The 110,330-nt window shown below is 67.7% G+C and carries 114 protein-coding genes and 2 tRNA genes (1 of these 116 running past the window's edge); 62 read left to right on the top strand and 54 right to left on the bottom strand.

The annotated features are described in order from the left end of the window. The 6 genes from C441_RS06945 to C441_RS06920 form a co-directional block, all read right to left on the bottom strand. Positions 1-1,716, bottom strand: partial view of a DUF7846 domain-containing protein gene (locus C441_RS06945; protein ID WP_007274473.1) — the 5' portion only. Its footprint begins 630 nt before the window's first position; 1,716 of the gene's 2,346 nt are visible here — the first part of the coding sequence; the start codon lies at positions 1,714-1,716; its stop codon lies off the left edge, out of view. 2 nt (positions 1,717-1,718) lie between these two features. Then, entirely contained in the window at positions 1,719-2,891 is a 1,173-nt protein-coding gene (locus C441_RS06940; RefSeq protein WP_007274472.1) for an ABC transporter ATP-binding protein, read from the bottom strand. Then, positions 2,881-4,476 (bottom strand): ABC transporter permease, encoded by a 1,596-nt coding sequence (locus tag C441_RS06935; RefSeq protein WP_007274471.1) that lies wholly within the window; start codon positions 4,474-4,476, stop codon positions 2,881-2,883. Before C441_RS06935 ends, C441_RS06940 begins: the two co-directional genes overlap by 11 nt. Before the next feature lie 12 nt (positions 4,477-4,488). Beyond that, on the bottom strand, positions 4,489-5,652 hold the full coding sequence (locus C441_RS06930) for an iron ABC transporter substrate-binding protein (protein WP_007274470.1): 1,164 nt from the start codon (positions 5,650-5,652) through the stop codon (positions 4,489-4,491). A 122-nt stretch (positions 5,653-5,774) separates the two neighbouring features. Continuing rightward, on the bottom strand, positions 5,775-6,932 hold the full coding sequence (locus C441_RS06925) for a hypothetical protein (protein ID WP_007274469.1): 1,158 nt from the start codon (positions 6,930-6,932) through the stop codon (positions 5,775-5,777). Positions 6,933-7,059: 127 nt separating this feature from the next. Continuing rightward, positions 7,060-9,411, bottom strand: a complete 2,352-nt coding sequence (locus C441_RS06920; RefSeq protein ID WP_007274468.1) for a DEAD/DEAH box helicase — start codon at positions 9,409-9,411, stop codon at positions 7,060-7,062. A gap of 106 nt (positions 9,412-9,517) precedes the next feature. On the opposite strand from C441_RS06920, the gene C441_RS06915 reads away from it, so the two are divergent. From C441_RS06915 to C441_RS06900, 4 genes are all read left to right on the top strand, one after another. Beyond that, entirely contained in the window at positions 9,518-9,949 is a 432-nt protein-coding gene (locus C441_RS06915; RefSeq protein ID WP_007274467.1) for a DCC1-like thiol-disulfide oxidoreductase family protein, read from the top strand. 21 nt (positions 9,950-9,970) lie between these two features. Continuing rightward, positions 9,971-10,492 (top strand): GIY-YIG nuclease family protein, encoded by a 522-nt coding sequence (locus tag C441_RS06910; protein WP_007274466.1) that lies wholly within the window; start codon positions 9,971-9,973, stop codon positions 10,490-10,492. A 222-nt stretch (positions 10,493-10,714) separates the two neighbouring features. After that, positions 10,715-11,518, top strand: a complete 804-nt coding sequence (locus C441_RS06905) for a helix-turn-helix transcriptional regulator (RefSeq protein WP_007274465.1) — start codon at positions 10,715-10,717, stop codon at positions 11,516-11,518. An 81-nt stretch (positions 11,519-11,599) separates the two neighbouring features. Continuing rightward, positions 11,600-12,727, top strand: a complete 1,128-nt coding sequence (locus C441_RS06900) for a pyridoxal phosphate-dependent aminotransferase (RefSeq protein WP_007274464.1) — start codon at positions 11,600-11,602, stop codon at positions 12,725-12,727. A 48-nt stretch (positions 12,728-12,775) separates the two neighbouring features. Here the strand turns inward: C441_RS06900 and C441_RS06895 are convergent, their stop codons facing one another. From C441_RS06895 to C441_RS06885, 3 genes are all read right to left on the bottom strand, one after another. Continuing rightward, the gene (locus C441_RS06895) at positions 12,776-13,561 is read right to left on the bottom strand and encodes a CBS domain-containing protein (RefSeq protein ID WP_007274463.1); all 786 of its coding nucleotides are present in this window, start codon (positions 13,559-13,561) and stop codon (positions 12,776-12,778) included. A 139-nt stretch (positions 13,562-13,700) separates the two neighbouring features. Next, entirely contained in the window at positions 13,701-16,781 is a 3,081-nt protein-coding gene (locus tag C441_RS06890; protein ID WP_007274462.1) for an FAD-binding and (Fe-S)-binding domain-containing protein, read from the bottom strand. A 204-nt stretch (positions 16,782-16,985) separates the two neighbouring features. Next, positions 16,986-18,698, bottom strand: a complete 1,713-nt coding sequence (locus tag C441_RS06885) for an L-lactate permease (protein ID WP_007274461.1) — start codon at positions 18,696-18,698, stop codon at positions 16,986-16,988. Positions 18,699-19,070: 372 nt separating this feature from the next. Here C441_RS06885 and C441_RS06880 point away from each other — a divergent pair, with 372 nt between their 5' ends. From C441_RS06880 to C441_RS06860, 5 genes are all read left to right on the top strand, one after another. Continuing rightward, on the top strand, positions 19,071-19,718 hold the full coding sequence (locus C441_RS06880; protein WP_007274460.1) for an HTH domain-containing protein: 648 nt from the start codon (positions 19,071-19,073) through the stop codon (positions 19,716-19,718). Positions 19,719-19,840: 122 nt separating this feature from the next. Continuing rightward, a complete protein-coding gene (locus C441_RS06875) occupies positions 19,841-21,685 on the top strand; it encodes an Nramp family divalent metal transporter (protein WP_007274459.1) in 1,845 nt (614 codons plus the stop codon). Positions 21,686-21,763: 78 nt separating this feature from the next. Next, positions 21,764-22,267 carry a LutC/YkgG family protein gene (locus C441_RS06870; protein ID WP_007274458.1) on the top strand — a complete coding sequence of 168 codons (504 nt, stop codon included), beginning with the start codon at positions 21,764-21,766 and terminating at the stop codon, positions 22,265-22,267. Then, the gene (locus tag C441_RS06865) at positions 22,260-24,461 is read left to right on the top strand and encodes an LUD domain-containing protein (RefSeq protein WP_007274457.1); all 2,202 of its coding nucleotides are present in this window, start codon (positions 22,260-22,262) and stop codon (positions 24,459-24,461) included. Before C441_RS06870 ends, C441_RS06865 begins: the two co-directional genes overlap by 8 nt. 182 nt (positions 24,462-24,643) lie before the next feature. Next, entirely contained in the window at positions 24,644-24,937 is a 294-nt protein-coding gene (locus C441_RS06860) for a PRC-barrel domain-containing protein (RefSeq protein WP_007274456.1), read from the top strand. A gap of 4 nt (positions 24,938-24,941) precedes the next feature. On the opposite strand, the gene C441_RS06855 is transcribed toward C441_RS06860, so the two are convergent. Further along, positions 24,942-26,399: a DHH family phosphoesterase gene (locus C441_RS06855; protein ID WP_004970563.1), complete on the bottom strand. Its 1,458-nt coding sequence runs from the start codon at positions 26,397-26,399 to the stop codon at positions 24,942-24,944. Positions 26,400-26,531: 132 nt separating this feature from the next. Here C441_RS06855 and C441_RS06850 point away from each other — a divergent pair. Then, a tRNA-Lys gene (locus C441_RS06850) sits at positions 26,532-26,605 on the top strand. Positions 26,606-26,726: 121 nt separating this feature from the next. Beyond that, positions 26,727-26,957 (top strand): hypothetical protein, encoded by a 231-nt coding sequence (locus tag C441_RS06845; RefSeq protein WP_007274455.1) that lies wholly within the window; start codon positions 26,727-26,729, stop codon positions 26,955-26,957. On the opposite strand, the gene C441_RS06840 is transcribed toward C441_RS06845, so the two are convergent. After that, the gene (locus tag C441_RS06840) at positions 26,958-27,209 is read right to left on the bottom strand and encodes a hypothetical protein (protein WP_007274454.1); all 252 of its coding nucleotides are present in this window, start codon (positions 27,207-27,209) and stop codon (positions 26,958-26,960) included. It lies immediately after the preceding gene. Positions 27,210-27,328: 119 nt separating this feature from the next. On the opposite strand from C441_RS06840, the gene C441_RS06835 reads away from it, so the two are divergent. From C441_RS06835 to C441_RS06825, 3 genes are all read left to right on the top strand, one after another. Further along, positions 27,329-28,636, top strand: a complete 1,308-nt coding sequence (locus C441_RS06835) for an MFS transporter (protein ID WP_007274453.1) — start codon at positions 27,329-27,331, stop codon at positions 28,634-28,636. A gap of 38 nt (positions 28,637-28,674) precedes the next feature. Further along, a complete protein-coding gene (locus C441_RS06830) occupies positions 28,675-29,172 on the top strand; it encodes a pyridoxamine 5'-phosphate oxidase family protein (RefSeq protein WP_007274452.1) in 498 nt (165 codons plus the stop codon). A gap of 78 nt (positions 29,173-29,250) precedes the next feature. Continuing rightward, complete coding sequence (locus tag C441_RS06825; RefSeq protein WP_007274451.1) at positions 29,251-30,708, top strand: hypothetical protein; 1,458 nt, start codon at positions 29,251-29,253, stop codon at positions 30,706-30,708. 14 nt (positions 30,709-30,722) lie between these two features. Here C441_RS06825 and thrS read toward each other — a convergent pair whose 3' ends face one another. Continuing rightward, positions 30,723-32,654 carry a threonine--tRNA ligase gene (gene thrS, locus C441_RS06820; protein ID WP_007274450.1) on the bottom strand — a complete coding sequence of 644 codons (1,932 nt, stop codon included), beginning with the start codon at positions 32,652-32,654 and terminating at the stop codon, positions 30,723-30,725. A 207-nt stretch (positions 32,655-32,861) separates the two neighbouring features. On the opposite strand from thrS, the gene malQ reads away from it, so the two are divergent. From malQ to C441_RS06800, 4 genes are all read left to right on the top strand, one after another. Continuing rightward, positions 32,862-34,352 (top strand): 4-alpha-glucanotransferase, encoded by a 1,491-nt coding sequence (malQ, locus tag C441_RS06815; protein ID WP_049920487.1) that lies wholly within the window; start codon positions 32,862-32,864, stop codon positions 34,350-34,352. Positions 34,353-34,418: 66 nt separating this feature from the next. After that, positions 34,419-35,363, top strand: coding sequence for a mechanosensitive ion channel family protein (locus tag C441_RS06810; RefSeq protein WP_007274448.1), 945 nt, complete (start codon positions 34,419-34,421; stop codon positions 35,361-35,363). A 113-nt stretch (positions 35,364-35,476) separates the two neighbouring features. Beyond that, on the top strand, positions 35,477-36,391 hold the full coding sequence (locus C441_RS06805) for a DNA-3-methyladenine glycosylase family protein (RefSeq protein WP_007274447.1): 915 nt from the start codon (positions 35,477-35,479) through the stop codon (positions 36,389-36,391). A 61-nt stretch (positions 36,392-36,452) separates the two neighbouring features. Next, positions 36,453-36,893: a DUF555 domain-containing protein gene (locus C441_RS06800; RefSeq protein WP_007274446.1), complete on the top strand. Its 441-nt coding sequence runs from the start codon at positions 36,453-36,455 to the stop codon at positions 36,891-36,893. A 170-nt stretch (positions 36,894-37,063) separates the two neighbouring features. Here C441_RS06800 and C441_RS06795 read toward each other — a convergent pair whose 3' ends face one another. After that, complete coding sequence (locus C441_RS06795) at positions 37,064-37,300, bottom strand: UPF0058 family protein (RefSeq protein ID WP_004041569.1); 237 nt, start codon at positions 37,298-37,300, stop codon at positions 37,064-37,066. 267 nt (positions 37,301-37,567) lie between these two features. Here C441_RS06795 and C441_RS06790 point away from each other — a divergent pair, with 267 nt between their 5' ends. Continuing rightward, a complete protein-coding gene (locus tag C441_RS06790; RefSeq protein WP_004970574.1) occupies positions 37,568-37,975 on the top strand; it encodes a translation initiation factor IF-2 subunit beta in 408 nt (135 codons plus the stop codon). Positions 37,976-38,033: 58 nt separating this feature from the next. On the opposite strand, the gene C441_RS06785 is transcribed toward C441_RS06790, so the two are convergent. The 8 genes from C441_RS06785 to C441_RS20625 all read right to left on the bottom strand — a co-directional run bounded on the left by C441_RS06785 (position 38,034) and on the right by C441_RS20625 (position 42,407). Next, on the bottom strand, positions 38,034-38,213 hold the full coding sequence (locus C441_RS06785) for a DUF7836 family putative zinc-binding protein (protein WP_004970575.1): 180 nt from the start codon (positions 38,211-38,213) through the stop codon (positions 38,034-38,036). 88 nt (positions 38,214-38,301) lie between these two features. Then, entirely contained in the window at positions 38,302-39,297 is a 996-nt protein-coding gene (locus tag C441_RS06780; RefSeq protein ID WP_007274445.1) for a transcription initiation factor IIB, read from the bottom strand. 220 nt (positions 39,298-39,517) lie between these two features. Then, complete coding sequence (corA, locus tag C441_RS06775; RefSeq protein WP_007274444.1) at positions 39,518-40,501, bottom strand: magnesium/cobalt transporter CorA; 984 nt, start codon at positions 40,499-40,501, stop codon at positions 39,518-39,520. After that, entirely contained in the window at positions 40,498-40,653 is a 156-nt protein-coding gene (locus tag C441_RS19865; RefSeq protein ID WP_007274443.1) for a hypothetical protein, read from the bottom strand. Before C441_RS19865 ends, corA begins: the two co-directional genes overlap by 4 nt. 45 nt (positions 40,654-40,698) lie before the next feature. Next, positions 40,699-41,325: a DUF6517 family protein gene (locus C441_RS06770; protein WP_007274442.1), complete on the bottom strand. Its 627-nt coding sequence runs from the start codon at positions 41,323-41,325 to the stop codon at positions 40,699-40,701. 118 nt (positions 41,326-41,443) lie between these two features. Beyond that, complete coding sequence (locus tag C441_RS06765) at positions 41,444-41,815, bottom strand: hypothetical protein (protein WP_007274441.1); 372 nt, start codon at positions 41,813-41,815, stop codon at positions 41,444-41,446. A gap of 38 nt (positions 41,816-41,853) precedes the next feature. Beyond that, the gene (locus C441_RS06760; protein ID WP_007274440.1) at positions 41,854-42,276 is read right to left on the bottom strand and encodes a hypothetical protein; all 423 of its coding nucleotides are present in this window, start codon (positions 42,274-42,276) and stop codon (positions 41,854-41,856) included. Then, complete coding sequence (locus C441_RS20625) at positions 42,273-42,407, bottom strand: rubrerythrin-like domain-containing protein (RefSeq protein WP_152420716.1); 135 nt, start codon at positions 42,405-42,407, stop codon at positions 42,273-42,275. The genes C441_RS06760 and C441_RS20625 overlap by 4 nt, the downstream gene beginning before the upstream one ends. A gap of 112 nt (positions 42,408-42,519) precedes the next feature. Between C441_RS20625 and C441_RS06755 the strand changes: the two genes are divergently transcribed. From C441_RS06755 to C441_RS06730, 6 genes are all read left to right on the top strand, one after another. Further along, a complete protein-coding gene (locus C441_RS06755) occupies positions 42,520-43,362 on the top strand; it encodes an NOP5/NOP56 family protein (RefSeq protein ID WP_007274439.1) in 843 nt (280 codons plus the stop codon). Beyond that, on the top strand, positions 43,359-44,003 hold the full coding sequence (locus C441_RS06750; protein ID WP_007274438.1) for a fibrillarin-like rRNA/tRNA 2'-O-methyltransferase: 645 nt from the start codon (positions 43,359-43,361) through the stop codon (positions 44,001-44,003). The genes C441_RS06755 and C441_RS06750 overlap by 4 nt, the downstream gene beginning before the upstream one ends. A 168-nt stretch (positions 44,004-44,171) precedes the next feature. Continuing rightward, positions 44,172-45,248: a glutamate--cysteine ligase gene (locus C441_RS06745; RefSeq protein WP_007274437.1), complete on the top strand. Its 1,077-nt coding sequence runs from the start codon at positions 44,172-44,174 to the stop codon at positions 45,246-45,248. 67 nt (positions 45,249-45,315) lie between these two features. Then, positions 45,316-45,780 (top strand): winged helix-turn-helix domain-containing protein, encoded by a 465-nt coding sequence (locus C441_RS06740; RefSeq protein WP_004970585.1) that lies wholly within the window; start codon positions 45,316-45,318, stop codon positions 45,778-45,780. Positions 45,781-45,897: 117 nt separating this feature from the next. After that, on the top strand, positions 45,898-46,398 hold the full coding sequence (locus tag C441_RS06735) for a phosphopantetheine adenylyltransferase (RefSeq protein WP_007274436.1): 501 nt from the start codon (positions 45,898-45,900) through the stop codon (positions 46,396-46,398). A 29-nt stretch (positions 46,399-46,427) separates the two neighbouring features. Beyond that, entirely contained in the window at positions 46,428-46,634 is a 207-nt protein-coding gene (locus tag C441_RS06730) for a hypothetical protein (protein WP_007274435.1), read from the top strand. Positions 46,635-46,637: 3 nt separating this feature from the next. Here C441_RS06730 and C441_RS06725 read toward each other — a convergent pair whose 3' ends face one another. Further along, entirely contained in the window at positions 46,638-46,946 is a 309-nt protein-coding gene (locus C441_RS06725; protein WP_004063163.1) for a transcription factor tfiib repeat-containing protein, read from the bottom strand. A 106-nt stretch (positions 46,947-47,052) separates the two neighbouring features. On the opposite strand from C441_RS06725, the gene C441_RS06720 reads away from it, so the two are divergent. Continuing rightward, positions 47,053-47,135: transfer RNA gene (locus C441_RS06720), tRNA-Leu, on the top strand. A 449-nt stretch (positions 47,136-47,584) separates the two neighbouring features. On the opposite strand, the gene C441_RS06715 is transcribed toward C441_RS06720, so the two are convergent. Further along, positions 47,585-48,397, bottom strand: coding sequence for a type II CAAX endopeptidase family protein (locus tag C441_RS06715; protein ID WP_007274434.1), 813 nt, complete (start codon positions 48,395-48,397; stop codon positions 47,585-47,587). Between the two features lie 270 nt (positions 48,398-48,667). Here C441_RS06715 and C441_RS06710 point away from each other — a divergent pair, with 270 nt between their 5' ends. From C441_RS06710 to C441_RS06700, 3 genes are all read left to right on the top strand, one after another. Beyond that, complete coding sequence (locus tag C441_RS06710) at positions 48,668-49,030, top strand: group I truncated hemoglobin (protein ID WP_007274433.1); 363 nt, start codon at positions 48,668-48,670, stop codon at positions 49,028-49,030. A gap of 116 nt (positions 49,031-49,146) precedes the next feature. Beyond that, positions 49,147-49,956, top strand: a complete 810-nt coding sequence (dacZ, locus tag C441_RS06705) for a diadenylate cyclase (RefSeq protein ID WP_007274432.1) — start codon at positions 49,147-49,149, stop codon at positions 49,954-49,956. Position 49,957: 1 nt separating this feature from the next. After that, positions 49,958-50,845, top strand: coding sequence for a mechanosensitive ion channel family protein (locus C441_RS06700; protein ID WP_007274431.1), 888 nt, complete (start codon positions 49,958-49,960; stop codon positions 50,843-50,845). A 96-nt stretch (positions 50,846-50,941) separates the two neighbouring features. On the opposite strand, the gene C441_RS06695 is transcribed toward C441_RS06700, so the two are convergent. Next, complete coding sequence (locus C441_RS06695) at positions 50,942-51,484, bottom strand: acyltransferase (protein ID WP_007274430.1); 543 nt, start codon at positions 51,482-51,484, stop codon at positions 50,942-50,944. An 89-nt stretch (positions 51,485-51,573) separates the two neighbouring features. Continuing rightward, positions 51,574-52,860 (bottom strand): phosphoribosylamine--glycine ligase, encoded by a 1,287-nt coding sequence (gene purD / locus C441_RS06690; RefSeq protein ID WP_007274429.1) that lies wholly within the window; start codon positions 52,858-52,860, stop codon positions 51,574-51,576. A gap of 177 nt (positions 52,861-53,037) precedes the next feature. Here purD and C441_RS06685 point away from each other — a divergent pair, with 177 nt between their 5' ends. Next, positions 53,038-55,164 carry a thioredoxin domain-containing protein gene (locus C441_RS06685; RefSeq protein ID WP_007274428.1) on the top strand — a complete coding sequence of 709 codons (2,127 nt, stop codon included), beginning with the start codon at positions 53,038-53,040 and terminating at the stop codon, positions 55,162-55,164. A 14-nt stretch (positions 55,165-55,178) separates the two neighbouring features. Here C441_RS06685 and C441_RS06680 read toward each other — a convergent pair whose 3' ends face one another. After that, entirely contained in the window at positions 55,179-55,949 is a 771-nt protein-coding gene (locus C441_RS06680) for a hypothetical protein (protein WP_007274427.1), read from the bottom strand. A gap of 152 nt (positions 55,950-56,101) precedes the next feature. Continuing rightward, positions 56,102-56,482 carry a thioredoxin family protein gene (locus C441_RS06675; protein ID WP_007274426.1) on the bottom strand — a complete coding sequence of 127 codons (381 nt, stop codon included), beginning with the start codon at positions 56,480-56,482 and terminating at the stop codon, positions 56,102-56,104. Between the two features lie 145 nt (positions 56,483-56,627). On the opposite strand from C441_RS06675, the gene C441_RS06670 reads away from it, so the two are divergent. After that, entirely contained in the window at positions 56,628-57,548 is a 921-nt protein-coding gene (locus C441_RS06670) for a PLP-dependent cysteine synthase family protein (protein WP_007274425.1), read from the top strand. Positions 57,549-57,581: 33 nt separating this feature from the next. Here the strand turns inward: C441_RS06670 and C441_RS06665 are convergent, their stop codons facing one another. The 3 genes from C441_RS06665 to thiI form a co-directional block, all read right to left on the bottom strand. After that, positions 57,582-58,034 carry a DUF5804 family protein gene (locus C441_RS06665; RefSeq protein WP_007274424.1) on the bottom strand — a complete coding sequence of 151 codons (453 nt, stop codon included), beginning with the start codon at positions 58,032-58,034 and terminating at the stop codon, positions 57,582-57,584. A gap of 42 nt (positions 58,035-58,076) precedes the next feature. Beyond that, positions 58,077-58,331 carry a hypothetical protein gene (locus tag C441_RS06660; protein WP_007274423.1) on the bottom strand — a complete coding sequence of 85 codons (255 nt, stop codon included), beginning with the start codon at positions 58,329-58,331 and terminating at the stop codon, positions 58,077-58,079. A gap of 198 nt (positions 58,332-58,529) precedes the next feature. Then, positions 58,530-59,705: a tRNA uracil 4-sulfurtransferase ThiI gene (thiI, locus tag C441_RS06655; protein ID WP_007274422.1), complete on the bottom strand. Its 1,176-nt coding sequence runs from the start codon at positions 59,703-59,705 to the stop codon at positions 58,530-58,532. A gap of 277 nt (positions 59,706-59,982) precedes the next feature. Here thiI and ppk1 point away from each other — a divergent pair, with 277 nt between their 5' ends. Continuing rightward, complete coding sequence (gene ppk1, locus C441_RS06650) at positions 59,983-62,454, top strand: polyphosphate kinase 1 (RefSeq protein ID WP_007274421.1); 2,472 nt, start codon at positions 59,983-59,985, stop codon at positions 62,452-62,454. A 72-nt stretch (positions 62,455-62,526) separates the two neighbouring features. Here the strand turns inward: ppk1 and C441_RS06645 are convergent, their stop codons facing one another. Together C441_RS06645 and cyaB are read right to left on the bottom strand one after the other, a co-directional pair. After that, a complete protein-coding gene (locus C441_RS06645) occupies positions 62,527-63,735 on the bottom strand; it encodes a methionine adenosyltransferase (RefSeq protein WP_004970604.1) in 1,209 nt (402 codons plus the stop codon). A gap of 125 nt (positions 63,736-63,860) precedes the next feature. Continuing rightward, positions 63,861-64,418 (bottom strand): class IV adenylate cyclase, encoded by a 558-nt coding sequence (gene cyaB / locus C441_RS06640; RefSeq protein ID WP_007274420.1) that lies wholly within the window; start codon positions 64,416-64,418, stop codon positions 63,861-63,863. A 114-nt stretch (positions 64,419-64,532) separates the two neighbouring features. Between cyaB and C441_RS06635 the strand changes: the two genes are divergently transcribed. The 6 genes from C441_RS06635 to C441_RS06605 all read left to right on the top strand — a co-directional run bounded on the left by C441_RS06635 (position 64,533) and on the right by C441_RS06605 (position 69,746). Then, entirely contained in the window at positions 64,533-65,048 is a 516-nt protein-coding gene (locus C441_RS06635; RefSeq protein WP_004970606.1) for a DUF6789 family protein, read from the top strand. Between the two features lie 193 nt (positions 65,049-65,241). After that, the gene (gene coxB / locus C441_RS06630; protein WP_007274419.1) at positions 65,242-66,033 is read left to right on the top strand and encodes a cytochrome c oxidase subunit II; all 792 of its coding nucleotides are present in this window, start codon (positions 65,242-65,244) and stop codon (positions 66,031-66,033) included. Continuing rightward, positions 66,030-68,591: a cbb3-type cytochrome c oxidase subunit I gene (locus tag C441_RS06625; RefSeq protein WP_007274418.1), complete on the top strand. Its 2,562-nt coding sequence runs from the start codon at positions 66,030-66,032 to the stop codon at positions 68,589-68,591. The genes coxB and C441_RS06625 overlap by 4 nt, the downstream gene beginning before the upstream one ends. 10 nt (positions 68,592-68,601) lie before the next feature. Beyond that, on the top strand, positions 68,602-68,862 hold the full coding sequence (locus C441_RS06620; protein WP_007274417.1) for a cytochrome C oxidase subunit IV family protein: 261 nt from the start codon (positions 68,602-68,604) through the stop codon (positions 68,860-68,862). Then, complete coding sequence (locus tag C441_RS06615; protein ID WP_007274416.1) at positions 68,859-69,092, top strand: hypothetical protein; 234 nt, start codon at positions 68,859-68,861, stop codon at positions 69,090-69,092. The genes C441_RS06620 and C441_RS06615 overlap by 4 nt, the downstream gene beginning before the upstream one ends. 441 nt (positions 69,093-69,533) lie before the next feature. Then, a complete protein-coding gene (locus C441_RS06605) occupies positions 69,534-69,746 on the top strand; it encodes a hypothetical protein (protein WP_007274415.1) in 213 nt (70 codons plus the stop codon). Between the two features lie 24 nt (positions 69,747-69,770). Here the strand turns inward: C441_RS06605 and C441_RS06600 are convergent, their stop codons facing one another. The 4 genes from C441_RS06600 to C441_RS06585 form a co-directional block, all read right to left on the bottom strand. After that, a complete protein-coding gene (locus C441_RS06600; RefSeq protein ID WP_049920491.1) occupies positions 69,771-70,058 on the bottom strand; it encodes a DUF7410 domain-containing protein in 288 nt (95 codons plus the stop codon). A 20-nt stretch (positions 70,059-70,078) separates the two neighbouring features. Further along, positions 70,079-71,383: a hypothetical protein gene (locus tag C441_RS06595; RefSeq protein ID WP_049920485.1), complete on the bottom strand. Its 1,305-nt coding sequence runs from the start codon at positions 71,381-71,383 to the stop codon at positions 70,079-70,081. A 117-nt stretch (positions 71,384-71,500) separates the two neighbouring features. Further along, on the bottom strand, positions 71,501-72,208 hold the full coding sequence (locus tag C441_RS06590; RefSeq protein WP_007274412.1) for a DUF7546 family protein: 708 nt from the start codon (positions 72,206-72,208) through the stop codon (positions 71,501-71,503). Between the two features lies 1 nt (position 72,209). Continuing rightward, positions 72,210-72,689 (bottom strand): hypothetical protein, encoded by a 480-nt coding sequence (locus C441_RS06585; protein ID WP_007274411.1) that lies wholly within the window; start codon positions 72,687-72,689, stop codon positions 72,210-72,212. A 155-nt stretch (positions 72,690-72,844) separates the two neighbouring features. Between C441_RS06585 and C441_RS06580 the strand changes: the two genes are divergently transcribed. Then, positions 72,845-73,777 carry an FKBP-type peptidyl-prolyl cis-trans isomerase gene (locus tag C441_RS06580; RefSeq protein WP_007274410.1) on the top strand — a complete coding sequence of 311 codons (933 nt, stop codon included), beginning with the start codon at positions 72,845-72,847 and terminating at the stop codon, positions 73,775-73,777. Positions 73,778-73,850: 73 nt separating this feature from the next. Then, positions 73,851-74,117, top strand: a complete 267-nt coding sequence (locus tag C441_RS06575; protein WP_007274409.1) for a hypothetical protein — start codon at positions 73,851-73,853, stop codon at positions 74,115-74,117. A gap of 30 nt (positions 74,118-74,147) precedes the next feature. Here C441_RS06575 and C441_RS06570 read toward each other — a convergent pair whose 3' ends face one another. The 4 genes from C441_RS06570 to C441_RS06555 form a co-directional block, all read right to left on the bottom strand. Then, positions 74,148-74,771 carry an RAD55 family ATPase gene (locus C441_RS06570; RefSeq protein ID WP_049920484.1) on the bottom strand — a complete coding sequence of 208 codons (624 nt, stop codon included), beginning with the start codon at positions 74,769-74,771 and terminating at the stop codon, positions 74,148-74,150. Positions 74,772-74,797: 26 nt separating this feature from the next. Continuing rightward, entirely contained in the window at positions 74,798-75,415 is a 618-nt protein-coding gene (locus C441_RS06565; RefSeq protein ID WP_004970618.1) for a MinD/ParA family ATP-binding protein, read from the bottom strand. A gap of 63 nt (positions 75,416-75,478) precedes the next feature. Next, positions 75,479-75,853: a YlbF family regulator gene (locus C441_RS06560; protein ID WP_004970619.1), complete on the bottom strand. Its 375-nt coding sequence runs from the start codon at positions 75,851-75,853 to the stop codon at positions 75,479-75,481. A gap of 69 nt (positions 75,854-75,922) precedes the next feature. Further along, complete coding sequence (locus tag C441_RS06555) at positions 75,923-76,576, bottom strand: alpha/beta hydrolase (RefSeq protein WP_007274407.1); 654 nt, start codon at positions 76,574-76,576, stop codon at positions 75,923-75,925. Between the two features lie 163 nt (positions 76,577-76,739). Between C441_RS06555 and dph2 the strand changes: the two genes are divergently transcribed. The 3 genes from dph2 to C441_RS06540 all read left to right on the top strand — a co-directional run bounded on the left by dph2 (position 76,740) and on the right by C441_RS06540 (position 80,176). Then, the gene (gene dph2, locus C441_RS06550) at positions 76,740-77,774 is read left to right on the top strand and encodes a diphthamide biosynthesis enzyme Dph2 (protein ID WP_007274406.1); all 1,035 of its coding nucleotides are present in this window, start codon (positions 76,740-76,742) and stop codon (positions 77,772-77,774) included. A 156-nt stretch (positions 77,775-77,930) separates the two neighbouring features. After that, complete coding sequence (locus C441_RS06545; protein WP_007274405.1) at positions 77,931-78,491, top strand: hypothetical protein; 561 nt, start codon at positions 77,931-77,933, stop codon at positions 78,489-78,491. Between the two features lie 80 nt (positions 78,492-78,571). Then, positions 78,572-80,176 (top strand): hypothetical protein, encoded by a 1,605-nt coding sequence (locus C441_RS06540; RefSeq protein ID WP_007274404.1) that lies wholly within the window; start codon positions 78,572-78,574, stop codon positions 80,174-80,176. Between the two features lie 28 nt (positions 80,177-80,204). Here the strand turns inward: C441_RS06540 and C441_RS06535 are convergent, their stop codons facing one another. Beyond that, the gene (locus C441_RS06535) at positions 80,205-80,654 is read right to left on the bottom strand and encodes a TIGR00725 family protein (protein WP_007274403.1); all 450 of its coding nucleotides are present in this window, start codon (positions 80,652-80,654) and stop codon (positions 80,205-80,207) included. Positions 80,655-80,831: 177 nt separating this feature from the next. Then, positions 80,832-80,954, bottom strand: a complete 123-nt coding sequence (locus C441_RS20500) for a hypothetical protein (protein ID WP_268237526.1) — start codon at positions 80,952-80,954, stop codon at positions 80,832-80,834. Positions 80,955-81,219: 265 nt separating this feature from the next. Between C441_RS20500 and C441_RS06530 the strand changes: the two genes are divergently transcribed. The 3 genes from C441_RS06530 to C441_RS06520 all read left to right on the top strand — a co-directional run bounded on the left by C441_RS06530 (position 81,220) and on the right by C441_RS06520 (position 85,222). Further along, complete coding sequence (locus C441_RS06530) at positions 81,220-82,053, top strand: MBL fold metallo-hydrolase (protein WP_007274401.1); 834 nt, start codon at positions 81,220-81,222, stop codon at positions 82,051-82,053. Positions 82,054-82,206: 153 nt separating this feature from the next. Then, the gene (locus tag C441_RS06525; protein WP_007274400.1) at positions 82,207-84,249 is read left to right on the top strand and encodes a hypothetical protein; all 2,043 of its coding nucleotides are present in this window, start codon (positions 82,207-82,209) and stop codon (positions 84,247-84,249) included. A gap of 76 nt (positions 84,250-84,325) precedes the next feature. Further along, positions 84,326-85,222, top strand: a complete 897-nt coding sequence (locus C441_RS06520; RefSeq protein ID WP_007274399.1) for a hypothetical protein — start codon at positions 84,326-84,328, stop codon at positions 85,220-85,222. Between the two features lie 15 nt (positions 85,223-85,237). Here the strand turns inward: C441_RS06520 and C441_RS06515 are convergent, their stop codons facing one another. Further along, entirely contained in the window at positions 85,238-86,197 is a 960-nt protein-coding gene (locus tag C441_RS06515) for a hypothetical protein (protein ID WP_007274398.1), read from the bottom strand. A gap of 42 nt (positions 86,198-86,239) precedes the next feature. Next, on the bottom strand, positions 86,240-86,860 hold the full coding sequence (locus C441_RS06510) for an ArsR/SmtB family transcription factor (protein ID WP_049920483.1): 621 nt from the start codon (positions 86,858-86,860) through the stop codon (positions 86,240-86,242). A 188-nt stretch (positions 86,861-87,048) separates the two neighbouring features. Here C441_RS06510 and C441_RS06505 point away from each other — a divergent pair, with 188 nt between their 5' ends. Next, positions 87,049-87,432, top strand: a complete 384-nt coding sequence (locus C441_RS06505; RefSeq protein ID WP_004970631.1) for a RidA family protein — start codon at positions 87,049-87,051, stop codon at positions 87,430-87,432. Positions 87,433-87,503: 71 nt separating this feature from the next. Here the strand turns inward: C441_RS06505 and C441_RS06500 are convergent, their stop codons facing one another. The 3 genes from C441_RS06500 to C441_RS06490 form a co-directional block, all read right to left on the bottom strand. After that, entirely contained in the window at positions 87,504-88,553 is a 1,050-nt protein-coding gene (locus C441_RS06500) for a tyrosine-type recombinase/integrase (RefSeq protein WP_007274396.1), read from the bottom strand. Next, positions 88,543-88,989 (bottom strand): DUF5805 domain-containing protein, encoded by a 447-nt coding sequence (locus C441_RS06495; RefSeq protein ID WP_007274395.1) that lies wholly within the window; start codon positions 88,987-88,989, stop codon positions 88,543-88,545. The genes C441_RS06500 and C441_RS06495 overlap by 11 nt, the downstream gene beginning before the upstream one ends. A 1,372-nt stretch (positions 88,990-90,361) precedes the next feature. After that, positions 90,362-91,066, bottom strand: coding sequence for an SOS response-associated peptidase (locus tag C441_RS06490; protein WP_007274394.1), 705 nt, complete (start codon positions 91,064-91,066; stop codon positions 90,362-90,364). A gap of 107 nt (positions 91,067-91,173) precedes the next feature. Between C441_RS06490 and C441_RS06485 the strand changes: the two genes are divergently transcribed. The 3 genes from C441_RS06485 (at position 91,174) to C441_RS06475 (ending at position 93,169) form a co-directional block, all read left to right on the top strand. Then, positions 91,174-91,929 (top strand): ribonuclease H-like domain-containing protein, encoded by a 756-nt coding sequence (locus tag C441_RS06485; protein ID WP_007274393.1) that lies wholly within the window; start codon positions 91,174-91,176, stop codon positions 91,927-91,929. Positions 91,930-92,052: 123 nt separating this feature from the next. Further along, positions 92,053-92,412: a hypothetical protein gene (locus C441_RS06480; RefSeq protein ID WP_007274392.1), complete on the top strand. Its 360-nt coding sequence runs from the start codon at positions 92,053-92,055 to the stop codon at positions 92,410-92,412. Between the two features lie 70 nt (positions 92,413-92,482). After that, positions 92,483-93,169 (top strand): dolichyl-phosphate hexose transferase, encoded by a 687-nt coding sequence (locus C441_RS06475; RefSeq protein WP_007274391.1) that lies wholly within the window; start codon positions 92,483-92,485, stop codon positions 93,167-93,169. A gap of 78 nt (positions 93,170-93,247) precedes the next feature. Here the strand turns inward: C441_RS06475 and C441_RS06470 are convergent, their stop codons facing one another. Continuing rightward, positions 93,248-93,451, bottom strand: coding sequence for a DUF5800 family protein (locus tag C441_RS06470; protein ID WP_007274390.1), 204 nt, complete (start codon positions 93,449-93,451; stop codon positions 93,248-93,250). Between the two features lie 121 nt (positions 93,452-93,572). Here C441_RS06470 and C441_RS06465 point away from each other — a divergent pair, with 121 nt between their 5' ends. From C441_RS06465 to C441_RS06440, 6 genes are all read left to right on the top strand, one after another. Further along, positions 93,573-94,424, top strand: a complete 852-nt coding sequence (locus C441_RS06465) for a polymer-forming cytoskeletal protein (protein ID WP_049920482.1) — start codon at positions 93,573-93,575, stop codon at positions 94,422-94,424. Between the two features lie 111 nt (positions 94,425-94,535). Then, positions 94,536-95,399, top strand: coding sequence for a DUF4349 domain-containing protein (locus C441_RS06460; RefSeq protein ID WP_007274388.1), 864 nt, complete (start codon positions 94,536-94,538; stop codon positions 95,397-95,399). Positions 95,400-95,474: 75 nt separating this feature from the next. Then, a complete protein-coding gene (locus C441_RS06455; protein ID WP_007274387.1) occupies positions 95,475-96,650 on the top strand; it encodes a redox-regulated ATPase YchF in 1,176 nt (391 codons plus the stop codon). Positions 96,651-97,187: 537 nt separating this feature from the next. Further along, a complete protein-coding gene (locus C441_RS06450; protein WP_007274386.1) occupies positions 97,188-97,424 on the top strand; it encodes a hypothetical protein in 237 nt (78 codons plus the stop codon). Between the two features lie 299 nt (positions 97,425-97,723). Further along, positions 97,724-99,064 (top strand): hemolysin family protein, encoded by a 1,341-nt coding sequence (locus tag C441_RS06445; protein WP_007274385.1) that lies wholly within the window; start codon positions 97,724-97,726, stop codon positions 99,062-99,064. 237 nt (positions 99,065-99,301) lie between these two features. Beyond that, positions 99,302-99,730, top strand: a complete 429-nt coding sequence (locus C441_RS06440; protein ID WP_007274384.1) for a DUF7539 family protein — start codon at positions 99,302-99,304, stop codon at positions 99,728-99,730. A 99-nt stretch (positions 99,731-99,829) separates the two neighbouring features. Here the strand turns inward: C441_RS06440 and C441_RS06435 are convergent, their stop codons facing one another. Both C441_RS06435 and C441_RS06430 read right to left on the bottom strand, forming a co-directional pair. After that, the gene (locus C441_RS06435; RefSeq protein WP_007274383.1) at positions 99,830-101,035 is read right to left on the bottom strand and encodes a CBS domain-containing protein; all 1,206 of its coding nucleotides are present in this window, start codon (positions 101,033-101,035) and stop codon (positions 99,830-99,832) included. A 161-nt stretch (positions 101,036-101,196) separates the two neighbouring features. Beyond that, positions 101,197-101,442 (bottom strand): hypothetical protein, encoded by a 246-nt coding sequence (locus C441_RS06430; protein ID WP_007274382.1) that lies wholly within the window; start codon positions 101,440-101,442, stop codon positions 101,197-101,199. A gap of 81 nt (positions 101,443-101,523) precedes the next feature. Between C441_RS06430 and C441_RS06425 the strand changes: the two genes are divergently transcribed. After that, on the top strand, positions 101,524-101,943 hold the full coding sequence (locus C441_RS06425) for a DUF5367 family protein (protein ID WP_007274381.1): 420 nt from the start codon (positions 101,524-101,526) through the stop codon (positions 101,941-101,943). Between the two features lie 19 nt (positions 101,944-101,962). Here C441_RS06425 and C441_RS06420 read toward each other — a convergent pair whose 3' ends face one another. Together C441_RS06420 and C441_RS06415 are read right to left on the bottom strand one after the other, a co-directional pair. After that, on the bottom strand, positions 101,963-103,555 hold the full coding sequence (locus tag C441_RS06420; protein ID WP_007274380.1) for a Na+/H+ antiporter NhaC family protein: 1,593 nt from the start codon (positions 103,553-103,555) through the stop codon (positions 101,963-101,965). 130 nt (positions 103,556-103,685) lie between these two features. Further along, positions 103,686-104,807, bottom strand: coding sequence for a pyridoxal phosphate-dependent aminotransferase (locus C441_RS06415; protein WP_007274379.1), 1,122 nt, complete (start codon positions 104,805-104,807; stop codon positions 103,686-103,688). A 257-nt stretch (positions 104,808-105,064) separates the two neighbouring features. Between C441_RS06415 and C441_RS06410 the strand changes: the two genes are divergently transcribed. From C441_RS06410 to C441_RS06400, 3 genes are read left to right on the top strand one after another with little or no spacing between them, the layout of a single operon-like run. Further along, a complete protein-coding gene (locus tag C441_RS06410) occupies positions 105,065-106,111 on the top strand; it encodes an ABC transporter substrate-binding protein (protein WP_007274378.1) in 1,047 nt (348 codons plus the stop codon). Next, entirely contained in the window at positions 106,108-106,977 is an 870-nt protein-coding gene (locus C441_RS06405; RefSeq protein WP_007274377.1) for an ABC transporter permease, read from the top strand. Before C441_RS06410 ends, C441_RS06405 begins: the two co-directional genes overlap by 4 nt. Beyond that, complete coding sequence (locus C441_RS06400) at positions 106,965-107,771, top strand: ABC transporter ATP-binding protein (protein WP_007274376.1); 807 nt, start codon at positions 106,965-106,967, stop codon at positions 107,769-107,771. Before C441_RS06405 ends, C441_RS06400 begins: the two co-directional genes overlap by 13 nt. Positions 107,772-107,801: 30 nt before the next feature. Here the strand turns inward: C441_RS06400 and C441_RS19860 are convergent, their stop codons facing one another. After that, positions 107,802-107,951 (bottom strand): hypothetical protein, encoded by a 150-nt coding sequence (locus C441_RS19860; protein WP_004970650.1) that lies wholly within the window; start codon positions 107,949-107,951, stop codon positions 107,802-107,804. Between the two features lie 134 nt (positions 107,952-108,085). Here C441_RS19860 and C441_RS06395 point away from each other — a divergent pair, with 134 nt between their 5' ends. Continuing rightward, entirely contained in the window at positions 108,086-109,420 is a 1,335-nt protein-coding gene (locus tag C441_RS06395) for a DEAD/DEAH box helicase (RefSeq protein WP_007274375.1), read from the top strand. Positions 109,421-109,436: 16 nt separating this feature from the next. On the opposite strand, the gene C441_RS06390 is transcribed toward C441_RS06395, so the two are convergent. Then, positions 109,437-109,829, bottom strand: coding sequence for a hypothetical protein (locus tag C441_RS06390; protein ID WP_049920481.1), 393 nt, complete (start codon positions 109,827-109,829; stop codon positions 109,437-109,439). A 146-nt stretch (positions 109,830-109,975) separates the two neighbouring features. Here C441_RS06390 and C441_RS06385 point away from each other — a divergent pair. After that, the coding region (locus tag C441_RS06385) for a DUF790 family protein (RefSeq protein WP_152420715.1) at positions 109,976-110,330 on the top strand (355 nt) is incomplete at its 3' end.

The raw sequence follows: 110,330 nt of genomic DNA, 5'->3' as shown, positions 1-110,330 counted from the left end.
GGGATGGGCCGACCAGTCGCCGTAGGGGTCGGGGTGGAAGACGAGCGCCTTCGTCTCGTTACCGGCGGCGGACGGGTCGCCGGCGACGCCGATACCGTCGGCACCGCCCTCGATACCGCCGGCATCGACGCCCGGAAGCGACAGCGTCAGCGGCGGCTGTTCGAAGCCGGCGTCGAGGAGCGGTTCGTAGGTCGCCGCGAGGTTCTCGGTTCGGAGCCGGTTTTCGTCGTAGGGGTCTTCGACCGCGCCGACGGTCACGCCGCCGGCGAACAGCGCCGAGACGAGAAGCACCGAGAAGACGACGCCGCGGGCCTCCGAGGCCGAAAAGCGGCGGTGGGCCAGCCGGCGGAGGAGCCGAGCGCCGGCGACGACGCCGGCCGCGCCGAACACCGCCAGCGGGACGAGCGCGTCGAAGTGGTAGAACGGGCCGAGGAGGTCGATGAGGCCGTTTCGAAGACCGTTGTGCGTCCCCCAGAAGGCGGCGTTGCCGAGGAACACCGAGGCGAACACGCCCGCGACGACGCAGGCGAGGGCGTCGTCGGAGAGTTCGGTGAACGCGCGGTCGCGGCCGCCGAGTCCGTGGTGGCGGCGTCTCGCGCTCCCCCGGAGGTTTCGGCCGGTCTTGTGGCTCCACCAGCGGCGGGCGGTGACGCCGAGGCCGAACACCGCGGCGACGGTGCCGAGCCACCCCATCGGCCCCCAGCGTAACGCGAGTCGGTCGAGCGCCTCGACGGCGGTCTCGACGCCCATGGCGGGCGTGTAGACGACCTCGTAGTCGAGGATGGCCCGCTCGCCGAAGCCGATGCCGTCCCGCGGTGCGAAGGCGATGTACGGGAACGTGAGCGGGTCGCCCGTCACGACGGCGTTGTACGCGAGCGTCAGGCCGACGAACGCGAGGCCGGGGAGCGCGACGGCGGCGTACCGACGGAAGACGACCCAGCCGGTCCCCGCGCGGCGGGCGGTCGCCAGCGCCCACAGCGAGTGGGCGATGAAGGGCAGGGCGAACAGGACGGCGGTGTACGGGCGGGCGAAGAACGCCGCGCCGACGAGCGCGCCCGCGACGACGGCGTAGCCCGAGGAGTCTCGGCGGGCGGCCCGGACGTAGCAGACGGCGAACCCGAGGTTGAGCATCGTCGTCGGCGCGTACGCGAGGAACGTCGCCGAGGTGATGAGAAACAGCGGCGAGAGGCCGAGCAGGCCCGCCGCGACGACGCCGGTCGTCCGGTCGAACGCGTCGGCGGTGAGGGCGTAGACTAACGCGGCGGACGCCGCGGCGATGGCTCCCAACACGAGGTTCGGAAGCCCGACCGCGAGGCCGACCGCGAACAGCGCCGGCACCGCCGGCGAGTACTTCGAGTAGAGCTGGACGCCGCCGGGCGCGCTCGGCGTCTCTTGTACCACGAAGAACCACGGCCTGACGGCCTCGGTCAGTTGGCCGGGATAGAGGAACAGCTTGCCTTCGAGGAGCATCGCGGCCTGAGTGAGGTAGACGCCCTCGTCGTCGTTGACGGTGTGGTACGGAAAGAGGTCGACCGCGAGCCACGTCACGACGAGGCCGACGAGAAGCGAGACACAGAGCGCGGCGAGTCGCCGCCGCGTCCGGTTTCGGTCGATGTCGATGGAGAAGTCGGTGTCGAACGCGAGGCCGCGGACGGCGGCGCGAACGCGCCCGCCGAGCGGGACGCTCCGGCCCGTGTTCGAGTCTCGCCGACCCATCCTCAGTCCGAGTAGAGGCCGGTCTCGGGGCGCTGTTCGCGCGGGAACCACGCGAGTTCGTGGCCGGCGTCGAGCGTCACCTCGACGCAACCGTCGGTCGGGACGGTCTCGTCGTGGTTGTGCATGCACAGCAGGTTGTCGCCGCCGTGGAGTTCGACCTCGTAGAGGATGGTCGGGCCGAGGTAGCGCTTGCCGACGACCTCGCCGTGGCCGTCGCCGCCGCCGTTGCAGGGATGCGCCGACACGTCGTCGGGGCGAACGAGGATGTCGATGTCGGTGTCGTCGTACTCGGGCGCGAGGCCGTGAATCTGGTCGCGGCCGACCGTCCCGAGTTCGGTCTCGACCACGTCGCCCGCGATGCGTCCCGGCAGGAACCCGGCGTAGCCGAGGAAGCCCGCGACGAACCGGGACTCGGGGTGTTGGAACACCTGTTCGGGTTCGCCCACCTGTTCGAGGTCGCCGTCGTTCATCACGGCCACGCGGTCGGAGATGGACATCGCCTCCTCTTGGTCGTGGGTGACGGAGACGGCCGTCACGCCGGCCTCCTTGAGGATGCGGCGGACCTCCTCGCGCATCTGGACGCGGAGGTCCACGTCGAGGTTCGAGAAGGGCTCGTCGAGGAGCAGGATGGCCGGCTCCGGCGCGAGCGAGCGCGCGAGGGCGACCCGCTGTTGCTGGCCGCCGGAGAGCTCGTCGGGGTAGCTGTCGCCTTGGGTCTCCAGTCCCACGAGGTCGAGGAGGTCGGCGACGCGCTCGTCGCGCGCGGCCTCGTCGAGGTCCTTCAGCCCGAAGGCGATGTTCTCGGCCGCGGTGAGATGCGGGAACAGCGCGAACTCCTGGAAGACGACGCCGACGCCGCGCTCCTCGGGCGCGCGGAAGGTGTCGCCGCCGGAGACGACGTTCCCGTTCAGTCGGACCTCGCCCCCGTCGGGGCGGTCGAGTCCGGCGATGAGTCGGAGCGTCGTCGTCTTCCCACAGCCCGAGGGGCCGAGGAGCGTGAGGATTTCGCCCTCCTCGACGCTGAGCGAGAGGTCGTCGATGACCGACTCGGTGCCGTAGGACTTCGAGACGCCGTCGAGTTCGAGGACGCCGCCGATGTCCTCGTCGTCGGCCTCGGAGCCGGTGGATTCCGCGCGGTTCGAGCGGTCGGTGGTCGAGAGTGTGCTATTTGACATCGTATCCCTCTTGGGTGATGATAACGAGCATCGAGAGCCCGGAGACGAAAAGCAGGATGAACGCGGGCACGACGGCCTGACCGAAGTAGCCCTGCTCGTAGGCCGTCCAGATGTGTGTCACGAGCGTGCTGAACCCCGAGGGGCGGAGCAGGAGCGTCGCGGGCAGTTCCTTCATCGTGGTCAGGAAGACGAGCGCCGCGCCGCCGAACAGGCCGGGCGCGACGAGCGGGAGCGTGACGTGACGGAACGCCCCCGACGGGGTCTCGCCGAGCGTCCGCGCCGCCTCCGGGAGCGCGGGGTCGACCCGGAGGAACGACGCCCGGAGCGACCCGATTGCCTGCGGGAGAAAGCGGATGACGTAGGCGAACACGAGGAGGTAGAGCGTCTGATAGATGGGCGTCGCGTACGAGCTTCCGAAGAAGACGAGCGCCAGCCCGAGGACGACGCCCGGCACCGCGTAGCCGACGTAGGTCGCGCGCTCGAAGACGGAACTCAGCCGAGACGGGTGCCGCGCGGCGAGGTACGCGACGGGCAGGCCGGCGAGCGTCGCCGCGCCCGCGGTCGCCGCCGCGACGAGGACCGAGTTGAACGCGTACTCGGGTTGGAACGCGAGAGACCCGCTCGTCGCGGCGACGCCCTGCGCGAGCCACGTAAAGAGGATGCCGAGCGGGACGAGGAGCCCGACGGTGGCGACGAGCGCCGCGAAGCCGAGCGCCGGGTACTTCCACCGGCCGAGCGGCATCGGCGCCCCCGAGCGCCCGCCGGTCGTCGTGCGCTCGTCGCCCCGAATCTTCGATTCGAGGGTCAAGATGAGGAGCGTCACGGCGATGAGTTGGAGCGACAGGAGCGTCGCGGTGTCGCGGCCGAACGTCCCGAACTCCACGTAGATGACGCGGGTGAAGGCGTCGAACCGCATAATCGCCGGCGTGCCGAAGTCCGAGAGGACGTACAGCGCCGTCAGGAGCGAGCCGGCGGCGACCGCGGGGCGAATCTGCGGGACCGTCACCCGCTTGAACGCCTCCCAGCGGCTGTGGTTCAGGGTCCGCGCGGCGTCGATGAGCGTGGTGTCCATCGACTTCAGCGCGGCCCGGGTGGTGATGAACACGTATGGGTACGTGTAGAGCGTCAGCACCAAAACGGCACCGGGTAGTCCGTATATCTCGGGGAGCGACTCGACGCCGAGCGGGGCCAAGAGCCGCTGGAACGCGCCCCGCGGGCCGAACGCCGAGACGAACGCGAACGCGCCGATGTAGCTCGGGATGACGAGCGGGAGCGAGACGACCACGGTCCAAAAGCGCTTGAACGGCAGGTCGGTCCGGACGGTCAGGTACGCCAGCGGGACGCCGAGCCCGATGCACGCGGCGGTGACGAGCGTGACGAGGACGGCGCTGTTCAGGAACACTTCGACGGTCGTCGGCCGGGTGACGAGCGACACCGCCTCGGCGAACCCCACGTCGAGCGCGGTCTTGACGAGCCACAACAGCGGGACGACGACGGCGGCGGCGACGGCCCCGCTCGCGATGGTCAGACCGAGCGGTTGCTCGTCGTCTCCTCCACCGGTCCCCGTCTGCTGTTCGGTCGCCATGAGTGTGCTACCTCAGAGGACGCCCACCTCACGCAAGAGTTCCACGGTTCCTTCGAGGTCCGAAAGCTGGGTCAGGTCGAGCGACTCCGGCGGGCTGAGTTCGTCGATGCTCGGCAGTTCGCCGATGGGGTCGACGCCCGAAACGAGGGGGTACTCGAAGGTGGTCCGCGCGAAGTAGTCCTGCGCTTCGGCCGAAAGCAGGTGGCGAACGAAGTTGCTCGCCAGTTCGGCGTCGTCGGTGCTGTCGAGGACGAGCGCGCCCGCGACGTTGAAAATCGAGCCGGCGTCGCCCGCGGTGAAGGCGGTCGAAAGCGGCGCGTTCGGTCGCCCGGCGAGGATGCGCTGGATGTAGTAGTGGTTGGCGAAGCCCGCGCCGATTTCGCCGTCGGCGACGGCCTGCGAGACGAGGAACTCGTCGTTGTACTCCGTGACGCCGAGGTCCTGCATGCCCTGTAACCACTCTCTCGTGGCGTCTTCGCCTTCGAGGACGCGCATCGCCGTGACGAACGCCTGGAACGAGGAGTACGTCGGTGCCCAGCCGATGTTGTCTCTGAACGCCTCCGTGTCGGGGAAGGCCATGATGTCGTCGGGGACGTCCGACTCGTCGAACTGGTCGGTGTTGAACGGGACGGTCCGGGCGCGACCGGAGGTCCCGGTCCACTGGCCGTCCGGGTCGTGGAACTCGTCGCGGACGAGGTCGAGCACGTCGCTCGGAAGCTCCTGCGTGCGACCGGCGTCCTTCAGCGCGCCGAGCGAACCCGCGTTGACCGAGAAGAACACGTCCGCGGGGCTGTTCTGGCCCTCGGTCTGAATCTGGTTGACCAGTTCGGCCGCCGAGTTGTACCGCGGGCGAATGGTGAACTCGTCGTAGTACTCCTCGAAAAAGGAGATGAGCTCGCCGACGAGCGCCTGTCCGCGACCCGAGTAGAGCGTGAGTTCGCCCGAGAGGTCCGGCATCTCCGCGACGGAGACGCCGCCGGTGATGTCGCGGTCGCCGAACGGAGACCGCCCGGACCCGATCTGTCCGACCGACTCGTTGGCTCCGGCTTCGGTCGTCGTCTCCGTCTCCTCGTCGCCGCCGGTACACCCGGCGAGCGCGCCGACCCCGAGGGCCGCCGTCGTCGCGATGAACCGGCGACGACTGTGGCCGCGAGGCTCTCGGTCGCGTTCGTGCATACATTGATTTAGGTCTCCCTAAATCATTTATACCTACCGATTTGTCGGGCGACGCGGCCGAATCGCGGGACGCGGGTCACCTCCCCCGCGTCGTCGCGCGGGTGGCGTTCGCCGTCGCCCGTTCAATCGTCGGCCGGCGCGGCGGCCCGCGGCGCGGCGAGCGCGTCGAGGCAGTCCAGCCAGTCGCGCATGTGCTCGCCGACGTAGTTGAAGAAGTCGCCGTTGCGGTAGTCGGACCAGTCGCCGTCGGCGAGCGCGTCGGCCATCGCCTCGAAGACGCCGGCGTAGCTGTCGGCGTCCCCGCCGACCGCGTCGACGACCTCCCAGAGGTGCTCGTTGAGTTCGAGCCCCGGCACCTCGTTGTTGAGGTCGTCGAACGTCGGGCGGGCGGCCTTGTTGTGCTCGCACAGCGGGTAGCCGGTGAGCACGTCCTTTCCGAGCACGTCGGCGGCGCGCTTGAGGAAGACGCCCGACCAGATGTCGTCGAAGCGGCCGACCTCCCACTCGTTGTCGTCCATCGGGAGCTGGTAGAACGCCGGGATGACTTCGCGTTCGAACGCGAGGTTCATCGAGCAGACGGTGAGGTACTGGCCCGGTTCGGCGACGAAGTCACCATCGAAGTCCTCGAAGTCGGTCCGTGTCTGGGCCTGCCCTTCGAGGTCGCCGTCCATCAGGATGCGGACCGCGTCGAGGTCCGGGACGTTCGTCCACAGCCCCTGCGAGGCGACCACGTCGCGGAGTTCGCGCGTTCCGGTCTCGACCGTCTCGTCCATCGCCGAGTAGGGGTAGCCGCGGGGGTACAGCCCGTGTTCGTCGGCGTTCTGGTAGAGGACGTTCACCCAGCGCTCGTCGCTCGACACCGACTCCACCTCGTCGGTGCGGTCGAGGTTCGCCATGTGGCGACCGAAGAAGTCCCATTCGTCGTGGGGGAGCGTGTCGTCGTCGATGAACACGCCGTAGTCGAACTCGGAGTGCGCCCACATGTACAGCAGGCCGAAGCTCGTCTGGGCGTGGCTCGCCGCCGGCACGAGATGCGAGTACTCGGAGATGTCGTGTTCGTCGTACCACTCCTCGCGGGCCGACCCGTCGAAGACCGCGCCCGAAACCCCCTCGTCGTCCAGCATCGACGCCATCCCCTCGGCGTCGCAGAAGTCCTCCGTCACGAGGAGGACGAACAGCCGGTCGAGGTCGAACCCGTGCGCGCGGGCGTTGTCGAAGTACGACCGCATGCACTCGTACTCCCGGATTGTCGGGACGACCACGCAGATGTCCGCGTTCATTGCCCCTATAGATTTAGGGTTCCCAAAAATAGCTGTTGGTTCGGAATAGCGGCCCTGAAATGCCGGTATCGTGATATTTCACCCGTCGGGTCGGCGGGGGCGGGCGGTTCGCGCCCGGCCGCCGGATTCAGGCCCGCGTCCCCGTCAGCGACTCCAACAGCAGGACGGCCGTGTCCTTCGCCAGCGGGTCGTTCGCGTTGCCGCACTGCGGCGACTGCACGCAGGAGGGACAGCCGTCCTCGCAGTCGCAGTCCGAAATCAGGTCGGCGGTCTGGCGCATCAGTCCCTCCACGATGTCGTAGCCGGCGCGCGTGATGCCGACCCCGCCGGGGTGGCCGTCGTAGATGAAGATAGTCGATTGGTCAGTATGAGAGTGGTACGGCGTCGAGAGCCCGCCGATGTCGCCGCGGTCACAGAGGAGTCGGAGCGGGAACAGCGAAATCATCCCGTGTTCCGCGGCGTGGATGCCGCCGTTGAAGCCGTAGTCGCGGCCCTCCGGGCGGTCGTTCGATAGCTCGCGCATCTCCCCTTCCACGTCGCCGGGGACGGTGAAGTACAGCGCCTTCGTCCGCAGACTCGTCTCCGGGAGGTCGAGCAGTTGCTGGCCGATTGTCGTCCCGCGCTTCGGGTCGCGGCGCTCGAAGCCCGTTATCTGCTTTCGCATCGTCACCTCCGCGAACCGGACCTCCACGTCGTCTCGCGCCGACAGCGGCTTCGACAGGATGTCCCGCTCGACCGTGATGTGTTTGTCGTGGAGGACGCGGGTGTAGTAGTCCGCCCACGTCGGCTGGAGCCGGGCCACGTCGCGGTCCAAATCCAACTCGGCGACCTCGTACGTCTGGCCCTGATGGTGGTAGACCGCGCCGGGGTGGGCGTCCCGGAGCGCGTCGTCGAACGCCAGCGTGGCGATGGTCTCGTCGTTCCGCGAGTCCATCAGTTGCACCTCGCGGTCGGTGATGGTTCGGAGGCTCATCGCGTGTTGCGGGCTCTCGCCCCCGTCGTGGGTCCACCGGAGGCCGTCGTCGGTCTCCCGGCGCGCCAGCGTGCCGTCGGCTTCGAGGTCCGAGACGACGCCGGGGAACGACCCGCCGAAGTACGATTCGTCGTCGGTCGAGAGCCAGTTCTCCGCGGCCGCGCAGGCAACGTGCGACGGGAGGAGATGGTCGTTTTCGGGGTCGGAGACGGCCCGTTCGGGGTCGCCGTCGAAGAACTCCGCGGGGTGGTTCATCAGATACTGGTCGAGTTGGTCCTCGCCGCCGACGAGGACGACGAGCGCGGGCCTGTCGCCGCGACCCGCCCGCCCGGCCTGTTGCCACGCGGACATCCGCGTGCCGGGGTAGCCGTCGATGAGCACCACGTCGAGGCCGCCCACGTCGACGCCGAGTTCGAGCGCGTTGGTGCTCCAGACGCCCGCGATGTCGCCGTCGTGGAGGCCGGCCTCTATCTCTCGCCGCCGATCGTGGGTCAGGGAGGCCTGATACGCCGCCACCTCGCCCGCGAGTCCGTGTTCGCCGCGGCTTCTGAGGTCGCTCGCGCTCTCGGAAGCGTACCGTTCGGCGGCCTGTCGGGCGCGGGTGAACGCCAGCGTCTGGTGACCGCGCGCGACGAGGTCGACAAAGAGGTTCTTCGTCTCGACGTGACCCGAGCGCCGCCGCCCCGACCCGCCGGCGTCGGGGTTGTCGTACTCCGGGGGGTTCCAGAGGAGCCAGTTGGTCTCGCCGGTCCCGCTCGCGTCCTCGTCCACGAGCGCGAAGGAGTCCTCCCGCTCGCCCGTGATGCGCGCGGCGTGCTCGACGGGGTTGCCGATGGTGGCCGAACAGCAGACGAACTGCGGGTCGGCACCGAACCGCTCGCAGACGCGCTTGAGCCGGCGGATGAGCAGGGCGACGTGGCTCCCGAACACCCCGCGGTAGCCGTGGACCTCGTCGATGACGACCGTCTCCAGCGAGGAGAAGAACCACTCCCACAGCCGGTGGGCGTGCGGGAGGAGCGCGTAGTGAACCATGTCGGGGTTCGAAAGCAGGACCGTCGGCATCCGCTTTCTCACCCCGCGCTTCTCCGATTTCGACAGCCGCCCGGTGTACTGGTCGACCGAGACGCGACTGCCGAAGCCGAGGCCGCGCGCGAGGTCCGACAGCGTGTCGAGTTGGTCGGCGACGAGCGCGTTCTGCGGGCCGAGATAGAGCGTCCGCCCGCCGTGGTCCATCGCCCGCTCGAACGCCGGCACGGTGTACGCGAGGCTCTTGCCGCTGGCGGTCCGCGTCGCCAACACGACGTTGTTCCCGTCGCGGATGGCCTCGACCGCCTCGGCCTGATGCCGGTAGAGTCGGTCGATGCCGCGGTCGTCGAGCGCCGACGCCAACCGCGGTTCGAGGTCCACGTCGGCGAACGCCGGCTCGCGCGCCTCGAACCGGCGGTGGGACCGAATCTGTCCCTCGTAGTACGGTCTGGTCCGAAGCCACTCGATGAGGTCGTCCACACGCCTACTGCGGACGTGGTCGCCCTAACGCTGTCGCAGGCCGGAACTGATAGCACACGGTACGGCCGCCGGGCCGTTTTTGTTCTCCGCGCCCCGACGGAAGCGTATGAAGGAGTCCGCGGACGCCGTGCTCATCTACGACGGCGAGTGCGCCTACTGCTCTGTCGCCGCGTCGGCGCTGAAGCGCCTCGACGACGTGGAGGCCATCTCGTGGTACGACGACGCGGCGCAGGCGTTCCTCGACGCCCAGTTCGCCGACGTGCCGTTCGCCATGGTCTTCGTCGACCGCCGAGCGCGCCGCGTCTACGCCGGCCGCGCCGCCGCGAAGGAACTCACCGACCGCGCCGGGATGCCCGGCCTCCTCGGCAGTCTCGTCCGCGACAACTACGACAGAATCGCCAAGGCCGTCGGTGCCGCCAGCGGCCGCGGCCGCGACCCCGACGACGTCCACAGCGTCTACGACCTCGACGCCGCCGCGGCCGACCTGTTCCCGGCCCTCCTCGACAACGCCGAACAGCGACCCGCCGAGCTTTCGTAACCGGACGGACGTACTCCGACTATGACCACCCCGCGGACCCCGACCGACGACGCCCCGACAGTCCACTCGCTCGACTCCGCGGTCCTCGGCACCGACGACGACCCGCTGGCGCTCGACGCTCGGTCGCCCGTCGGGACGTACGCGCTGGTCTTCGACGCACCCGCGGTGACCGTCGAGGTCGGCGCGCTGGGCGACCACCGCCTCTCGGCGGGAGCCTACGTCTACGTCGGGAGCGCGTTCGGAACGGGCGGCCTCCGCCGCGTCCGCCGCCACCGACGCGTCGCGGCCGGCGACCACGACGCCCGCCACTGGCACGTCGACTACCTCGGCGGGTCCCCCGCGGTCGACCTCGCGCGCGTCGTCTGCGTCACCGACCGCGACGTGGAGTGCGCGGTCGCGACCGACCTCGCGTCGTCGCTCGGTGCGGCGGGCGTCGATGGCTTCGGCTCGTCGGACTGCTCGTGCGACGCGCACCTCGCGCGCGGCGACTCGGTGGAGACGGCGGTTCCCCTCGTCGAAGAAGCGTTTCAGAGCAAAATGTGAAGGGGAATGTCTTCCCCTTCTGACGCCCGAACCGGACCGGGCACCCCGGTTCGGGCGAAAAGCCGGTTGTCAGAGGCACCCCGGCACTCCCTCATACTCCTGCCACACGCTTTACTTCACCCATCGCATCACTCACGCACGCCGTGAGTTATAATATATAAACAGTTCGTTTATTTATATACTAAGCGTCGGTTCTCCTGTTATTTAAGTAGTAACACGTTCATGCAGTTCGACATGGTTCGGTCCGAGGTCGACGAGGTGTTCGACGTGCTCGCGTCGCGCGCCGACGTGCTCGACGCCGTCGTTCGCCAGCCTCGGACGACGGCGGAGCTCGCGGACGACCTCCCGGTGTCGCGGTCGACCGTCGACCGCGGGCTTCGCGAGCTGGAGAGCGCGGGCTTCGTCGAGACGAACGGCGGCGTCCACCGCCCGACGCTCGCCGGTCGAATGGCGCTCGATACGTACGCGCACTTCGTCGAGTGTCTGGACGACATCGACGCGGCCGCCGCGGTGCTCGACTCCCTCGACTCGGACGCGCCGCTCGCACCGGCGTTCCTCGACGGCTGTGACGCCATCTCCGTCACCGATGGCGGTTCCGGCCCCGCGCTGTCGAAGCTCACGTCCTTCGTCGAAGAGGCGACGTCGGTACGCGGTTGCGTCCGCGGGGCCCTTCCCTCGCAGGTCGACGCCTACTACCGGGCCGTCGTCGAGGGCGGCATCCCGGTCGACATCGTCGCCACCGACGACGTGGTCCAGCGGCTCGTCACCGCCTACCGGCCACAGCTCGCCGAGGCGTGGTCGGTCGACTCCTTTTCGCTCCGGTCGGTCGATTCGCTTCCCTACAGTCTCGTCGTTTCGGACCTCCCGGACGGCCCCGTCGCGTTCCTGGTCGCGTACTCGGAGCGAGGTCTCGCGGGCGTCATCTACAACGACTCGCGGCCGGCGGTGTCGTGGGCCAGGCGACGCATCGACGACTGGCAGACGGACGCCGCGCCGCTTCCTCGGCCGACGACCGACGACCGCTGAGCGCCCCGCCGTCCCCCATCGCCTGCGGCCGATGTCCCCGAGACCCCAACGACTTACGGCAGTGCCCGCGAAGGAGTCCCAATGACGACGACGTTTCCCGGAATTCCCTATCTGGAGTGGATTGTCGACCGGGTGGACGAGGCCACCCACGACCTCGCGACGAGCGACCTCGGCTCGTCCCGGCGCGGCGACGACCTCGTCCCGCCGGTTCTCGCGGGTCGCTCGGACCCCGAAGACGCGACGCTCGCCGGCCAACTCGCGGAACGCTACGGCGTCTCCGAGTCGTCGGTCCTCGTCACCGCGGGCGCGACGAACGCGAACTTCCTCGCCGCCTGCGCCCTCCTCGACCTCGCGTCCGGCGACGACGAAGACCGTGACGAATCCGACGCCTCGCGCCCGCAGGTGCTCGTGGAGAAGCCGGGCTACCAGCCGCTCGTTGTCACCTCGGAGGCGCTCGGCGCGCGCGTCGACCGCTTCGTCCGCCCGCCGGAGTACGACTACGAACTCGAACCGCCCCGCCTCGACGGGGCCTCGACCGACGCCTTCGCGTTCGCCATCGTCACCAACCGCCACAACCCGTCGGGCAAACTCACGCCGCGCGCGGAACTCGCCGAGGTCGCGGCGGCCGCGGCCGACGCGGGCGGCTACCTCCTCGTCGACGAGGTGTACGCGCCCTTCGTCGACCCCGCGGTCGACGGCCCCTTCGGCGGCACCACGGCGTCCGGCCTCGACAACACCGTCGTCACCGGGTCGCTGACGAAGTTCTACGGCCTCGGCGGCCTCCGCGTCGGCTGGATTATCGGCCCCGAGGAGGTCGTCGAGCGCGCCCGCTCGGCGTCGATGTACCTCCCCGCGGTCGCCGAACCGAGCACTAAACTCGCCCGGCGCGCGCTCCACCACAGCGACGAGATAGAGGCCGCCGCCCGCGAGCACCTCTCGGCCAATCACGACCTCCTCGCGTCGTTCGTCGCCGAGCGCGACGACCTCGACGGGCGCATCCACGCCGGCGGGACGTTCGCCTTCCTCGACCACGCCGACGGCGACGGCGACGCGGTCGCGGACGCCGCGTGGGACCGCGGCGTGCTCGTCGTCCCCGGCCGATTTTTCGACTCGCCGGAGTCGTTCCGCATCTCGCTGGGCGGCGACCCCGAGGCGATGGAACCCGGCCTCGAAGCCTTCGGCGACGCGCTCGACGACCTCGCCGAGTAGCCCGCCGCACCCTCGACCCACCGTTTTCGCCTCCTCGCTTCGGTCCGTCTACTGTTCTGTCTTCTCGATGAGCGGGTGCTGGAGGTAGTCGTTGACCTCCACGTCCGCGAGCGACCGGAGGCCGCCGAGGCGGGCCATCCGCCGCAGACCCAGTTCGTCGACCTCCTCCGAGACCGTGAGCACGTGCGCGAGCATCCGGTCGATATCGAGCCGCCTCGCGGCCATCGCCCGGTGGTGGCCGTCGACGAGGAGCGTCTCGGACCCGTGGGAGACGACGATGAGCGGCTCCGCGAGGCCGTTCTGGAGTTCGTACTTCCGGCCCTCGAGCTCGTCGCCGTAGACCTCCCGCTGGGTCGGAATCAGCGAGCCGACCTCGACTTCCCGCTCGCCGACGTCGATTGACGTGTCGTGGGTCCGTTCGAGCATCTCGCGGGTGCTCTGGACCTTCGAGGGCGTCGTCCGCTCGATTTGGCTCCGCACCGCGTCGCCGTTCGAAAACAGGCCGAGCAACACCCGGTCGTCGTCGACGACGGGGAGGAACTGGTGGCCGGTGCGGAAGATGACGCGCGCGGCGTTCTTCACCGTCATCTCCGGGCGGACGACCACGAGGTCGCGGCTCATCACCGACTCGACCCGTACGTCGCCGTTGACCTCCAAGAGGTCTATCGCGCCGACGAACCCGAGGAGGCGGTTCTCGTCGTCGACCACCGGGAGGCCGCCGTACTGCGGTCCCGCCTTGAGTTTGTCGACCACGTCTGTGACCCACGCGTCGGGGTCGACGGTCTCCACGCCGGTCGTCATGTACGCGTCGACGCGCACGTCGTCGAGTTCCATCGGTGTCATGGCTGGTTCCCTCGCATCTCGGTCGTCCCGCGGTTGGCCGCCGAGCGCCCTAAACGTATCTGCGACGAAAAACGAGGCGGGACGGCGACCGGCGGCGCGCTCGAATCGGTGGTTTCTGCCGTAGCGCCGCTTACGCGTCGATGGCGCGCGCGAGCATCTCGACGGGGTGCGGCGGGTCGTCGGTCGCGCCGTCCATGTCTTCGAGTTGCGTCCGGCAGGACGCGCCGGGGGCGACGACAACGTCGCCGGGGCTCTCGGCCACCTGTCCTTCGAGGATGTTCCCGATGGCCTTCGACATCGAGTAGTGTTCGGCCTCGTAGCCGAACGACCCGGACATCCCGCAACACGTCGAGTCCAGCGGGTCCACCTCGAAGCCGGCGCGGCGGAGGACGCCCACCGCGTGGTGGTCCTTCTTCGTGGACTTCTGGTGGCAGTGGCCGTGGTACGTCAGGTAGTCGTCCTGCGGGCGGAACGACAGCGACTCGTCCAGCCGGAACGCGTCGACGTACTCCATGACGCCGTAGGCGTTTTCGGCGACGGCCTCCACGTCGTCGCCTGAGAGCAAGTCGAGGTAGTCCGACTGGAACATCACCGCGTCCGAGGGCTCACAGAGGACGACGTCCCAGCCCTCCTCGACGGAAGGCGCGAGCGCCTCGACGTTCTGCTCGGCATCGGCGCGGGCCTTGTCGAGAAAGCCCTTCGAGTGCGGGGGCCGACCGGAGCCGGCGACGCCCTCCGGAATCCGGACGTGGACGTTCGCGGCCTCAAGCGCCTTCACGGCGGCCTTGCCGACCTCGGGGTGGTTGTAGTTCGTGTAGGTGTCGGGGAACAACAGCGCCTTGCGGTCGGCCTCCGCCTCCGGGACGCCGCCCCCGCCGCGGCTCTCGAACCAGTCGACGAAGCTCGTCGAGTGGAACGTCGGAAGCGAGCGCTCCTTGGCGATGCCGACGGTCTTCTCCATGAGCGTCCGCGCGCCCGGCACCTTCGTCGCCGCGTTGGCGAGCGGGGCGAACGCCGACCCGAGTTTGGACAGCGAGTCGATGTTGGCGAACAGCTTGTCGCGGAGGCTGGAGCCGTTGCGCTGGTGGTACTCGTGGACGACCTCGGCTTTCATCTTCGCCATGTCGACCTCGCTGGGGCAGTCCTTCGAACAGCCCTTACAGCCGACACAGAGGTCGAGCACCTCGTCGACGAACTCGTCGGTGAACATCTCGTCTTCGGGGAGGCCGCCGCTCATGGCCTGCCGGAGCATGTTGGCGCGGCCGCGGGTCGCCTGAATCTCCTCTTCGGCGGCGCGGAACGTCGGGCACATGACGCCGCCGACGGTGGACTGCTGGCCGCGACAGCCGGCACAGCCGTGGCAGAGTTCGACCATGCCCTCGAACCCGTTGTCGTTGTCCCAGTTCAGCGCCGGTTCGAAGCCGGCGTCGAACTCGTAGTCGGGGGAAAAGCGGAGGTTCTCGGTCATGTCGTGGTCGCCGCAGATGTTCCCCGGATTCAGGAGCCAATCGGGGTCGAACGCGGTCTTGAGGTCGCGGAAGACGTTCCAGAGGTGGTCGCCGTACAGCTTGCGGTTCCACTGGGTCCGCGCGCGGCCGTCGCCGTGCTCGCCGGAGACGGAGCCGCCGTACTTGACGACGAGGTCCGTCACCTCGTCGGCGATGGCCTCGAACGTCTCGACGCCCTCGGCCGTCTTCGTGTTGACGAGCGGGCGGATGTGCAGGACGCCCGGCCCCGCGTGGGCGTAGTACGACGCGAAGGTGTCGTGCTCGTCGAGGATGTCCTGGAAGTCGGAGACGTACGCCGGGAGGTTCTCGGCCGGGATGGCGGTGTCCTCGATGTACGCGATGTGCTTCTCGTCGGTCGTCCGCGACAGCAGAATCGGGAGGCCCGACTTGCGCATCTTCCAGAACTTCGCGCGGGTGTCGGCGTCGTGGGCCTCCATGAAGTCGGTCGCGCGGCGCTCCGTCTCGGTCACCGAGGCCGAGCCCTCGTCGGGGTCGAACTCGGTCCCGTCGGGGTCGATGACGCGGTCTTCGATGAGGTTCGCCACCTTCTGTTTGCCGGCCTCGTCGGAGTCGGCGTAGAACTCCACGAGGAGCGTCGAGTCCGTGCCCTCGGGGAGCATCCCGACCACGTCCGCGAACTCGGCGGTGTCCCGCGCGAGGCCGAGAAGCACGTCGTCCATCACCTCGACGGCCGCGGGCTCGTGTTCGAGGATGGGCGCGACGTCGTGCATCGCGTCGATGACGTCGTCGTAGGTGAGAAGCGCCACCGACGCGGTGTTCGGAATCTCCTCCAGCGAGACGGTCGCCTTCGTCACGATGCCGAGGGTGCCTTCGCTCCCGGCGACGAGGCGACCGAGGTTGACGCGGCCGGCCTCCCAGTCCTCGTCGATGCCCGAGTCGTCGGGCGTGCGGCGCTCGCCGCGCATCTCGTCGACGAGCATATCGAGGTTGTAGCCCGAGACGTTGCGCTTCAGGTCGGGGAAGCGCTCTGCAATCTCGTCGGCCTCCTCGTCGAGTATCCGCGCGATTTCGGCGTAGATGCGCGCTTCGAGGTCGCCGTCGGGGTCGCCGGATTCGCGGAGTTCGTCGACGCTCACCTCGCCGAACGTCGTCACCGTGCCGTCCGCGAGGACGACCTCTAGCTCCTCGATGTAGTAGTCGGTCTTGCCGTACTTCAGCGAGTGCGAGCCGGTGGAGTTGTTGCCGATTGCGCCGCCGAGCGCGGAGCGGTCGCCCCACGCCGGGTCGGGCGCGAACTTCAGGCCGTGGGGGGCGAGCTCCTCGTTGAGTTCGCCGAGGCGGACGCCCGCCTCGGCCGTCGCGGTCCGCGCCTCGGGGTCGATTTCCTCGACGCCGCCCATGTGGCGGACGAGGTCGAGGACGACGGCCTCGTTGACGGTCTGGCCGGCGAGGCTCGTGCCGCCGCCGCGGGGGAGGACGGGAATCTCGCGATCGGCGCAGTACTCCATCACCGCCGCCACGTCGGCCGTCGAGGTCGGCATGACGACGCCGATGGGGACTTGCTCGTACGCCGACGCGTCGGTCGCGTACAGCGTTCTCGTGTAGGTGTCGAAGCGCACGTCGCCCTCGACGAGGGACTGGAGGTCTTCGACCAGCCCCGGCCGCTCGACGTCGTCGCTGACGTAGTCGTAATCGCCAGCGAGCGCGGGGTCGGTGGCCGGTTCGTGCGTGTTGGATGCCATTGGTTAGCTCTGTCGTATGTCGGTTTGCGTGAACGGATAAAGACACCCGGTGACGGGCGTCGGTCCGGGTCGCGCGCGGGTGGTTTGCGAGTCGGTTCGCGGTTCGAATCGAGCCGGGTCGGGACGGTTCGCCCCGAACCGAATCTGGTCGATTCGGGCCGAGGTAGTTCGACCGGGCCGAGCAGGGTCGAAAGCGCCGGCCGGTCAGAACACGCCCGGGAACAGCACGTAGCTGAACAGGAGCGTGAGGACGCCGGTCGCGGTCCCGTAGTACAGAAGCGGGATGAGTTCGAGGCGGATGACGCGGCCCTCCTCGCCGACGAGGCCGACGACCGCGAGCGCGGCGACGACGTTGTGGACGGCGATGAGGTTGCCGATGGCCCCGCCGACCGCCTGCGCGCCCAGCATGACGGTCTTCGGCGTGCCGATCTGGTCGGCGACGCCGTACTGGAAGGTGCCGAACAGGATGTCGGAGACGGTGTTCGACCCCGCGAGGAACGCGCCGAACGCGCCGACGAAGGCGGCGAAGAACGGGTAGACGCCGCCCGCGATGCCTGCCATGCCTTCGGAGAGGACGATGAGCATGCTGTCGGTGCCCGTGGCGTTGCCCGACTGGAGCATGATTTGGACGGTGGCGACCGCGAACAACAGCGCGACGACCGCCGGCGTGACTTTCTCGGCGGTCTCCGCCCACGTGGCTTTGACCTGCTTCGCGTCCATGTCGTGGAGGCCGATGGTGACGAGGTGGACCACGAGGAACACCGCGCCGGGCAGGTAGAGCAACTGGAAGTCGCCGGCCAACTCCGTGCCCCAGATGTCGGCGTACTCGAAGACGAGGTTCGACGTGAGGAAACTCGTCAGCGGGTCGAACACGCGGGTGACGACGAGGAGCGCCGCGACGAGGACGTACGGCGTCCACGCCTTCCACAGCGGCATCTGCTGGACCGCACCGCCGTCGGCGGCGACCGCACCGCCGCGCTGGCTCGTCTCGCCGGGTTGGATGTCGCCGACCCAGTGGTCGGGCCACTCAGTCTGCGGCGCGAAGTCCCACTCCTCGTCGGGGTGGAAGAAGCCGGCTTTGAGCGCGGAGACGGTGAGCAGTAGCCCCACCATCGCGCCGACAAGTCCGGGGAACACCGGGCCGAGGAAGTAGGCCGTCAGGAAGTACGGCACCGAGAAGGACGCCCACGCGAACAGCGTGAGAGGAAGCACTGCGAGCGCCGGCTTGATGGAGCGCTCCTCGCCGAAGAAACGCGTCATCATGGCGACGCCGATGAAGGGGAGCAGGATGCCGACGACGACGTGGTTCATCGCCGCGAAGACGGCGATTTCCGAGACCCACTGTTCGACGCCCATGCCCTGCGCGTCGAGCGCGTTCGTGATGACCGGCACGTCGTCGAAGATGTCGATCATCCCGATGATGAGCGGCGTGCCGACCGCGCCGAAGGTGATGGCCATGAGGTTCCCCGTCAGCGCGACCACGACGGCCGCGAGCGGCGGGAAGCCGAGGCCCACGAGGAGCGGGCCGACGATTGCCGCGGGCGTGCCGAAGCCGGCGGCGGCCTCGATGAACGAGCCCATGAGGAACACGAGCAGGACGACCTGCACGCGGCGGTCCTCGCTGATGGAGGCGAAGCCGTTGTTGATGGCGTCGAACGCGCCCGTCTGCTTGAGCGTGTACAGGAGCAGAATCGCTCCGAAGACGATGTACAGGATGTTCGAGGCGGTGATGAAGCCGTTGATGGTCGAGGCGATGACCCACTGCGGCGTCATGCCCCAGCCGAGGACGCCGGCCCCGATTGCGACGACCCACGCGACGGGCATCGCCCGCGTCGCGGGCCAGTACCGCCCGACCATCAGATAGGCGATGGTGATAAGCGGGAGCAGTGCGACGACCGCGTCGGTCGCGTTAACCATGCCGCACACCTCCGCAGTTCGTTCCAGCCTGTGCCGTTCCAGATTCGTGCCTGATGCGGTGCATCGTGGCATCCGCTACACAACCTTTGTGATAAATATCTATCGTTCGTCGCTATTCATGACATATCTGTTGAGGTCGACTTACCCGAAGTACACAACCCAGTACACTCGTGGATATTCGGGCAAATACGCGATTAAACGCCGAATTCTGGTTTCACATGGTCTATCCTGTCGGTTCGCGTTCGGAGCCGATTTCGGAAAACCGATTCTCGAAACGGCTATAACACACGTGTCTCACGGCCACAACACACGAGTGAACTGGATATTCACTCGTGTGCAAAGGCTTATACAGTCGTGTGAACTGGAATTATCATGGAAGATGAGTCTCGCGCGCGCTCCCGAAACGAACACGGACAGTACGTGGGACGCATCTCGCTGGACGCCGTCTTGGACGTGTTCGAGGGGCGCGACGACGCCGCTCGCCCCCTCACCGCCACCGACGTGATGGAGGCGCTCGACTGCTCGCGGCGCACCGCGCACAACAAACTGAACGAACTCGAAGAACGCGGCGACCTCGCCACCCGGAAGGTCGGCGCTCGGAGCCGGGTGTTCTGGATTCCGATACCCGCCCGCGGGGAGTCGACTGCGGGGCGGGCCGCCGACTCGACCGACTCGGCTTCGCCCACCGAAACCGCGGCCACGGGCGAGGCCGAGGCCGACGGTCCTAACGACCTCGACCACCCGCCCGCCGTCTCGTCCGCCATCGAGCGCGCGGACCTGCCGGGGAGCGGCCCGATGCTCGACGCCCGCCGGGAGGCGCTGTCGGCGGCGTACCAGTACCTCACCGACCACCCGGAGGCGAAGAAGGCGGATTTCCTGCGGGACGTGTACCACGACTACCCCGCCGGCTTCGAGTCCGCCGAGGGCTGGTGGAACGCGATTCAGCCGGCGCTCAAGCAACTGCCGGGCGTCGACCCGCCGGAAGAGCGCGGCCACATCTGGCACTTCCTCGGCGGGTAGTCCGGTTTTTGAACGCGACAGCCACCCTACGAATTTATACACCATCGGGCCACAATTCCGGCAAACGCATCGATGTCAAGCGATTCGCCGTCCGATAGTTCCGTTCCGGGGTGTCTCGTCTCGTGAGCGACGGTCGACCCGGTTCCGACGCCGACGCGTCCGCGCGGTCGGACGCGCTCGACGACTCGGACGACTCCGGCGCGGACCTCTCGGACCCCTCGGAGTCCGCGCCCTCGACGGAACCGAGCGTCGCCGGCGGCGACGACGTCTACGCCTCCGAGGTCGAGGGAAAGCAGTACCGCGGGACGTGGTATCTCCCGCTTCGTTACGAGGAGTTGGAGGAGTCCGACGACTCGGACGACTACCCCGAGTCGGGCGAGGGCGGGTCGTTCCGCCTCGCCGACCTCCCGCGGGTCCCCCGCGTCGGCCACGTCGTCGGCCCCTCGGCCATCATGCTCGGGGCGTCGCTCGGGAGCGGCGAGACGCTGTTTTGGCCGGTGTTGACCGCGCAGTACGGCTGGGCGGTGTTCTGGGCGTTCGTCGTCGGCGTCTTCACGCAGTTTCTCATCAACACGGAGCTTCAGCGCTGGACGCTCGCCACCGGCGAGAGCATTTTCCGCGCGTTCGCACGCGTGGGGTCGTACTGGCCGTGGGCGTTCCTCGTCGGCGGCCTCATCAGCCTCGGGTGGCCGGGGTGGGCCGCCGGCGCGGCGCAGGTCGCCACGACGGCGCTCGGACTCGACGGGTCGGTCGCGCTCTTCGGCGCGTCGCTCGCGACGTGGAAACTCGTCGCCGCCGCCCTCATGGGCGTCATCTGGCTCTCGTATCAGGTGTCGTCGGTCATGTACAACGCCGTCGAGGTGTTCCAAATCGGCCTCCTGTTCGTCGCCATCGGCGCGGCCCTGCTCCTCGTCGCCGTCACCGGCTCGTGGGTCGAGTTCGCCGACCTCCCCGCGGCCGCCGGCTCGGTCGGAACGCTCCCCGAGGGACTGGACATCGCGGTCTTCCTCGGCGGCCTCGCCTTCGCCGGCGCGGGCGGCTACCTCAACCTCTCTCAGAGCCTCTGGATGCGGGAGAAGGGCTACGGCATGGGCAACTATCAGGGGCGCGTGAAGAACCCGCTTCGCGGCGACGACCCCGAACCCATCCAGCGCGACGGCTTCGCGTTCCGCCCGACGCTGACGAACCTCCGCCGCTGGCGCGGCTGGTGGCGCGTCGTCCAACTCGAACACCTCCTCACGTTCGTGTTCGGCCTGCTCCTCGTCGCCCCCGCGCTGATGAGCGTCGCCATGCGCTACGCGTCGGGGTCGACCGCCAACGCCATTCAGATGTGGCTCGGCGACGTCGTCCCGCTTCTCGGCCCGGTCGGCTCGTTTCTCGTCTTCGCCGTCCTCTTCGTCGCGCTCTTTACCACCGAGTACGCCATCGTCGAGTCGTTCGTCCGCAACAGCGCCGACGCCCTCTACGAGTCCTACGGCCGCGAGGCCGGCTGGGACCTCCCGAAGCTGTTCTGGCGGCTCCTCACCGCCTTCTGCGTCTGGGGCGTCGTCATCATCTTGCTTTTCTCCTCGCCGTTCGAGGGCCAAGAGCCGTTCTTCTTCCTCGTCGTCGGGGCCGCGATGTCCGGCGTGATAATGTGGCCCTACACCGCGCTCGTCCTCGTGATGAACACGACGCGGCTCCCCGAACACGTCCAACCCGGCTGGGCGCGCGTCGTCGGCATGTGGTGGGCGACGGGCTTCTACGGCTACTTCAGCGTCCTCCTCATCGGGACGTGGCTCAACGGAATCGGGCTCACGACGTTCCGAACGGTCCCGACGGTCCTCGGGAGCGGGACCGGCGGCTACCTCCTCTGGGCGGGCTACTTGGTCGTGCAGGCCTACGCGGTGACGAAATCCGCCGCCGGCAAGCGCGAGGCGGCCGGCACGGTCGCCGACGCGGACGAGGCGGTCGGTCGATTCCCCTAACCCGAATCTTTCATAATTAACCGACGGCGTGGTGTCTGAACCCGAAGAACGATTATGTAGAACGCGCTAGCTCCACGTATGTCAACCGGCACGGTTGCGACGTTCGAGGACTCGCTCGAACGACTCGAAGTAGGCTGGACACACGCGTCTCCCGATGGGCTGGCGGACGTGCTCGAAGGACTCTGTTCGGACCCGACTATCGGCGTTTCCCTCCCGTACGACGGCGTCGACCTCCCCGACTGGGTGAACACCGACCCGACCCCGGCGGACCTCCGGGAGGCGAACGCGGGTGTCACGGCGGCCGGTCTGGGTATCGCGGACTACGGGAGCGTCGTCGTGCAGGGCACGCCCGACGGCGTCGAACCCGTGAGCCTGTTCGGCGACCTCCACGTCGCCGTCCTCCGGCGGTCGGACATCGTCCCCGGCATGCCCGAGGCGTTCGACTGGCTGGGCGAGGAGTTCCGCACGGGACACTCCTCGGCCATCATCGCCACCGGTCCCAGCGCCACCGCCGACATGGGCGCGCTGGTGAAGGGAGCACACGGTCCGAAGGAAGTCCACGTGGTGATTCTCGATGAGTAAGGCGCGCGAGGCCAAGGCGGCGAAGATTCGACAGCTGATGGAGACCGAGGGCGACGCCGTCGGCACGAGCACCCGCGGGTTCAACGAGGGGCGCTACCAGTCGGTCCAGACGCTCGACGACTACGAGGGGCTGAAGTCCGAAGCGCGGGCCATCAAGGAAGACGCCATCGAACGGCTCCCGGAACTCATCGACCAACTGCGCGAGACGGTCGAATCGAACGGCGGCACGCTCTACATCGCCGACGACGCGGCCGACGCGAACCGGTACATCCGCGAGGTCTGCGAGGACAAGGAGGCAGAGCGCGTCGTCAAGTCGAAGTCGATGACCTCCGAGGAGATAGAGGTCAACGAGGACCTCGAAGCCGCCGACATCGACGTGGTCGAAACCGACCTCGGCGAGTGGGTCCTGCAGGTCGCAGACGAGTCCCCGTCGCACATCGTCGCGCCCGCCATCCACAAGTCGCGGGAGGCCATCGCCGACCTGTTCAACGAGGCGTTCGACCCCGACGAACCCCTCGAAACCGCCGAGGAACTCACCATGTTCGCCCGCGAACAGCTCGGCGAACTCATCGAGGGCGCGGACGTGGGGATGACCGGCGCGAACTTCATCACCGCCGACACCGGGACGATGGCGCTCGTCACCTCCGAGGGTAACGCCCGGAAGACGGCCGTCGTGCCCGACACGCACGTCGCGGTCGCCGGCGTCGAGAAGGTCATCCCGACCGTCGAGGACCTCCGGCCCTTCGTCGAACTCATCGGCAAGTCGGGGACGGGACAGGACATCACCTCCTACATCTCGCTTCTGACGCCGCCGGTCGAGTCGCCGACCGTCGATTTCGACGCTCCCGACACGCCGCTTTCGGCGACCGAGACGGACCGCGACTTCCACCTCGTGCTTATCGACAACGGGCGGTTCGACATGCGCGAGGACGACCAACTCCGCGAGACGCTCTACTGCATCCGGTGTTCGGCGTGTTCCAACGTCTGCGCCAACTTCCAGCACGTCGGCGGCCACGCCTTCGGCGGCGAGACCTACTCCGGCGGCATCGGCACCGGCTGGGAGGCCGGCGTCGAGGGCCTCGACAGCGCCGCGGAGTTCAACGACCTCTGTACCGGCTGTAGCCGGTGTACCACCGCCTGCCCGGTCGAAATCGACATCCCGTGGATAAACACGGTCGTCCGCGACCGGGTCAACCGCGGCGAGGTGTCCGAACTCGACTGGCTCGTCGAGGGACTCACCCCCGACGAGGAACCCGGCGGCGTCAGCCTCCAGAAGCGCTTCTTCGGCAACTTCGAGACGGCCGCGAAGGTCGGGAGCTTCTTCGCGCCCGTCTCCAACTGGGCCGCCGGCCTCGGCGTCTCCCGCGACGTCATGGAGCGGTTCCTCGGTATCGACGCCCGCCGCGAACTCCCCGAATTCCAGCGCGAGACGCTGAAAGACTGGTTCGAGAGCCGCACCTCGCGGGTCGACGACCCGGTCCGGACGGCCGTGGTCTACCCCGACGTGTACACGAACCACGTGCAGGTCGAACGCGGGAAGGCCGCGGTCCGTACCCTCGAAGCGCTCGGCGTCGACGTCATCGTCCCCGACGTTCGCTCGTCGGGCCGCGCCCCGCTCTCGCAGGGCATGATTGCGACCGCGGAGGACCACGCCCACGACGTGTACGCCGGCCTCGCGGAGCACATCGACGACGGCCGCGACATCGTCGTCATCGAGCCCTCGGACCTCGCGATGTTCCGAACCGAGTACGAGAAGTTCCTGCCCGAGAAGTCCTTCGAGCGCATCTCGGAGGCCAGCTACGAGGTCATGGAGTACGTCTTCGGCCTGCTGGAACACGGCGCTGACGCCGACGCGCTCTCGGCCGGTACGGGCGGGGAAGTCGCCTACCACAGTCACTGCCAACAGCGCACGCTCGGCCTCGAAGGCCACACCGAGGCCGTCCTGTCGGACCTCGGCTACGACGTCGCCACCTCCGACGTGGAGTGCTGTGGCATGGCCGGCTCGTTCGGCTACAAGTCCGAGTACTACGAACTCAGCGTCGACGTCGGCTCCGAGCTACAGGGACAGTTCCAGACCGACGAGAACAGAGATCGCACCGTCGTCGCCAGCGGCACCTCCTGTCTCGAACAGCTCGATTCGCTCCTCAGCCGCCCGACGCAACACCCGATTCAACTGGTCGCGCCGCGGCGGTAACGCGCCCCCGACTCGGCTCCTGTCTCGGTCGTCGTTCGCGGCGACTCGCCCCGTCTTCTCAACTGAACAACACGTCTCCGTCCGGTGATTTCCCGCCGGCGTCGGACGCCCGTCTGCCGCGCGTCTGCGCCCCGACTCGCGGGCTACGAACAATTAAGACCCGGCATCCCATGTTGGCGGATATGGACGGGACGCCCGAAGAGATTACGACGCTCGTAGGCCGGGAGGTCTACTCGAACAACGGTGTGTTCGTCGGCGAGGTCGAAGACGTCCGCCTCGACTTGGACCACGAGACGGTCACCGGCCTCGCGCTGACGGCGCTGAACGACGAACTGTTCCGCAACCAGATCGAACCCGGAAAGGGCGTTCTCATCCCGTATCGATGGGTCCGCGCCGTCGGCGACGTCATCCTCATCAACGACGTCATCGAGCGCCTGAAGAACCCAGAAGAAGACGAAGAGTCGCTGGTCGTCTGACGTTCTAACTCCCGTTTCCGCTCTCGCCGCCCTCGACGCCCATCGCACGGAAGAGCTTGCGCTTTACCGCCTCCTCGGTGAGTTGGAGGAGCGTGTCGCGGTTGTCGTCGTTGGACTCGATGCCCGTGAAGATACCGAGCGGAATCTCGACGGAGCCCTGCGTGGAGTGGCCGCCGGCCTCGCCGATGCCGGTGAAGGCGTCGCTCAGAATCTTCCCGATGTTCATGCGGATGTCCTTCGACCGCGCCGCGAGGTAGATGGTGTCGTCGGCGATGCCGAAGACGGCCGTCGTGGTGATGCCCTCGAGGTTGAGGAGGTGCTGGGCCGCCTGCGTCAGCGCGTCGCGGTCGCGGATGAACCCCGCGTTCGAGACGAGATGCGAGCCCTGCACGTCGCGGTTCTGGATGGCCTCGGCGAGCACGTCCAGCGTCTCCGGCGACATCGACGGCGACTCGACTTTCTCCAGCGTGTCGTGGTCGGCGAAGGGATAGAGGTACGCCGCCGCGGTCAGGTCGGCGGGCGTCGTGTCGCGTTTGAAGTCGAGCGTCTCGGCGCGGATGCCGTAGAGAAGCGCCGTGGCGACCGCCTGCGACGGGCTGAGGTCGAACTCCTGGATGTACTTCGTGAGAATCGTCGAGGTCGACGAGACGTTCGGCCGCACGTCGGTAAAGCGGGCGTCGATGCCGTCGTCGGGTTCGAAGTGGTCGATAAAGACCGTGATGTCGGCGTCGCCGAGGTCGGGCATCCCCGACTTCATGTGGTCGACGAGCGCGACCGCGCCGTACTCTTCGAGCGGTTTCGAGTCGCTCCGCGGGGTGAGTTCGATGCCGAGGATGTTCACGAACGCCCGGTTCTCCTGGTGGCCCATGTCTCCCGAGTAGAGGATGTCGGCCTCGACGTCGTACTCGCGGGCGATGGCTTGGAGGGCGACCGCCGAGGCGAGCGAGTCGGGGTCGGGGTTGTCGTGGGTGAGGATGGCCATCCCGTGGTCGGTGTCGCGCAGGATGTCGGCCAGTTGGCGGGCCTTGTATTCGAGCTCGCCGGACTCGACGCTTCGGAGCGCGGAGTCGGCGATGACCTCGGAGGGGTTGATGACCACGTCGGCACCGAGCTTCGTCAGTTCGTCCTCTGAGACGGGGTCGGAGGCGCGGACGACGATGAACTGGTCTTCGTCGCGGTCGCGGATGGTCGAGACGGCGGCCTTGTTGGCCTCGACGTCCGACGAGAGGATGAGAATCACGTCGCGTCCGGTGACGGCGTCGGCGAGCTCCGGGTCGGCGATGTTCGTGGTCTGCGCGTTCAAGTCCTGGTCGCGCAGGGCTTCGACGCGGCTTTCGTCCTTGTCGAGGATGAGGACGTCTTTTCCCTCGTCTGTCAGTTCCTCGGCGACCGCGTGCCCGACGCTCCCACAGCCGAGTATCGCGTACGTAGACATCGAGGAAATGCTGACCCCTGCACTCATCGTTGCCCGCTACTCCGGCCGGCCGCCACTTAACACCCACCGTTTGTCCGTTGTTTCGCGCGTGTGCGTCCCTGCCGTCGTCGTACAGAAAGGAAAGTCATTTTACCTACCGGCAGTTACGAGAGATTGCAAGGGCCGGTAGCTCAGTTAGGCAGAGCGTCTGACTCTTAATCAGACGGTCGCGTGTTCAAATCGCGTCCGGCCCACTACTTCCTTCCAGACCAACTCCGACAGCCGAGGCGCTCCGTCTATATCACTCGGATAGCTGACAGGTGAGTGGCTTCCCACCCTCGGATGTTTTATGTCCCGCTCCGAACGCTACCGACTATGAACCAGAGCGACAGGACCGAACTGGTCCTCGTCTTCATCACGCTTCTCGTCGCCATCGTCTTCGGACTGGCCACGGGCGTCGAGGACCACTTCGACCCCGGACGGTTCCTTGCGGTTCTCACCCCGGACTTCGGGGTGCTTTTCGGTTCCGACGTCGTCGCGGGCGCGGTGCTCGTAGTGCTGTTCGGCGGCCTCGCGGTCGGCGCGAAACTGCTTTTCGACTCCTGACTACCGCCCGAGTGCGACCCACGAGTTCCCGCGCCCCGGCGACGGCGCGAGCCGAAGCGGGAACTCCGCGCCCGCCGCCGTCGAGGCGAGTCTCGCTCGCAGGTCCGGAGTCGCACACGCCACCACGGTGCGTAGCTCTCCGGTCTCGACCACGCGGACGGTCATCGCCCCGTGGTCGTTCATCTCCCGCTCGATCCGAACGAGGCGCGTCTCCGTACCTCTCGCCGCCGTCTCTCCACCCACCTGTTCCATATGATGTGTCACTCGTCCTGAAAGATAAAGCTCACTGCCGCTATCTGACGGGCTTTTAGGTCGCCGACGGTGACCGCCGGTTCCGGTACTTCTTTTCGCCGGTTGACCGCACACAGCCCATGGACCGCACCCGTCTCAGGTTTTGGACGCTGTATCTCACTCGATTCGCCGGGGGGTTCGGCTTCATCACGCTCGTCACCCTGCTTCCGAAGTACATCAACGAACTCGACCCGAGCGCGGTCCTCGTGCCCGAGTTCGCCCTCGGCGGGCTCGCGCTCGGCGGTTTCTCCCTCTCGCGCGGGTTCGTCATCGGGATGTTCACCACCGGCTTCACGCTCGCCCAGACCGTCGCCGTCGTGCCGCTGTCGTGGGCCGGCGACCGCTACGACAAACGCCTCGTCCTCGCCGGGACGGTCGGTCTCGGCGCGGTCGTCTACGCCGCTTTTCCGCTCGTCGACTCCAGTCTCTCGTTTATTCTCGCGCGGGCCGCACAGGGCGTCGCCGTCACCGGCGCGGGGCTGATGTCGCTCGCGCTCGTCGGCGAGCTCGCCCGCGAGGGGACGCGCGCGAACCACATCGGGAAGGCGAACGCCGCCCGGTTCGCGGCCTCCATCCTCGGCAGTATCAGCGCCGGCGTCCTCTACGACCTGTTCGGCTTCACGCCCATCTTCATGGTCATCACGATTCTCCTGAGCATCGCCGTCGTCGCCATCTGGGTGTTCCTCCCGCCGGACGAGACCCGCGTCCGCGGCTTTCCCTTCACTGACCTCGCGCTCAACGAGCGCATCCTGACGATGGCGACGTTCCGCGTCCAGTACGCCGTCGCCGTTACGCTCGTCCGGACGTGGGTGCCCATCTACGCCGGCGTTGCCGCGGCCTCCGGCGGCCTCGAATACGGCGGCATCGCCGTCGCCGCCACCGTCGTCGCCGAGAAGTTCACCAACATGCTCTGTCAGCCCTACACCGGCCGCGTCTCCGACGGGTACGGCCGCGCGCGGTTCGTCTTCGTCGGCGGCGGCCTCTACGGTCTCATCGCGCTCGCCGTTCCCTTCTCGCCGGCGGTCGGCGGGGCGCTCGCGCTCCCCGCGGCGTTCCCCCTCCTCGGCCCGCTTTCGCCCGCCTTCCTCCCGCTCGTCGGTCTCGCGGGTCTGCTCGGGGTCGCCGACAGCCTCCGCGAACCGGCCAGCATGGCGCTCTTCGCCGACGAGGGCTCCGGCGGCGCGGGCGTCGCCAGTAGCTTCGGCATCCGCGAACTCCTCTGGCGGCCCGGGAGCGTCGTCGCGCCACTCCTCGGCGGCTACCTCATGGCCGAAGTCGGCATGGAGTGGGTGTTCTTCGTCGGCGGCGCGGCGGCCATCACCGGCGTCCTCGCCTTCCTCGCGGCCCTGACGTGGACCCACGGGACCGACGCGCTCACGGCGTGGTAGGAGTCCGCGCTTAATCTCTCGCGGCCCCTCTCTGTCTCATGCCCGACGACGCGCCGCCAGCGACCGTCCGCGACCGCCCCGAGACCGAAGCGAGCTACGGCATCCCCGCATCGGACGACGGCCTTCTGGAGTGGCGCGTCGTCGAAACCGCGTTCACAGACGACGAGGTGTTCTGGGTCGCGACGACTCGCCCCGACGGTCGGCCGCACGCCCGCCCGGTCTGGGGCGTCTGGGTCGACGGCGCGTTCCACTGCGGCGGCGGCGAGCGGACCAGATGGGTGAGAAATCTCGCGCGCGACCCGCGCCTCGCGGTCCACACCGAAAGCGGGACCGACGTGGTCATCCTCGAAGGCGTCGCCGAGCGACTGGACGCGGAGACGGCGGACGAAACCAGGCTCGCCCGCGTCGACGACGCCTACGAGGCGAAGTACGGGATTCGACACGGAACGCCGGTGTTTCGGGTTCGCCCCGAGCGCGCGCTGGCGTGGTCCGGCTTTCCCGCCGACGCGACGCGCTGGCGGTTCGACTCGGCCTGAGCGCCGGCCGACCCCGCCCGTTCTCACTCATCGACAGGCGGGCCTAGGGTCATTATCGTGTCACTCGTATCACACGGTATGGACCACCTCGAAACCCCGGCGGTACACCGGTTGCTCACCTCGCCCGCCGGCCGACTTGTGACCTCGCGCCCGTTCGAGGCGTTCAAGACACGCTCGCTCCCCCGCGAGTTCGCCGTCGTTCGCGCTCGCGCCGCGGCCGACGTGGCGCTCTCGGAGGGCCCGGAAGCGTACCTCCGCGAGGTCGGCGCGCCGCCCGCGCCGCACCTCCACGACCGAATCGAACGCGCGCTCGCGCGGTACGCCCGCCTCCGCGGCGCGTACGACGAGACGATGGAGCGCTGGGACGACGTCTTCTGGGGCGACGGCGAATCGACGCCCGACGAGCGCGTCGCCGTCGAGCGAGAGCGCCGCGAGGTGTCGGAACGGCGGGCCAAACCGACCGACATCTTCGGGTTCCTCTCGAAGGAACACCTCGTGCCGCCGGTGAAGTTCGAGACGCCCTCGCCCGAGGACGCGCGGACCCGCTGGAACCACGAACTCGCCGAACCCGAGCGACTCTACGGCTTCGCCGAGTCCAGCGCGGCCGAGGAGTTCCCCCGCGTCGAGCGCTCGGCGACCGTCCGCGGACCGGGAACCGTCGAGTACCTGCTTCGCTTCCGGTCGCCCTCGCCGCACCTCAGCGACCGGGTGACCGCGCGGGTGTACGAACCCGTCGACATCGACGTCAACGCCGGCGGCGACGCCGACCTGCCGACGCTCGTCTTCCACTCCGGATGGGGGGCGTTCGACGACCAACTCGGCTACTGGCCCGAAGAGGAGTACGTCGCCCGCGCGCTCGCCCCCGAGGGGTATCGGGTCATCCTCCCCGACGCGCCGTGGCACGGTCGCCGCGAGCTACTCGGCCGGTACAGCGGTGAACCCTACATCGCCCGCGCGCCCGTCGGCCTCTTCACGCTCTACTCGGCGGCCGCGCTGGAGACCGCCGTCCTCACCGACTGGGCGCGGACCGAGGGCGCGCCGGTCGTCGGCGTCGGCGGCGTCAGCCTCGGCGGCACAATCGCGCTCCACGTCGGGGGACGGTGCGGCGACTGGCCCGAGTCGATGCGCCCCGACCTGCTGTTCCCCGCGGGGATGCCCGGCGCAATCGACCAGACGCTCCTCGCGGGGGAACTCACGAGACTGCTCGACATCGACGACGCGCTCGACGCGGCCGGCTGGACCGGCGCGGCGCTCCACGAGTTCGCGCCGCTGTTGAACCCGCCGAAAGCGCCGTGTCTCGCGCCCGAACGCGTCTTCCCGTTCGTCGGGACCCGCGACGAGATGGGCCCCACCTCGACGGCCCGCGCGCTCCTCGACGAGTGGGGCGTCCCGAGGCCGAACCGCCGCGAGTGGGACTGCGGACACTTCGGCGTGCTCGCGAACCTCATCAGAGACGAGTCGTTCCGGACGACGGTCCGGCGGGAGTTGGACGCGGCGGCGCGGGACCGCCGAAACAGAGAATCAGTCGCGGTCTAAGCGGACCGAGGGCCTCACTCCTCGTCGGCGAGGAAGTCGGGTTCGGGGCGCTTTTCGTCGTATTCGCTCCGGAGGTGGTCGCGGAACGCCTCGACGCTCACGTCCTTTGCCTCCCGCTCTTTGCGGTCGCGGACGGAGATGGTTCCGGCCTCCTCCTCGTCGCCGCCGACGATGACCATGTACGGGACGCGGTCGGTCTGGGCCTCGCGAATCTTCCGGCCGAGCGTCCACGAGCGGTCCTCGATGTCGACGCGGAAGTCGCCGAGTTCGTACTGGAGCTTCTTCGCGTAGCCCATCTGGTCGTCCGAGATGGGCAGGATGCGGACCTGCTCGGGGGCGAGCCAGAACGGGAACTTGCCGTTGAAGTGCTCGATGAGGACCATGAAGAAGCGCTCGTAACTGCCGTAAAGCGCGCGGTGAATCATCACCGGCTGGTGGTCCTCGTTGTCCTCGCCCGTGTAGGTGAGGTCGAAGCGGTCGGGCATGTTGAAGTCGAGCTGGACCGTCGGGCCGTCCCACTTGCGACCGAGGGCGTCCTTGAACGCGAAGTCGATTTTCGGGCCGTAGAACGCGCCGTCGCCGGCCTCGATGCCGTAGTCGATGCCGCTGTCGTCGAGCACGGCGCGGAGTTGCGTCTCCGCCTGCTCCCAGATTTCGTCGCTCCCGACGGATTTTTCGGGGCGCGTGGCGAGCGCGACTTCGGCGTCCAGCCCGAAGGTGTCGAACACCGTCAGGATGTTGTCGATGATGAGGTTGATCTCGTCTTCGATCTGGTCGGGGCGGACGAACAGGTGGCCGTCGTCGATGGTAAAGGACCAGACGCGCGAGAGGCCCGACAGCTCGCCGCGCTGTTCCTTCCGGTAGACCTTCCCGTCCTCGAAGTAGCGCACCGGGAGGTCGCGGTACGACCACGACTGCTGGTCGAAGATGGTCGCGTGGCCGGGACAGTTCATCGGCTTCAGGCCGTACTCCTCGTCGTTCACGTCGAGGAGGAACATGTCGTCGACGTAGTTCTCGTAGTGGCCCGACTTCTTCCACAGCTCCGTCCGGAACAGGTGGGGCGTCTCGACGGGGTCGTAGCCCGCGTCGAGGTTGAGCTGTTTCGCGTAGTCCGCGAGCTCGTCGAGGATGCGCTTGCCGTTCGGCTGGTACAGCGGCAGGCCCGGTCCCGTCGTCTCGTCGATGGCGAACAGGTTCAGCTCCTGGCCGAGCTTGCGGTGGTCGCGCTCTTTGGCCTCCTCGCGCATGTCGAGGAAGTCTTCGAGGTCGGACTCGGACTCGAACGCCGTCCCGTACACCCGCGTCAGCGTGTCGTTTTCCTCGTCGCCGCGCCAGTAGGCCGCCGAGATGTTCAGGAGCTTGACCGCGCCGATTTCGCCCGTCGATTCGACGTGCGGGCCCTTACAGAGGTCCTCGAACTCGCCTTGCTGGTAGAACGACAGTTCGTCGTCGCCGGCGGCCTCGTCTTCGAGGATGTCGCGCTTGTAGGGGTTGTCGGCGTACTTTTCGAGGGCCTCCTCGCGGTCGACGAGGACGCGCTCGATGTCGAGGTCCGCCTCGATGATGTCGCGCATCTCGTCTTCGATGGCTTCGAGGTCCTCCTGTTCGAGGTCGACGCTCGTCACGTCGTAGTAGAAGCCGTCGTCCGTCCACGGGCCGATGGTCAGTTTGGCCTCCGGGTGGAGCCGCTGGAGGGCCTGTGCGAAGACGTGGGCCGCCGAGTGGCGGAGCACGTCGAGATACTCGTCGGACTGGTCGGTGACGATGACGAGGTCCGCGCCGTCGTGGAGCGGCGTCTCCTTGTCCACGAGTTCGCCATCGACGACGCCGGCGACGGTGTCCTTGCCGAGGCCGGGGCCGATTGCGAACGCGGCGTCTCGCACCGTCGCACCCTCCTCGACGGAGAGTTCCGTCCCGTCGGGGAGGATGACAGCGATATCACTCATACGCGCACGGAACGGACGGGGGAGAATAAGTGTTGTTGAGACGGGCGCGAGCGACGCCCGCTCGCGGCCGATTTCGTGCGATTTGCTAGCACAACTGTGCCGGCGTCGGCGGTGTGGGACCGTCCCCACTCCCGCGGTCGCGCCCTCGTCGTCGGCCCGCTGTTTCGACCCAAAGTACCAATTGGGTCGCACGCGGACCCTGTGGGTATGCGACTTTCTCGACAGAGCGGGGTGTTCATGCACGTCACCTCGGTCCCGGGGCCCCACGGCATCGGCGACCTCGGCGACGGCGCGCGCGCCTTCGTGGACTTCCTCGCCGACGCCGAACAGTCGATGTGGCAGTTCTGCCCCCTCGGGCCGACCGAACCCGCCATGGCGAACTCGCCGTACCAATCGACCTCCTCGTTCGCCGGCAACCCGCTTCTCATCGACCTCACCGGCCTCGCGGAGCGCGGGTGGCTCACCGACGACGACCTCGAACCCGCCCCCGAGTTCGACCCCCACGCGGTCGACTACGAGCGCGTCGGCGAGTACAAGCGCTCGCGGCTCCGCACCGCCTTCGACCGCTTCGAGGCCGAGGCCACCGAGGACGACCGCGCCGCCTTCGACGCCTTCCGCGAGCGCGAGGCCGGCTGGCTCGAAGACTACGCGCTGTTCGCCGCCCTGAAAGACGAGTTCCGGCGGGCGTGGATAGACTGGCCGATCGAGTTGAAGACGCGCGACCCCGACGCGCTCGCCGACGCCCGCGCGGAGTACGCTGACGAGATTCGCTACCGCGAGTTCGTCCAGTTCTGCTTCGACGAGCAGTGGCGCGCTCTCGCCGACTACGCCGACGAGAAGGGCGTCACCCTCGTCGGCGACCTCCCCATCTACGTCGCGCTCGACAGCGCCGACGTGTGGGCCGCCCCCGAGGCGTTCGACCTCACCGAGTCGAACGAACCCGCCGTGGTCGCCGGCGTCCCGCCGAACCCGGACGACTCCGGCCAGCGCTGGGGCAACCCGCTGTACGACTGGGAGACGCTCCGCGAGGACGGCTACGGCTGGTGGCTCGACCGCCTCCGCCGGCTGTTCGACCTCGTGGACGTGACCCGCATCGACCACTTCAAGGGGTTCGACGAGTTCTGGGCCATCGACGCCGACTCGGACGACCCCGGAAACGGCGAGTGGCGCGACGCGCCCGGCCACGACTTCTTCGAGACGGTCGAGCGCGAACTCGGCGACCTCCCCTTCATCGTCGAGGACCTCGGCTTTCTCGACCCCTCGCTCGTCGACCTCCGCGACCGGTTCGCCTTCCCCGGCATGCGCGTCCCGCAGTACGCCGACTGGTGCCGCGAGGGCGACATGTACCAGCCGATGCACTACCCGGAGAACTCGGTGGCCTACACCTCGACTCACGACACCGACACGTTCGTCGGCTACTACCGCGACCTCGACGACCGCACCCGCGACTGCCTCCACTACAACATCGGCGCGGACGGCTCGGAGATTCACTGGTCTATCATCGACGCCGTCTGGAACTCCGCGTCCGTCCTCGCGTTCACGACGACGCAGGACCTCCTCGGACTCGACTCGCACGCCCGGTTCAACACCCCCGGCACGCAGACCGGCAACTGGGAGTGGCGCGTCACCCGCGAGGGCCTCGACGGCGCCGTCGCCGACCGCCTCGCGACCCTCACGGACCTCCACATCCGCAACTGAGGTCGCCGCCGCCCCTCGCATCGGTTCGACTACACCTTTTTGGGTCGTCCACCCGACGGCCACGGTATGTCTCGCCGCCTCGGCCTCGGCGCGTTCGCCGCCGGACTCCTCGCCGCGGTCCTCTCGTGGCTCGTCCGCGCGACGACCCCGCTTTCCGACCTCGACGTCCCCAACGCCGACCTGCTTCTCTCGACCGGGCTGTCGGCCGCCGCGGTCGCGCTCGTCGCCTACGGCGTCTACCGCTTTCTCGCCGCGTTCCTCGTCGCGCGCATCGCGGACCGCCGCCGCGCCCACGACGTTCGGAACGTCCTGCGACTCGGCGTCGGCGGCGTCGCGCTCGTCGGCGTCCTCGGGGCGTTCACGGACCAGTGGCTCGGCGTGTTGGTCTCCTTCGGCGTCATCGGCTTCGCCGTCACCTTCGCGCTCCAACAGCCGATTCTCTCCTTTATCGGCTGGTTCTACATCCTCGTGAGCCGCCCCTACGCGGTCGGCGACCGCGTCAACATCGGCTCCGTCTCCGGCGACGTCGCCGAGGTCGGCTTCCTCGTCACGACGCTCTGGGAGACCGGCGGCCCCCTCGCGTCGAACCAGCCCTCCGGCCGGACCGTCACCGTCCCGAACTCGCTTGTCCTCTCCTCCGAGGTCGTCAACTACGGCGCGCTGTTCGACCGCGTCTGGACCGAGGTGCCGGTGCAGGTGTCCTACGAGACGGACCTCCCGTTCGTCCGCCAACTCCTCTTGGACGTGGCCGACGAGGAAGTCGGCGACGACATGGACGCCGCGATGGAGCGCTACCGGGACAGGCTCCGCGAGTCGCCGCTGGACCTCGACGTGGCCGACGGCCCGACCGTCAACGTCGCGCAGGAGGAGTCGTGGGTGGTCTTCCGACTCCGCGTGCTCGTCCCGCCGACCCGCGCCCAGCGCGTCAAAAACCGGCTGTACGAGCGCGTCCTCGACCGACTGGGCGACCACCCGGACCGGGTCAGCTTCCCGGTGAGCCGCAACCGCTGAGCGCGGCGCGCGGCGCAGTTTCGGCGGTGGACTCGGCGAGCGCCGCCTCGCTACCGCCCGCCTCGCCCGCCGGCATCGAAACCCGCAAATCCCCCGCGCCCAACGTCGAAGCGATGGAGACGGGTGTCATCGACCTCGCGAGCCTCGACGGAGCGTTCGACCTCCAATCGACGCTGGAGAGCGGCCAGTCGTACCTCTGGGACCGCCCCGACGGCCGGATGTACGAGCGCGACGCGGCCCACGGCGGCGACGCGTGGTACCAGACGGTCGTCCCGCCGCTCGACGGCGTCTCCGACGAGTCGGCCGTCGTCAGGGTGCGGCAGACCGACGGCGCGCTGGAGTGGGAGTCGAACCTCGACGCCGTCCCGCTTCTCACCCACCTGCTCCGCCTCGACGACGACCTCGAGGCCATCCTCTCGGCGATGCCCGACGAACCGCTCGTCCGGCGGGCCTACGAGGCGTATCCGGGGATGCGGCTCGTCCGCGACCCGCCGTTCGGCTGTCTCGTCTCCTTTATCTGCTCGGCGCAGATGCGCGTCTCCCGCATCTTCGGGATGCAGTCGCGGCTCAGAGAGACCTACGGCGAGCGCGTCGAGTTCGACGGCGAGACGTACTTCGCGTACCCGACGCCCGAGCGGCTGGCCGAGGCCACGGAGGCGGAACTGCGCGACCTCAGCCTCGGCTACCGCGCGCCCTACGTCCGGCGGACGGCCGAGATGGTCGCCACCGGCGAGGCGACCCCCGACGAGGCCCGCGGCCGCGACTACGAGGACGCCCGCGACTTCCTGACGACGTTCGTCGGCGTCGGCGACAAGGTCGCGGACTGCGTCCTCTTGTTCTCGCTCGACTACCTCGAAGCCGTCCCGCTCGACACGTGGATTCGGTCGGCCATCGAGGAGCACTACCCCGACTGCGACCGGGGGAACTACGCCGACACCTCGCGGGCCATCCGCGAGCGCCTCGGCGGTCGCTACGCCGGCTACACCCAGACGTACGTGTTTCACTACCTCCGCTCCGGCGGGGAGTGAGCGACGCGTGACGGCGTGGCAAGAAGGTTGATAGCCTTCGGCACACTACCTCATCGTACCCATGGACTGCAGAGTCGTCGTCGAGGCCGCGGTCCCGGTGTACGACGTGGAGACCGTCGACGAGGCGATTCGCATCGCCATCTCGAAGACGGGTGAGATGCTCAATCCCGACCTGAAGTACGTCGAGATTAGCATGGGCGCTCGGACCTCGCCCGGCGGCGAGGAGCTTCCTCCCGCGTTCATCGCCGCGGACGAGGCGCTCGTCGCCCTCGAACTGGAGATGACGGTGTTCAACGTCGAACGGGAGGAACACGCCTCGCGCATCGCCCGCAAGGAGATCGGCCAACGCCTCGAAAACATCCCGCTGAAGGTGCTGTCGGTCGACCGCGTCGACGACGAGTCGGTCGAGACCGACGGCGAGGGCGACACCCGCGCCGAGACCGGCCCGGCGGAGGCCGACGGGACGCTCGTCGACTACGACGACCTCGTCGACGACCGCTGAAGCCGCCGCCGTCGCGTCGCCGCCTCAGTCCCGCCCGCTGTTTCTGCCTGCGCGGAACTCATCCACTGCTTCGACGCGGCAGTCGCTCGGAAGCGTCGTCGTCCGTGAGAGCACGGCGCGGTCGCTCTCGGCTGTAGGGTCGTAGAGGAGAACGCGTTTCTTTTCTCGATTCAGTCGGCTTGCGGTGCGAGCGGCTCTGGTTCGGCCTCGCGCATCGCTCCGGTGATACCTTTCGCCAGTTTAAACACGGCTGCTTTGTGGTCCGTTTTGGACTTGTGGATGGATGTCGGTCGTACGCCGAGTTCGTTGTACTCGACGAGACTGATTTCCTCGTCCTCCCAGGCCTCAATCTGGGTGTGGACTTCTGCGAGCAGACCGTGCAGGTGGATGAGTTCCTGCTTCTTCATGAGCAACCACGGCTTGAGACCGGAGGGATATAGTATTATCTTGAGTCACGTTAGCATCCGACTCCCTTAAACCGGCGATTATGGGGGTCTCAAGGGAAATTTCGTGTTCGAACGTTTGCAATTCGTTTGTTGTTTCGTCCCGTCGATAGCGAGCGTCGGCGGAATCTCACGAGCAGTTTATATAGCTATGGAGGGCGCGCGCCGAGCGCCGGTCGCGCGCGCCGGGGGTCGTGAGAATTTTACGCCGGCGCGCGCGTACTGTCGCGCATGGACTACGACGACCAACTGGACCGCGCGCTCTCGGAGTCGTCGGACGTCGCGGAGGGCGGCGACCGCTTCAGCGTCCCGGAGCCGACGGTCCGACAGGAGGGGAACGTCACGGTCTACGAGAACTTCGCGGCGACCCACGACCGGCTCGCGCGCGAGGCGACGCACGTCCTGAAGTTCTTCCAGACGGAACTGGGAACGAGCGCCCAAATCGACGACCGCGGCCGCGCGCGCTTTACCGGCGAGTTCCGACAGCGCCGCATCGCCGACGCGCTCGACGAGTACGTCGAGTCGTTCGTGCGCTGTAGCGAATGCGGGTCGCCCGACACGAAACTCGTCACGGAACAGGGTGCGAAGGTTCTGAAGTGCGACGCGTGCGGCGCGCTCTCGGCGATTCCCGACATCTAAAAAAACGAGCGTCCGGCGGGGTCTTCCCCGACCGGGAGACGGGCTGTCTCTTTCCTCGCTACTCGAACTGCTTGAGCGTCTGGAGGTCGCGCTCCGTCCGCATGAACTCGGCCGTGCGCCGCGTCGCGCCACAGCCCTGACACGAGTAGTTGTCGCGGTGAGCGGGGAGTTCGTTCGGATTCGTCTCCCAGTCCTTTCCACATTCGGGGCACAAGAGTCGGACGAACGCTTCAACCATACCCCGTATATGCTCCGGGAGCGCGGATAAATGTTGTTACGGGCTGGCACGGGCGAGAAAAAGTACGGGCCACCGACCCACGGAGCGCTTACGCGAACAGGCCGTCTTGGACTTCGAGCAGTTCTTTGTAGCGGTTGCGGATGGTGACTTCGGAGATGTCTGCGACCGTCGAGACTTCGCTTTGGGTCACCTTCTCGTTGGTGAGGAGCGCGGCGGCGTAGACGGCGGCGGCGGCGAGGCCGACCGGCGACTTGCCGGAGTGGACGCCCGTCTCCTTCGCGTCGCGGAGGAGCTGGCGGGCCTGCCGCTCGGACTCGTCGGAGAGGCCGAGCTCGCTGGCGAACCGCGGGACGTACTGCTCGGGGTCGGCGGGCTTGATTTCGAGCTTCAGCTCGCGGACGATGTAGCGGTACGTCCGGGTGAGCTCCATCTTATCGACGCGCGAGACTTTTTCGAGCTCGTCGAGCGAGCGGGGAGTGCTCGCCATCCGGGCCGACGCGTACAGCGCCGCGGTGGCGACGCCCTCGATGGAGCGGCCGGGGAGCAGGTCGTCGTTGAGCGCGCGGCGGTAGATGACCGACGCCGTCTCGCGGACGTTCTCGGGGAGGCCGAGCGCCGACGCCATGCGGTCGATTTCGCCGAGCGCCTGCTTGAGGTTGCGCTCTTTCGAGTCGCGGGTGCGGAACCGCTCGTTCCACGTGCGGAGCCGTTGCATCTGCTCGCGCTGGCGCGGCGAGAGGGACTTGCCGTAGGCGTCTTTGTTCTGCCAGCCGATGTTGGTCGACAGCCCCTTGTCGTGCATCATCTTGGTCGTCGGCGCGCCGACGCGGGACTTGCTGTCGCGCTCGGCGGAGTCGAACGCGCGCCACTCCGGGCCGCGGTCGACGACGGTGTCCTCGACGACGAGACCGCACTCTTCGCAGATGGTCTCGCCGTGTTCCTCGTCGGTGACGAGGTGGCCGCTACACTCGGGGCAGACCTGCGTCTCGTCTCGCTGTTTTTCGTCTCGCTCGGACTCGCGGGAACGGACGTCCCGGGTCTTTGCGTCGGCGCTGTAGGTTCGGGTGGTTGTGGTGTCGCTCATGGTGGGTGGAAGGCGCGGATACGTCTCGGCCGGGAAGACCACAGAAGACGAAAGAATAATCCGGCTTGGACTGGCCTTACCAACAGTAAGTTCGAAAACCTTATAAAGCTTTCGCCTATTCTGTGCGGGTGAATCGCACGATGTAGGCGCTTTGTCGTCATCGAGTCGACGAGAAGCGAGCGTCGGTGTGATTAATCGGGTATGATAGCTCTTTCGTCGCTCAGAGCCAGTGCTCCCGGCGGAAGTAGACGAGCAGGACCACGGAGACGAGCGCCATCCCGAGCATCGTCGCGGGGTAGCCGTAGGCCCAGCCGAGCTCGGGCATGTTGAACGCCGACGCGCCGGGGTCGAAGTTCATGCCGTAGATGCCGACGACGAGCGTCAGCGGGAGGATGATGGTCGCGACGACGGTGAGCGTCTTCATCACCTCGTTCGTCGACTGCGAGAGGGTGTTGAGGTAGATATCCCGCGCGCCGCGCGCGAGGTCGCGGTACGTCTCCGTCAGGTCGACCAACTCGACGAGGTGGTCGTACACGTCGCGGTAGTACTTCTCGGTCGCCTCGCGGACGTAGTCGGGGTCGCCGCGGGCGAGCACCCCGACGGCCTCGCGGGTCGGCCACACCGTCTTTCGGAACGAAAGCAGGTCGCGCCGGACCGCGTTCAGCCCTTCGAGCACCTCCGGGTCCGGCCCCTCGAAGATGCTGTCCTCGATGAGTTCGATTTCCTCGCCGACCTCGTCTAACAACCCGAAGTACTCGTCGACGATGCGGTCGATGACGCGGTAGGCCACGTAGTCCGGCCCGAACCGGAGCATCCGCGGCTCCTCGCGCTCGATGGCGTGCCACACGTGGTTTATCGGCTCCAACTCCCGGCGCGTCAGCGTCACGAGCCAGTCCTCGCCGAAACAGAGTCCCACGGGTCTGGTCTGGACCTCCTCTTCGAACACCTGTTCGCCGACGCGGAGCGTCGCCATTCGGACGAGGACGAACGTGTACTCGTCGTACTCCTCGGTCTTCGGGCGGGCGTCGTTCCGCACGTCCTCGACCGAAAGCGAGTGGATGCCGAACGCCTCGGCGACGCGGTCGAACTCCTCGCCGGTCGTCGCGCGAACCCACGTCGTCCCGTCGGCGTCGCGCGCCGCGTCCAGCGCGGTCTCCTCGTAGGCCGACGCGCCGTCGTCGCGGTAGACGAGCGCCGAAATCACCGCACGTCACCCCCGATGGCCCACAGCGTGATGCCGACCATGACGGCCGTCACCGAGAACGCTCGCCCCGGATAGGCGACGAGCGTCCCGAGGCCGTAGCCGACGACGCCGAGCGCCGTCACCGCGATGCCTGCGGTCCGTACGCGACTCATGGACTCACCGACCCGCGGCGACGAGAAAAAGCCACCCCCCGACAGTTACACTTCGGACGGGTGTTCGACCGACCGAATCAGTTCGAGGACGTTCTCCTCCTCGCCGTCGAGTTGCTGTGGGTACAGCCCGATTGCGACGATGAAGTCCTCGTCGTGCTGGACCTTCGTCACGTGGACGTACACGTCGACTTCCTGCCCGCCGAACCGCGCGGTGGCGCTGTACTTCGTGACGTTGGTCGTCTGGCCGAGCATCTGGACGTTCCGCGAACTGACCTGCTGGACGTCGCTGAGGCCCTGATACCGGTTGTCGACGAGGCGGATGAGGTCGTCGTTCGAGTAGTCGCCGATGGGGTTCCGCGGCTGGCCGGCGACCTCGACCGCGGGCGTCGAGATGACGCTGAACGAGCCGAGCCTGGCCTCGCCGAAGAAGCCGAGGTCCAGCGTCTTCTCGTACGTCGTAATGTGGTTGCTGGCGGCGATTTTGCGCTCCTGTCCGCCGAACGAGAGCGTCCGGTTCACCGCGAACGCCTCGGTCCCGTTGGTCTCGTAGCCGGCGTTCGCGGCGACCGTCGCGTCAGCCGTGGCGGGCTCCGACTCGAATCTCAGCGTCTCCTCGCCCGTCAGAAAGCCGATACAGCCGCTGGTGAGCACGAGCGCGGCGAGCGCGAGCACCGCGACTACGCGTCTGGAACTCATTGCCCCGCCATTTCCCCGCTCCGGGCATAAGTTCGGTGGCCGCCGCGGCGACCGACTCGGCGCGCCCCGAACCGAGCGGTTCGTCGGTTCCGCGTCAGTCGCCGAGGTCACGCGACTCGTTCTCGCGGCGAATCACGCGACCGCTGTAGACGTAGTAAGCGGGCGCGACGAACGGGAGCGCGAACGCCGCACCGAACCAGAGATGCCGCGACGCGCCCCAGTCGATGCCCTGCCCGCGGAGCGACCTGATATCGGCGCGAATCAGCCCCGCGTAGAAGACGTGCGTGACCAGGTAGACCGCGAACGCCGGTTCGGGTCCGATGTACAGCGAGACGGCGGTGAACATGACGAACCCGATGGCGTAGATGACCGGTAGCACCCCGCGGTAGCGGCCGCGGGCCGGGCGCTGTTTCCGCTGGCGCTCGCGCTCGACCGCCGTCCCGCGGCGGTACTCGTCGGTGCTCATGTCGCTACGGTGTGGCCCGTGGGGAAAAAGTGGTTCGCTCAGCCGAGGTACTTGACCTCGACCTCGTGGGGACCGTCGTCCGTCGGGAGCGCGACCGCGTCGCGGAGGTGCTCGCGGACCGCCGAGCGCCACGCTCGAACCGCCTCGGTGTGGCGCTCGTGGTGGGTCTCGACCTCGTACGGGTCCGGCCGAGTCTCGTCGGGCTCCGGATACGCGGGGGCGTCGTCGGCGACGAAGACCCGCGGGTCGAGGTGTATCGGTTCGGGGTCGGCGTAGTCCGACGCCTCGCCGCCGGTGCGGTGAACCCGCGCCCGCATCCGCCCGTAGAACGGCGGGGTGACGCGGAGGACGACTGGGTCGTCGCCCCGGCGGTTCGCCTCGAGGGCGGTCACGAGGTCGTCGGTCGTGACTGCGAGCGAGCGGATGGCGTCCGGGTCGGACGACCCGCGCGCGCCGCTCAATCTCCGACGCGCCGGCGGTTCGTCACCGACGTGGGCCGCAGTTCGCCACTGCACTCGGGGCAGGTCGAACGGTACGACGCGGCGCTCACGGTCGTTTGACACTCACGACAGACGTACGAAGCGCGTTCCATCGAGCATTCGTACGAGACATGGTGTGTTAAAACTTACCACAGCATGCCGCGAGCGCCGACTCGCGCCCGCGGGTCCGTGTCCTTTTACCCGGACGGGGCGCAATCCGCCAGTATGACAGACGCATGGTTCGCCGGCGCGGACCCCGACGACCCCGAATCCGGGGCGACGCGAGTCCGAACGGGCCGCGCCCCCGCCCCCGCAGACTGGCCGGCCGAGGCCGTCGACGCCGGGTTCGCCGCCGACGAGACCGACTACTACGCCAAACTCCGCTCGGCGACGCTCGCCGCCGCCAGCGAGGCCGTCGCGGAGCGCGAGCGCGCCGACGACGTGCAACTCGCCCACGCCGTGCGGGCGATGGACGACGCCGAGCGGACCGCGAACGAACTCGCCGAGCGGGTCGTCGAGTGGGCCGGCACGCTCTACGGGGACGTTCCGCGCGGCCTCGACGGCGTCCGCGACATCGCCGCCCGCGACCCGAAGACCGCCGCCGAGGAGCGCGTCGTCTCCTACGCCACCCGCGCGGTGGACCTGCTCGACGAGCGCGACGACCTCCGGTCGTTCATCGAGGAGCGCGCGCCCACGGCCGCGCCGAACCTCGCCGAGATGGCCGGGCCGGTCCTCGCGGCGCGGCTCATCGCGCTGGCCGGCGGCCTCGAACCCCTCGCCAAGAAACCGAGCGGCACGGTCCAAGTGCTCGGGGCGGAAGACGCCCTGTTCGCGCACCTGAAGGGCCGCGCCACGTCGCCCAAACACGGCGTCATCTTCACCCACGAGTACGTCCGCGGGACGCGTCCGGAAGACCGCGGGTCGGCCGCCCGCGCGTTCGCCGGAAAGCTCGCTATCGCCGCCCGCGTCGACCACTACTCGGGCGACTACCGCCCGGACCTGCACGCCGAACTCGCCGACCGGATGGAGACGATTCGCGCCCGCGCCGACGAGGAGGCGGACGAATGAGCGACGACAGTGGCCTCCCCGACGGCGTCGAACGCCGGACGTTCGGCGGCCGCGAGCGCCTCTCGACGCGGGGCGCACAGGTCTACGGCGAACCCGTCGACGCCGACGGCTGGCGCGCGTGGGACGCCGGGCGCTCGAAGCTCGGCGCGATGCTCGAACTCGGCATGGACACCGGTCTCGTCGGCGGCGAGTCGGTGCTCTACCTCGGGGCCGCCTCGGGGACGACCGTCTCGCACGTCGCCGACTTCGCCGGGCCGACCTACGCCGTGGAGTTCGCGCCGCGGCCCGTCCGCGACCTCGTCGGCGTCGCCGAGGACCGCGACAACCTCTTTCCGCTTTTGAAGGACGCGCGCGACCCCGAGTCCTACGCGCACGTCGTCGAAGCCGGCATCGATTGCCTCGTCATGGACGTGGCGACCCGCGGGCAGGCGACCGTCGCCGCCCGCAACCGACAGTTCCTCGCCGACGACGGGCGGCTCCTGATGGCCGTCAAGGCGCGGAGCGAGGACGTGACCGCCGAGCCGGACGACGTGTTCGACGACGTGGTCGCCGAACTCGACTCGGCCTACGAACTCCTCGAAACCGCCCGTCTCGACCGCTTCCACGCGGACCACCTCGGTATCGTCGCCCGGCCGAAGTAGGTCGTCGCCGCCGGCTGGCACCGCGATTCGCGCGGGCCGCCGCCGGTGTTGGGCGTCCGCGGAACCATTCGGTCGCTGTCACGTCGTCGGATTCGACCGGCGGCGGTCGCGCGACGCGTTCGCCGGCTCCCACGGTGTTTTTAATTCGGCGCAACTTACGCCGTTGCGATGGAACTAGGGTCGGCGGATGCCTTCGACCGAATGGGGACGCTCGGCGTCGAAGAGGAATTCTACATCGTCGATGCCGACGGCCGCCCCACCTCGGGTATCGACGACTTAGTCTACGGACCGGAGCCTCCGGAACCGCTCGCGGGACGGCTCGACCACGAGCTGTTCCAGTTCACTATCGAGACGCAGACGCCGCTCATCGAGGACCCCGACGAGGCCGGCGCGGCCGTCTCGACGGTCCGCGAGGCGCTCGTCGACCACGCCGCGGACCACGGCTACCGCATCGCCGCGGCCGGGCTCCACCCCGCCGCCAAGTGGCGCGAACTCGACCACGCGACCAAACCCCGGTATCAGGCCCAACTCGACCGGATTCAGTATCCGCAACACCGGAACACGACCGCCGGCCTCCACGTCCACGTCGGCGTCGACGACGCGGACAAGGCCGTTTGGGTCGCCAACGAACTCCGCTGGTATCTCTCTCCCCTACTCGCGCTCTCCGCGAACTCCCCCTTCTGGAACGGCTTCGACACCGGCCTCGCCTCCGCCCGCGCCAAGGTGTTCGAGAACCTCCCCAACACCGGCATGCCGACCGCCTTCGAGGACTTCGAGGAGTTCCAGCGCTTCGAGCGCCGGATGGTCGAGTACGGCTCGATAGACGACCGGGGGGAACTCTGGTACGACGTGCGCCCCCACACCGGCCACGGGACGGTCGAAATCCGCACCCCCGACGCCCAGACCGACCCCGAGCGCGTCGCCGACTTCGTCGAGTACGTCCACGCGCTCGTGTTGGACCTCGCCGACCGCTACGAATCGGGCGAGTCGGGAACGTCGGTCCGGCGGGAACTCCTCGACGAGAACAAGTGGCGCGCGACCCGCTACGGCCGGGACACCGACTTCATCGCCCCCGACTCCGAGGGCGTCGTGAGCCTCGACTCGTTCGTCGAAACCGAGTCCGACCGCCTCGGCGTCGACGGCCTCCGGTCGCTTCTCGACGCCGAATCCGGCACCGCCGTCCAGCGCCGGATTCACGAGGAATCCGGGCTCGACGCCCTGTGCGAACACCTGACGCTGGACTGAGTCGCACGCCGACGCGCGACAGGAAACATTTTTTAGCGCCCCTGTTTTGACCTTTGCCGTAGCACAAATGTCTGCGGACCAGAGCACTGAGGGGAGCGCGGAGTCGACGGACGAAGACCACTCGGGCGGCGCGGCCGACTGCGCCGTCTCCGAGTTCGACGACGGGTTGGTGGACCTGCTCGCGTGGATTCTCGACACCGAGACGCGCGCGCGAATCTACGTCCACCTCCGACAGCACCCTCACTCGACGAGCGAGGAAGTCGCCGAGGGGACCGGCCTCTACCCGAGTACGGTTCGGGAGGCGCTGGCCGAACTCGCCGACGACGAGACGGTCGAACGCCGCAAGCGGAAGAGTTCCGGCGCGGGCAACAACCCCTACGAGTACGTCGCCATCGCGCCCAGCGACCTCGTGAAGGGCGTCTCCGGACAGGTGCAGGCGCAGTTGAACGCCGTGTTCAACCTCGACCGACACCTCGGCACCGACCGCACCGACGAGACCGAACCGGTCACGATTACGGTCCGCGAGGAGTAGCCCGGCGACCCGGCTTCTGCGGCGATTCGCGCGAACTCGTAGCCCCCGCTCGGCTCGGGTGTTGGTCCGTTAGGCTAACCCGACCCGCTTAAGTCGCGCCGTACCCACCCCGAGAGTATGCACGTCGCGTTGGGCGGGACGTTCGACCCTGTCCACGATGGACATCTCGCGCTGTTCGAGCGGGCGTTCGAATTGGGTGCTGTCACGGTCGGACTCACGAGCGACGAACTCGCGCCGAAGACGCGACACGTCGACCGCTACGTCCGGCCCTTCGACGACCGCAAGGCGGACCTCGAAGCCGAACTCCGCCCGCTCGCCGAGGAACACGGCCGCGAGTTCGAAATCCGCGAACTCGACAAACCGACCGGCATCGCGACCGAAGAAGGATTCGACGTGCTCATCGTCTCGCCCGAGACGCGGGGCGGCGGCGAGCGCGTCAACGAGATCCGCGAGGAGAAGGGCCTCAAACCCCTCCGTATCGAGGTCGTCGAACACGTCCCCGCCGAGGACGGAAAGCGCATCTCCTCGACGCGCATCGTCTCCGGGGAGATAGACCGCCACGGCAACCTCACGCCCGACCGCGAGGGCCGCGGTCGGACGCCGCCGAGCGACGAATAGTTTTCACGCTCACGGTCGTACTGTCGCCCATGCGACACCCGCTTTTCGCCAGCTTCGCCGTCGGCGTCGTCGCCGCGGTCCTCGTCGGCATCGCCGTCACCGAGGTGGCCGCTCGGTGGGTCTTCTTCTCGCTTTTCGTCGGTATCCCGGCCGGCGTCGTCGCCGGCGTCCTCGCCACCGCGGCGACGTACGCGCTGTTGACTCGCCGGATGGCACCGTCGAACGCCTCGGAGTGAGCGCTACCAACTCGGGGGGCGAAAGCCGGCCTCCCGGAGGAGGTCCTTCCAGCGCTGTTGGATGCTGAGCCGCGAGACGTCCATCGACTCGGCGACGGCGGTCTGCGAGCGCTCCTCGCCGGCGATGAGCGCGCCGGCGTAGAGGCTGGCGGCGGCGACGGCCTTCTTCGAGCGCTCCTCGTCGGGTAACTGCGTGAGAAACATGTCCGAGGCGTACGAGCGGGCCTCGCTACCGAGTTCGAGGCCGTCGGCGGCGGCGTCGATGCGGGCCAGCCACTCCCGGTTGTCTCGCTGGTCTCGGGCGCTGTACATGGTCGTCGTTGCGGCCGCGGGAGCATAATCCCCGCGGCGAGCCCTCGTGACGTTTATATATCGTTGCGGGAAATGTGCGGTCGAAGGGCGAGCGTCGCCCGATTGCGCGCGGGTAGCCAAGTGGCCAAAGGCGCAGCGCTTAGGACGCTGTGGTGTAGACCTTCGCAGGTTCGAACCCTGTCCCGCGCACTGAGCGAACGAAGTGAGCGAGGGAGCAGACAGGTTCGAACCCTACGAGACGAGCACCGCGAGTCTCGGCCCGGTTCGAACCCTGTCCCGCGCATACCGACTCGAACATCGTGAGAGACGTGTATGCAAGCCGAAGGGTTCGAATCAGGGAGCAACGCGGAGCGTTGCGACCGCGGTTCGAACCCTGTCCCGCGCCTTTTCTATCCGACGCGACCCGAATAGCGAAGCCGTGAGCGAGGACGAAAACCGTGGCAGAAGAGTTCGAACCCTACGAGACGAGCACCGCGAGTCTCGGTCCGGTTCGAACCCTGTCCCGCGCACTAAGCGGGTGAAGTGACCGAGGGAGCAGATACGTTCGAACCCCGTCCCCTGTGTCTCCGGATGCTGGTCCCTCCGGGTGAGAAACCGCGATGGCTCGAAGGGGACTGTCAGAAGCTAAAAAACACAGCCTATCGAGTCAGTGGGAGTGGTGGATGCGGAACGTCGTCGTCGGCAGTCATGGTTTTCGCGCCCCAGATTGCGACGATTGCGCCGGCGAGCACGAACCAGAGGCCGTAGTACGCGGGGTCGGGCACCACGATGACTTCGGCGGTGAAGTTCACCCAGCCGTGGAGGACGATGATACCGAGGATGCTCCGCTCCGTGTTGTTGTAAACCCACGTGAACGTGAACGAGAGCGCGACGATGCCGGCCATGAACAGCCAAAACCCCGTGGTCGCGACCCCGACCGAGTCGTGTTGGAACGAGCCCTCGATGAAGAACAGGGGGAGGTGCCAGAGCGCCCAGACGACGCCCAGAACCAGGCTCGCGCTCGCGGCCGACCGCTTCAGTTGGAGCCTGTCGAGCGCGTATCCCCGCCACCCTAACTCTTCGAGAATCGGGGGGAGGGTCGCAAAGAACAGCGTGGGAAGCACGGCCAGCGGGTTCACGCCGAACTCCGTGACGGCTTCGCCCCACGTCGGCCCGGGCCCACCGAGTAGCAAGTCGAGGGCACCGGCGAGAACGCCGACGCCGAGGGGGACGAGGAGAATGACGAGGAGCCATCTGACGCCGACCCGACGGGGGTTACGCACGCGGTTCCAGAAGTCGCTCCGCCCGCGTTCGTCGTAAACGAGAGAGGCGAACGCGATGCCGCTCACGCCGGGGACCGCGAGGCCAACGAGAAGCAACAACAGCCCGACAGCGCTGTCGAACCGAACCCCAAGCGCAATCGCCGGGAGCCAGAAGGCCCAGGTCCCGCCCACGGCGACGGCGAGATACACCCACCAACGTCCGACGAGTCCGGAGGTGTCTGCGGTTCTCTTTTCGGTCCTCAGTTGTGGGTTCGGTACGACCATCTCGCGGTACTATCTGTCGAGTAACCTCATAGTCCAGCGCTATGCTTCCTGAGAACAGAGAAGCGGGCCCGGTAACGGACGAACGCCCGCTGACACAGCTAGCTTCACTTCTGTGGTCCTCACCCAACCCACGCTTAAACACCCCGAATACGTTCGGAGGAAGCCTTACCGTCGCGCCGTCCAACACCCCGACGAATGCCAGCGCAGTCACTCTACGCTCGCCTCGGCGGCCGCGAGGCCGTCGAAGCAGTCGTCTCGGACTTCTACGACCGCGTCCTCGCCGACGACTCGGTCGCCCACTACTTCGACGACATCGACATGGTCGAACAGCGCGCCCATCAGGTCAAGTTCATCAGCGCCGTCGCCGGCGGTCCCGTCGAGTACGACGGGGCCGACATGCGGGCGGCCCACGACCACCTCGACCTCTCCGGTGAGGACTTCGACGCCATCGCCGAACACCTCGCGGCGGCGCTCGACGAGAACGGCGTCGCCCCGGAAGACGCCGATGCGATTCTCGACGAAGTCGCCGCGCTCAGAGCCCCGATTCTGGGGCAGTAAGCTCCGTTCGGCCCCCTTCGGAGAGAATCAGTCGCCGGTTTCGACCGGCCGAATCGCGCACGCCACGCGTCAGACGCGACACAACCCTTTTTCTCACCCGGTGTGTCTCTCCACCAATGGCGGCGTTATCCGAATTATTGGGCGACCTCGTGGCGGACGTCGATGGGCTGTTCCTGTTCACGCCGAGTCACTCCCACTACGAGCAGTTCGCCGAGACGGACGTTCCGACGGTGGTCATCGCGCCGGAGAACACGGTCGAAGCCGAGACGTTCGTGGAACTGCCCCTGCAGTTCCAGAACGTCAAGGACCGCATCCGCTTCGGCGTCGAGGGCGCGATGGAACAGAGCATCGTCGAGGCGGGCGACACCATCGCCTGCAACGTCGGGGTCTTCGGGGGCGACCCCGACACGCTCGTCCGCGTCCGCGTCGAGGAGAACATGCGGTCGGGCATCTACGACCTCTTTGCGAACTCCCGGGCGGACCCGGGCGTCATCCGCGACGTGTTCGAGGTGGCCATCGAACTGGGCAAGAAGGGCCAGAAGGGCGAACCCGTCGGCGCGCTGTTCATCGTCGGCGACGCGGGCAAGGTGATGAACAAGTCCCGGCCGCTTTCGTACAACCCCTTCGAGAAGTCCCACGTCTACGTCGGCGACCCCATCGTCAACGTGATGCTCAAGGAGTTCTCGCGGCTCGACGGCGCGTTCGTCATCTCCGACTCGGGGAAAATCGTCTCGGCGTACCGCTACCTCGAACCTTCGGCGGAGGGCGTCGACATCCCGAAAGGGCTGGGTGCGCGCCACATGGCCGGCGGCGCTATCACCCGCGACACCAACGCCACGGCCATCGTCCTCTCGGAGTCCGACGGGCTCGTCCGGGCGTTCAAGGGCGGCAAGATGATTCTCGAAATCGACCCGGAGGCGTACTGAGATGCCGGGGTTCGCTTCGGCGTCCCTCATCCACTCGTCGGTCGGTCCCGCACCAGCGGCCACAGCCGCGTCAACATCCGCGTCCGCGTCAGCCGTCCCGCTCCAGACGGTCGGCGGCGTCGTCGACGACATCGTTCGAATCGCCGGCGTCCGGTTTCTCGGCGTGCTCGCCATCCTGCTTTTCGGGATACTGCTCGCGTACGTCGCGGGGACGCTCGTCCACCGACTCCTCATTAGCGTCGGCGTACCGGAGGCCATCGAGGGCACGGCGTTCGAGCGGACCGCCCGCGACTTCGAGACCTCGACGGTCGAAATCCTGTCGTGGCTGACGCGGTACTTCGTCCTCGGCATCAGCCTCTTCGCCGCGCTGTCGTTCGCCGGCGTCAACTACGCCGACCGGTTCTGGGGCCTCGTCATCGCCATCCTCCCGCAACTGTTCATCGCCATCCTCGTTCTCATCATCGGCGTCGTCGTCGGCGACAAGGTCGAACTCCTCGTCGCCGAGCGGTTCCGCGCGGTCAAACTCCCGCAGGTGAACCTCCTCCCCGCGCTCGCCAAGTACACCGTCTTCTTTCTCGCCACGCTTGTCGCGCTCTCGCAGGTCGGCGTCGCCACGCTCGCGCTCATCGTCCTCCTCGGAGCGTACCTGCTCGGCCTCATCGTGTTCAGCGCCGTGGCGTTCCGCGACCTGCTTCGCTCGGGCGCGGCGGGGACGTACCTCCTTTTCACCCAACCGTACAGCATCGGCGACGAAATCGTCGTCGGCGACGTCCGCGGCGTGGTACAGGAGTTCGACATGTTCGTCACTCACGTCGAAGCCGAGGAGACGGAGTTCGTCGTGCCGAACGCGCGCGTCCTCAACAAGGGCGTTGGGCGCGTCCGCAGGTAACCCGAACCCGAACCCGAACGCCCACCACCCCGCGAGAAGTCGCTCGTTCGGCCTGACGGCGACCTAACGGCGACCTGACGGGCGACGGTGAGTCGGTCACTCCCCGTCTGCCTCGCCGCCGGACATCGGTCTCGCGGGCACGCCGGCGACCGTCTCGCCGGCGGGCACGTCGCGCGTGACGAGGGAGTTCGCCGCGACCTGCGCGCCCGTGCCGATGCGAACGCCCGGGAGAATGGTCGCCTTCGCGCCGATCATGGCGCGCTCGCCGACGACGACCTCGCCGGTCCGGTACTCGTCCTGCAGGAACTCGTGACAGAGGATGACTGAGTCGTAGCCGATGATGGCGTCGTCTTCGATGGTGATAAGCTCCGGCCAGAACACGTCGGGCGTCGCTTCGAGCCCCCACGAGACGCCCGTCCCGACGGTGACACCGATGCGTCGGAGCGCCCAGTTTCGAAGCTTGAGCGACGGCGCGATGCGCGCGACGAGGACGAACACGTAGTTGAGCATCACGCGCCAGACGGGTTTGGCGTCGGTCCAGTACTGGAGCGAGTTCCGCGGGCCGGGCGTCGGGTGGTGCTGGATTCGGTCGTGTCGGCGGCCCTCTGCGTCCGCCGGTGCGGCATCGTCGTCAGTCACGTCAGTCGATTGGGCCGCGGGGGTAAAAGCGCCCTCGGCGGGGGGCAACGAGCGAACTGGAAAATCGGTCCCGCGGGACCGCTCCCGGCTTACTCGCCGCGGAGTTCGGCCATGTGGTCGATGCGGCGCTGGACGAGCGCCGCCGTGCCGATGTCGTGGCGGATGTGGAAGCCCTCGCCGGCGTCGGCGAGCGCGTCCTCCGCGAGTTCCTCCGCCGCGGCGATGCTGTCGGCGACGCCGACCACGGCGAACGACCGCGAGGTCGTCGTGTACAGGCCGTCCTCGCGGTCGTCGACGCTCGCGTAGAACAGCAGGGCGTCGGCGTCCTCGTCCACCTCGACCGTGATTTCCGCGCCGGCCTCGGGGTCCGTCGGGTAGCCCTCGGGGACGGCGTACTTACAGACCGTCGCGGCCTCGGCGAAGTCGAGTTCGGGGAGCGACTCGCCCTCGCGGGCGGCGGTGAGCACGTCGATGAAGGGCGTTTCGAGGACCGGAAGCGTGTTCATCGCCTCGGGGTCGCCGAAGCGGGCGTTGAACTCGATGACCTTCGGTCCCTCGGTCGTGAGCATGAACTGGCCGTAGAGGATGCCCTTGTACTCCGGGAGCGCCTCGACGACGGCCTCGATGACCTCGACGGCGGCCTCGTAGTCGCCGTCGGCCATGAACGGCAGGGACGGCGTCACGTCGGTGTAACTGCCCATGCCGCCGGTGTTCGGTCCCTCGTCGCCCTCGTAGGCTCGCTTGTGGTCCTGTACGGCGGGGCTGACGCGGAACTCGCCGTCGGCGACGAACGCCTGAATCGTGAACTCCTCGCCGACGAGGCGCTCTTCGAGGACGACCCGCTCGTAGTCGGAGTCGCGGAGGTACGCCTTCGCCTCCTCGGGCGTCACCTGGTCGCCGATGACCTTCACGCCCTTGCCGCCGGTGAGACCCGCGGGCTTGACCGCGAGGTCGCCGTCGTAGTCGTCGATGTAGTCGCAGGCGGCCTCCATGTCGTCGAAGGTGGCGAAGTCGGGGTTGCCCGGAATCTCCTCGTCGCGCATGAACTGCCGCTGGAACGCCTTGTCCGTCTCGATGCGCGCCTCGGCCGCCTGCGGGCCGAAGGTGTAGATACCCGCCTCGTCGAGGGCGTCGGCGACGCCCGCCGCGAGGCCGGACTCGGGGCCGACGATTGCGAGCGTCGCGTCGACGGACTCGGCGTAGGCGACGATGTCCTCGGCGTCGGTCTCCGAAATCGTCTCGAAGCCCTCGGCGAGGGCGGCGATGCCGGGGTTTCGGTTGCTGGCGCAGGCGTACAGGTCGCAGTCGGGGGCCAGCGCGCGGGCAATCGCGTGCTCGCGGCCGCCGCCGCCGACGAGAAGGACGGTCTCGCTCATGGTCGCATACCCTGCGCACGGGAGTGTAAAGATTGCTCTTTATCGCCGACGAAATAGGCACGATTGTGGTTATGTTCGGTCGCCACCGAGGGTGACTCGCTGTCCGGCCCACGCCCCGCGCCGGCCACGACGGCCGTCTCCACGCCGCTTTAGTTGCCGGAGCGCCGACTCCGACGCATGTCCGACCCGGTGGGACGCAACCGACTCGACGAGGAGCAGAGCCCGTACCTCCGCCAGCACGCCGACAACCCGGTCAACTGGCAACCGTGGGACGAGACGGCGCTCGACGCCGCCCGCGAGGCGGACAAACCCATATTCCTCTCGGTCGGCTACTCGGCGTGCCACTGGTGTCACGTCATGGCCGACGAGAGCTTCTCGGACCCCGACATCGCCGAGGTGCTCAACGAACAGTTCGTCCCCGTCAAAGTCGACCGCGAGGAGCGCCCCGACCTCGACCGCATCTACCAGACCATCTGCCAGCTCGTCACCGGCGGCGGCGGGTGGCCGCTTTCCGTCTGGCTCACGCCCGAGGGCAAGCCCTTCTTCGTCGGCACGTACTTCCCGCCGGAACCCCGCCGCGGCGCGCCCGGCTTCCGCGACCTCGTCGAGAGCTTCGCCGAGTCGTGGCGGACCGACCGCGACGAGATAGAGAACCGCGCCGAGCAGTGGACGAGCGCCATCACCGACCGACTGGAGGAGACGCCCGACGTGGCCGGCGAGGCCCCCGGCTCGGAGGTACTCGACACCACCGTGCAGGCCGCGCTCCGCGGCGCTGACCGCGACCACGGCGGCTTCGGCGGCGACGGACCGAAGTTCCCCCAACCCGGTCGCATCGACGCCCTGCTCCGCGGCTACGCCGTCTCCGGCCGCCACGAGGCGCTCGACGTGGCGCGACAGAGCCTCGACGCGATGGCCAACGGCGGTCTCCGCGACCACCTCGGCGGCGGCTTCCACCGCTACTGCGTCGACCGCGAGTGGACCGTCCCGCACTTCGAGAAGATGCTGTACGACCAGGCCGGCCTCGCCGCCCGGTACCTCGACGCCGCGCGACTCACCGGCAACGAGTCCTATGCGACCGTCGCCGCCGAGACGTTCGAGTTCGTCCGCCGCGAACTCACCCACGACGACGGCGGCCTCTTCGCCACGCTCGACGCCCAGTCCGGCGGCGAGGAGGGCACCTTCTACGTCTGGACGCCCGACGACGTGCGCGGTCTCCTCCCCGAACTCGACGCCGACCTGTTTTGCGACCGCTACGGCGTCACCCCCGGCGGCAACTTCGAGAACAAGACGACCGTCCTGAACGTCTCGGCGACGACCGCCGACCTCGCCGACGAGTACGACCTCGACGAGTCCGAGGTCGAAGACCGGCTCGAAAAGGCCCGGAAGGCGCTGTTCGCCGCCCGCGAGGGCCGCGAGCGCCCCGCCCGCGACGAGAAGGTGCTCGCCGGCTGGAACGGCCTGATGATTTCGGCGTTCGCGCAGGGGGCGGTCGTCCTCGAAGACGACTCGCTCGCTGACGACGCCCGCCGCGCCCTCGACTTCGTGCGCGAGCGCCTCTGGGACGACGAGACCGCGACGCTCTCGCGGCGCGTGATGAACGGCGAGGTGAAAGGCGACGGCTACCTCGAAGACTACGCCTTCCTCGCGCGCGGCGCGTTCGACCTCTATCAGGCGACCGGCGATCTCGCGCCGCTCTCGTTCGCGCTCGACCTCGCGCGGGCGACCCGCCGGGAGTTCTACGACGCCGACGCGGGGACGCTCTACTTCACCCCCGAGAGCGGCGAGTCGCTCGTCACCCGCCCGCAGGAGCCGACCGACCAGTCCACGCCGTCGAGCCTCGGCGTCGCCACGTCGCTGTTCTTGGACCTCGAACAGTTCGCGCCCGAAGACGGCTTCGGCGAGGTCGCCGACGCGGTCCTCGGGTCGTTCGCCAACCGCGTCCGCGGCAGTCCGCTCGAACACGTCTCGCTCGCGCTCGCCGCCGAGAAGGCCGCAAGCGGCGTCCCCGAACTCACCATCGCCGCCGACGAGGTGCCCGACGAGTGGCGCGAGACGCTCGCCTCGCGATACCTCCCCGGCCTCGTCGTCTCCCGTCGCCCCGGCACCGACGAGGAACTCGACGCGTGGCTGGACGAACTCGGACTCGACGAGGCCCCGCCAATCTGGGCCGGCCGCGAGGCGGCCGACGGCGACCCCACCGTCTACGCCTGCGAGAACTTCACCTGCTCCGCGCCGACCCACGACCTCGACGAGGCGCTGGCGTGGTTCACGGCGGGCGACGCGGGCGCGGGCGACGACAACTAAGCTGGTCCCCCGACTCAGAGTCGCGTCCCGTCGTACCGCCGCCGCAACGACCGCACCGTGTTTGCGACTCGCTCGGCGCGCTCGCGGGTCACACACGGGACGACTTTCTCTCCCATCGGCGTGTCGAAGACGAGCGTCGTTCCGTCGACGACGTCGAGACGGCGCGCCGAGAGCGCGGAACAGTACGTCAGACTCGTCTTCCGGTCCAGCGTCGATTGCACGATTGCCGTGGTTTCGAAGCGGTAGGCGTGGTCGTCGGTCTCCCAGCGCTCGTGGACCGTCGACGCCGCGAACACACCGACTCGGTCGGTGAGCAGGTCCCGAATCGACGCCACGGCCGCCTCGGGGAGCGGCGGCGACTCGCCCCAGAGCATCGACTCGTGGGGAATCGCCACGAGCAGTTCGTCGCCGCGCTCGTCGAGGAGCGCGAGGCGAAATACGAAGTTCTCCCCGACCATCGTCGTCGCGGCGTCGAGAAGCGCGAACAGCGCGTCCTCGCCGTCGCGGTCGAGAGAGAAGACGCGGGTCCCGTCGTCCGGGCGCTTGGGGTCGAGTGCTTCGACGGTTGTGAGCGCCTCGAAACATCGCTCGATGTCGTCTTCACCGTACGCTCCGTCGAGACAGCTCTCGTCGAGTTCCACCCGAACCGCGCTTGCGACGGGGACGGCTTCGGAGAACACCGGAACGAGGTCGCGGCGGTAGTCGTCGCTGTCGAGGAGATAGTGCCGCGGTTCGTCACCGTCGTCCGGGCGCTCACCCGCGTCCCCACCGCGTTTCTCAGGCATCTTCCGACTCCCGCGACAACTGCGCTCGTCGCATCGCATCGCCGTACCCGCGGGTGTCGTATCACGGTTTCGGCGGATTCGATTGAATCGGGGGATTCGACTGTGTGGGCGGATTGGGTGAGTTCGAGAAAACGAAAAACCGGAACAGACGCTCAGTTCGAGAGCCGCTCTGCGAGGTAGGCCGCAATCGGAACGTCTTCTTCCTCCACGAAGCGGGCGACCTCCTCGCCGTCGCGTTCGACGACGACCGTCGGGATGAGTTCGATGTCGTACGCCTCGACGAGCGGGCCGACCTTCGAGCCGTCGTCGGCCTTCTCGACGGGGTAGTGGTCGATTCGCTCGGCGGGGACGCCGGCGGCGTCGAGCGCCGCCGCGAAGTCGGGGAGCTGTCCGCGGCAGTCGCCGCACCAGTCGCCGCCCCAGACCTTGAACGTGTACTCCTCGGCCGCGAGGGCGTCGACCACGTCGGGGTACGAGGCCGCGTCCCACGCGGGGTTCGGTTGCATCGTTTCGAGCGTCTCGGCTTCAGCCATGACAGGGCGTACCGGCCGCGCGGATTTAACGGGTGCGCTCGCGGCGGGGCTCGCCGTCCGCGCGCGGCGGTGTCTCTCCCTGAGACGGTGGCCGTATCGTCCGCCTCCGCCAGTCGTTTAGTGTCCCGCCGTCAACGGAGGGTCGATGGACGACAGTATCCTCGACGCTATCGGGTCGCCGCTGGTCCGCGTCGACTCCCCCGAGGGGTCGACGGTCGCGGCGAAGATAGAGTCGAAGAACCCGGGCGGGTCGGCGAAGGACCGCCCCGCGCTGGCGATGGTCGAGGCGGCCGAGGAGGCGGGCGACATCTCGCCGGGCGACCACCTCGTCGAACCCACGTCCGGGAACACCGGTATCGGACTCGCCGTCGTCGCGGCGGCGAAGGGCTACGACCTCACAATCGTCATGCCGGACTCGATGTCGCCCGAGCGCCGCGAAATCATGCGCGCCTACGGGGCGACCATCGAACTCGTCGACGGCGACATCTCCGCCGCGAAGGACCGCGCCGACGAACTCGAAGCTGAGGGCATGTACCAACTCCGGCAGTTCGAGAACCCCGCGAATCCCGAGGCGCACTACCGGACGACCGCCGAGGAGATTCTCGAACAGGTGGGCGACCGCCGCATCGACGCCTTCGTCGCCGGCATCGGCACCGGCGGCACGATTTCGGGCAACGGCCGCCGCCTCGTCGAGGAGTTCCCCTCGATGCGCGTCGTCGGGGTCGAACCCGCCGAGAGCGCCGTCCTCTCGGGTCACGAGGTCGGAAACAACGACTTCCAGGGGATGGGGCCGGGCTTCGTCAGCCCCAACCTCGACACCGACCTCCTCGACGACGTGGAAATCGTCGAACTCGCCGACGCCGAGGCCGAGTGTCGCCGCCTCGCCCGCGAGGAGGGCATCCTCGCCGGCCAGTCGTCCGGCGCGTCGCTCCTCGCGGCCAAGCGCGTCGCAGAGCGACTCGCCGACCCCGAGGCCGACGAGGAAGACCAACCGCTCGTCGTGACCGTCTTCTGGGACTCCGGCGAGCGCTACATGTCGACCGGGATGTTCGACGCCGAGGAATAGCGGTCCAGAGCGGCTTTTCGCCGGTCGCCTCGCTTACCGACCGAACTCGTCTTCCGCGACTCTGACGACGAGCGTTCGCTCGACGTCTCTGAGGTCGTAGTCGGGCACCGAGCCGTCGACGCGCGTCACGTACATCGGCTCGACGAGGCGGCCCTCTTCGACGCCGTAGATGGCGAGGTGGTCGCCGGTGTCTTCGGGCTGGACCTTCCCGTCTCGAATCTGTCGGGCGAGGTCGCGGGAGAGCCACTCGTCGGCCGAGACGGAGGGCTCGCGGACCAGAGAGAAGTCGGCGAACCGGACGAGATACCAGTTGAGGTCGTTGAGAAGCGAGACGGCCGCGCCGAGGCTCACCGTGTCGACCGAAAGCGAGTTGTCGAACGGTTCGGAGATGTCGTAGGTCGAGAGCGCCGCGCGCGCGGTGTCGCGCGACAGCAGTTCGTACTGGAGGTGGACGTCCTCCGCGCCGACGATACAGACCTGCGTCACGTCGAGAGGGAGGGACCGGACTCGGTAAAGCGGTTCCGGTACTCAGGCGGTCGATTCCCACTCGGCGGCGCAGGACTCGTCGCAGAAGACGAGGCGCTCGCGTTCGAGGGTTATCTTCCCGGGCTTGTCGATGTCCCGTTCGAGGAGGACCTGATAGTGGGGTTCGCTCAGGTCGACGCGGGCGTGACACGCCGCGCAGCGCTCGACGGTGTCGCTCCAGTCGGTCTGCGACGCCCGATGGCTGACGCGCCACTCGGGGCCGGAGTGTCCGCGACCGGGACGCGATGTTTTCGACATGGGAGAACCCTAGCGCTCACGGTAAATAAAGCCATTTTTGTGCGATTGTTCATTCGAAACGGTCCTAAACAGTCGCCTATTCGTGACTATGGTTGTCGTTTGCACGGTTCGTGTGTGCTCCGGTATCGCACCCCGATGGGTCGGGCGGCGACCGTCCTCGGGTCCCTCGTCGGCGACCCCCACCTCGCGCTTCCACGCTCACTCGCCGTCCGGCGAGACGACCACCCGCTCCCGGGCGGCCTCCACCGCGAGGTCGAACAGGTCGTCGGGTTCCGCGGCCTCGACGGCCGACAGCGAGGCGTTCGTCTCGGGGAAACTCGGCGCGACGCGCTCGCACCCGACGGGGAGCGTCGAGTCGTCGTAGGTGCCGAGGTCGCGGGCGGCCGCGACGATGTCGGTCTTGTCGCGGGTCAAAAGCGGGCGGTGGACGGGGTAGTCGACCGCGGCCTCGGTGACGGCGAGGTTCTCGCCGGTCTGGCTCGACTTCTGGCCGAGCGATTCGCCGGTCACGAGCGAGTGGGCGTGCTCGTCGGTGGCGATCTCGGCGGCGATGGCGAGCATGGCGCGCCGAAGCGAGAGCATCCGGGTGTCGTCGACGGCCTCCATCAGTCGCTCGACCACGTCGCCGGCGGGGACGACGTGCACTCGCATGTCCGCGTTCGGGGCGCGGCGGGCGATGGTCCGCACCGTCTCGATGGCCCGCGCGCGGTGGTCCGCGCCGCCGTAGTCGCCCAAATCGACGTAGACGGGGACGATTTCACAGCCGCGGCGCATCAGCTCCCACGTCGCCACCGGCGAGTCGATGCCGCCGGAGACGAGCGAGACGGCCCGCCCCTGCGTCCCGAGCGGGAGTCCGCCGGGGCCGTCGAACCGCCGGACGGAGAGATACGCGGTCTCCTCGCGGCACTCGATTCGGTAGGTCCGGTCGGGGTCGTCGAGGTTCACGGGTGCGCCGGTCGCCTCGACGACGGCGCTCCCGGCCTCGCGTTCGAGGTCGGAACTCGTGAACGCGTGTCGGTCGGCGTCGCCGACGCGGTCGGCGTCGACGGCGAACGCCGCCCCGTCGGGGTGGTCGGACGCGAGGCCGCGGCAGACCGCGACGATGTCGTCGAGAACGGGGTCGCAGGCGACGCAGGGGCGCGCCCAGACGACGCCCGGCACCTCGGCGCAGGCGGCCGCGACGGCGTCGGCGTCGGCCACGTCGCGGACGAGCAGGCGGGACCACTCCCGCTCGACGCGGCCCGAGAGCGAGCGGTCGTCGAGGACCGCCTGGAGGTTCGTCCGCAGTCTGGCCTCCATCTTCGCCCGGACGCTCGAACTCTTCGTGCCCACCTCGCCGTAGCCGACGAGGACGACGTGCGCCGTCTGATTCACGGTCGACGTTCTCCGCCGGCACCCTTCAGCGTCTCGTTTCACGGGGCGCTCGCGCCCGGCGCGACAGGGCTCCCTCGGCCGCTATTAGTGTTATATATCTGTAAATAGTACAATTTACTGAACTGTAGACAGACGGCGAAACAATATAAACCGCTTAATAGATTTCACCCCGTCTCTGTCTCGTACGACCGCCGAACGACCCGCCGTCGATTCGAGCCCATCCGACGCTCGCTCGACGCCCCGCTCACCGACGCCCCCCGACGCACATTCGATGCCAATGACCGACGAGTCGCCAGCCGACATCGACCTCGCCGACCCGCAGTACTACCTCAACCGCGAGCTGAGCGAACTGGAGTTCCAGTCTCGCGTGCTCAACGAAGCCCTCGACGACCGGAACCCGCTTCTCGAACGGGTCCGCTTTCTCTCCATCTTCACGAAGAACTTAGACGAGTTCTTCATGAAGCGCGTCGGCGGGCTGAAACAGCAGATAGACGCCGGCGTGACCGAGCGGACGACCGACGGCCGGACGCCCCGCGAGCAGTGGGAGGAGGCCATCGACAAGGCCCGGCCCATGTTCGAGCGGCAGGCCGCGTGCTACCGCGAGGAGATTCGCCCGGCGCTCGCCGCGGAGGGCATCCGCATCTGCGACTACGACGAGCTGACGCCCGACCAGCGGGCGGAGATGCGCGACTACTTCGAACTCTCGGTGTTGCCGACGCTCACCCCGCTGTCGTTCGACCCGGCGCACCCGTTCCCGTTCATCTCGAACCTCTCGCTGTCGCTCGCGGTCGTCACCCACGACGACGACGGCGACCAGACGTTCACGCGGGTGAAGATTCCGCAGAACCGCCCGCGGCTCGTCGAGGTCGACACCGACGGCGACGAGGTTCGGTACGTCCTCTTGGAGGAGGTCATCCGCGCCAACCTCGACCTGCTGTTCCCGAACGTCGAGGTCGTCGACACCGCGGTGTTCAAGCTGACGCGGAACGCCGAGGTCAGCCGGAACGAGGAGGTCGCGGAGGACCTCATCGACATGATTGAGGAGGTGCTCGAACAGCGCCGCTTCGCGACCGTGGTCCGCCTCGAAATCGAGGCCGACGCGCCCGAGGCCGCGCGGGACCTCCTCGTCGAGCAGTTGGGCCTCGACGACCGCGAGGTGTTCGAACTCCGCGGGCCGCTCGACTACCGCGAACTGATGGACCTCACGGACCTCGACCGCCCGGACCTCTCGCTGGCGTCGTGGACGCCCCAGCCGCACCCGCGGTTTTCGGACCTCGGCGCGGCCGACGCGGGAATCGGCTCGGGCGCGTCCTCCCCCGAGGCGGCCGGCGAGGACGGCGACACCATCTTCGACGAGATTCGCCGCAAGGACGTGCTGTTGCACCACCCGTACCACTCCTTCGGCGACACCGTCCAGCAGTTCCTCGACGCGGCCGCAAACGACCCCGACGTGCTGGCCATCAAGGCCGCGATCTACCGGACGGCCTCGGACTCGAAGGTCATCGAGGCGCTCATCGACGCGGCCGACAACGGCAAGCAGGTCGCGGCGATGGTCGAACTCAAAGCGCGGTTCGACGAGCAGAACAACCTCGAATGGGTCCGTCGCCTCGAAGAGGAGGGCATCCACGTCGCCTACGGCACCATCGGCCTGAAGACGCACACGAAGACCGCGCTCGTCGTCCGCGAGGAGGAAGACGGCGTCCGGCTGTACTCCCACGTCGCCACCGGCAACTACCACTCCGGGACCGCGAAGGGCTACGTCGACCTCGGCGTCCTCACCGCCGACCGCGACATCGGACAGGACCTCGTGAAGGTGTTCAACTTCTTCACCGGCCCCTCGCTGGACGAGGAGTTCAGGAAGCTCCTCATCGCGCCCGTGACGATGCGAAACGAGTTCACGAAGTGCATCCGCCGGGAGGCCGAACACGCCCGTGCCGGCCGCGACGCCCGCATCGTCGCCAAGATGAACGCGCTCGAAGACCCCGGCATCGTCGAGGAGCTGTACGAGGCGTCGATGGCCGGCGTCGACATCGACCTGCTCGTCCGCGACATCTGTCGGCTCCGCCCCGGTCTGGAGGGCGTCTCGGAGACCGTCACGGTCCGGAGCGTCGTGGACCGCTTCCTCGAACACTCCCGCATCTTCTACTTCGAGAACGCGGGCGACCCGGACTACTACATCGGCTCCGCCGACTGGATGACCCGCAACCTCGACAAGCGCGTGGAGGCCATCGCGCCCGTCGAGGACCCCGACATCCGCGAGCAGTTGCGGTTCGTCCTCGAACTCGGCTTCGCCGACAACCGGAAGGCGTGGGAGATGCACGCCGACGGCACCTACGACCAGCGCGCCCCCGGCGACGACCACGAGATTAGCATGCAGAAGATTCTGATGGACCAGACGCTCGCGGCGTCGAACACGCCCGGCGTCCACCGCGGTATCTCGGCGTCGCACCCGGACGTGCCCGAGACGCTCCTCGTGGAGTCCGACCCGTCCGTGATGGCCCCGCGAGACGGGGCAGAGTCGCAGGACGGTGACGAGGACGAGAGCGCCGAACCCGTCGTCGAGGCTGACGCGGGCGCGCCGACGAACGGCGACCCGCAGTACGTCCTCGACAGCTATCCCGAGAAGTGGTACGTGCCGAGCAGTCGGCACTACGAGTTCGCGGTTCGGACGCCCGACGGCGACCGCGACTACCGGAAGACGGCCGAGGCGGCCGCGCGGCTGGTCGAGAAGTACTACGGCGAGGAGTAGCGTCGTCGACCGCGCGGGCGACGCGGCGGTCGGTGTTCTGTCTCTGTTTTCGAGACCCCGCGAGGCGACGCCTCAGAACGTGCTGAGTTCGCCTTCGATGGTCCGGCGGGTGATGTCGGTCACGTTCGCGAGTTCGCGGTCGATGATGGCGATAACCTCGTCTTCGATGTCGGCGACGGTGACGCCGTCGTCCGTGATGACCTTCGCGTCCGCGACGTGCGGTTCGTCGATGGGGCGGCCGATTTGCGAGAGCAGGCGGACCTGCAGGTCGCGGATGCCGTCGACCTCGGCGACGACCGTCTCGGCGATGTGGGTCGAAAGCAGGTTGTAAATCTTCCCGATGTGGTTGACGGGGTTCTTGCCGGAGGTTGCTTCCATGCTCATCGGGCGGTTGGGCGTGATGAGGCCGTTAGCGCGGTTGCCGCGGCCGACGGAGCCGTCGTCGCCCTGCTCGGCGGACGTGCCGGTCGTCGTGAGGTAGATGGAGCCCTCCTCGTAGTCGTCGGCGGTGTTGACCTCGACGTTGACCTCGCGGTCGGTGTAGTCGGTGGCGAGGTCGGTGACGAACTCGCGCACGTCGTCGACGGCGGCGACGTAGTCGTCGATGTCGTCGAGGTGCTTGTCGACCATCGCGGCGGCGACGGTCACGTCGATGACGTCGCCCTCGCGCTTGCCCATGAGCTTGATGTCCTGTCCGAGTTCGGGGTGGTCGTCGCCGTAGGCCGCGCCGTTGAGAGCGCGCTCGGCTTCGAGGACGATGCGCTCCGTCTCGGTCAGGGGGGCGTGGCCGACGCCGAAGCTCGTGTCGTTGGCCATCGGGACCTGCTGGGTCTCCTCGCCGAACACGTCTTGGAGGTCGCCGGAGCCCTCGCCGAGTTTCACGTCGACGATGATGTCCGTGCCCACGTCGAGCCCGGGGATGTTCTCGTTGAGGTACTCGCGGGCGGCCCGGAGCGCCGTCGAGTCGACGGGAATCTTCTCGCCGTCGTACTCCTTCGTGGCGCGGCCGACGATGAGGAGATAGATGGGCTCGATGACCTCGCCGCCGCCGAAGGCGGGCGCGGCCGTGCCGGCGACGAGCTGTGTCTCGTCGGTGTTGTAGTGAAGCACCTTGCCGACGCGGTCGAGATAGAGGTTCGAGAGCGCGCGGGAGACGCTCTCGGCGATGCCGTCGGAGATGGAGTCAGGGTGCCCGATACCCTTTCGCTCGACGATTTCGACCTCCTGGTCCTCGACCGCGCGCTTGTCGGCGGATTCGAGGCGGATATTTCGGTCGCTCATTGGCGGGACGTACCCGGCGGGCGGTTCTATAACTTGCGGAAACCTTTGGCCACCGTCGTATTACTTGAGAGTATGCTCGGGCAGTATCTGCCGAGAGAACCGACGCCCGCGGGCCGGGAGGCCGCCTACTCCTCGGGCGCGCCGAGCAACATCCCGAGGTAGGAGGTCCGAATCTGGTCGTCGGGGTCGAGACCGAGCACCCGGAGGACGGCGAACGCGCCCTCGCGGGCGTCGTCGACGCCGGATTCGACCTCGACTTCGACCTCGACGAACTCGCCGAGGCCCGACACCGAATCGAGCGAGACGGTGTAGCCGTCGAGGGCGAACCGCTCGCGGTCCTTCTCGACGGTCGCGGCGGGTTCGAAGCCGACCGCCTCGCAGATGGCGTCCATCGTCTCGCCGTCTTCGACGCCGGTCTCGTACTCCCGGCGGGTCTTCGACGACTCGTCCACGAGCGGTCCCTTGTAGGTGACGACCGTCTCCTCGTCGGCGAGTTCGCCGCCCTCGTAGCGCGACTCGCGCCGGAGGCGGAGCGCCTCGTCGGTCTCGGCGAAGTCCCTGTGCGGGGCGTCGTAGTAGGTGTCCGTCTGGGCGACGCGGTTGACCTGTTCGGCCCCGGCCGCGTCGAGTCGCTCGCGAACCGCGCCGTGGTCCGCGCGGACCTTGACCTCGACTTCGTACATGCTCTCACGGGCGCGTTCGGAGGGCAAAAACCTCGGTGACTCGCGTCGGCGACCCCTCGGAACCACGGCATTTGTTACCTTTTATCATGAAAGAACCCGTAGTATGACGGGAGTATGAGCCAAGAGACGCCGAACCCGGCCACCGCGGTAGAACAGCACGTCGGCGAGACAGCCGACTACGAAATCACGGGGAACGTCATCCTCACCGCGATGGCCGGCGGCTTCGTCGGGACGGTGTTGATGCTTCCCGTCCTCGTCGGCATCCCCGAACTCCTCGGTCTCTTCACGACCGAGCCGATTACGCGGTTCGCCGGGATGGCGGCGTTCTTCGGCTACGAACCGACGTTCGCGCTCGGGGCGTTCCTCTTCGGTATCGGCGGGGTGGTCGTCCTCCCGGTGACGTTCGTCGTCGTCGGCGCGTTCCTCCCGCCGGAGTCGCCGAAATACCTCCGGGGCGTGTCGTTCGCGACGCTCTACTGGGTCGGGTTCGTGCCGGCGTTCTGGCCGCCCGCGGACGCGTTCGTCATTGCCTCGTTCCTCGTGTTCTCGCTTCTGGCTCACTGGGTGTACGGCCTCTCGCTCGGCTACGTGCTCGACCTGTTCGCGGATATCCCGCAACACGAGGTCTGAGCGTCACCGCGGGCGCGGTCGCCGTTGTTGGCCGCCCCCACTGCCGTCCGCGCTTTTCGCCCAGCCGGCGTCTCTTCTCTGTTCGACCGTCGCCGCGGACGGCCGGAACCGGCCGCTCGACACCATCTGACCCGGCTTCTCCGAAACAATAATCATCACGAACGTTAATTATCTTATTTGGGTGGTGTTATCAATGGTCACGGAACTCGCACTGACAGCCGCGTTCCCGCTCCAGTCGGGGTTGGTCCCGCGGGGGACGCGCGCGTTCGTCTTCGAACGCATCTTCGAGGTGTTCCTGCTTTTGGGGGCGCTCGTCGGGGTCGTCGTCGTGGGGTACATGCTCTACAACGCGTACAAGTATCGCTCCGGCTCCGGAAAGGGCCGCGCCGACGAGGGAAACCGCCTCGTTCTCGGCGAACTCCCGTCGGGGAGCGGCGGGGGCCGAAAGCTGTTCACCTCGTTTTTCATGAGCATGGTCATCGTCGTCTCGCTGGTCTCGTGGACGTACCTGACGCTCCTGTACGTCGAGGAGGGACCCGCCGACGACGAGTCGCTCGACGTCGAGGTCGAGGGCTACCAGTTCGGCTGGCGCTTTACCTACCCGAACGGCCACACTACCGACGGCGTGCTCCGGGTCCCCGCCGACCGGCCCGTCCAACTGACGATTACCACGGCGGACGTGTTCCACAACTTCGGCGTCACGGAGTTACGCGTCAAGTCCGACGCCATCCCCGGACAGGAGACGGAGACGTGGTTCACCGCCGACGAACCGGGGACCTACACCGCGCAGTGTTACGAACTCTGCGGGGCGGGCCACTCCTACATGTCCGCCGAGGTCATCGTGATGCCGCCCGACGAGTACGAGGCGTGGTACGCGAACGCGACCGCGGAGAACGCGACCGCCGATAGCGCGGCCGCGAACGAGTCGAGCGCCGACGCGTCTGTCGCCGCGCAATCGAACCTCCGACCGGCGGTGGTCCCATGACCGACGCGTCTCCCGAGCGGGACGCCGCGACCGACGGCGGCCACGAGGTCGCCCACGGCGGCGACGACCACGCTCACGACTTCCCCGGCACGGGGAGCATCAAACGCTGGTTCGTCACGACGAACCACAAGGACGTTGGCATCCTCTACATCGTCACGTCGCTTTTCTTCCTCGTGCTCGGCGGCGTCCTCGCGTGGCTGATGCGCGTCCAACTGCTCGCCCCGCGGGCGCTCGGCGAGGGGATTCTCTCGCCCGTCGCGTACAATCAGGCCGTCTCGGCTCACGGGCTGTTGATGGTGTTTTGGTTCCTCTCGCCGTTCGCGTTCGGCTTCGCCAACTACGTCGTCCCGCTCCAACTCGGCGCGAAGGACCTCGCGTTCCCGCGGCTCAACGCGCTGTCGTACTGGCTGTATCTCTTTTCGGGCATCCTGTTCGGCGTCTCGTTCTTCCAAGGGGGGACGTTCTCCGGCGGGTGGACGATGTACGCCCCGCTGAACGTCCCGACGTTCACGCCCGACGTGGGGGCATCGACGGCCGTCTTGGCGCTCGTGCTGTTCGTCGCCTCCGTCACCGTCTCGTCGGTCAACTTCCTGACGACGATGCACCGGATGCGCGCCGAGGGGCTGACGCTCCGGAACCTCCCGCTGTTCAGCTGGACGATTCTCCTGACGGTCTGGATGATGCTTTTCGCCTTCGCGGCGCTTCTGGCGGCGCTCTTGGTGCTCTCGTCGGACCGCCTGCTCGGGACGACCTACTTCGCCATGGAGTCGCCGGCGGGGGCGCTCCTGTGGACGCACCTGTTTTGGTTCTTCGGCCACCCCGAGGTGTACATCGTCTTCTTCCCGGCGCTCGGCGTCATGGCCGAGGTGTTCCAGACGTTCACCGGCCGCCGCATCGTCGGCCGCAAGTGGTTCATCCTCGCGATGGTGCTCGTCGCCATCCAGAGCTTCGCCGTCTGGATGCACCACATGTTCCTGACGAGCATCAACCTCCAAGTCAAGACCCTGTTCATGATCACCACCATCGGCATCTCCCTTCCGTTCGACCTGATGGTGTTCGCGCTCATCTACACGATGCTGAAGGGGAAGATTCGCTTCACGACGCCCTTCCTGTTCGTCTTCGGGGCGCTCCTGTTGTTCATCATCGGCGGCATCACCGGCGTCTTCCTCGGCGCGGTCGTCCTCGACTACGAGTTCCGCGGCACCTACTGGGTCGTCGCCCACTTCCACTACGTGATGGTCGGCGGGGTAACGGCGCTCGTCGGCGGCCTCTACTACTGGTTCCCGAAGATGACCGGCCGGATGTACGACGAGTTCCTCGGCAAACTCCACTTCGCCGTCTACTTCGTCGGCTTCAACCTGCTGTACTTCCCGCTTTTCGTCGCGTGGGAGACGCCCCGCCGCGTGTTCGACTACGCGCCCGAACTCGCGCCGTGGCATCAGCTCGCCACCGTCGGCGGGTTCGTCCTCGGGCTGTCGTTTCTCATCATGTTCTACAACCTGTTCAAGAGCGCCTTCGCGGGCGACCCCGCGCCCGACAACCCGTGGGAGTACGCGACGACGGCCGAGTGGGCCGTCTCGTCGCCGCCGCCGCTGGAGAACTTCGACGGGACGCCGACCTACCGAAACGGCCACCTCGAATTCCTCGACACCGGCGAGGTCGCGCCGAGCGAGGACCGCGCGGGCGGGCCGACCGGCGCGGCCGTCTCCGACGGCGGCGTGACGGCCTCGGCGACGACGACCGTCGCCACCGCCCTCTCGACGGCCGAAGCGACCGAAGTCGAGGGGCCGAGCCACGCGAGCATCTGGCCGTTCGTCCTCTCCGCCGGCGCGTTCCTCGTGCTCCTCGGCCTCTCGCCGCTTCAGGACGCCGCGTTCCCCGAGGGGATGGTCGGGGCCGCCTACGCGACGACGGCCGTCGCGGGCGGCGTCGTCACCCTCGGGTCGCTCGTCGCCATGGGGCTCGAACCGTTCCACGGCCCGGTCTTCGAGGAGGGCGAGGCGTGGCCCTTCGCCGGCATCGACAACGGCAAGGTCGGGATGTGGATATTCCTCGCGTCCGACGTGGTGCTGTTCGGCGGCTTCATCGGGGCGTACGTGTTCACCCGCGTCGCCTTCGGCTGGACCGGCTGGGAGCCGATTCCGCCGGACCCGATTCCGGGGCTCGTGAACACCTACATCCTGCTCACGAGCAGTTTCACGGTCGTCCTCGCGCTCGTCGCGGCCGAAAAGCAACACAAGTGGGGCGTCGTGACGAGCCTCGGGGCGACGTTCGTCCTCGGCATCGGCTTCCTCGTCAACAAGGGACTGGAGTGGCAACACCTGTTCCACGAGGGGCTGTGGCTCTCGACGAACGTCCGCGCCTCGACGTTCTTCCTCACGACCGGCCTGCACGCCGCCCACGTCATCGCGGGCCTCCTCGTCGCACTGTACCTGACCGCGCGCGCCTGGCGGGGCGCGTACCTCGAAGACAGCCGCTCGGTGGAGTACTTCGGCCTCTACTGGCACTTCGTCGACATCGTCTGGCTGTTCCTGTTCCCGCTGTTCTACATCCTGTGAGGTGACAGAAATGGTGTCAACGAAACTCTATACGGCGATTTACGCGGTGTTGTTCGTCTCGGCGACCGTCCAGGTGCTGGTCGAGTTCGCCGGACTGAGCTACTGGCTGGCCTTCGGCGTCATCCTCGTCCTGTCGGCCGCGAAGGCGGTGCTGGTCGCGGCGTACTTCCAGCACCTCCGGTTCGAACCGCGGTCGCTGACGTATCTGGTCGGCATCGGCCTCGCGGCCGCGCTGGCGCTCACGCTCGCGGCGTCGTACTCGCTCCTGTGACCGTGCGAGCCGACTCCCGTTCCCGCTGGCGCTCCCGCGAAACGCTCGTCGCGGTCGGCTACGCGCTCCTGTTTTCGGTCCCCGTCGGCGTCGGCGTGACCGTCATGATGACCCGCGTCGCCCCCGGGGGACTCACCGACCCGCTCGTCGTCGGCCCCGGCCTCGTGCTCGCGGTGGCCGTCTTCGCGCTCGTCGTCGCGGCCGCGACGACCGGCGAGAACGCGGCCTGACTGGGCGCTATTCGTCTCTTTCTGTGGCTCTGTCGAACTCGTTAGAAGCTGATAGAACTGTGTGATACAGGCAGGAAACACACGTATCTCCGGCGAATATACGTTCTGTCGGAGAAATCAGTCGGTATGGAACGAAACAGGGCGCTTACCGTTTACCTCATTGTTCCGTGTCTACTCTATGGTTCCGCGTTCGTTATCGTGTTAACTCAGTTTTCGGATGTAGTTGATACCAACACTCTGAGGATGTCACACACGACATTTGCGGTGGTTATGGCGATAGTGCTCCTCGTGAAAAGAGACGAACTGTCTGCCGATAACTAAGCGCACTCTATTCAGCACAACCGCAGAAAACTATCCGTAACTGAGGGCTTCGACAGAATCTCTTTTTCCTCCTCCGCACTCGCACGTACCTTCTTTGACTTTGCCGTGGTAACACTACGCATGAATCGGACTACCGTCGCACTCGCGGCCGCCTTCGGAGCAGTCGTCCTCGGACTCGCGGTCCTCCTCGGCTCGGAGGCGGTCGGCACGAGCGAATCGTTCGTCGTGGTCGGCGGCGTCGTCGCGCTGGTCGGCGTCGGCGTCCTCACCGGGGTCGTGATGCGCCTGCCGGACCCCCACGAGGGAGAACGCGGCGGCGGCGACCATGCCTGACCGGCTCGCCACGAGAACGGCGGTTCACAAGCTGAAGCCGACGACCGCGAGCAGGAACAGCGCCGTGAAGACCACGCCGAGCGCGCCGGCGACCTTCAGGTGATAGACGAACAGGTCTTCGGCCTCGGCCTCGACCGCCGCCTCGTACGCCGCGGTTTCGCCGTCGCGCAGTCCCTCGTGGGCGTCGCCGACGTGGAGGTCCCGGAGTCGCTTGTGTCGGAACGGGCGGTCGCAGTAGGGACACGTCGCGGCCGCGGTCTCGCCGTCGGGGACGGCGGTTTCGGGGACGACGACCGATTCTTCGCGACTCATCCCGTGACTCACTTCGCGACTCATCCCGCGACACCTCCGACCGTCGGTTGGGCGACGACCCACAGGCTCGCCATCGTGTAGCAGACCGTGACGGCGACGAAGGGGTACTCGCTCCGGAGCGGTTGCAGGCGGCCCGGAAAGAGGTCGAACGCGCGGGCGTGGGCCACCCACACCGAAAGCAGGTGGCCGAGGACGACGAACGCCAACTGGAGGCCGCCGAACCACGCCGGGACGGCCAGCACCGAGGGGTTCGCGGGCGGCGACAGCGGCGAGGCCGCGACCGCGACCAGCGCGGGCGCGAGGCCGACGACGTAGCCGAGGAAGTGCGCGAGGTGGTAGCCGGCGGCGATGGGGACCAACGCGGGCGCGAACCAGCCGGCGACGAAGCCGACGGTCACGTACGTGTCGGCGGTTCCGCGGGCGACCCGCGCGGCCAGTCGGTAGCCGCCGAGGAAGACGAGAAAGCCCGCGACGATTCCGACGAGGTTCACGAGCCACGCGGGGGCCGGAGCCGCGGCGTCGAGGACGCGCCCCCACGCGGTGGTGACGACGAGGCCGTCGAACGTCGTCACCCAGAGGAGCGCGACGACGAACGCCACGTCGTCGGCATCGAGTCGCTCGCGGGTGCGCGCCAGCCCCGCGCCGGGGACCGAAATCGAGAGGCCGCCGTCGTCGCCCCGCCGGACCGGCGCGAGCAGGCCGTACAGCCGGAACACCCGAGCCACGGGGTCGGCGCGGCGGAACCACGCGTCGCCGTAGACGACCGCGCCGCCGACGATGAGGAGGGTGTAGGCGACGACCACGGTTGCGAGCGCCCGCGGGTTCGCCGCGAGCGGGCTGACGACCTCCAGCCAGACGAGTCCGAGCAGGCCGGCGACGCTCGGCCACGACCCGAGTCGGTCGGGGTACGGCCGCGACAGCCTCCATTCGCTCCCGAGCCGACCCCGAAGCGCCGCGCCGAGCGTCCGCCACGGATTCACGAGCGGCCACGCGTTCCCGAGGAGGTAGGTGATCATCGTGAACCCGGCCCACCAGCCGACCCAAACGAGCAGGACGCCGAGGTTGGCGATGCCCACGGGCGGCCCGAACAGCCCGAAGGCGACGACGAGGACGAGCGCGGCGACGCCGAGGAGCCTGAGCGCGGCCGTCGCGGTTGTGACGGCTCCGGCGACTCCCCCGATTCGAACGCCTGCGCGCCCGAAGGCGTCGAGCGTCTCGTCGTCGGTGACGAACGCCGAAAGCAGGAACGAGACGCAGACGACGCCGCCGCCGGAGACGACGACGAGCCAGAACGGGGCCGGAACGGAGCGGAGCGACCCGGCCAGCGACCCGGCGTGCGCGAGCGCCGGCGTCGAAAAAAGCGACCGAAGCGACCGCGAGCGCCGCGGTCCAGACTGCGCCGCGTCGACCTCCGTCGCGGACCGCCCCCGCGGCGCGTCGGCTCATCGGCGCGCCCGCTCCGCCAGCGCCGGCCCGACCGCGAGCAGGGCGACGGCGACGACGAACACCAGCGTCGAGATGTCGACCGAGAGCGCCCGGAGCGCGCTCACGACGCCGGTGCCGCCGGCCGCCCCCGCGGTGAGCCCGCCGACGAGCGGGACGGTACAGCCGACGCACGAGACGAGTCCGAGCGCCCCCGAGAGCGCGCTCTTCGCGGCGTCGAGGACGGCGGCGTAGACGAGGTACGCGAGCGCGAGGTAGCCGGCGACGCGGTACGGGACGAACGTCGCCGAAACGGCTTCGCCGGCGTAGCCCACTCGCGGCCCCCATCCCGGCGCGGCGAGCGAGAACTGCCAGCCGGGCGGGCGGTGCGCGGCGACGTGGCCGTGGCTCCCGCCGAGAAGCGCGGCGAGGTCAACGGACACCAACCCGGCCAGCGACGCGAGGACGACGAAGTACGCGACTGCGACCGCGCCGGCGACGAGTCGCGCCCGACGGCTCGCCCGCGGCGGGTCGGTCCAGAGGACGGCCGCCGCGCCGACGGTTATCCAGACGAGCGGGTACAACAGGTATCGGAGGCTCTCGACGCGCTCCGGCGCGGCGGAGAGATACGCCCCGACGGCGAGCGCCTCGACCCAGCAGAGCGCCGCGAGCCACCACAGCCGCGGCGCGTGTCGGGGGTCGAGCCGCCCCGCGTACGAGGTCGCCATCTCAGAGGAATCCCACCAACCTGAGTACGATACCGACGACGGACAGCAGGCCGAGCACCCACGACCCGAGGAGCGTCGCCTGCGACCGCGTCAGTCCGCGCCCCCGCGCGGCGTGGTACGTCCCGTAGAAGAGGTACGCGACGACGACGGTGAGCGTCCCGGCGACGAGGACCGGCCCCGCGGCGTTCGACACGCCCTCGGGGATGGCGCTTCCGCCGACGAAAAGCACCGCCACCGCGCCGAACCCGAGCGCCGCGAGGAGAAACACGAGCGACAGGACCGTCGGGTCGTCGGCCCAGCGGCCAGCGGCGGCTCCGCTCTCGGTATCGCTTCCGCCCGCGCGCCCCGACGAGCCGCCACCGGTCGGCATCGGCACGCTCGTGACGGAGTAGTGTCGCCAGCCGCGGCCGGTCAGGAACACGGTGAGCGCCAGCAGTACGACGCCGAGGACGAACCCGAGGAACAAGCCAGTCTGTGCCATGTGAACACGCCTCGTTTTCTATAACTATTGACGATGATATAAGCGATTCGACCACACAGCGGCCCTCGGGGTCGAGTTCCCGGCGGTCGGCCGCCTCGAACGCGTCGCGACGGCGAAACGTGATTCTTAAGGGTCGCACGAGTCACGTAGCGTGTATGAGCGACGAACAGCAGGCGGAGGCCGAGCAGGTCGATGAAGAGGTCGAGTCCGGTATTCAGGACGGCGACTTCGTCCGCCTCGCGTACACGGTGCGAACGATCGAGGACGGCGACGTCGTCGACACGACGGACAAAGAAGTGGCCGAAGAGGCCGAGATAGACGTCGAGGGCTACGAGTTCGAGCCCCGCGTCGTCATCGTCGGTGCCGGCCACGTCTTCCCCGAGGTCGACGAGGCCCTCATCGGTGCCGAGGCGGGCGACGAGGGTACCGTCGAGATTCCGGCGGTCGACGCCTTCGGCGAGTACGACGAGGACGAGGTGCGCACGGTCAGCGCCAACAAGATCGACGAGGACGACCGCTACCCCGGCGCGCAGGTCACCATCGACGGCGACCAGGGCCGTCTGGAGACCATCATCGGCGGTCGCGCCCGCGTCAACTTCAACCACCCCCTCGCCGGCGAGGACCTCGAATACGAGTACGAAGTGCTCGACCTCGTCGACGACCGCGAGGAGCAGGCCTCCGGCCTCCTCGGGATGTACCTCCAGCAGGCCCCCGAAGTCTGGATTCAGACGGACGAGGTCGAAGAGGAGCAGGTCGTCGAGTCCGACGACGACGAGGACGAAGACGCCGAGCCCGAGACGGAGACCGTCACCGTCGAGAAGGACACGCTCTACATCGAGGCGACGCCGCAGATGACGATGAACCAGCAGTGGATGTTCTCCAAGCAACAGATCGCACAGGACATCATGCAGCGGCTGGACATCGACCGCGTCATCGTGCAGGAGACCATCGAGGGCGGCATGGGCGGCATGGGCGGCCTCGGCGGTATGATGGGCGGCGCGGGCGGCGCCGACATCGAAGAGGCAATCGAGGACGTCGACATCGACGCCGACGAACTCGCCGCGGAACTCGACGCCGACGAAGAGTAAGCGAGTCCGCCGCCCTCGCTCTCCCGGCGAACCGGCGGCTTCTTGATACTCGCCTTCCGACCGCTTCGTAGCCATGGCTTCGCCAGACGACGCCGCGACGGAGCAGTTCCGCGACCTCACTGACGTGAAAGTCGCGCTCGTCGCCGGGCTCTGTACCGTCGCATTGACCCTCTCGCTCGAATACGGCGTCGGCATCGAGGTGCCGTTCGTCTACCGTCTCTCCCCGCTCGCACCGTACTTCGCCTACGTCTTCTCCCGCGGCGCGGCGCTGTCCGCTCGGACGTGGATGGCGCTCACCGCGGTCGTCACGCTCGGCACGTTCGGCTTCTTCGTGTTCTAAACGCCGGCCGGCTCGCCTCCGAAGCGACGCTCAGGCGATGTCGCGGCTGGTGTCGACGGTGACGCGCTCCGCCAGCCGGAGCTTGATGGTCTCGTCGAGCGCCCGCCCCCCGCGGAACTTGGGGACCGCGAGTCGGTTGACGATTTCCGAGCCGTCTATCTTCGTGTCGAGGTCGAACACCACGTCGGCCATGTGCTCGGTCAGGTCGCGGTTGTCGGGAATCGTCTCGCCTTTCAGGCCGTGGAGGACGGTCAGCCCCTGCGTGTTGACCATGTGTGTCTGGAGGTCGTTGAGAAAGCGCCGGTAGCGGGGCGGCTCGCTCCGTTCGAGCACGTCGACCACGTCGATGACGAGGTTCGCGCCCTCCGGGAGGTCGCGGACCAGACTGCTCGCGGCGTCCAGCGGGGCGTCGCCGCCCACGTCGCGCACGGTGGGGTTCCCGGTCGGGACCGGGTTCCGCTCCAGCGCGTCGGTGACCGCCTGCTCGGAGCGAATCGTCGTCAGCCACAGCGTCCCCCGCGTGGTCGTCAGCTCGTGGAGAAACAGTTCAGACTGGCTGGCCGGGTTGGCGGCGAGGAGGACGATGCTCCCCGCGGGAATGCCCCCGCCGAGTTGGCGGTCGAGCACGTCGATTCCCGTCGCCAGTCGAGGCATGCTCACGTGTTAGGCGGTGACTCATATTACTCCTTCCCCGGAATCCTGTCGGCTATTCGACTGTACGCCGCCCGAACTGTCGGACGAGTGAGGACTGGCGACGACTCCTCCGGAACGGTCCCGAGCACCGGTGCGCCCACGAGGTCGGACACCGCCTCGGGGGCCATTCGTGACCGCGAGACGACACATCCGACGACGGGGGTGCCGAGCGCCCGCGCCATCGCGGCCGTCTTCGCGGCGTCGCGGAGCGCCGGCGCGCACAGCGGCGACACGACGACCACGCCGTCGGCGACGCGGAGCGGGACGGCGGCGTCGGGGCCGGCCCCCGCGGGGCAGTCGACGACCGCCCGCCGCTCGTCGTCCGCGGCGGTTCGGAGCCACCGCTCGAAGGCGTCGTCGTCGGTCCCGGTGGGTGCCGGTAGCACCGAGACGGTCGGGTCAGTCGGATGCGACCGGACCGACGGCTCTCGGACGGGTGCGCCCGGCGCGGCGTCCACCGGGCGTTCGACGCCGGCCATCGCGTGGAGGTTCGGCATGTCCCTGTCGGCGTCGACGGCGAGCACCGGGCCGTCGAGCGCGCTCGCCAGTCCGAGGGTCGTGGTGGTCTTCCCGCTTCCGCCCTTGCCGCCCGCGATTGCCAACATAGCCGGGGCTGGCCCCGGCTTGGTACTTGAACCTGCGGCGAAAACGAGTCCGTCGAACCGACCTCAGTCGTGACAACAGCCGCCGGCCTCGCCGCCGAAGTCGACCGACAGCGGCTCCGAGATGGCCTGGTTAATCTTCTCTAACTCGCCGACGAGTTCGGCCTGCGCGAGGAGGTACTCCTCCATCACGGGTTCGGAGTGGAGTTCCTCTTGGGCCGCCTGGACCTTCCGGAGCCCCTCTTGGGTCGCTTCGCCCATCTGCCGGGACACGTTGAACTCCTCGCGGAGCTGATTGAACTCGGTGATGAGTTCCTGCACGTCGTCGTCGGCTTCGACGGCGGCTTTCGCCTCCTCGTAGGCCTCGTACTTCGGATGGTCGGCGATGGCTTCGCCGAGTTCGCGCCCGAGTTCTTCGAGCCGCGTCGTCTGCGTGCTCATAGCCGCGCGTTGGGGTGCGAGCGGTTTCAACCTGCCGAACGGGGAAGGATGAGTGATTCCGCTGGGGGCTCAGACGTGGGCTTCGACGAACGCGACCACGTCCTGTAGCTCGTCCGGGCCGACGCCGTGGGGCGCGCCGTAGACGTTCGCGGTCACGTCCGCGCCGAGTTCGCGGAGTCGCTCGGCCGCGCGTTCGACCCGCGAGGCCGGGATTATCTGGTCCATCGACCCGCCGCCGACGAACACCGGCTTGCCGGCGATGCCCTCGGGTTCGAGGTCGGCGTGCGAGTCCGCGAGGTAGCCGTGGAGCGCGACGACCCACGCGTAGTCGTCGGGGTCGTCGAGGAGGAGCGAGAGGCTGGTAATCGCGCCTTGACTGAAGCCGAGGAGACCGATTCGGTCGGGGTCGATGTCGTACGCCTCGACCGCGCCGGCGACGGCCTCGCGGACGAGGGTCCGCGAGCGCTCGAACTGCTCGGCGTGCGGTTGGCTCTGGTGGAGTCCGCCCTCCGAGAGGTCGAGTTCGTACCACGTGTAGCCGCCCTGCAGGCGGTCGGGCGCGCGGAGGCTCACGACGTGGACGTGGTCGGGGAACTCCCGTGCGATAGACAGGAGGTCCTGTTCGTTCGAGCCGCGACCGTGGAGCAGGACGACGGCGGGAGCCGGTCCGTCGGTCGGCTCCGACGGTTCGACGTGGACGTGTTCGAGCGGGATGTCGGACATGGACGGCGGTAGGCCGCCGCGAGCCTTGAATCCCCGAGTGACGGGAGGGTAACCGGGTGACTCCGTCGCCGACGCCAACCGAGTCGGACCCGCGTGCGGGTGTGTGACGCCCATTCGTGGGGAAGCGCGGTGGTTAAACGGCTCCGTCCGCAACGATGGGGCAATGAGCCAGGACGCCTCCTCGGAGGGAGACCTTCGAAACACCGGGATGTCGCTGAAGCACGACCGGGAGTGGGACTACGAACTCGAACGAATCGTCGAAGCCGTCGAAGAGCGCGACGCCAAGCGCGTCGGCCTCCAGTTCCCCGAGGGACTGAAGCGCCGCGGCCCGGCCGTCGCCGACGACCTCCGACAGCTCTGCGACGACGACGTGACGTTCATGCTCTCCGGCCAGCCGTGTTACGGCGCGTGCGACCTCGACACCTACCTCATGCGCCGGACCGACGTGTTCGTCCACTTCGGCCACTCGCCGATGAAGGAGTCGGACAAGATCATCTACGTCCCGCTTTTCTCCAACGTCGACCCCTTCCCCATCATGGAGGACGCGCTCGACGACATCGAGGGCGACGAGGTCGGCCTCGTCACCACCGCCCAGCACATGAACCGCTTCGAGGAGATGTGCGACTGGCTCGAAGAGCGCGGCTACACCGTCCAGACGCGCAAGGGCGACGACCGCCTCACCTACGAGGGACAGGTTCTCGGCTGTAACTACGCCTCCGCGGACATCCCGGCCGACGACGTGCTCTACGTCGGCGGCGGCAAGTTCCACCCGCTCGGCCTCGCGATGGAACACCCCGACAAGAACGTCGTCATCGCCGACCCCGTCAACAACGTCGTCACCATCGCCGACACGCGGAAGTTCATGAAACAGCGCTACGCGTCGGTCCACAAGGCGATGGACGCCGAGAAGTGGGGCGTCATCTTCTGTACGAAAATCGGGCAGGGACGCATGGAAATCGCCGAGGAGATTCTCGAAGACAACGACAACGCCTACCTCCTCACGATGGACGAGGTGACGCCGGACCGCCTCCGCAACTTCGACATGGACGCGTTCGTCAACACCGGCTGTCCGCGCATCACGACCGACGACGGCCCGCGGTTCCACAAGCCGATGCTGACGCCGCAGGAGTACCGCATCGCCGTCGGCGACGAACCCCTCGACGCTCTCGAATTCGACACCTTCCACGGTACCTGGTAAGCCGGGACGCTCCACGACGCCGGTGAACGACCGCGCGCGCCGCCGCCGCGTGTCACGTCCTGTCTCGATTCTCTCGTCGCGCCTCGTTTCGAATATGTCCTCTTTCCTTACAGTCCGTCCAGAATACCTATACGGGTCGCCCGTTCACGGACACGTATGGTCCCTCCACGAACACGAACTGCCCTCCTGAGCCTGCTCGGCGTCCTCGCGCTCGCGGGGACCGCCGCCGCGCAGAACTTCGAATCCGCACCGCAGATTTCGCCGGTGTTCCGCGCCGGTGGAAGCTTCCTCGTCGACCTCGTCGTCGGCGGCATCCTCGTCGCCGCGGCCCCGGCGTACACCAGAGACGCCATCGCCGAGATTCGGGACGACCCCGGCGGGTCGTTCCTCTGGGGCCTCGGCATCGGCATCGGCGGCCTCATAGTCCTCGTCCTCCTCGCAATCACCATCATCGGCCTCCTCGTGGCGATTCCGGGCTTCCTCGCGTTCATCCTCCTCAGCATCGTCGGGGGCGCGGTTTCGACCGTCCTCCTCGGCTCGCTCGTGACTGGCACCGCCTCCAGCGGGTCGCCCTCGCTGGGCGTCTCGCTCGTGGTTGGCGCGCTCGTCGCGGCGGTCCTGTCGCTCGTCCCCGTCGCCGGCGGCGTCATCCTGTTCGTCGTCGACACGCTCGGACTCGGCGTCGTCGGTCGCAACCTCATCCGGTCGTGGGTCTGACGCCGCGCCGGCGCTTCTGACAGGCGGCTCCCACGAGCCACCACAACATTCAGGGTACAGGTAGCGAATTGGTCAGACAGATGCCGACGACCCACCTCTCCGTCCTCGGACTCGACGTGCAGCGGGTCGTCACCCCGCTCGAAGCCGCCGACGTCGACGCAGACCGGGTTCGGCTGGTCCGCGACGAGGCCGACCCCGAGCAGGGTCGCGACCCGGACGACTGCGCGCCCGGCGCGCCGCGAGCGAGCGCCCGCGCCGCGAAAGCCGTCTCCGAACGGCTCGCGGGCCGGGAGACGCTCGACGAAGCGCGGCTCCCCTTCACCGCCTCCTTCGAGGAACTGTACGCCGCGACGGCCGACCTGCTCCGCGAGGCCGCCGCGGACGGCGACGTGCGGGTGAACCTCGCCGGCGCGCCGCCGCAGGTCGCCGCCGCCTTCTACGCCGCGCGAACCGCCCTCGTCGACGGCGGCGAACTCGGCCGCGGCACCGTCTCGCTCCTGACGATTCCCGCGACCGAGCGCCCCGACCTCGACGCCATCGACGACCTCCGGACGCTCGTCGCCGACGTCGAGGCCGCGTCCGACGCGTTCGCCGAGTTCCGGCGCGTCGCCGACGGCCCCGCGGCCGCGGCCGTCGCTCGGCCGCTCCGCATTGCCCTGTCGGACCTGCGCGACGCGCTCGCCGAGGCCAGCGGCGAGTCGCGCCCGTCCCGTCCGAACTCCCGCGTCCGCCGCCCCGCGGGCGCTCGCGGAGCGCGCTCCGGCGGCGACTCGCCGCTCGGCGCGATGAGTTCCTACGTCGGCCGCGCCCGCGAACAACTGGCCGACCTCGTCGAGTCGGAGGCCCCCCGCCCGGACCCAGAAGACACGCGCGACCCGAACGCGGTCCTCGACGCGCTCGACGAGTGGCTCGACACCGAGAGCCGCCTGCTCGCGTCGGTCGAAGACGACCCCCACGAACTGGTTGCGCGCTTCCGGACGAGCTGTGAGGCGCGCTTCGGGAAGTTCGAAGACCGGGCGACCATCGAGCTGTTCGAGTCGCTCGACCGCTTCGAGGCGCACCTCGACGCCTATCTGGACGCCCGGTCGCAACTCTCGGCCGCCGCCGGCCCGGTCGCCGAGCGGACGGCCGACCTCTCCGAGCGGGCCACGGCGGCCGCGACGACCCTCTCCGAACTCGACGACTCCGGCCCGGCGACCGGCGAGTCGGCCCTCGAACTCGACGCCCACGCGCTCTCACCGTTAGGCGATCTCGAAGCGGCGGTGCTGTCCGTCCTCGCCACGGGGCCGCCGCGCTCTCGCCCGCGGGCGCGCCGCGCGGTCGCCGCCGAACTCCGCGAGCGCGCCGAACACCACGGCATCGTCGCCGGCGCGCGCGACGAGGAGACGTGGTCGGCGTTCGATTCGTTCTGCGTGGGCGTCGCTCGCGATAGCGTGACCGGCGACCGCTTCGAAAAGCGGCTCTCGAACGCGCTCGCCCCGCGGCTCGACGTGGCCGTCGAGGGACTCGCCGCGAACGGGTTCGTCGCGACGCGCGAGCGCGAGCGCGGTCGCGACGCGCTCGAACCGACGGACGCGGGCCGGCTGTGGGCGTCGACGACCGACTGGGAGTCGTTCCGCGAGACCGTCGTCGACGACCTGCTCCGCGACTGCGTCGAGCGCGACGAGGGCGTCGCCGACGCGTAGCACAGAACGGCCCGAAAGAACTGGATTCTCAGACCGCGTCTTCGACGAACGCGACGGCCGCTTCCGGCGAGTCGCACGGCTTGAACCCGTCCAGCGAGCCGACCTGTTGAGTTCTGATTCCGGCCGTCGGGCGGTCGAAGACGTTGGCGTAGCCGATTTCGGAGAGCGTCCCGCCGCCGCCGTCGACGGCGATGACCGCGTCGCCGTTCATCGCGACGAGCGCGTTTCTCGCGTGGCCGAGCCCGGTCGCGATGGCCACGTCGACGTAGGGGTTCGCCTCGTCGCGGTCCTCGCCCGGCAGGACGCCGATGGTCGTGCCGCCGGCGTCCTTCGCGCCGCGACAGGCCGCTTCCATGACGCCGCCGAGGCCGCCGCAGACGACCGTGTGGCCGCGCTGGGCGAGCAGGCGACCCAGGTCTTCCGCGATGGTCTCGACCGGGGCGGGGACGACGCTCCCGCCGACGACGCTCACGCGCACGGCGGGACCTCCCCTCGGCGTTCGCGGATGTCACTGGCGGTGTCGGTGTCGATGTCGACTCGGGGTTCGTCGATACCGCGGCTAACGTCCGTGCTCATGTGGTATCGGACCGCGTCGAAGAAGATAAGTGCGGGGCCGCGTCGCCCGACCGGAGTCGGACTAGTGTTTTCGGTCGCGTCAGAACTCGTCCGTTCGCCGCGAGCCGTCGTCCAGCGGGGAGACCGCCTCCCACGCACCGCACGCGCGCATCGTCCGAGCCATCGAAGAGAAGTTCGCCGTTTGCTTGTGAGTTCCTGACATGGTGAATAATAGCATGAGGTTGCACATTAAATATCTTGTCCGAGTACCACCTTATACACCACATATGTCCTCAAACTATTTCGAACCTTAGTCGATTCTATCGCAAATTTCACGTAATTGTTGTAGATTTCACGTTCGAACCCGTCCGTGCGGCGGGGAGTACGGCACGGAGAGCGGGAGGGCGTGAGGGCGCGAGTGCGGAACGCCCGCGGCGAGTCAACGGGAGAGCGCAACGCTTAGTCCCCCCGCGTGAGGACACGTCTCTATGACAGTCAGCGACTGGAGCGACTGGCTCCCGCGCGCGGTCGAGGCGGCCGACCCCGAGACGGTGGCCATCTGGTATCTTGGATGCAACGGGTTCGTCATCAAGGGTAGCGAGGGGACGACGGTGTTCGTCGACCCGTACGTCGGCATCGGCGACCCGCCGCGGACGGTCCGCATGATTCCCGTCCCGTTCGACCCCGAGGACGTGACCGAGGCCGACGCGATTCTCGCCACGCACGAGCACACCGACCACGTCCACGGCCCGAGTCAAGCGCCCATCCTCGAAAATACGGGCGCGACGTTCGTCGCCCCCGACGACTCGCTTTCGGTCGCCTACGACGACGAGGCGTGGTTCGACGACTACGACCTCTCCGAGGACCAGTTCGAGGAGGTCACGGAGGGCGACAGCGTCGACGTCGGCGAGTTCACGGTCCACGTCGAACCCGCCTACGACCCCGATGCGAGCCATCCGGTCGCCTACGTCTTCGAACACGAGTCGGGCACGTTCATCCACGGCGGCGACACCAAGCCCGCCGAGGAGTTCGCCGACATCGGCGACCGCTACGACCTCGACCTCGGCATCCTCGCGTTCGGCACCGTCGGCAACATCCCCGACAAGGAGACGGGCGAACCGGTCCGCACGAAGTGGTACAACGACGAGAACCAGATTATCGAGGCCGCGAGCGACCTCGACCTCGACCGCCTCGTCCCGACCCACTGGGACATGTGGAAGGGGCTGACCTCCGACCCGAAGGTACTGCACCACCACGCCAAGAGCTTCGAGGCCCCGCGCTCGCTCGAACTCGTCGAAATCGGCGACCGCGTCGACCTCTGAGGTCGCTCCCGAGCCGATTTCGGGGGCGGCCGTCCCCGCGACGGTCGTCGACGGCTGACAGTCACCGCACCGAAACCGTCGAATCGAGAGACGGCGGCGAGGCGACTTCGCGGCCCCGGTTGTTTTATAATGGATGTCGGGAAAGTGGCGGCCATGAGCCGCGAGTCCGAAGGGGTTACATCGGTTTCCGACGGCGAGGTCACGGTCGAAAAGACCTTCGCCGCCGACGAGTTTCCCGTTCCCGCCATCAAGTTCGTCATCAGTTCGACGCGAGACGAGGCGACCCGAATCCGGGTCATCGACCGCATCCCGGAGTCGTTCCCGATGGAGAGCGTCGGGTTCCACCCCGACTTCGAGAGCGACAACTGGACGGCCTACAAGGACCACCGCGTCGAGTACGAGCGGACGCTCGACCCCGGCGAGGAACTCGTGACGGTCTACGGAATCCGCATCACCGACGGCCACGACGAGACGGATTTCCTCGAAGAGCCGACGCTCGAACGCATCCCGGTGGACGGCGGCATCGACCCCGACGACATCGACGACATCCTCGGCGAAGACCGCAGTCAAATCGTCCGGGACGTGCTCGCGGGCAACCGCGACCCGCCCCGCGACGAGTCGTCCGACGCCGACGCGGACCGAGAGGACGAAGGGGAAGTCGTCCTCGACGCGCCCGCGGACGCCGATTCTGAGGCCGAAGCAACCGTTGCCGCCGAGACGGACGCGGCCGCGACCGCCGACGCGGGAGCCCGCGGCGACGAGCCGAGCGACGGCGACCTCGCGGCCGCCTTCGGTGGCGGAGACGACGAGGACGGAGAATCCGACGCGACGCCCGACGCTGACGCGTCCGGGGCCCAGACGGCCGACGACGACGAGTCGGTCCCTGCGCCCTCGCCCGACGCCGACGTGCTCGGCGACGACGGGGAAGCCGACGACGACCCCGCCGAGCCGACCGGCCCGCGCGCGGTCGCCACCGACACCGCGCCAGCCGTGACCGCGCACCTCGAACAGCCAGATGTCGATACCGAGGTCGAGACTGAAGTCGCCGAAGACGCCGATGTCGAAGCCGACGCCGAGTCGTCGGCCGGCGAATCGGGTGTGGACGACGACACGACTCCGGCCGGAAGCGCGCCCGCGACCGACGCGGGCCGCCTCGTCGGCGCGCTCGCCGCCGAGATTCGGTCCGGCGCGGCCGACGAGGAGGACATCGAAGTCCTGCGCGAGGCGGTCGACGCCGAGACGCGCCGGAGCACCGACGTGCGCATCCGCCGCCTTCAGTCGCAGATGGAGGACCTCGCGGCGTACTCCGACGCGCTCGCGGAGTTCATCGACGAGGAGGGGACCGGGAGCGAACTCGTCTCTGAGTTCCGCGCCGAGATGACCGCGTTCCGCGAGGACCTCGACGCCCTCGACTCGATGGTCGACGGCGCGGTCGAGTCGGTCGACGACGCGACCTCTCGGCTCGACGCGGCCGAGGAGACCATCGCCGCAGTCGACGAGCGCTCCGACCGCGTCGCCACCCGAGTCGCGGACGCCGAAGGTCGCCTCGACGACCACGACGGCCGGCTCGAAGGCCTCGCGTCCGACCTCGAAACCGCGGACGGTACGCTCGACGACCACCACGGCTGGCTCGAATCCCACAACGAGCAGTTCGAGGCCGTCGAGGGCCGCCTCGACGACCACGACGGTCGGTTCGAGGACCACGACGAGCGGCTCGAAACCGCCTCGCGGAACATCGACGCCGGCTCCGCGCGCCTCGACAGCGTCGAGGAGACGCTCGCCAAGCGCGAGGAGGAACTCGTGACGGTCCGCGAGCGCCTCGACGACATCTCCGGTCGGCTCGACGAGACGGTCGACCGGCTCGAAGGGGCCGAAAACAGCGCCGCGGAAGCGACCGAGCAGGCCTCGACGCTCCACGCCGAAGTCGGCGACATCCGCGAGGACATCGCCGACCTCGACGGGGACATCGTGGAGACGCGCGAAGCCCTCGACGAGCGCCTCGCAGACGTTCAAGCGAGCGTCGAAGACGCCGCGGCCGACGAGGAAATCGACGCCCTGCGCGACGACATCCGGGAGCTGAACGACACCGTCGCCGAACTCGAAACCTTCCGCGAGCGCCTCGCGGGAGCCTTCGGAACCGGTATGGGCGGCGGCCCGGCCGCCGGCGGCGATGGCGGCGACGGCGACGCGGAGTAGCCCGACCGCGGCACGCTTCCGAGAGACGTTTTCCCGAAGCGCAACCTGTTTAGCGGGCCGTCCCGACGTTCCGATGATGACAGAGACGGTGCGCGTCGCTGTTCCGCGAAAGGGTCGCCCCCTCGAAGCGGTGCTCGAACGGTTCGCCACGACCGAGAGCATCGCCGAGGTGGCGGACGAAATCACCTCGACACTCCGATACGAGAAGTCGGTCACGAAGGGCCATACCCAGCCGGAACATGACGTGTACGAGCGACTCGCGGACTACAGCGACCTCTCGGACCCGGCCGCGCCGGAGTACACGCTCCTGCGCGACGACCGAGACGGCATGCCGCGGCGCATCGTCTTCGACAGCGTCGTCCTCGAAATCGACGGGGTGGACATCCACCTCGTCGGGCGCGAGGAACCGTTCCGCGCCCTGCGGACCCACGAGTTCGGCCTCGGCTTCGACAGCGCCGACCTCGTGCTCGAAGAGGTCGTGAAGCTCCGCCCCGAGGGCCTCGGGAGTATCGAGGACGTGAACGCCCGCATCGACCCGATGGACACCGACGTTCGGGTCGTCTCCGGCCTCGGCGACACGGTCTATCACACGCTCATGGCCGACCCCGAACTCCTCCCGCCGGGCTCCGAACTCGACCGCGACTTCGTCGCGAACTACGCGGGCGACCTGTGTATCTCGCCGCGCTACGAGCGCCTCGTGGAGGCGGTCCTCGGCACGCGGTGTCTCGACGACGTGACGTTCGCGTACCCGGACGACGCGCCCGAAGAGGAGGCCGCAATCGCGGAAACCGGTCTCGGAGTCTACCTCACGATGACTGGGTCGACCGCGCGCGAACACGGCCTCGTCCTCGGCGAACACCTGTTCCCGAGCGAGACGGTCCTGATGGAGAACGTCGCGGAGGCGACGCCGGCCGCGGAGACGGTCAAACGGGCCATCGCGTCGCCCGAGTTGGAGACCGAACTGAAGGTCTAACTGCTGGTCGACGCCCTACGTCGACGACTCGTTTTTCGGTTCCGCGTCGCCGCAGAACATCAGCGTCGAGAGCGTCCGCGACTCGAAGCCGCCGTCGTCGGTGAGCGAGACGGTCGTGCTCGACGCGTTGCAGTCGAACTGCGACTGTTCGACGGTGACCGTCTCGGTCGCCTCCTCGCCCGACTCGCTCCGCCGAGCGACGCGAAGCGTGACCTCGCGGGCCTCGGTCAAAGACGCCCCGACTCGCGCGCCGGGTTCGAGGCGGTACGTGCCGCCGAACGCCACCGCGCCCGCGGGCGTCTCGTAGGCGAACTCGACGACTGCGGCCGCGTCGGTCGGATTCGAGACGGCGAGGCCGTGGGGCTTCGTGGACTCGGTCGGGAGCGACCCGTCGCCGAGCGCGACCGTGACCGCGTCGTCTGCCGCGACCACGCGGGGTCCGCAGGCCATCTGCGTCGACCCGCCGGAGACCGAGACACCGCCGTCACCGGGTGAGAACGCGGTCCACGAGCGGTTACAGTCGAAGTCGTCGGGCCCGACCGAGTCGGTCGCCGCGGCGTCCGAGTCGATGTCGGTGACCGTCACGTCGTAGTCGGCGGGGACCCGAAGCGAGACGGTCACCGTCGCGTCGCGGGCGAGTTCGTAGGTCTCTACGTGCCCCGCCCCGAGCGGGCGCGAGACGTCGATGCGGGCGGTCCACGGCTCGTCGGTCGGGTTTTCGAGGCGGACGTGGTGCGGTTTCAGCACCCCGTCGTCGCTGGCGGGTCCGTCGCCGACGACGGTCGTGAGGCGTTCGCCGGTCGCGACCGAGACGGCTTCGACCGGTTCGGGCGTCGGCGTCGGGTCGGAGGTCGATTCAGTCGTCGAGTCTCCGTCGTCAGAGCCGTCGGAGCCGTCGCCGGCACTCGCGGTACAGCCAGTCAGCGCCGCCGCGAGGCCGGTTCCGGCCGCGGCGAGGAGGGTTCGTCGTTGCACAGCTATCCCAACGAGTCGGGGTCACTTCCCCCTGTGTGTGGCTCAAACGCGCGTTTGAGTCCAGACCGCGCCGAGGCTCACGAGGACGGCGAGGACGACGCCGACGAGGAACGCGAGCGCGCCGGGACCGGCGAGGAAGGCGGAGACGAACTCCGCGACGCCCGGTTCGGGGACGGGAGCGGCCGGAGCCGGCGCGGCGTACCTGACCTGCGGCTGTCGCGCGGTCCACAGCGCCTGCACGGCGACGCTTCCGACCAGCGTGACACCGACGCCGGTGACGAGCGTCCGAAGGCCCGACGAGAGCTTCGATTCGGTTCGCTCCGCGCCCGCGAAGAGAACGACGGCGGAGCGGGTCGGGCCGTAGACGGTCATCTCGCGGCCCTGCGCGGAGACCCACGTCGCCACGGGCTCTATCAACTCGGCGTCGACCAGTCGCTCGACGTGGTAGCCGACGGTCTGGAGCGTCGTGTCGAGTGTGTCGGCCAGTTCGGAGGCGGGGCGCGGGTCGTCGTAGACGGCGGCGAGGAGCCGCCTCGCGGTGGCCGACGAGAGCGCCGACAGGACCTCGTCCGCGTCGTCGTCGTCGAGTTCGACGAGAAGCGGCGTCAGGGCCCGGTCTCGAACCGATGCGGCGGCGGGTTTCAGCGGGAGCAACGAACTCACGGTCTCGGCCGACGTTCTCGCTTCGCCGATAAAGAGGCCGGTATGAGTCAAGCGCCCGTTTGAGCCTCGCTCTATTGGACACGACGAACGTCTGTGTGGATTAGTACATGCTGGCGACACGGCGATGGCCGCTCGCGGGGTAGTACGACCGTGAACCAGAGTCGAACGAATTCCACGGAGGAACAAGTATGAACGGCGATGCGGTCCGATACGAGAGCGACCACTTCAAGGCGACCGCCGGCTACGGCGCCCGAAAGCGGAACCTGCAACTCGTCTTCTTCGACGCGCAGTACCCCGAACCGGAAGCGACGGCCGACGACCACCAGTCGGTCGAGAGCCAGACCATGAGCGCGCTCGAACGCGTCGAAGCGGCCGTCGAACGCTCGGGGCTCGACTTGGACGACGTGCTCCGAACCACGGTCTACACGACGGACCTCGACCGAATCGACGCCATCGAGTCGGCCTACGACGCCTACTTCGCCGCCCGCCGGCCGGCGATGACCGTCGTCGGCGTCTCCGAACTCCCGAACGACGCCGCCGTCCAAATCGAGGCGACGGGCGTCAAGCGATAGGTCGCTCACCCACAAATTCGATATAGCGAGATACAGTTTACAAGTCGCGTTTCGAACAGCGAGCGCGCTCCTCAGCGGAGCGAGTAAATGTTCGATTCGTACGTTTCGCGCACTCTGTCGCCCCAGTTGTGGGTGTACGTGTCGATGATATCGCCGGCAACGTCGCCGCGGAGGTACTTGACGATGCCGCGGTCGCCGGTGCGGTCCCGGAGGTGGGTCGTAAAGAAGTGCCTGAAGTAGTGCGGCGTGACGTTTTCCTCGCGGTCGCCGCCCGCCCGGTACCAGCCGGCGGCGGCGGCGTGAGCGGTGACGACGTGGTGGACGGCGTCGGGGTCCAGTCGCTGACCCCACCCCGAGGCGGTACCGACGAAAAGCGGTTCGGCCGGAGACGGCGAATCGGGCCGAACCGCCAGCCAGCGAAGCAGAACGTCTTCCAGTTCGTCGTCGACGGGGACGACCGTCGACCGCTTCCGCTTGTTCGAGGCGGTTCGCTCCTCGCCGTTGGTGATGCTCCCGACGCTCGGGTCGGCGGCGACGTACATCGACGGCCCGCGACCGTCGAGCGCGGCGCGGGTCGATACACCGGCCAATGGTGTATCCGCCGCCAGCGACACGTCTCGAAGGTCGAGGTTGCACAGTTCGCCGACGCGCATCCCGGTCTTGAGGAGGGTGACCACCAGCGCGTGGTCCAGCGGATGGGCGATTTCGCGGACGAACCCCCGCATCTGCGGGACCGAGAGCTCCCGTCGGGCGGGGTTGGTGTCGATGCGCTCGTCCATCTCCTCCATCACGAGGCTCATCGGGTTGGAGTCGAACGCGCCGACCTGCGCCATGTAGGCGTAAAACCGATGGAGGTAGGAGGCGTACGTCGCCACCGTGCTCGGCGCGACATCCCGGTTTCGCAGGGTGTGTATCCACGCCATGCAGTCGCGGTGGGTCGCGTCGTCGACCGAACGGGCGGTCCCGGAGGGGTTCCGCGAGGGGTCGCCGAGGAACGACTCGAACGCCCGGAGGACGCGCTCGTAGGCGGCGCGGGTCCGGTCGGTCTTCCCGTGATAGGTCATATCCTGTAGGAAGTAGCCGACCGGGTCCTCCGCGTCGGCGGGTCGCTCAGCGGCCATCGCGCTCCGCCAGCGTGTAGCCGCCGTGTCGCCCGCTGTACACGACTCGGCCCCTCGATTGCAACTTCTGAAGCGTCGATTCGAGGCGGTCTTCGATGTCGTCGGTCAGCGCCGCGACGAGGTCGTCCCACGACCGGTGCGAATCGGTCGCGAGCGCCTCGACGATTCGAGCCTCGAACTCACCGTTATTTTCGCTCCCACCGTCCTGATTTGAACCGTCGTTCTGGAGCCCCGTTTCCACCCCTTCGACCCCGGGGGTTGTGGTCGCTTCATCGCCTCTCGGAGGGACATCGAAATCGCGCCGACCGGCCTGTACCATGGTTCTGACAAATTCGCTCTGACTCATCCCGAGTCGGTCCGCGTGGTCCTTCCAGATGGCCTTCTGGTGGGCCGGGAGGTAGGTTTGCACCGTCGCGCGGTCGACCTCATCGCTCATGAACGGGTCGACACGGGGATCGATATTCAATCTACCGGCACAGTTCAGAATAAGAGAAGTTATCCTGAGCAGTACATGCAGATTTTCGGCGGCTAAATACGCTTATCCTGAATACTGCAATCGTGTTTTCGGTAGTTTACATGCACTATTCAGGATAATAAATTCTCCCGGAGAACGCCGATTTCGGGCGTTTCGAGCGAATCTGAGAATCGGCCAGTATTCTGTTGCTTCTAGTAGGTTGATTTTGCACAGTACCGTCTCTTTTCTGTGACGACAACCAATTTTTGGATGGCACTTCTCTCGTCATTTACCCTCCGAGTAGCGCATGGAAGAACCACTTACACGGGTTTCGTTATTTCATCCCCGATTTTACTGAACTATTATACAATCTGGATGCGGTGGTTCTGCCTCTGTTTTATTACCTCTACTGTAAATGGAATTATTCCGAATATATCTTCTGCCTATTTTCTCAGAAATATACTCGCGGGGCGACGCGCCATTCGTGTTCTCTCGAACGACTATATTTCAACTAGAGCGAAACCGGTATTTTCACCGATTATATCCGATATTTTCCTGTGAATATATGTCGTCGGACGGGACTTCTTTTTGAACTGATTTCGTCTGTCATTATGTGGGTGTTATCTCGAAGAACTCCAGTGAGTGTTGTCTGATTCGAACACGCAACCGCTCGGGTGACGCCGTTTCGAACCCACTCGAAGACGAACCCAACCGAGGTCCTTGCCGGCTCGATTCGGTCTCTTTTGACGCCTTCACAGCCCTCGTCTTCGCGGTGAGCACAGTAACACGGGCATGGTCTCATCTCAGGTGAAGCGGCGCTCAAGCGCGCTGTGGCCGTCCTGATGGGGTCGCGTGAATCCGGGGTTTCGGCTCTCGCTCACGGCCGGATTCGACGACTCGCTCGTCCTGCGGCGACGACCCGTTCGAGCGAACCATCTCTCGGCTGGTGACTCGGTCGAGCGGACCGCCCCGAATCTCGAATGCGACGCCGCACTCCGTCTGCACAACCGAGTCGTGGCCGTGCCCCCCAACTACCTGTGCTTCCGACTGCGATACGAACCACCCGAGACGCGAGCGCGACGTGGCTGTCGCTTGCGGCGTTGACGGCCGACACTATCGACTCTTTGAACTCCGATTTTCCGCGTTAGCTCGACTCAATCGCTGATTCTCCGAGCGTTTCGGTCTCTGTCGGCTTGCCCGACTGTCCGATTCGAGACTTGTATACCGCATATCGCTATACACAATCTCGGTTCTCGGGCTCGACCGAGTTCGGAAATTCGAGGTCCTGTCGAACCCAGCCGATTCGCGTCAAAGTCGCCGAGACGGTCGAACGCCGGCGATTTCACCCGACGCGCTACGCCTCGACTCGCTCTATCAGTTCGGGGCCGTCGTTGGCGGGGCTGTTCACCCGCGTCGAGACGGGGTAGGCCGCGAGTTCGTCGTCGGGGTAGGTGTCGAGGAGCGCCGCCGCCTCGTCGGGGTCGCCGTGGAGCCACGTCTCTTCTTCCTCGGGGTCGAGGACGACGGCCATCCGGTGATGGAGCTCGGAGATGAGGTCGTTCGGCTCGGTCGTGACGACGGTGAACGTCTCAAGCGGCTCCTGTTCGCGCGAGGGGCCGCCGCTTCCGAAGTCGCCGAGACCGGTCTGTTTCGTCGATGGCGTCCACCGCTCCCAGAGGCCGGCCATGGCGAACGGGCGGTCATCCTCGAAGGCGACGCGGTAGGGCTGTTTTCGCCCGCCGCGGTCGACCCACTCGTAGAAGCCGTCCGAGGGAACGAGACACCGGCGGGCCTCGTAGGCGTCGGCGAAACTCCGCTTCTCCCGGACGGTCTCCGCGCGGGCGTTGATTCGGTCGTTGCCGACGCTGGCGCTGTCGGCCCACGAGGGGACGAGCCCCCACTTGAGGAAGCGGAACTCGTCGTCCGCTTCGTTGGTCACGACCGGGAGTTCCTGGCCGGGCGCGCAGTTGTACCGCGCCGAAAGCGGGCGCGTCGGCGTCGCGTCGAACCGCGTTTCGAGTTCCTCGGGCGGGGTAAACAGCGTGTAGCGGCCGCACATATCTCCGGCTTCGCGCCCTGCGGGTAAAACGCCCGCGGCGGGGACGCCGGACGCGTGTCGTCGCCGCAGACGACGCATTTAGGGTCGCCGACGCCCCCCTGTCGGACATGCGAATCGAGAACAGCTTCATCCCCGTCCGCGGCGTGGGCGAGCGGACGGAGCGGAACCTCTGGCGGGCCGGGTCGACCCACTGGGACGAGTTCGACGCCTCGCTCGTCGGCGCGAAGACGGGCGACCGAATCGAGACGTTCATCGCCGACGCCGCCGCCCACCTCGACGACGGTAACTCGCGGTTCTTCGACGACTGTTTCCCCTCGGGCGAGCGCTGGCGACTGTACGAGAACTTCCGCGACGAGACGTGCTTTTTCGACATCGAGACGACCGGCCTCTCGCCCGAGCGCGACTCGGTGACGACCGTCTCGTTCTATCAGGACGGCGAGACGACGACGCTCGTCACCGGCGAGGACCTGACCGCCGACGCCCTCCGCGAGCAGTTCGTCGACGCGAAACTCATCGCGACGTTCAACGGCGCGCGCTTCGACGTGCCGTTTCTCGAATCCTCGTTCGACGTCTCCATCGACGTGCCGCACGTCGACCTCATGTATCCGTGCCGGACGCTCGACCTCACCGGCGGGCTGAAGCAAATCGAGAAGGACGTCGGCATCGACCGCGACCGCCCCGACATCTCCGGGCGCGACGCCGTCCGCCTCTGGCACGAGTACGAACGCGGCGACCAGTCGTCGCTCGACACGCTCGTCTCGTACAACCGCGAGGACGCGGTCAACCTCGAACGCCTCATGGAGACCGTCACCGGCCGCCTCCACGACCGCGCCTGCGAGGGTCTCGACGCGGACCTCGGCTGAATCCCGAACTCGCCTGAATCGGTCGCCGAGCCGTGTTCGCGCTCGCGGTCGGGCGACGAGCCAACCCGATCGAGCGTGCCGGAACCCCGCGCTTTTTTCATCCCCCGAAGCGACCCGCCGCACATGACCGACGACCCCGACGCCGACCCCGAGGCGGACGACCCCGCCGATTCGACCCCGCCGTCCGACGACGCGGCCGAGGCGACCGAGACGACCGACGGCGATGAGCCAGTCGATGCCGACGCGGCCGTCGAAGCGGCGGACGGCGGCACCGACGAGCGCGACAACGGCAACGGCAACGGCAACGGCGACGAGACCGTCCCGCACGTCGAACTCGACCTCTACGAACTCTCCGTCCGCGTCAGCGGGCAGTCCAGCGACGAACTCGGCGACGTGGAGGCGTCGGCGACCCGCCTCATGGACTACCTCGTCGACCACGCCAAAGAGCTGGAAGACCAGCCCGACTCCCGCGGACTGAGCTAACGTCGGACCCGAACCGCCCCGGTTTTGGCAAACCTAAACGCTCAAGAGCGGCCGTCGACAACCCCGTCCAATGACCGAGTTCACCTTCGACGACCTCGCGGTCGTGATGGGGACGTACAACGAAGAGCAGGCTATCGGGTCCGTGTTGGCCGACATCGACCGGATTACCGACGGGCGCGCCGAGGTCGTCTGTGTGGACGGCTCCGACGACCGAACGCCCGAAATCGCCCGGAAGATGGGCGCGCGCGTCATCGAACAGGAGCCGCAGGGGTACGGCGTCGCGGTCGAGGCCGCGGTGCTCGCGCCCGACCGCCCGGTCGTCGTCACGACCGACTGCGACGACACCTATCCGATGGAGTATCTCCCGAAGTTCCTCGACCTCATCAACGACGGCTACGACGTGGTCTCCGGCGACCGAATCACGACGGGCGCGGAGACGATGCCCCGGCTCAACCGCGCGGGGAACGTCGCGTTCGCTCGCCTCGCAAGTTTCCTCATGGGCGCGACCGTCCACGACACGACCACCGGGATGCGGGCGTACCGCCGCGAACTCCTCCACGACATCGAGTGGACGGAGAACACGGGGCTGTCCGCCGAACTCCTCATCCGCCCCGCGATGCGCGGCTACAGCATCGCCGAGGTTCCCATCCCCTACCGCGAGCGCGCGGGCGAGACGAAACTCGACCCCTTCGCCGGCGGCGCGGCCATCGGGAAGTCCATCGTCAAAGTCTGTCTGGAAGAACGGCTTCGGTTCTGAGTTCGCGCGGCGGGCGCGCGTGGTTCGAGAGCGATACGTGGGAGAAACGGACGTTCCGGTCGGTCGTTCAGCGGGCGGCTACGACGAGTTCAGGATGTCGCGGACGCGCCGGGGTTCGCCGGAGAGCGCGGGTTCCTTCTCGACGATTTTCAGCACTTCGTGGTCGGTCACGTCGGGGTAGGACTTCCCGATGGCCTCCTCGATGAGCGCTTTTTCGAGGCGGAACTCCGTTCCCTCGTAGACCACGTCTACGCCGTCGTCGTCGAAAGAGAGAATCGTCATACCTCTCGTTGTATCCCGCGCGTAGTTAAATACGCGTCGTCGCCGGGAAACCGGTGGCCTCCGTCGTGTCTGACGGTTGTCTTGCGGACGGTTTATTACGGCACGGGTGTTGGTTCGGAGCGTGTCACTGGGTACGGACCCGCTCGATGCGCTCGAAATTCCCGACGGGACGACGGTCGAGGAACACGACCTCGTCACGGACGGCGACGTGGTCGTCGGCGGGCAGAGCACCGTCGAGTTCGGCGTCCGCGGCCGGAACGTCCTCGCGGGCGAGCGCGTCACCTTCGGCGGCGACATCGAGGCCGAGGCCGACTGCCGACTCGATATGCTCGACGACGTGGCCGGTAACGTCCTCGTCGGCAACGACGCCTACCTCGGCGAGCGCGTCCACATCGCCGGCCGCCTGATGGTCTCGGGCGACCTCGACATCGGCGACGACGTCGACATCGAAGAGGGGTTCGAGGCCAACGGCTGGATCGTCATCCGCAACCCGATTCCGACGCTCGTGTTCTACTTCATCGTCCTCTCGCAACTCCTCCGACTCGGCGAGGACGAGGCGGCCGACGAACTCGCCGAGACGCTCTCGGGCGAGTCGCCGCACGACCCGCTCGTGATTCCCCGGAACGCCACCGTCTCCGACGACGCGTGGCGCGTCTCGACGCCCGCTCACGTCGGTTCCGACTGCCGCATCCACGGCAACATCCGCGCGAAGTCCATCGACCTCGCGGAGGACAACAACGTCTTCGGGAGCCTCCGCGCCCGCGACGACATCGTCGTCGGGAGCGGGACGCGCATCCACGGCGACGTGACCACGCGAAACGGCGAGGTCCGCATTCACGAGGGCGCGCGCGTCCTCGGCGACGTGTCCTGTCACGACCTCGTGCTCGAAGCCGGCGCGCACGTCGACGGGACGATGCGCGCCCGCGGCGAGATGCGCATCCACCGCGACAACCTCCCCCGAGAGGCGGAGTAGCCGGCGTCGCGTCCGGCCGACCGACCGACCGCGACACCCGTGGGCCGCGATAGCAACAGTCGCCGTTTGTGCCTACCCAACGATTAATCCCTCACGTCGAGAGTGTCGCCTATGGACAATCGACTGAAACTTCTCTCGGTCGCCCTCCTCGTCGTCCTCGCCGGGTGTACCGGCGGCGCGGCGGACGGCGGTGCGGGCGGGTCGGAGAGCGTGTCTCTCGCCGCCGACGCGGGCGGTTCCACCGAGGCCGAACAGGCGGGCGGCGACGACCTCCCGCAGGCCCAGCGGCGGGCGGTCATCAGGAACGGCCAGATAGAACTGACCGTCGACGAGTTCAACGAGTCGCGCGACGCGGTCGAATCGACCGCCGAATCCTACGGCGGTTACGTCAGCGACTCCAACGAGTACGTCAACCGCCGGAGCGGCGGCACCTACCGCTCGGGCCAACTCGTCGTGCGCGTCCCCTCCGAGGACTTCTCGGCGTTCATGTCCGATATGAAGGACCTCGGTGAGGTCGAGCGCGTCGAGACGGACTCGCAGGACGTGACCGACCAACTGGTCGATATCGAAGCGCGGCTGAGCAACCTCCGCGCCCAGCGCGACCGCCTCCGCGACCTCTACGAGTCGGCCAACACGACCGAGGACGTGCTCGCGGTCGAAGAGCGCCTGACCGAGGTCCAGACCGAAATCGAGCGACTCGAAGCCCAGAAGCAGTCGCTCGAAGACCGCGTCGCCCTCTCGACGGTCCGCGTCTCGCTGTCCGAGCGACCGCCCGGCCCGGCGAACTGGTACGACACGCCGGTCTTGCAGGCGTTCTCCGAGTCGGTCAACGGCGCGTTCGTCGCCCTCCGGGCGCTCGTCGTCGCCGTCGCCTACGCGGTCCCGTACCTCGTCGTCTTCGGCGGTCTCCTCGCGATTCTCGGGAGCGGGGTGGTGCTCGCCGGCCGCGCCGCGTTCAGGCGACTGACGGACTGACCCCTCACGTTTCCCTCGTCGCTCGCGCTCCCTCGCACGCGAGCGTTTTTCCGCGTCCGCGACCATCGTCGAGCCATGCTCTCTCTCGCGTTAGCCGGCAAGCCGAACGCCGGCAAATCGACGTTCTACACGGCCTCGACGCTCGCCGAGGTCGACGTGGCGAACTACCCCTTCACGACTATCGACGCGAACCGCGGCGTCACGCACGCTCGGACCCGTTGTCCCTGTCTCGACCGCGACGAGCGCTGTGGCAACTGCGAGGACGGCATCCGCTACGTTCCGGTCGAACTCGTGGACGTTGCGGGCCTCGTCCCCGGCGCGCACGAGGGTCGCGGCCTCGGCAACCAGTTCCTCGACGAACTGACGAACGCCGACGCCATCGTCAACGTCGTCGACGCCTCCGGCGGGACGAACGCCGAGGGCGAACCCGTCGAGGTGGGGAGCTTCGACCCCGTCGAGGAGGTCGACTTCATCGAGGAGGAACTCGAACAGTGGCTCGCGGGCATCGTCCACAAGAACTGGGAGTCCGTGGTCCGCAAGTCGCGGTCGCCCGACTTCGACATGGACGACGCCCTCTCGGACCTCCTGACGGGCGTCGGCGCGAGCGAACACGACATTGCCGCGGTCCTGCGAGAACTCGACTACTCGCCGAACCCCCGAGACTGGGAGGACGCTGACCGCGTCGAACTCGCCCGCGCGATTCGCCAGCGGACCAAGCCAATCGTCCTCGTCGCCAACAAGGTCGACATCGCGCCCCCGGAGAACCTCGAACGACTCGCCGAGACCGGAAAGCCCGTCATCGCCGCGACCGCGGACGGCGAACTCGCGCTCCGGCGGGCCCGCGAGGCGGGCATCATCGACTACCACCCCGGCGACGACGACTTCGAACTCGTCGGCGACGTGAGCGGCGCACAGGAAACGGGTCTCGAACGCATCCGCGACCTGATGGGCGAACACGGCGGCACCGGCACGCAGGAGGCCATCGACACCGCGGTCTACGACGTGCTCGACCGTATCACGGTCTACCCGGTCCAAAACGAGTCGAAGTGGACCGACGGCACGGGCAACGTCCTCCCCGACGCCTTCCTCCTCCCACGGGGGTCGACGCCGCGGGACCTCGCGTACGCGGTCCACTCCGACATCGGCGACGGCTACCTCCACGCGGTCGACGCGAGGGAGAAACGCCGCATCGCCGAAGACCACGAACTCGAAGAGGGCGACGTCATCAAAATCGTCTCGACGGCGAAGTAACTGTCAACGCACTGTTTTTCTCGGGGTTCTTGTCGCATCTTGTGGGTCAGAAACCCGTCCGACACGCCACAGGTAAACCAAAAGTCGCTATACAGAATTGATTGGTTGGGGGCGATCAGTTCGTAGCGTGTAGAACCTCTGTAACAGTCGTGGGGGGCGAATTTGAAATCGGCCATCGGAAGACCGCAGACGAACTGCTCAACGAGCCATGAGCATCGTGTTCGAACCACCTCCCCGAGACAATGCGGATATCTGATTCCAGCCGGAGAGCGGGCTCCGGTCGATAGTGGAGTTGAATCGTCGCAGGCCACTCGGTGGACGGACTGTGCGATATCTCGAAAGACAGCACGTTGCGAGTCATTCATGGGAGCCGTCAGTACTAGTCGTTCTCCCGCGCTTGAGGGGGCGATTCCGAGGATACTCTTAGGCTGTCGAACCGGAGCGTTCGAAGGGACGAAAATCAATCCGCATCAAACGAACGGTTCTCCACGATAAGAAATGAAGGTGAGTTATCCCAGTGGAGCGCCAACTACGAGTATGTCCTACGAGGCGTCTTTCGAGATAGACTCGAAGACCGATTCGTACGCCGCTCGGCGCATGCTGGCGCAGGTGTACGATACTATTCGAGAAGAATCGCGGAGCGTCCGAGAAGAGACGGACGACGCCGACGAACTCTTGGAAGAGTTCCGTACGCTTCGAGACGCAGCGAAGCGGCCCACACCGGGGCGGCTGACCATCATCTACGAACAATACGACGACGACTTCGCGGACTGAGGGCGCGGACGCTCCCCTTGGAATCGGTCCAGTTACGTCTGTGACTCGGCGTGTCGCGTGCGTCGCCGCCGGGACGAGCACAGCCATGGATCTGACGTGTCTGCCCGAACGGCCTCGAACCACCGGGAGTTCACAAGGCCGTCTGTCACTGTCCTCAACGAACGGGCGAGAGAGCGTGAGTATCGAGGGATAGTACAGACGGAATCGGAAGCGTGGTCACCCGCGATTCGTGGACACGCTGACCGCAGAAGACCGAGCGGTATCCGTCCCTACAAGTGTCCGGGTGTCCGTAATCGACTATGGTAGACCTGATTTCTCTCGGCGGACTGCTCCTCGCCTTCTTCCTCGTCGTCATGAACGGAGTCTTCGTCGCGGCGGAGTTCGCGTTCGTCAAAGTCCGTCCCACGCAGGTGAACGCGCTCGTCGAACGCGGGAGACCGGGCGCGCCCCTCGTGCAGGACGTCATCCAGAACCTGGACGACTATCTGGCTGTCAGTCAACTCGGTATCACGCTCTCCTCGCTCGGTCTCGGCTGGATCGGTGAACCGGCTGTCGCAGCGCTCATTGACCCCGTCCTCGGCCAGGTGCTCCCTGCGGACACAGTCCATCTCGTCGCGTTCGTCCTGGGCTTCGGGTTCATCACGTTCCTCCACGTGGTGTTCGGCGAACTCGCACCGAAGACGTTCGCCATCCAAGAGGCCACGCGTGTCTCGCTCCTCCTCGCCCCGCTCATGAAGTTCTTCTACTACGTGTTCGTGCCCGGCATCATCGTCTTCAACGGCACGGCCAACTACTTCACCCGCCTCGTAGGTGTCTCCCCGGCCTCCGAGAGCGAGGAGACCCACTCCGAATCTGAGATTCGGATGATCCTCACCCGCTCGGAGGAGACGGGACACATCGACCTCGACGAGGTTGAAATGATCGAGAGCGTCTTCGAACTCGGAGATACGGTCGCCCGCGAGGTCATGGTCCCGCGGCCAGACGTGGAAACCGTGACCGCCTCGATGCCGCTCTCGGAACTCCGGTCGATTGCCGCCACCGGGTCGTACACGCGCTATCTCGTGCTCGACGAGGACGGGAATCAACCGCTTGGATTCGTCCACGCCAAGGACATCCTGCGAGCGAGCGAAACCGGGACGGACCCGGACGGCACGGTCACGGCACGTGAACTCGCACGAGCGGTCCTCACGGTCCCGGAAACGCGTCGGATCGACGCGATTCTCGCCGACTTTCAGACGCGTGGCGAAGGCCAGATGGCCGTCGTCGTCGACGAGTGGGGTGTCTTCGAGGGCATCGTGACCATCGAAGACATCCTCGAAGAAATCGTGGGCGATATCCAGGACGAATTCGATACCGATGCGCAGGAGCGGTCCATCGAGAAGCGAGACGACGGAGCGTACGTCGTCGACGGAGGAATTTCCATTCAGGACGTAAACGATAGGCTCGACACGCGATTGGAGAGCGACGATGTCGAGACGATCGGTGGGCTGGTCTTCAGCCGTCTCGGCAGAGTTCCCGAAGTGGGAGACCAAATCCAACAGAACGGATACGTCCTTCGGGTCGAGGCCGTCGATGACGCTCGAATCGAACGGCTCGTGATTCACGAGGCCGAGTCAGGTGAAGAGACGGACGGTGAGTAGTAATTCGAAACGGAAACGGAAACGAGCCCAGCGCGGTCCAAGAGCCGCGATTCGGATTGTCCGATTATCACTGCAGACGTCCACGTCCCGGAGCCGGCTGGTGCCAGAAGACGATGCTGTCGGAACTCGAAATCTGAATCAACGGTTGGGATGTGTCCCTAACGCAGGCTCATCACCGTTCGCGGCGCTCTGATTCACCGCACGAACGTTGATTGACCTGGCCGTCCTTCTAGAACTATGGCAGAATTCCCAGACGAGCGCCAGCTCGTACTCCGTGCGCGGTCCCAGCTGGACCAGTGGACGAGAGATGCGCGAATGGAGGCGTACACTGAACTGTTCGAAGGTGACGACGCCATCCTCTCCCCCGGAGAGGTCCAACTGGTCGACGCGCTCGACTCCGAACTGGAGCGAGAGGGCGGGGATGGTGTCTGGGGAACTGACCAATACGGAATCCACACGGCTGGAACTTCGAGTTCGGATACCTCGCTCGGCGTCGTTTGTGTGTATCACCCCCAGATAACCAAAGACTCCGTCCTTCGTGGGGCCGACGACCTCGATGACGAGACCGAAGAGCGACTCAACGCGGCGCTCTGGCGGTACAGTGAGCGGGTTGCGACGCTCATCGAAGAAGCACTCGACGAGTTCATCCGTCAGACTCGGGGGTAAGCCCCGGTCGCATCCACGTTCAGATGACGCCCCGAACTCGCTTTGACTAGGGGAGTGTGCCGGCCAGCAACGGTTGCCCGCTTGTAGCTACCGATTCGATTACCTACCGAGCCACCAGCCATAGAGCTGTGCCTGCTCGTCAGTGACGGGGCGCTTCTTCGACTGGCCGTAGGTCTTCCCCTTGAGAAGCTGGCGTTCGACAGCGTTCGCAGCCAGACGGAGGGCGTGGGAAGCACCGTACCCCTCCCCGTCGGCCGTGAAGTAACCGCGGTCGGTGACCAGCCGAATCCGCGCCAGCACCAGCGGCACGCCCCGCGATTGTTCCTTGTGCTCCTGCAGTTCGATACTGGCCTTGATCACGCTCATCTCGCCGTACTTCGAGGCCATGTCCTCGATGAGTGCGGAGACGTCGTCGTAGTCCATCCCCTCCAGCAGTTCAAGGCCGAACACCTGCACGGCGTTCCGGTCGTTTCGCTCCCAGGTGAGCGCCTCGATGACGTCCGTCTTCGTGATGATGCCGACCGGCTCACCGGTCCCGTCGGCCGTGACGATGAGCGAGGATATCTCCCGCTCGAACATCGTCTCGACGACCTCGTCGAGCGGAGCGCTCCGCTCGACGGTGAAGACCGCGTCGGACATCAGGTTCCGTACCGGTAGATCGAGCATTCGGTCGGAATCGCCCTCGCGCGCCCCGAACCCGCCACGGTTCTGTCGGCCACCGCCGCGGCCACTGGAGCCACCCGACCCGCCTTGGCTCTTCTGACCGCCCCGCGTCGTGAACTCGATGACGTCGTACAGGCTCAGCATGCCCGCGAGGTCGTCCCCGTCGACGATCGGGAGATGGTCGATTCCGGCTTCTCGGAGCAGGTTGAGCGCTTTCCCGATCGTGGTCTCAGGGGTCGCACTGACCAATTCCGCCGTGTAGGCGTCGTCGACAGTCACCGCGTCGAGAAACGGTCGAACGGCTTCGAGCACGGCATCGCCAGTCACCACACCGACGACACGGTCGTCGCGGAGTACGGGGAGCGTTTTGGCGTCGCTCCCGACCATGAGTCGCGCGACCTCGCGGACGTCCTCGGTGCGGTCGACAGTCGGGACGTGCTGGACCTGTGAGCCGACCTTCGCGGACGGCTGATTGGACGAGGACGCCAGCTGTCGGCGGCTCACGATACCGCGATATTCGTCGCCGTCCGTTACGACGACGGCATCGAGTTCCTGGTTCTCGAACGCCCCGGCGACTTTCGAGAGAGGGGTTCCGATGTCGAACTCGGTGAACTTCGTTGAGAGTATCTCGGAGATATCCATAAGTAACTCTCTAGTGTGAGGAGTGCAGGACGGTTATGCCTGTCCCAACCCTGATATCTGAGAGGCGGCCGAACGCGGGAGACGGAGCCGCCGTCAGTTCGGTCGACGCGCGGCTCGCGAATCGAGATTCGCGGCGGAAAACAGCGGTTCGTCGCGGCGGCTCAGAGGTCCTTGGCGACGCGAAGCTCCGAGTCGGTGACCGTCTCGACCGACTCGGCCGGGACCTCGATGTCGTCGCCGTCGGCGTCGCCGAAACCGAGGCCCTGCAGGACCGCCTCGGCGAGGTCCGGGTCGGGTTCGACGTACGCGATTTGGGCGTCCGCGTCGACCTCGGTCACGATTCCGATCTGTTCGGCCTCCTCGTCCATGAGGAACTTCCCTTCGTCGGCAGTCGAGAGAACTGACATTCGACCAAGCGTTGTGCCCGAGTGACATAATATCCTGCGGCCGGCACGAACGCTGATACCTTCTGCCCGCGTACGGAGCGCATGACAATCGGTTCACAGGTCGTCGAGGCCGACGCCCGCCGGCTCCCGCTGTCGGAGACGCGGGTGCTCCTCGGCGTCGGGCTGGCGATTGCCCTCGTCGCGGGCCTCGTCTTCCGCGTCGTCGGCCAACTCGTGTTGGTCCCCTCCCGTCCGCTGGTCACGGCCGCGGTGTTCGCGCTGACGGTCCCCGCGATGTGGGCGCTCGCGGTCGGGGTCTTCCGGTGGCGCGGGCTCTCCGGCGGCGCGCGGCGGGAGGCGGCGGTGTTGCTCGTCGTCCCCGGGATGCTCGTCGACGCGGTCTCGACGGCGCTGTTCTCGGTCGTCTACCCGAACATGGGCCTCGGAGCCGCGGGGCTCTTCGGCGGGCTGTTGCTCTTGGCGTACGCGACGGTGCTGGTCGCGGGGTTCGTCGGGCGGTGAAAAAGAGCGGGCGACCGGGTTAGTCGGACGACGACCCGAACGCGTTCGGAACGCTCACGTCGGCGTGCTGGGAGAGATAGTAGGCGGCGACGAAGAGCGTGAGGACGCCGACGCCGAGGAGCGCGAGGGGGCCGACGCCGTAGCCGGAGACCGTGAGCGTGCTCACGCCGTAGCCGTCCGCGAGGAACAGCCCCGTGGCGACCGTTCCGCTCAGCAGTGCGTACGGAATCTGCGTGTTCACGTGGTCGACGTGGTCCGCGCCGGCGAACATCGACGAGAGGACCGTCGTGTCGCTGATGGGCGAACAGTGGTCACCGAACAGCGAGCCGGTGAGGATAGCGCCGATGGCACCGGGGAGCGGCGCGCCGAGCTGGTAGGCAAGCGGCACCGCGACGGGGAACATGATACTCATCGTCCCCCACGACGTGCCGATGGAGAACGAGATGATGGCCGCGGCGAGGAAGACGACCGCGGGCAGGAGTTCGGGCGTGATGACGCCCTCGGCGACGCTGACGACGAACGGACCGACGCCGAGCGCCTGACTGACGCCGCCGATGGTCCACGCCAGCGAGAGGACGGCCACGGGGAACATGACCATCTTGAAGCCCTCGAAGATGGCGTCGCTGACGGCTTCGAGTTGGACGCGGGCGTGGCCGACGAGGATGGCGAGCAGTAGCGCGCACGCCGAGAAGACTCCCCAGAGGATGGCGTCGGCGGTGGCCGCTCCCTTCAGCGCCTCGACGGGTGCCAATTCGGGCCAGCCGCCGGAGTACAGCAGGCCGAAGCCGGTGACGGCGACGAGCGTGACGATGGGCGCGGCGAAGTACCACCAGCGCGAGTCGACGTGGTCGGGCGTGACGATGTCCTCCTCGCGGGTCTCGATGAGGGGGTCGGCGTCGTCGCCGAGGACTTTCCCCTCTTCTTTCGCGCGCCGCTCGGCGCGCTTCATCGGGCCGAAGTCCCAGTCCATCACGACGAGGATGAACACGAGCGCGACCGCGAGCAGGCTGTAGAAGCGGAACGGGATGCTCTGGAGGAACACCACGAAGGCGCTCTGGTCGATGCCGAGCGAGGCGAACTGCTCGCGGATGAGGCCGACCTCGAAGCCGACCCACGTCGAGACGACGGCGACGCTCACCACGGGCGAGGTGGTCGAATCGAGCAGGTACGCGAGCTTCTCGCGGCTGATGTCGAACTTGTCGGTGATGGGGCGCATCACCGAGCCCGTAATCATCGTGCTCGCGTAGGAGTCGACGAAGATGAGCATCCCGAGGACGCTCGTCCCCAACGCGGCCTGTTTCCGGGTCTTGATGCGGGCGATGATGCGCTGTGCGAGCGCGTTCATCCCGCCCGAGAGGAATATCATCCCGAGCATCGCGCCCGAGAGGAACGTAAACAGGAGGAGTTTGCTGTTGAACGACTCGGTCACGTTGTTGATGACCAACTGGAGGGAGTACGCCGCCCCGCCGATGGGGTTCCATCCCACCAGGATGGTCGCACCGATCCAGATGCCGGTGAAAAGCGAGAGGAGCACCTGCCGGCTGACCAGCGTCAGCACGATTGCGAAGAGCGCCGGTAGCAGGCTGATGACTCCCTGCGTCTCTGCGGGCATGACAAACGTTTCGTCACTGACTCCCGAATTTAACGGTTTTCACTTCGAACGCCGAGAATAAGACGTATCGGATGCCTCTCGTTGTCGTGGTTCGACCAGCGAATCGACCGAATGTGGACGCGTGAGCGCCTCAGACGACCGCGTCGTACGCCTCGCCCATGATTTCGATGGCCTCGCGGAGCGACTCGGTGTCGGTCGCGTACGACAGGCGGGCGTAGCCGTGACCGTGTTCGCCGAACGCCTCGCCGGGGACGATAATGACGCCGCGGTCGATGCACTCGTCGACGAAGCCCTCGGGGACCTCGGGCATGACGTAGAACGCGCCGCCCGGCGACGGGACGGTGAGACCGATGTCCTCCAGCCCCTCGACGACGAGGTCGCGGCGCTCGCGGAACGTCTCGGTCATCTCCTCGATGCGGTCCTGCGGGCCGCTGAGCGCGGCTTCGGCGGCGAACTGGGCCGGTGCGGAGGCGCACGCCTGCACGTACTGGTGGACGCGGAGCATGCGCTCGACCCGGCGGGTGGAGCCGTACACCCAGCCGAGCCGCCAGCCGGTCATCGAAAACAGCTTCGAGGCCGAGTTGACGACGACGACGTTGTCGGTCTCGGCGAACTCGATGGGCGAGCGGTGTTCGCCCTCGAAGACGGTGTACTCGTACACCTCGTCGGAGATGCAGAGCACGTCGTGTTCGTCGGCGATGCGGGCGAACTCGGCGATGTCGTCGGGCGGCGAGACCGCGCCCGTCGGGTTGCCGGGGCTGTTGACGACGAACGCCGCGGTGTCGTCGGTGATGGCGTCTTCGACCGCCTCGGGGTCGAGCGTCAGGTCGTCGCGGAGGGGGACCGGAACCGGGTCGCCCCCGGCGAGTTTCGTGAGGGCGTCGTAGGAGACGAAGCCGGGGTCGGGGATGATGACCTCGTCGCCCTCGTTCACGTGCGCCTCGATGGCGATGTGGAGCGCCTCGCTCCCTCCGGCCGTGGCGATGACGTCGTCGGGGTCGAGGTCGACGCCCTGGTCGCGGCGGTGCTTCTCGGCGATGGCCTCGCGCAGGCTCGGAAGTCCCTTGTTGCCGGTGTAGCCGTCGGCCTCGCCGGCCTCGATGGCCTCGATGGCCGCCCGTCGAGCGTGGTCCGGGGCCGGGAAGTCGGGCTGACCCAGCCCGAGGTTGATAGCGTCTTCGCCAGCCGCCTCGAACACCTTGCGAATGCCGCTGATGGAGATGCGCTCCACCCGGTCGGAGAAGTGCGTCATATCCTATCCGGTGTCGCCGTTCGGGATAGTTCTTCCCACGCAGGGCCGCGGCCGACCCGTTGTCTCGGTGACGTGACCGCCGTCGTTTATCGGAGATTACGGCCGCTATCTGGGAGGCGTCGATTCGGAAAAACCGACCGCTGTAACCCCCGACTACGGCCGCAGACCGGAGTTTCTCCGGCTTCGGCGCGTCATCTACCGCGTCTATCGTTACCGGGTACGCGTCCGGAATAAGGCGCTGATTCGTAACGAGGACAATGACAGAGGCACCACGCTCGACTTCGATTAGCCGTAGACGATTCCTGCAGGGCTCCGGCCTCGCCGCGACCGCCGGCCTCGCGGGCTGTCTCGGTGGCTCCGGCGGGGGCGGGCTGGACGAACTCAACGTCGCCTACATGCCCATCTACCCGGACATGCAGTACTTCGTGATGGAAGAAGAGGGGCTGTTCGACCAGCTTTCGGTCCCGGTCGCGGGCAAGAAGTTCTCCGACGGTCCGAGCATCGTGCAGGCGTCGGCGACGGGCGACTTCGACGTGATGATGTTCGGCATCGTCCCGGCGATGATTGTCATGGACAAGGGCATCCCCGCGAAGATAACCGCGGCGAACATCAAGAACGCGATGGAGATTCTCGCCACCGACGAGTTCGCCGCGCTGTGGGAGGAACACGGCAAAGACGCCTTCGCCGAGTTCGAGGCGCAGAAGGGACGCAAGTTCACGTTCGGCACATTCCCGCCGGGGTCGGTCCCCGACATCCTGCTCCGCTACTGGATTCAGAACACGCTCGGGCTCGACCCCGAGGAGGACGTGAACATCAAGGGCCTCGGCGGCGCGGCCGCGGTCCAGCAGGCGCTCCTCTCGAACAACGTCGACGGCACGAGCATCATGGAGCCCGTGCCGACGGTCATCGACGCCAACGACGCGCCGTTCCAGTCCATCGCGTGGGCGGGCGACTTCATGCCCGGCCAGCCCGCGGCGGTCACGCTCATGCACGACCGCCTCCGACAGGACAACCGCGACCTCGCCACGGAGTTCGTCGAACTCCACCGGCAGGCGACGAACTTCGTGGCCGACAGCCCCGACAGCGCCGCCGAGCACGCGAGCTCGGTCATCGGCGAGAGCGCGCTCCCGGTCGAGACCGCCCGCGCGGCGCTCGACTCGCCCGCCTCCGACTTCATCACCGACCCCCGCGACATCGAAGGCGGGGCCGAAATCTTCGCCGACTACGCCCAGGCGCTCGGGAAGACCGAAGCGCAGTTGAGCATCGACGAGATGTTCGACTACGGTATCTACGACTCGCTATGAGCAACGACGAAGTCGGTGCGGGCGTCACCCTCTCGGAGCCCGAGGCGGACGAGCGACTGCTCGACCGACTCGCGGGGTTGCCCTCGGAACAGACGGGGCTCGCGGTCGCCGGCTTCGCGGGCTTTCTCGCCGTCTGGTACGTCGCCGCGCTGTTCCAGCCGACGTATCTCCTCCCCTCGCCCGTCGAGGTGCTCGCGGCGTTCGTCGTCGAGCTCACCGCGCCGGCCTCGCTGTCGATTCCGTTCACCGGCGTGGAACTCCCGGCGACCCGACTGCTGGTCAAACTGATTCAGAGCCTCTATCACTACGTTCCGGGACTGCTCATCGGGACGTCGCTCGGCGTCTTCGCGGGCGTCGCCATGGGCTGGAACGCCCGCGTCGACAGCGTCTTCACGCCCGTCACGCGCCTCCTCCGCCCGATTCCGCCGCTGGCGTGGATCGGCTTCGCCGTCATCTGGCTCGGCGTCAACCATCAGGGCGCGACGTTCATCGTCGCCATCGGCTCCTTTTGGATTAACTTCTACAGCGCCTACGGCGGCGTCGAGGGGGTCTCCGAGGACCTCAAGGAGGTCGCCGCGACCCTCGGCGTCGACGACGACTGGACGATGATTCGGAAGGTCGTCATCCCGGCGGCCAGCCCCTCTATCATGACCGGCATCCGGACGAGCATCGGCCAGTGTTGGATGATTGTCGTCGCGGCCGAACTCATCGTCGGCGTCGGCGTCGGCTACGAGATTCTCAACACGGCGCAGAACCTCGCGATGGACGTGTCTGTCGCCTACATGCTCGTCATCAGCATCGTCTTCCTCGTGAGCGACGGCCTGTTCCGCCGGGTCGAACGGCGGGTGCTGGAGTGGCGAGCATGAGCGACGACGCGAACGCGGACACGACCGCGGCCGCGACGGGCATCGACGAGGCCGCGAAGGTCAGCGTCGACTCGCTCGGCAAGACCTACGCGTCCGACCGGCGGACGGTCGAAGCCCTCTCCGGCGTGGAGTTCGCCGTCGCGGACGGCGAGTTCGCCTGTATCGTCGGCCCCTCGGGGTGCGGCAAGACGACGCTGTTCCGCGTCATCGCCGGGCTCGAAGACGCGACGACGGGCGCGGTCACCCTCGACGGCTCGCCCGTCACCGGCCCCGGCACCGACCGCGGGATGGTGTTCCAGGAGTACGTGCTGTTCCCGTGGCGAACCGTCAGCGAGAACGTCGCCTTCGGGCTCGAAGAACAGGGCGTCGAGGAACCGGCGCGCTCGGAACGCGTGACGGAGATGCTCGAACTCGTCGGCCTCGACGGCTTCGCCGACGCCTACCCCAAAGAGCTGTCCGGCGGGATGAAACAGCGCGTCGGCATCGCCCGCGCGCTCGCGGTCGACCCCGAACTCCTCCTCATGGACGAGCCGTTCGGCGCGGTCGACGCCCAGACCCGCGACATGCTCCACGGCGAACTGCTCGATATCTGGGCGGAGACGGACAAGACGGTGCTGTTCGTCACCCACGACGTGGAGGAGGCGGTCACGCTCGCCGACCGCGTGGTCGTCATGGCCGCCAACCCCGGCCGCGTCCGCGAAATCGTCTCGGTCGATATCGACCGCCCGCGCGAGCGGACCGAAAGCGAGTTCGCGGAATACGTCGAGCGGATTCGCGGACTCATCGGGGAGTAGTCCGGATTCTACGCGCCCGATTCTCGCGTCTTACTCCCGCGCCTCTCGCAACTCGTCGATGTGTGCGTCGATGACCGACAGCGTCGCGTCGGCGTCGACGTAGCCCTTCTCGTACTCCTTCATCGCGCTGTTGTAGTCGCTGAGGAACTGTGCGACCGCGTCGTCGAGGTCGTCGCTCATACACGTCCGTAGCCCCGCCATCGGATTTGAACCTTCGGCCCGCGGACGGGGGGGCCGGAACCCCGCGGCACTCCGACCCGAATATCCACGGTGGGACCGTCGATTTATCACCGTGCCCCGCCAACGCGCCGGTAGTGACGACCCTCCGCTTCGAGGACGGAACGATTCACCTCGCTACCGACCTCGATATCTCGATTCTCGGCGTCGAAGCCGACCCCCGAAGCGGTGGCTATCGAGCCCCAGCGATGCGGTACGCCGCCATTCGGGACGAATTAGAGCGACGGGGAACCGAGTTCGAAGACACGCTCGCCCTCGACGCCCCCCTCTCGCTTTCGACGACTTACGACCTCCGCGACTACCAGCGCGCCGCCCTCGACGCGTGGCTCGATGCGGACGGCCGCGGCGTCGTGGAACTGCCGACCGGCGCGGGCAAGACGGTGCTCGCGGTCGCCGCGATGGTCGCCCGCTCGGTGCCGACGCTCGTCGTCGTGCCGACCATCGATTTACAGGACCAGTGGATACGCGAACTCGAAACCGAGTTCGACGTGCCGGTCGGGCGCTTCGGCGGCGGCGAACAGACCCAAGAGCCGATTACGGTCTCGACGTACGACTCGGCGTATCTCCGCGCCGACGACGTGGGCGGCGACTTCGGTCTCGTCGTCTTCGACGAGGTGCACCACCTCGGCGGCGAGGGGTATCAAGACATCCCGCGGTTTCTCGCCGCGCCCGCCCGCCTCGGCCTGACGGCGACGTTCGAGCGCCCCGACGGCGCGCACGAGCGCGCCGAGGAACTCGTCGGCCCGCGGGTGTACCGCCTCGACGTGGACGACTTGGCGGGCGACCACCTCGCCGACTACGAGGTCCGCCGCATCGAGGTGGAACTGACGGCCGCCGAGCGCGAGACGTACGACGCGGCACAGGAGACGTTCGTGAACTACCTGCGCACCTCGGGGCTGTCGATGCAGTCGGGGAGCGACTACCAGAAGCTCGTGATGCGCTCGGGCAACGACCCGCGGGCCCGGGAGGCGCTTCTCGCCAAACAGCGCGCCCGCGACGTGATGATGAACTCCGAGGCGAAGGTGGACAAACTGGCCCGGTTGCTCGCGCGGCACCGCGAGGACCGCGTCATCGTCTTCACCGCCTCGACCGACCTCGTCTACCGCATCTCGCGGCGCTTCCTCGTCCCGCCGATAACCAACGAGACCGGCACGAGAGAGCGCCGCGAAATCCTCGACCGCTTCCGCGACGGCACCTACGACACCGTCGTCGCGGCCAACGTGCTCGACGAGGGCGTGGACGTGCCCGACGCCAACGTCGGCATCCTGCTTTCTGGGTCGGGGTCGGAACGCGAGTTCACCCAGCGACTCGGCCGCATCCTCCGGCCGAAGGCCGACGGCGCGACCGCGACGCTCTACGAACTCGTGAGCGTCGAGACTGCGGAAAAACGGGTGGCGGCCCGGCGTCGGTGACCGCGGGAAACTCCTCTCAGACCAGCGAGACGTTCAGGTCGCCGTCTTCTCTGAAGGCGTCGTACCCGAACTCGAACTCGACTGCGAAGTCGGCGGTCCCGCCGGCCGGAACGGCGAGTTCCTGCGACTGCGTCGTGCGTTCGCCGCCGACGGTGACCCGGACTTCGACCGTGGTGAGCCGCTCGGCCCCGCCGTCGTTGAGGACCGACCCGAAGACCCGGAGACGGCCGTCGTCGGTCGCCTCGTAGTCGATATCTTCGATGCGGACCGGGGAGACCTCGGGCGTGTCCCGGGGGTCGCCAGCCGGTGCCGCCGGCGGGTTTCGCGGCCCCGTCGCGCCCGGTAGCGAGCCGAGACAGCCCGACGACAGGCCGACTGAGACCAGTCCGAGGAGGCGTCGTCGCTCCATACGGTGGCGTCCGCCGCGGGCGCAATGAACCTTGTCGTCCGCGTCGTCTCCGTTCTCGGCTTCCGGTCGTCCGACCGTCGCCCCGGACACCTCCGTTGTCTCCGCCGCCCGAGTCGTTTTTGTCCCGCGGCCCCCTCGTGGCGAGCGTGCTGACGAAGGACCTGCTTCGCGTGTCGCGGGCGGGCGGCGGCTATCACCCGCAGTTCGCCGACCGGGGGGACCGCCCGCTGGCCGCGAAGGCCATCGGCGTCTTCCGGCGACACGTCGGCGACGCGCGGGCCGACCTCGACGACGCCCTCGCCGACCTCGAAGCCGAGGCCGACGACTTCAAACTCGCCCGCGGCTTCGCGTCGCTCCTCGACCGCGAGGCGGTGTTCGAGACGACGGCTCCCCTGCCCCCCGCCCGCGCCCGCCGCGCCGCGTTCGAAGCCGCGATGGCGGTCGGCGGCGTGACGACCGACGAGGAGCGAGCCGCGGCGCTCGACCGCGCGGCGTCCTCGC

Origin of the sequence: Haloferax sulfurifontis ATCC BAA-897 (assembly GCF_000337835.1) — an archaeon.
Lineage (GTDB): Archaea > Halobacteriota > Halobacteria > Halobacteriales > Haloferacaceae > Haloferax > Haloferax denitrificans.
This window is presented reverse-complemented; position numbering and strand designations above follow the sequence as displayed.

Excerpts from the sequence above, each read along its gene's own strand:
- C441_RS06880 (WP_007274460.1), top strand. The coding sequence starts at position 19,071 with ATGGAAGATGAGTCTCGCGCGCGCTCCCGAAACGAACACGGACAGTAC.
- C441_RS06505 (WP_004970631.1), top strand. The coding sequence starts at position 87,049 with ATGAACGGCGATGCGGTCCGATACGAGAGCGACCACTTCAAGGCGACC.
- C441_RS06520 (WP_007274399.1), top strand. The coding sequence starts at position 84,326 with ATGACAGAGACGGTGCGCGTCGCTGTTCCGCGAAAGGGTCGCCCCCTC.
- C441_RS06460 (WP_007274388.1), top strand. The coding sequence starts at position 94,536 with ATGGACAATCGACTGAAACTTCTCTCGGTCGCCCTCCTCGTCGTCCTC.
- C441_RS06835 (WP_007274453.1), top strand. The coding sequence starts at position 27,329 with ATGGACCGCACCCGTCTCAGGTTTTGGACGCTGTATCTCACTCGATTC.
- C441_RS06800 (WP_007274446.1), top strand. The coding sequence starts at position 36,453 with ATGGACTGCAGAGTCGTCGTCGAGGCCGCGGTCCCGGTGTACGACGTG.
- C441_RS06670 (WP_007274425.1), top strand. The coding sequence starts at position 56,628 with ATGGACGACAGTATCCTCGACGCTATCGGGTCGCCGCTGGTCCGCGTC.
- C441_RS06790 (WP_004970574.1), top strand. The coding sequence starts at position 37,568 with ATGGACTACGACGACCAACTGGACCGCGCGCTCTCGGAGTCGTCGGAC.
- C441_RS06415 (WP_007274379.1), bottom strand. The coding sequence starts at position 104,807 with ATGACGCACTTCTCCGACCGGGTGGAGCGCATCTCCATCAGCGGCATT.
- C441_RS06700 (WP_007274431.1), top strand. The coding sequence starts at position 49,958 with ATGCCGGGGTTCGCTTCGGCGTCCCTCATCCACTCGTCGGTCGGTCCC.
- C441_RS06545 (WP_007274405.1), top strand. The coding sequence starts at position 77,931 with ATGGTCCCTCCACGAACACGAACTGCCCTCCTGAGCCTGCTCGGCGTC.
- ppk1 (WP_007274421.1), top strand. The coding sequence starts at position 59,983 with ATGACCGACGAGTCGCCAGCCGACATCGACCTCGCCGACCCGCAGTAC.
- C441_RS06660 (WP_007274423.1), bottom strand. The coding sequence starts at position 58,331 with ATGTCGAAAACATCGCGTCCCGGTCGCGGACACTCCGGCCCCGAGTGG.
- C441_RS06635 (WP_004970606.1), top strand. The coding sequence starts at position 64,533 with ATGAGCCAAGAGACGCCGAACCCGGCCACCGCGGTAGAACAGCACGTC.
- dph2 (WP_007274406.1), top strand. The coding sequence starts at position 76,740 with ATGAGCCAGGACGCCTCCTCGGAGGGAGACCTTCGAAACACCGGGATG.
- C441_RS06680 (WP_007274427.1), bottom strand. The coding sequence starts at position 55,949 with ATGCCTGAGAAACGCGGTGGGGACGCGGGTGAGCGCCCGGACGACGGT.
- C441_RS06860 (WP_007274456.1), top strand. The coding sequence starts at position 24,644 with ATGGACGGGACGCCCGAAGAGATTACGACGCTCGTAGGCCGGGAGGTC.
- C441_RS06845 (WP_007274455.1), top strand. The coding sequence starts at position 26,727 with ATGAACCAGAGCGACAGGACCGAACTGGTCCTCGTCTTCATCACGCTT.
- purD (WP_007274429.1), bottom strand. The coding sequence starts at position 52,860 with ATGAGCGAGACCGTCCTTCTCGTCGGCGGCGGCGGCCGCGAGCACGCG.
- C441_RS06420 (WP_007274380.1), bottom strand. The coding sequence starts at position 103,555 with ATGCCCGCAGAGACGCAGGGAGTCATCAGCCTGCTACCGGCGCTCTTC.
- C441_RS06575 (WP_007274409.1), top strand. The coding sequence starts at position 73,851 with ATGGCTTCGCCAGACGACGCCGCGACGGAGCAGTTCCGCGACCTCACT.
- C441_RS06885 (WP_007274461.1), bottom strand. The coding sequence starts at position 18,698 with ATGGTTAACGCGACCGACGCGGTCGTCGCACTGCTCCCGCTTATCACC.
- C441_RS06500 (WP_007274396.1), bottom strand. The coding sequence starts at position 88,553 with ATGGCCGCTGAGCGACCCGCCGACGCGGAGGACCCGGTCGGCTACTTC.
- C441_RS20500 (WP_268237526.1), bottom strand. The coding sequence starts at position 80,954 with ATGTCAGGAACTCACAAGCAAACGGCGAACTTCTCTTCGATGGCTCGG.
- malQ (WP_049920487.1), top strand. The coding sequence starts at position 32,862 with ATGCGACTTTCTCGACAGAGCGGGGTGTTCATGCACGTCACCTCGGTC.
- thrS (WP_007274450.1), bottom strand. The coding sequence starts at position 32,654 with ATGAGTGATATCGCTGTCATCCTCCCCGACGGGACGGAACTCTCCGTC.
- C441_RS06585 (WP_007274411.1), bottom strand. The coding sequence starts at position 72,689 with ATGGCACAGACTGGCTTGTTCCTCGGGTTCGTCCTCGGCGTCGTACTG.
- C441_RS06905 (WP_007274465.1), top strand. The coding sequence starts at position 10,715 with ATGCAGTTCGACATGGTTCGGTCCGAGGTCGACGAGGTGTTCGACGTG.
- C441_RS06590 (WP_007274412.1), bottom strand. The coding sequence starts at position 72,208 with ATGGCGACCTCGTACGCGGGGCGGCTCGACCCCCGACACGCGCCGCGG.
- C441_RS06645 (WP_004970604.1), bottom strand. The coding sequence starts at position 63,735 with ATGAGCGACCGAAATATCCGCCTCGAATCCGCCGACAAGCGCGCGGTC.
- C441_RS06440 (WP_007274384.1), top strand. The coding sequence starts at position 99,302 with ATGGCAGAATTCCCAGACGAGCGCCAGCTCGTACTCCGTGCGCGGTCC.
- C441_RS19865 (WP_007274443.1), bottom strand. The coding sequence starts at position 40,653 with ATGAGTCGCGTACGGACCGCAGGCATCGCGGTGACGGCGCTCGGCGTC.
- C441_RS06730 (WP_007274435.1), top strand. The coding sequence starts at position 46,428 with ATGCGACACCCGCTTTTCGCCAGCTTCGCCGTCGGCGTCGTCGCCGCG.
- C441_RS06895 (WP_007274463.1), bottom strand. The coding sequence starts at position 13,561 with ATGGAACTCGACGACGTGCGCGTCGACGCGTACATGACGACCGGCGTG.
- C441_RS06480 (WP_007274392.1), top strand. The coding sequence starts at position 92,053 with ATGACCGACGACCCCGACGCCGACCCCGAGGCGGACGACCCCGCCGAT.
- C441_RS06725 (WP_004063163.1), bottom strand. The coding sequence starts at position 46,946 with ATGTACAGCGCCCGAGACCAGCGAGACAACCGGGAGTGGCTGGCCCGC.
- C441_RS06745 (WP_007274437.1), top strand. The coding sequence starts at position 44,172 with ATGGAACTAGGGTCGGCGGATGCCTTCGACCGAATGGGGACGCTCGGC.
- C441_RS06785 (WP_004970575.1), bottom strand. The coding sequence starts at position 38,213 with ATGGTTGAAGCGTTCGTCCGACTCTTGTGCCCCGAATGTGGAAAGGAC.
- C441_RS06900 (WP_007274464.1), top strand. The coding sequence starts at position 11,600 with ATGACGACGACGTTTCCCGGAATTCCCTATCTGGAGTGGATTGTCGAC.
- C441_RS06685 (WP_007274428.1), top strand. The coding sequence starts at position 53,038 with ATGTCCGACCCGGTGGGACGCAACCGACTCGACGAGGAGCAGAGCCCG.
- C441_RS06830 (WP_007274452.1), top strand. The coding sequence starts at position 28,675 with ATGCCCGACGACGCGCCGCCAGCGACCGTCCGCGACCGCCCCGAGACC.
- C441_RS06675 (WP_007274426.1), bottom strand. The coding sequence starts at position 56,482 with ATGGCTGAAGCCGAGACGCTCGAAACGATGCAACCGAACCCCGCGTGG.
- C441_RS06870 (WP_007274458.1), top strand. The coding sequence starts at position 21,764 with ATGTCAACCGGCACGGTTGCGACGTTCGAGGACTCGCTCGAACGACTC.
- C441_RS06470 (WP_007274390.1), bottom strand. The coding sequence starts at position 93,451 with ATGACGATTCTCTCTTTCGACGACGACGGCGTAGACGTGGTCTACGAG.
- C441_RS06940 (WP_007274472.1), bottom strand. The coding sequence starts at position 2,891 with ATGTCAAATAGCACACTCTCGACCACCGACCGCTCGAACCGCGCGGAA.
- C441_RS06530 (WP_007274401.1), top strand. The coding sequence starts at position 81,220 with ATGACAGTCAGCGACTGGAGCGACTGGCTCCCGCGCGCGGTCGAGGCG.
- C441_RS06810 (WP_007274448.1), top strand. The coding sequence starts at position 34,419 with ATGTCTCGCCGCCTCGGCCTCGGCGCGTTCGCCGCCGGACTCCTCGCC.
- C441_RS06755 (WP_007274439.1), top strand. The coding sequence starts at position 42,520 with ATGACAGACGCATGGTTCGCCGGCGCGGACCCCGACGACCCCGAATCC.
- C441_RS06560 (WP_004970619.1), bottom strand. The coding sequence starts at position 75,853 with ATGAGCACGCAGACGACGCGGCTCGAAGAACTCGGGCGCGAACTCGGC.
- C441_RS06425 (WP_007274381.1), top strand. The coding sequence starts at position 101,524 with ATGACAATCGGTTCACAGGTCGTCGAGGCCGACGCCCGCCGGCTCCCG.
- C441_RS06430 (WP_007274382.1), bottom strand. The coding sequence starts at position 101,442 with ATGTCAGTTCTCTCGACTGCCGACGAAGGGAAGTTCCTCATGGACGAG.
- C441_RS06805 (WP_007274447.1), top strand. The coding sequence starts at position 35,477 with ATGGAGACGGGTGTCATCGACCTCGCGAGCCTCGACGGAGCGTTCGAC.
- C441_RS06475 (WP_007274391.1), top strand. The coding sequence starts at position 92,483 with ATGACCGAGTTCACCTTCGACGACCTCGCGGTCGTGATGGGGACGTAC.
- C441_RS06525 (WP_007274400.1), top strand. The coding sequence starts at position 82,207 with ATGAGCCGCGAGTCCGAAGGGGTTACATCGGTTTCCGACGGCGAGGTC.
- C441_RS06915 (WP_007274467.1), top strand. The coding sequence starts at position 9,518 with ATGAAGGAGTCCGCGGACGCCGTGCTCATCTACGACGGCGAGTGCGCC.
- C441_RS06925 (WP_007274469.1), bottom strand. The coding sequence starts at position 6,932 with ATGAACGCGGACATCTGCGTGGTCGTCCCGACAATCCGGGAGTACGAG.
- C441_RS06910 (WP_007274466.1), top strand. The coding sequence starts at position 9,971 with ATGACCACCCCGCGGACCCCGACCGACGACGCCCCGACAGTCCACTCG.
- C441_RS06555 (WP_007274407.1), bottom strand. The coding sequence starts at position 76,576 with ATGTCCGACATCCCGCTCGAACACGTCCACGTCGAACCGTCGGAGCCG.
- coxB (WP_007274419.1), top strand. The coding sequence starts at position 65,242 with ATGGTCACGGAACTCGCACTGACAGCCGCGTTCCCGCTCCAGTCGGGG.
- C441_RS06855 (WP_004970563.1), bottom strand. The coding sequence starts at position 26,399 with ATGAGTGCAGGGGTCAGCATTTCCTCGATGTCTACGTACGCGATACTC.
- C441_RS06405 (WP_007274377.1), top strand. The coding sequence starts at position 106,108 with ATGAGCAACGACGAAGTCGGTGCGGGCGTCACCCTCTCGGAGCCCGAG.
- C441_RS06490 (WP_007274394.1), bottom strand. The coding sequence starts at position 91,066 with ATGTGCGGCCGCTACACGCTGTTTACCCCGCCCGAGGAACTCGAAACG.
- C441_RS06710 (WP_007274433.1), top strand. The coding sequence starts at position 48,668 with ATGCCAGCGCAGTCACTCTACGCTCGCCTCGGCGGCCGCGAGGCCGTC.
- C441_RS06455 (WP_007274387.1), top strand. The coding sequence starts at position 95,475 with ATGCTCTCTCTCGCGTTAGCCGGCAAGCCGAACGCCGGCAAATCGACG.
- C441_RS06740 (WP_004970585.1), top strand. The coding sequence starts at position 45,316 with ATGTCTGCGGACCAGAGCACTGAGGGGAGCGCGGAGTCGACGGACGAA.
- C441_RS06485 (WP_007274393.1), top strand. The coding sequence starts at position 91,174 with ATGCGAATCGAGAACAGCTTCATCCCCGTCCGCGGCGTGGGCGAGCGG.
- C441_RS06795 (WP_004041569.1), bottom strand. The coding sequence starts at position 37,300 with ATGAAGAAGCAGGAACTCATCCACCTGCACGGTCTGCTCGCAGAAGTC.
- C441_RS06445 (WP_007274385.1), top strand. The coding sequence starts at position 97,724 with ATGGTAGACCTGATTTCTCTCGGCGGACTGCTCCTCGCCTTCTTCCTC.
- C441_RS06410 (WP_007274378.1), top strand. The coding sequence starts at position 105,065 with ATGACAGAGGCACCACGCTCGACTTCGATTAGCCGTAGACGATTCCTG.
- C441_RS06865 (WP_007274457.1), top strand. The coding sequence starts at position 22,260 with ATGAGTAAGGCGCGCGAGGCCAAGGCGGCGAAGATTCGACAGCTGATG.
- C441_RS06930 (WP_007274470.1), bottom strand. The coding sequence starts at position 5,652 with ATGCACGAACGCGACCGAGAGCCTCGCGGCCACAGTCGTCGCCGGTTC.
- C441_RS06390 (WP_049920481.1), bottom strand. The coding sequence starts at position 109,829 with ATGGAGCGACGACGCCTCCTCGGACTGGTCTCAGTCGGCCTGTCGTCG.
- C441_RS06570 (WP_049920484.1), bottom strand. The coding sequence starts at position 74,771 with ATGCCTCGACTGGCGACGGGAATCGACGTGCTCGACCGCCAACTCGGC.
- C441_RS19860 (WP_004970650.1), bottom strand. The coding sequence starts at position 107,951 with ATGAGCGACGACCTCGACGACGCGGTCGCACAGTTCCTCAGCGACTAC.
- C441_RS06450 (WP_007274386.1), top strand. The coding sequence starts at position 97,188 with ATGTCCTACGAGGCGTCTTTCGAGATAGACTCGAAGACCGATTCGTAC.
- C441_RS06540 (WP_007274404.1), top strand. The coding sequence starts at position 78,572 with ATGCCGACGACCCACCTCTCCGTCCTCGGACTCGACGTGCAGCGGGTC.
- C441_RS06620 (WP_007274417.1), top strand. The coding sequence starts at position 68,602 with ATGGTGTCAACGAAACTCTATACGGCGATTTACGCGGTGTTGTTCGTC.
- cyaB (WP_007274420.1), bottom strand. The coding sequence starts at position 64,418 with ATGTACGAAGTCGAGGTCAAGGTCCGCGCGGACCACGGCGCGGTTCGC.
- C441_RS06600 (WP_049920491.1), bottom strand. The coding sequence starts at position 70,058 with ATGAGTCGCGAAGAATCGGTCGTCGTCCCCGAAACCGCCGTCCCCGAC.
- dacZ (WP_007274432.1), top strand. The coding sequence starts at position 49,147 with ATGGCGGCGTTATCCGAATTATTGGGCGACCTCGTGGCGGACGTCGAT.
- C441_RS06565 (WP_004970618.1), bottom strand. The coding sequence starts at position 75,415 with ATGTTGGCAATCGCGGGCGGCAAGGGCGGAAGCGGGAAGACCACCACG.
- C441_RS06765 (WP_007274441.1), bottom strand. The coding sequence starts at position 41,815 with ATGAGCACCGACGAGTACCGCCGCGGGACGGCGGTCGAGCGCGAGCGC.
- C441_RS06735 (WP_007274436.1), top strand. The coding sequence starts at position 45,898 with ATGCACGTCGCGTTGGGCGGGACGTTCGACCCTGTCCACGATGGACAT.
- C441_RS06435 (WP_007274383.1), bottom strand. The coding sequence starts at position 101,035 with ATGGATATCTCCGAGATACTCTCAACGAAGTTCACCGAGTTCGACATC.
- C441_RS06780 (WP_007274445.1), bottom strand. The coding sequence starts at position 39,297 with ATGAGCGACACCACAACCACCCGAACCTACAGCGCCGACGCAAAGACC.
- C441_RS06625 (WP_007274418.1), top strand. The coding sequence starts at position 66,030 with ATGACCGACGCGTCTCCCGAGCGGGACGCCGCGACCGACGGCGGCCAC.
- C441_RS06935 (WP_007274471.1), bottom strand. The coding sequence starts at position 4,476 with ATGGCGACCGAACAGCAGACGGGGACCGGTGGAGGAGACGACGAGCAA.
- C441_RS20625 (WP_152420716.1), bottom strand. The coding sequence starts at position 42,407 with ATGGAACGCGCTTCGTACGTCTGTCGTGAGTGTCAAACGACCGTGAGC.
- C441_RS06605 (WP_007274415.1), top strand. The coding sequence starts at position 69,534 with ATGAATCGGACTACCGTCGCACTCGCGGCCGCCTTCGGAGCAGTCGTC.
- C441_RS06840 (WP_007274454.1), bottom strand. The coding sequence starts at position 27,209 with ATGGAACAGGTGGGTGGAGAGACGGCGGCGAGAGGTACGGAGACGCGC.
- C441_RS06495 (WP_007274395.1), bottom strand. The coding sequence starts at position 88,989 with ATGAGCGATGAGGTCGACCGCGCGACGGTGCAAACCTACCTCCCGGCC.
- C441_RS06825 (WP_007274451.1), top strand. The coding sequence starts at position 29,251 with ATGGACCACCTCGAAACCCCGGCGGTACACCGGTTGCTCACCTCGCCC.
- C441_RS06890 (WP_007274462.1), bottom strand. The coding sequence starts at position 16,781 with ATGGCATCCAACACGCACGAACCGGCCACCGACCCCGCGCTCGCTGGC.
- C441_RS06580 (WP_007274410.1), top strand. The coding sequence starts at position 72,845 with ATGAGCGACGAACAGCAGGCGGAGGCCGAGCAGGTCGATGAAGAGGTC.
- C441_RS06750 (WP_007274438.1), top strand. The coding sequence starts at position 43,359 with ATGAGCGACGACAGTGGCCTCCCCGACGGCGTCGAACGCCGGACGTTC.